This window comes from Burkholderia sp. PAMC 28687 (assembly GCF_001577465.1).
Taxonomy (GTDB): domain Bacteria; phylum Pseudomonadota; class Gammaproteobacteria; order Burkholderiales; family Burkholderiaceae; genus Caballeronia.
Map to the genome: position 1 here is coordinate 569,241 of NZ_CP014505.1, position 115,343 is coordinate 684,583.

Annotated in this window: 98 protein-coding genes, 1 tRNA gene and 2 pseudogenes (1 of these 101 only partly in view); 54 read left to right on the forward strand and 47 right to left on the reverse strand. The window is 60.9% G+C overall.

Annotation, left to right across the window (positions count from 1 at the left end; all coding sequences use genetic code 11):
• Positions 1-313 precede the first annotated feature (313 nt).
• From AX768_RS02675 to AX768_RS02685, 3 genes are read left to right on the forward strand one after another with little or no spacing between them, the layout of a single operon-like run.
• A complete protein-coding gene (locus AX768_RS02675; protein ID WP_061998673.1) occupies positions 314-1,585 on the forward strand; it encodes an efflux RND transporter periplasmic adaptor subunit in 1,272 nt (423 codons plus the stop codon).
• 37 nt (positions 1,586-1,622) lie between these two features.
• Positions 1,623-4,781, forward strand: coding sequence for an efflux RND transporter permease subunit (locus AX768_RS02680; protein ID WP_061998674.1), 3,159 nt, complete (start codon positions 1,623-1,625; stop codon positions 4,779-4,781).
• A gap of 1 nt (position 4,782) precedes the next feature.
• Positions 4,783-6,420: an efflux transporter outer membrane subunit gene (locus AX768_RS02685; protein WP_082778736.1), complete on the forward strand. Its 1,638-nt coding sequence runs from the start codon at positions 4,783-4,785 to the stop codon at positions 6,418-6,420.
• Positions 6,421-6,496: 76 nt separating this feature from the next.
• Here AX768_RS02685 and AX768_RS02690 read toward each other — a convergent pair whose 3' ends face one another.
• On the reverse strand, positions 6,497-7,870 hold the full coding sequence (locus AX768_RS02690) for a nucleobase:cation symporter-2 family protein (protein ID WP_061998675.1): 1,374 nt from the start codon (positions 7,868-7,870) through the stop codon (positions 6,497-6,499).
• A 444-nt stretch (positions 7,871-8,314) separates the two neighbouring features.
• On the opposite strand from AX768_RS02690, the gene AX768_RS02695 reads away from it, so the two are divergent.
• The 3 genes from AX768_RS02695 to fghA are packed head-to-tail and all read left to right on the forward strand — an operon-like array spanning position 8,315 to position 11,557.
• Positions 8,315-9,535 carry an AGE family epimerase/isomerase gene (locus AX768_RS02695; RefSeq protein ID WP_061998676.1) on the forward strand — a complete coding sequence of 407 codons (1,221 nt, stop codon included), beginning with the start codon at positions 8,315-8,317 and terminating at the stop codon, positions 9,533-9,535.
• Between the two features lie 58 nt (positions 9,536-9,593).
• A complete protein-coding gene (locus tag AX768_RS02700; protein WP_061998677.1) occupies positions 9,594-10,700 on the forward strand; it encodes an S-(hydroxymethyl)glutathione dehydrogenase/class III alcohol dehydrogenase in 1,107 nt (368 codons plus the stop codon).
• A gap of 11 nt (positions 10,701-10,711) precedes the next feature.
• On the forward strand, positions 10,712-11,557 hold the full coding sequence (fghA, locus tag AX768_RS02705; RefSeq protein ID WP_062000720.1) for an S-formylglutathione hydrolase: 846 nt from the start codon (positions 10,712-10,714) through the stop codon (positions 11,555-11,557).
• Between the two features lie 54 nt (positions 11,558-11,611).
• Here fghA and AX768_RS02710 read toward each other — a convergent pair whose 3' ends face one another.
• Genes AX768_RS02710 through AX768_RS02720 form a run of 3 tightly spaced genes read right to left on the reverse strand, consistent with a single transcriptional unit; the run spans position 11,612 to position 14,199 of the window.
• Positions 11,612-12,394, reverse strand: coding sequence for a metal ABC transporter permease (locus AX768_RS02710; protein ID WP_062000721.1), 783 nt, complete (start codon positions 12,392-12,394; stop codon positions 11,612-11,614).
• Positions 12,387-13,274, reverse strand: coding sequence for an ABC transporter ATP-binding protein (locus AX768_RS02715; protein WP_061998678.1), 888 nt, complete (start codon positions 13,272-13,274; stop codon positions 12,387-12,389). The genes AX768_RS02710 and AX768_RS02715 overlap by 8 nt, the downstream gene beginning before the upstream one ends.
• A 28-nt stretch (positions 13,275-13,302) precedes the next feature.
• Complete coding sequence (locus tag AX768_RS02720) at positions 13,303-14,199, reverse strand: metal ABC transporter solute-binding protein (RefSeq protein WP_061998679.1); 897 nt, start codon at positions 14,197-14,199, stop codon at positions 13,303-13,305.
• Between the two features lie 352 nt (positions 14,200-14,551).
• Between AX768_RS02720 and AX768_RS02725 the strand changes: the two genes are divergently transcribed.
• The 6 genes and pseudogenes from AX768_RS02725 (at position 14,552) to AX768_RS02750 (ending at position 20,718) form a co-directional block, all read left to right on the forward strand.
• A complete protein-coding gene (locus AX768_RS02725; protein ID WP_062000722.1) occupies positions 14,552-15,325 on the forward strand; it encodes an L-iditol 2-dehydrogenase in 774 nt (257 codons plus the stop codon).
• A gap of 188 nt (positions 15,326-15,513) precedes the next feature.
• The gene (locus tag AX768_RS02730; RefSeq protein ID WP_061998680.1) at positions 15,514-16,857 is read left to right on the forward strand and encodes an ABC transporter substrate-binding protein; all 1,344 of its coding nucleotides are present in this window, start codon (positions 15,514-15,516) and stop codon (positions 16,855-16,857) included.
• 199 nt (positions 16,858-17,056) lie between these two features.
• Positions 17,057-17,920: pseudogene (locus tag AX768_RS02735) on the forward strand (carbohydrate ABC transporter permease); the annotation flags it as partial.
• Positions 17,917-18,765: a carbohydrate ABC transporter permease gene (locus AX768_RS02740; protein ID WP_061998682.1), complete on the forward strand. Its 849-nt coding sequence runs from the start codon at positions 17,917-17,919 to the stop codon at positions 18,763-18,765. The pseudogene AX768_RS02735 and the gene AX768_RS02740, both read left to right, overlap by 4 nt.
• Before the next feature lie 53 nt (positions 18,766-18,818).
• Positions 18,819-19,547 (forward strand): HAD family hydrolase, encoded by a 729-nt coding sequence (locus tag AX768_RS02745; protein ID WP_062000723.1) that lies wholly within the window; start codon positions 18,819-18,821, stop codon positions 19,545-19,547.
• Positions 19,548-19,596: 49 nt separating this feature from the next.
• Complete coding sequence (locus AX768_RS02750; RefSeq protein WP_061998683.1) at positions 19,597-20,718, forward strand: ABC transporter ATP-binding protein; 1,122 nt, start codon at positions 19,597-19,599, stop codon at positions 20,716-20,718.
• Positions 20,719-20,785: 67 nt separating this feature from the next.
• Here the strand turns inward: AX768_RS02750 and AX768_RS02755 are convergent, their stop codons facing one another.
• From AX768_RS02755 to dalD, 3 genes are all read right to left on the reverse strand, one after another.
• Positions 20,786-21,733 carry a sugar-binding transcriptional regulator gene (locus AX768_RS02755; protein ID WP_061998684.1) on the reverse strand — a complete coding sequence of 316 codons (948 nt, stop codon included), beginning with the start codon at positions 21,731-21,733 and terminating at the stop codon, positions 20,786-20,788.
• Between the two features lie 130 nt (positions 21,734-21,863).
• Positions 21,864-23,345: a xylulokinase gene (gene xylB / locus AX768_RS02760; RefSeq protein WP_061998685.1), complete on the reverse strand. Its 1,482-nt coding sequence runs from the start codon at positions 23,343-23,345 to the stop codon at positions 21,864-21,866.
• 116 nt (positions 23,346-23,461) lie between these two features.
• Positions 23,462-24,853, reverse strand: a complete 1,392-nt coding sequence (gene dalD, locus AX768_RS02765) for a D-arabinitol 4-dehydrogenase (RefSeq protein WP_061998686.1) — start codon at positions 24,851-24,853, stop codon at positions 23,462-23,464.
• Positions 24,854-24,987: 134 nt separating this feature from the next.
• Between dalD and AX768_RS02770 the strand changes: the two genes are divergently transcribed.
• Entirely contained in the window at positions 24,988-25,197 is a 210-nt protein-coding gene (locus tag AX768_RS02770; protein ID WP_061998687.1) for a hypothetical protein, read from the forward strand.
• 46 nt (positions 25,198-25,243) lie between these two features.
• Here AX768_RS02770 and AX768_RS02775 read toward each other — a convergent pair whose 3' ends face one another.
• Positions 25,244-26,086 carry an EAL domain-containing protein gene (locus AX768_RS02775; RefSeq protein WP_061998688.1) on the reverse strand — a complete coding sequence of 281 codons (843 nt, stop codon included), beginning with the start codon at positions 26,084-26,086 and terminating at the stop codon, positions 25,244-25,246.
• Between the two features lie 189 nt (positions 26,087-26,275).
• Between AX768_RS02775 and hmgA the strand changes: the two genes are divergently transcribed.
• A complete protein-coding gene (hmgA, locus tag AX768_RS02780; RefSeq protein WP_062000724.1) occupies positions 26,276-27,619 on the forward strand; it encodes a homogentisate 1,2-dioxygenase in 1,344 nt (447 codons plus the stop codon).
• A gap of 10 nt (positions 27,620-27,629) precedes the next feature.
• On the opposite strand, the gene AX768_RS02785 is transcribed toward hmgA, so the two are convergent.
• The gene (locus tag AX768_RS02785) at positions 27,630-28,802 is read right to left on the reverse strand and encodes an MFS transporter (protein WP_061998689.1); all 1,173 of its coding nucleotides are present in this window, start codon (positions 28,800-28,802) and stop codon (positions 27,630-27,632) included.
• Positions 28,803-28,995: 193 nt separating this feature from the next.
• On the opposite strand from AX768_RS02785, the gene AX768_RS02790 reads away from it, so the two are divergent.
• Positions 28,996-29,436, forward strand: a complete 441-nt coding sequence (locus tag AX768_RS02790; protein ID WP_061998690.1) for a hypothetical protein — start codon at positions 28,996-28,998, stop codon at positions 29,434-29,436.
• On the opposite strand, the gene pdeM is transcribed toward AX768_RS02790, so the two are convergent.
• The 6 genes from pdeM to AX768_RS02820 all read right to left on the reverse strand — a co-directional run bounded on the left by pdeM (position 29,430) and on the right by AX768_RS02820 (position 37,646).
• Entirely contained in the window at positions 29,430-30,125 is a 696-nt protein-coding gene (gene pdeM / locus AX768_RS02795) for a ligase-associated DNA damage response endonuclease PdeM (protein ID WP_061998691.1), read from the reverse strand. The two genes, AX768_RS02790 and pdeM, sit on opposite strands and share 7 nt — an antisense overlap.
• On the reverse strand, positions 30,122-32,701 hold the full coding sequence (locus AX768_RS02800) for a ligase-associated DNA damage response DEXH box helicase (protein ID WP_061998692.1): 2,580 nt from the start codon (positions 32,699-32,701) through the stop codon (positions 30,122-30,124). The genes pdeM and AX768_RS02800 overlap by 4 nt, the downstream gene beginning before the upstream one ends.
• Positions 32,698-34,356 (reverse strand): ATP-dependent DNA ligase, encoded by a 1,659-nt coding sequence (locus tag AX768_RS02805; protein ID WP_061998693.1) that lies wholly within the window; start codon positions 34,354-34,356, stop codon positions 32,698-32,700. Before AX768_RS02805 ends, AX768_RS02800 begins: the two co-directional genes overlap by 4 nt.
• Positions 34,353-35,411 (reverse strand): ligase-associated DNA damage response exonuclease, encoded by a 1,059-nt coding sequence (locus AX768_RS02810; protein WP_061998694.1) that lies wholly within the window; start codon positions 35,409-35,411, stop codon positions 34,353-34,355. The genes AX768_RS02805 and AX768_RS02810 overlap by 4 nt, the downstream gene beginning before the upstream one ends.
• Positions 35,412-35,632: 221 nt before the next feature.
• Positions 35,633-36,625 carry a 2-hydroxyacid dehydrogenase gene (locus tag AX768_RS02815; protein ID WP_062000725.1) on the reverse strand — a complete coding sequence of 331 codons (993 nt, stop codon included), beginning with the start codon at positions 36,623-36,625 and terminating at the stop codon, positions 35,633-35,635.
• A gap of 37 nt (positions 36,626-36,662) precedes the next feature.
• A complete protein-coding gene (locus tag AX768_RS02820; protein ID WP_061998695.1) occupies positions 36,663-37,646 on the reverse strand; it encodes a LysR family transcriptional regulator in 984 nt (327 codons plus the stop codon).
• Between the two features lie 606 nt (positions 37,647-38,252).
• On the opposite strand from AX768_RS02820, the gene aspT (AX768_RS02825) reads away from it, so the two are divergent.
• The 3 genes from aspT (AX768_RS02825) (at position 38,253) to AX768_RS02835 (ending at position 42,708) form a co-directional block, all read left to right on the forward strand.
• Positions 38,253-39,935 (forward strand): aspartate-alanine antiporter, encoded by a 1,683-nt coding sequence (gene aspT / locus AX768_RS02825; RefSeq protein ID WP_061998696.1) that lies wholly within the window; start codon positions 38,253-38,255, stop codon positions 39,933-39,935.
• 82 nt (positions 39,936-40,017) lie between these two features.
• A complete protein-coding gene (gene aspT, locus AX768_RS02830) occupies positions 40,018-41,739 on the forward strand; it encodes an aspartate-alanine antiporter (RefSeq protein WP_061998697.1) in 1,722 nt (573 codons plus the stop codon).
• Between the two features lie 123 nt (positions 41,740-41,862).
• Positions 41,863-42,708: an aldo/keto reductase gene (locus tag AX768_RS02835; protein WP_061998698.1), complete on the forward strand. Its 846-nt coding sequence runs from the start codon at positions 41,863-41,865 to the stop codon at positions 42,706-42,708.
• Between the two features lie 5 nt (positions 42,709-42,713).
• Here the strand turns inward: AX768_RS02835 and AX768_RS02840 are convergent, their stop codons facing one another.
• The 10 genes from AX768_RS02840 to AX768_RS02885 all read right to left on the reverse strand — a co-directional run bounded on the left by AX768_RS02840 (position 42,714) and on the right by AX768_RS02885 (position 53,906).
• Complete coding sequence (locus AX768_RS02840) at positions 42,714-43,136, reverse strand: hypothetical protein (RefSeq protein ID WP_061998699.1); 423 nt, start codon at positions 43,134-43,136, stop codon at positions 42,714-42,716.
• Between the two features lie 77 nt (positions 43,137-43,213).
• Positions 43,214-45,286 carry an ABC transporter ATP-binding protein gene (locus AX768_RS02845; RefSeq protein WP_061998700.1) on the reverse strand — a complete coding sequence of 691 codons (2,073 nt, stop codon included), beginning with the start codon at positions 45,284-45,286 and terminating at the stop codon, positions 43,214-43,216.
• Positions 45,283-46,143 carry an ABC transporter permease gene (locus AX768_RS02850; protein ID WP_061998701.1) on the reverse strand — a complete coding sequence of 287 codons (861 nt, stop codon included), beginning with the start codon at positions 46,141-46,143 and terminating at the stop codon, positions 45,283-45,285. Before AX768_RS02850 ends, AX768_RS02845 begins: the two co-directional genes overlap by 4 nt.
• Positions 46,140-47,159, reverse strand: a complete 1,020-nt coding sequence (locus AX768_RS02855; RefSeq protein ID WP_061998702.1) for an ABC transporter permease — start codon at positions 47,157-47,159, stop codon at positions 46,140-46,142. The genes AX768_RS02850 and AX768_RS02855 overlap by 4 nt, the downstream gene beginning before the upstream one ends.
• A gap of 26 nt (positions 47,160-47,185) precedes the next feature.
• Positions 47,186-48,871, reverse strand: a complete 1,686-nt coding sequence (locus AX768_RS02860; protein WP_061998703.1) for an ABC transporter substrate-binding protein — start codon at positions 48,869-48,871, stop codon at positions 47,186-47,188.
• Positions 48,872-49,053: 182 nt separating this feature from the next.
• Positions 49,054-49,548 (reverse strand): cupin domain-containing protein, encoded by a 495-nt coding sequence (locus AX768_RS02865; RefSeq protein ID WP_061998704.1) that lies wholly within the window; start codon positions 49,546-49,548, stop codon positions 49,054-49,056.
• A gap of 132 nt (positions 49,549-49,680) precedes the next feature.
• A complete protein-coding gene (gene fusA / locus AX768_RS02870; protein WP_061998705.1) occupies positions 49,681-51,786 on the reverse strand; it encodes an elongation factor G in 2,106 nt (701 codons plus the stop codon).
• Between the two features lie 293 nt (positions 51,787-52,079).
• Positions 52,080-52,580, reverse strand: a complete 501-nt coding sequence (locus AX768_RS02875) for a DUF192 domain-containing protein (RefSeq protein WP_062000726.1) — start codon at positions 52,578-52,580, stop codon at positions 52,080-52,082.
• A gap of 211 nt (positions 52,581-52,791) precedes the next feature.
• Complete coding sequence (locus tag AX768_RS02880; RefSeq protein WP_061998706.1) at positions 52,792-52,986, reverse strand: hypothetical protein; 195 nt, start codon at positions 52,984-52,986, stop codon at positions 52,792-52,794.
• 350 nt (positions 52,987-53,336) lie between these two features.
• On the reverse strand, positions 53,337-53,906 hold the full coding sequence (locus AX768_RS02885) for a pseudouridine synthase (protein WP_062000727.1): 570 nt from the start codon (positions 53,904-53,906) through the stop codon (positions 53,337-53,339).
• A 249-nt stretch (positions 53,907-54,155) separates the two neighbouring features.
• Between AX768_RS02885 and icd the strand changes: the two genes are divergently transcribed.
• Positions 54,156-55,409, forward strand: coding sequence for an NADP-dependent isocitrate dehydrogenase (gene icd / locus AX768_RS02890; protein WP_061998707.1), 1,254 nt, complete (start codon positions 54,156-54,158; stop codon positions 55,407-55,409).
• A gap of 139 nt (positions 55,410-55,548) precedes the next feature.
• On the opposite strand, the gene AX768_RS02895 is transcribed toward icd, so the two are convergent.
• Positions 55,549-55,755 (reverse strand): cold-shock protein, encoded by a 207-nt coding sequence (locus tag AX768_RS02895; RefSeq protein WP_035497884.1) that lies wholly within the window; start codon positions 55,753-55,755, stop codon positions 55,549-55,551.
• Between the two features lie 592 nt (positions 55,756-56,347).
• On the opposite strand from AX768_RS02895, the gene clpS reads away from it, so the two are divergent.
• The 9 genes from clpS (at position 56,348) to AX768_RS02940 (ending at position 67,076) form a co-directional block, all read left to right on the forward strand.
• Positions 56,348-56,662, forward strand: a complete 315-nt coding sequence (gene clpS, locus AX768_RS02900; protein WP_031359828.1) for an ATP-dependent Clp protease adapter ClpS — start codon at positions 56,348-56,350, stop codon at positions 56,660-56,662.
• Positions 56,659-58,959 carry an ATP-dependent Clp protease ATP-binding subunit ClpA gene (clpA, locus tag AX768_RS02905; protein WP_061998708.1) on the forward strand — a complete coding sequence of 767 codons (2,301 nt, stop codon included), beginning with the start codon at positions 56,659-56,661 and terminating at the stop codon, positions 58,957-58,959. The genes clpS and clpA overlap by 4 nt, the downstream gene beginning before the upstream one ends.
• 142 nt (positions 58,960-59,101) lie before the next feature.
• The gene (locus AX768_RS02910) at positions 59,102-60,475 is read left to right on the forward strand and encodes an amino acid permease (protein ID WP_061998709.1); all 1,374 of its coding nucleotides are present in this window, start codon (positions 59,102-59,104) and stop codon (positions 60,473-60,475) included.
• Positions 60,476-60,578: 103 nt separating this feature from the next.
• The gene (locus tag AX768_RS02915) at positions 60,579-61,391 is read left to right on the forward strand and encodes a DeoR/GlpR family DNA-binding transcription regulator (protein WP_062000728.1); all 813 of its coding nucleotides are present in this window, start codon (positions 60,579-60,581) and stop codon (positions 61,389-61,391) included.
• Between the two features lie 21 nt (positions 61,392-61,412).
• Positions 61,413-62,300, forward strand: a complete 888-nt coding sequence (locus tag AX768_RS02920) for a substrate-binding domain-containing protein (RefSeq protein WP_061998710.1) — start codon at positions 61,413-61,415, stop codon at positions 62,298-62,300.
• On the forward strand, positions 62,297-63,835 hold the full coding sequence (locus AX768_RS02925) for a sugar ABC transporter ATP-binding protein (RefSeq protein WP_061998711.1): 1,539 nt from the start codon (positions 62,297-62,299) through the stop codon (positions 63,833-63,835). Before AX768_RS02920 ends, AX768_RS02925 begins: the two co-directional genes overlap by 4 nt.
• A complete protein-coding gene (locus tag AX768_RS02930; protein WP_061998712.1) occupies positions 63,832-64,824 on the forward strand; it encodes an ABC transporter permease in 993 nt (330 codons plus the stop codon). The genes AX768_RS02925 and AX768_RS02930 overlap by 4 nt, the downstream gene beginning before the upstream one ends.
• Entirely contained in the window at positions 64,817-65,788 is a 972-nt protein-coding gene (locus AX768_RS02935) for a tagatose kinase (RefSeq protein WP_061998713.1), read from the forward strand. The genes AX768_RS02930 and AX768_RS02935 overlap by 8 nt, the downstream gene beginning before the upstream one ends.
• Positions 65,789-65,792: 4 nt before the next feature.
• Positions 65,793-67,076: a D-tagatose-bisphosphate aldolase, class II, non-catalytic subunit gene (locus tag AX768_RS02940; RefSeq protein ID WP_061998714.1), complete on the forward strand. Its 1,284-nt coding sequence runs from the start codon at positions 65,793-65,795 to the stop codon at positions 67,074-67,076.
• A gap of 21 nt (positions 67,077-67,097) precedes the next feature.
• Here the strand turns inward: AX768_RS02940 and dut are convergent, their stop codons facing one another.
• From dut to AX768_RS02970, 6 genes are all read right to left on the reverse strand, one after another.
• Complete coding sequence (dut, locus tag AX768_RS02945; RefSeq protein ID WP_061998715.1) at positions 67,098-67,544, reverse strand: dUTP diphosphatase; 447 nt, start codon at positions 67,542-67,544, stop codon at positions 67,098-67,100.
• Positions 67,541-68,554, reverse strand: coding sequence for an LLM class flavin-dependent oxidoreductase (locus AX768_RS02950; RefSeq protein WP_061998716.1), 1,014 nt, complete (start codon positions 68,552-68,554; stop codon positions 67,541-67,543). The genes dut and AX768_RS02950 overlap by 4 nt, the downstream gene beginning before the upstream one ends.
• Before the next feature lie 14 nt (positions 68,555-68,568).
• Positions 68,569-69,786, reverse strand: a complete 1,218-nt coding sequence (gene coaBC, locus AX768_RS02955; protein ID WP_061998717.1) for a bifunctional phosphopantothenoylcysteine decarboxylase/phosphopantothenate--cysteine ligase CoaBC — start codon at positions 69,784-69,786, stop codon at positions 68,569-68,571.
• A gap of 32 nt (positions 69,787-69,818) precedes the next feature.
• Entirely contained in the window at positions 69,819-70,319 is a 501-nt protein-coding gene (lspA, locus tag AX768_RS02960; protein ID WP_061998718.1) for a signal peptidase II, read from the reverse strand.
• Complete coding sequence (gene ileS, locus AX768_RS02965) at positions 70,319-73,165, reverse strand: isoleucine--tRNA ligase (RefSeq protein WP_061998719.1); 2,847 nt, start codon at positions 73,163-73,165, stop codon at positions 70,319-70,321. The genes lspA and ileS overlap by 1 nt, the downstream gene beginning before the upstream one ends.
• 147 nt (positions 73,166-73,312) lie before the next feature.
• Positions 73,313-74,302 carry a bifunctional riboflavin kinase/FAD synthetase gene (locus AX768_RS02970; protein WP_061998720.1) on the reverse strand — a complete coding sequence of 330 codons (990 nt, stop codon included), beginning with the start codon at positions 74,300-74,302 and terminating at the stop codon, positions 73,313-73,315.
• A gap of 168 nt (positions 74,303-74,470) precedes the next feature.
• Between AX768_RS02970 and purN the strand changes: the two genes are divergently transcribed.
• From purN to hutG, 15 genes and pseudogenes are all read left to right on the forward strand, one after another.
• On the forward strand, positions 74,471-75,121 hold the full coding sequence (purN, locus tag AX768_RS02975; RefSeq protein ID WP_061998721.1) for a phosphoribosylglycinamide formyltransferase: 651 nt from the start codon (positions 74,471-74,473) through the stop codon (positions 75,119-75,121).
• Positions 75,118-76,419, forward strand: coding sequence for an RsmB/NOP family class I SAM-dependent RNA methyltransferase (locus AX768_RS02980; protein WP_061998722.1), 1,302 nt, complete (start codon positions 75,118-75,120; stop codon positions 76,417-76,419). The genes purN and AX768_RS02980 overlap by 4 nt, the downstream gene beginning before the upstream one ends.
• A gap of 279 nt (positions 76,420-76,698) precedes the next feature.
• Complete coding sequence (locus AX768_RS02985; protein ID WP_061998723.1) at positions 76,699-77,895, forward strand: DesA family fatty acid desaturase; 1,197 nt, start codon at positions 76,699-76,701, stop codon at positions 77,893-77,895.
• Between the two features lie 154 nt (positions 77,896-78,049).
• Positions 78,050-79,180: a quinolinate synthase NadA gene (nadA, locus tag AX768_RS02990; RefSeq protein ID WP_061998724.1), complete on the forward strand. Its 1,131-nt coding sequence runs from the start codon at positions 78,050-78,052 to the stop codon at positions 79,178-79,180.
• Positions 79,181-80,068, forward strand: coding sequence for a carboxylating nicotinate-nucleotide diphosphorylase (gene nadC / locus AX768_RS02995; RefSeq protein WP_061998725.1), 888 nt, complete (start codon positions 79,181-79,183; stop codon positions 80,066-80,068).
• Positions 80,069-80,383: 315 nt separating this feature from the next.
• Positions 80,384-81,250 (forward strand): transporter substrate-binding domain-containing protein, encoded by an 867-nt coding sequence (locus AX768_RS03000; RefSeq protein WP_061998726.1) that lies wholly within the window; start codon positions 80,384-80,386, stop codon positions 81,248-81,250.
• A 57-nt stretch (positions 81,251-81,307) separates the two neighbouring features.
• Positions 81,308-82,030, forward strand: coding sequence for an ABC transporter permease (locus tag AX768_RS03005; protein ID WP_061998727.1), 723 nt, complete (start codon positions 81,308-81,310; stop codon positions 82,028-82,030).
• A 26-nt stretch (positions 82,031-82,056) separates the two neighbouring features.
• Positions 82,057-82,824 carry an ABC transporter permease gene (locus tag AX768_RS03010; protein ID WP_061998728.1) on the forward strand — a complete coding sequence of 256 codons (768 nt, stop codon included), beginning with the start codon at positions 82,057-82,059 and terminating at the stop codon, positions 82,822-82,824.
• Between the two features lie 17 nt (positions 82,825-82,841).
• Positions 82,842-83,632: pseudogene (locus tag AX768_RS03015) on the forward strand (ABC transporter ATP-binding protein).
• 78 nt (positions 83,633-83,710) lie between these two features.
• A complete protein-coding gene (locus AX768_RS03020) occupies positions 83,711-85,231 on the forward strand; it encodes an HAL/PAL/TAL family ammonia-lyase (RefSeq protein WP_082778858.1) in 1,521 nt (506 codons plus the stop codon).
• Between the two features lie 258 nt (positions 85,232-85,489).
• Positions 85,490-87,172, forward strand: a complete 1,683-nt coding sequence (gene hutU / locus AX768_RS03025) for a urocanate hydratase (protein ID WP_061998729.1) — start codon at positions 85,490-85,492, stop codon at positions 87,170-87,172.
• Position 87,173: 1 nt separating this feature from the next.
• A complete protein-coding gene (locus AX768_RS03030; protein ID WP_061998730.1) occupies positions 87,174-87,770 on the forward strand; it encodes a HutD/Ves family protein in 597 nt (198 codons plus the stop codon).
• A complete protein-coding gene (gene hutI / locus AX768_RS03035; protein ID WP_061998731.1) occupies positions 87,757-88,992 on the forward strand; it encodes an imidazolonepropionase in 1,236 nt (411 codons plus the stop codon). The genes AX768_RS03030 and hutI overlap by 14 nt, the downstream gene beginning before the upstream one ends.
• On the forward strand, positions 88,989-90,374 hold the full coding sequence (locus AX768_RS03040; RefSeq protein WP_061998732.1) for a formimidoylglutamate deiminase: 1,386 nt from the start codon (positions 88,989-88,991) through the stop codon (positions 90,372-90,374). The genes hutI and AX768_RS03040 overlap by 4 nt, the downstream gene beginning before the upstream one ends.
• Before the next feature lie 12 nt (positions 90,375-90,386).
• Entirely contained in the window at positions 90,387-91,187 is an 801-nt protein-coding gene (gene hutG, locus AX768_RS03045; RefSeq protein WP_061998733.1) for an N-formylglutamate deformylase, read from the forward strand.
• Here hutG and nadB read toward each other — a convergent pair.
• The 4 genes from nadB to radC all read right to left on the reverse strand — a co-directional run bounded on the left by nadB (position 91,184) and on the right by radC (position 94,371).
• Positions 91,184-92,782 carry an L-aspartate oxidase gene (nadB, locus tag AX768_RS03050; RefSeq protein WP_061998734.1) on the reverse strand — a complete coding sequence of 533 codons (1,599 nt, stop codon included), beginning with the start codon at positions 92,780-92,782 and terminating at the stop codon, positions 91,184-91,186. The genes hutG and nadB overlap by 4 nt on opposite strands.
• A gap of 218 nt (positions 92,783-93,000) precedes the next feature.
• Positions 93,001-93,168 (reverse strand): 50S ribosomal protein L33, encoded by a 168-nt coding sequence (gene rpmG / locus AX768_RS03055; RefSeq protein WP_061998735.1) that lies wholly within the window; start codon positions 93,166-93,168, stop codon positions 93,001-93,003.
• Positions 93,169-93,179: 11 nt separating this feature from the next.
• Positions 93,180-93,413, reverse strand: coding sequence for a 50S ribosomal protein L28 (gene rpmB / locus AX768_RS03060; protein WP_031359861.1), 234 nt, complete (start codon positions 93,411-93,413; stop codon positions 93,180-93,182).
• A gap of 283 nt (positions 93,414-93,696) precedes the next feature.
• Complete coding sequence (gene radC, locus AX768_RS03065) at positions 93,697-94,371, reverse strand: RadC family protein (RefSeq protein ID WP_086386624.1); 675 nt, start codon at positions 94,369-94,371, stop codon at positions 93,697-93,699.
• A 416-nt stretch (positions 94,372-94,787) separates the two neighbouring features.
• Here radC and AX768_RS03070 point away from each other — a divergent pair, with 416 nt between their 5' ends.
• The 7 genes from AX768_RS03070 (at position 94,788) to AX768_RS03100 (ending at position 101,808) form a co-directional block, all read left to right on the forward strand.
• Positions 94,788-95,243, forward strand: a complete 456-nt coding sequence (locus AX768_RS03070) for an FKBP-type peptidyl-prolyl cis-trans isomerase (RefSeq protein ID WP_061998736.1) — start codon at positions 94,788-94,790, stop codon at positions 95,241-95,243.
• Between the two features lie 2 nt (positions 95,244-95,245).
• Complete coding sequence (ispH, locus tag AX768_RS03075; RefSeq protein WP_061998737.1) at positions 95,246-96,208, forward strand: 4-hydroxy-3-methylbut-2-enyl diphosphate reductase; 963 nt, start codon at positions 95,246-95,248, stop codon at positions 96,206-96,208.
• Between the two features lie 442 nt (positions 96,209-96,650).
• The gene (locus AX768_RS03080) at positions 96,651-97,931 is read left to right on the forward strand and encodes a branched-chain amino acid ABC transporter substrate-binding protein (RefSeq protein WP_061998738.1); all 1,281 of its coding nucleotides are present in this window, start codon (positions 96,651-96,653) and stop codon (positions 97,929-97,931) included.
• A gap of 186 nt (positions 97,932-98,117) precedes the next feature.
• Positions 98,118-99,068: a branched-chain amino acid ABC transporter permease gene (locus AX768_RS03085; RefSeq protein WP_061998739.1), complete on the forward strand. Its 951-nt coding sequence runs from the start codon at positions 98,118-98,120 to the stop codon at positions 99,066-99,068.
• Positions 99,069-99,083: 15 nt separating this feature from the next.
• Entirely contained in the window at positions 99,084-100,253 is a 1,170-nt protein-coding gene (locus AX768_RS03090; protein ID WP_061998740.1) for an ABC transporter permease subunit, read from the forward strand.
• A 26-nt stretch (positions 100,254-100,279) separates the two neighbouring features.
• Entirely contained in the window at positions 100,280-101,056 is a 777-nt protein-coding gene (locus AX768_RS03095; RefSeq protein ID WP_056351686.1) for an ABC transporter ATP-binding protein, read from the forward strand.
• A gap of 47 nt (positions 101,057-101,103) precedes the next feature.
• Complete coding sequence (locus AX768_RS03100; RefSeq protein WP_213777719.1) at positions 101,104-101,808, forward strand: ABC transporter ATP-binding protein; 705 nt, start codon at positions 101,104-101,106, stop codon at positions 101,806-101,808.
• Positions 101,809-101,855: 47 nt separating this feature from the next.
• On the opposite strand, the gene AX768_RS03105 is transcribed toward AX768_RS03100, so the two are convergent.
• The 3 genes from AX768_RS03105 to AX768_RS03115 all read right to left on the reverse strand — a co-directional run bounded on the left by AX768_RS03105 (position 101,856) and on the right by AX768_RS03115 (position 104,797).
• Entirely contained in the window at positions 101,856-102,284 is a 429-nt protein-coding gene (locus AX768_RS03105) for a GNAT family acetyltransferase (RefSeq protein ID WP_061998741.1), read from the reverse strand.
• The gene (locus tag AX768_RS03110) at positions 102,281-103,465 is read right to left on the reverse strand and encodes an acetylornithine transaminase (RefSeq protein ID WP_061998742.1); all 1,185 of its coding nucleotides are present in this window, start codon (positions 103,463-103,465) and stop codon (positions 102,281-102,283) included. Before AX768_RS03110 ends, AX768_RS03105 begins: the two co-directional genes overlap by 4 nt.
• A gap of 300 nt (positions 103,466-103,765) precedes the next feature.
• Positions 103,766-104,797, reverse strand: coding sequence for a CDP-6-deoxy-delta-3,4-glucoseen reductase (locus AX768_RS03115; RefSeq protein ID WP_061998743.1), 1,032 nt, complete (start codon positions 104,795-104,797; stop codon positions 103,766-103,768).
• A gap of 59 nt (positions 104,798-104,856) precedes the next feature.
• Here AX768_RS03115 and AX768_RS03120 point away from each other — a divergent pair, with 59 nt between their 5' ends.
• Positions 104,857-105,933: an NAD-dependent epimerase/dehydratase family protein gene (locus tag AX768_RS03120; protein WP_062000731.1), complete on the forward strand. Its 1,077-nt coding sequence runs from the start codon at positions 104,857-104,859 to the stop codon at positions 105,931-105,933.
• Here AX768_RS03120 and AX768_RS33200 read toward each other — a convergent pair.
• From AX768_RS33200 to AX768_RS03130, 3 genes are all read right to left on the reverse strand, one after another.
• Entirely contained in the window at positions 105,899-106,075 is a 177-nt protein-coding gene (locus AX768_RS33200) for a hypothetical protein (RefSeq protein ID WP_172811918.1), read from the reverse strand. The genes AX768_RS03120 and AX768_RS33200 overlap by 35 nt on opposite strands.
• A 113-nt stretch (positions 106,076-106,188) precedes the next feature.
• Positions 106,189-107,061, reverse strand: a complete 873-nt coding sequence (locus AX768_RS03125) for an alpha/beta hydrolase (protein ID WP_197672644.1) — start codon at positions 107,059-107,061, stop codon at positions 106,189-106,191.
• A gap of 64 nt (positions 107,062-107,125) precedes the next feature.
• Positions 107,126-107,839 (reverse strand): pseudouridine synthase, encoded by a 714-nt coding sequence (locus tag AX768_RS03130; protein ID WP_061998744.1) that lies wholly within the window; start codon positions 107,837-107,839, stop codon positions 107,126-107,128.
• Positions 107,840-108,074: 235 nt separating this feature from the next.
• Here AX768_RS03130 and poxB point away from each other — a divergent pair, with 235 nt between their 5' ends.
• Together poxB and AX768_RS03140 are read left to right on the forward strand one after the other, a co-directional pair.
• Positions 108,075-109,796, forward strand: a complete 1,722-nt coding sequence (gene poxB / locus AX768_RS03135) for a ubiquinone-dependent pyruvate dehydrogenase (protein ID WP_061998745.1) — start codon at positions 108,075-108,077, stop codon at positions 109,794-109,796.
• Positions 109,797-109,881: 85 nt separating this feature from the next.
• Positions 109,882-110,178, forward strand: coding sequence for a hypothetical protein (locus AX768_RS03140; RefSeq protein WP_061998746.1), 297 nt, complete (start codon positions 109,882-109,884; stop codon positions 110,176-110,178).
• A 68-nt stretch (positions 110,179-110,246) separates the two neighbouring features.
• Here AX768_RS03140 and AX768_RS03145 read toward each other — a convergent pair whose 3' ends face one another.
• Both AX768_RS03145 and AX768_RS03150 read right to left on the reverse strand, forming a co-directional pair.
• A complete protein-coding gene (locus tag AX768_RS03145) occupies positions 110,247-111,908 on the reverse strand; it encodes an NYN domain-containing protein (protein ID WP_442857241.1) in 1,662 nt (553 codons plus the stop codon).
• 93 nt (positions 111,909-112,001) lie between these two features.
• Positions 112,002-112,916, reverse strand: a complete 915-nt coding sequence (locus AX768_RS03150; RefSeq protein ID WP_062000732.1) for a LysR family transcriptional regulator — start codon at positions 112,914-112,916, stop codon at positions 112,002-112,004.
• A gap of 115 nt (positions 112,917-113,031) precedes the next feature.
• Here AX768_RS03150 and AX768_RS03155 point away from each other — a divergent pair, with 115 nt between their 5' ends.
• A complete protein-coding gene (locus AX768_RS03155) occupies positions 113,032-114,069 on the forward strand; it encodes a zinc-dependent alcohol dehydrogenase family protein (RefSeq protein ID WP_061998748.1) in 1,038 nt (345 codons plus the stop codon).
• A gap of 255 nt (positions 114,070-114,324) precedes the next feature.
• Here AX768_RS03155 and AX768_RS03165 read toward each other — a convergent pair whose 3' ends face one another.
• The 3 genes from AX768_RS03165 to AX768_RS03175 form a co-directional block, all read right to left on the reverse strand.
• Positions 114,325-114,618 carry a hypothetical protein gene (locus AX768_RS03165; RefSeq protein WP_143325560.1) on the reverse strand — a complete coding sequence of 98 codons (294 nt, stop codon included), beginning with the start codon at positions 114,616-114,618 and terminating at the stop codon, positions 114,325-114,327.
• Between the two features lie 189 nt (positions 114,619-114,807).
• Positions 114,808-114,892 (reverse strand) — tRNA-Leu (locus AX768_RS03170).
• A 122-nt stretch (positions 114,893-115,014) separates the two neighbouring features.
• A protein-coding gene (locus AX768_RS03175; RefSeq protein WP_061998751.1) for an ABC transporter substrate-binding protein crosses the window boundary here: on the reverse strand, positions 115,015-115,343 show its final stretch. It continues 832 nt past the right edge of the window; 329 of the gene's 1,161 nt are visible here — the last part of the coding sequence; its start codon lies beyond the right edge, outside the window — the gene reads right to left on this strand; its stop codon occupies positions 115,015-115,017.

The window sequence follows — 115,343 nt, forward strand, 5'->3', positions numbered from 1 at the left end:
ATCGTCTCTTTTACGTTCATTCGTGAATGTATATACAATACCATCCGTCCAACGATAGCCCAAGCCGCATTGACCGGTTAATATCCGACACAGCTTTCAGCCGCCGCCCGTCCGCGAGGCCCATCCCAGGCCCACACAAGCGGCAGTCGCACGACAGAGACGACGCCCGGCGCGGAACACGAATGATGGTCGGGGCACTGGTTCATGCGCCCGCAGGCTACTGGTTTGCGTCTAAAGACGCTTGTTGCGGCCCGCCGGCAGGAGAGGCGGCCGCGCACTTATTTCAATCTCAGTCTTTGACAGAGGTCGCTCCATGCGCGTCGAACGGGTTCCATTCCGCTTAATCACTGCCGCGACGGCTGCCCTAATTCTTGCAGCCTGCGGAGAAAAACAATCGGCACCGCCGCCCCAGACGCCTGAAGTCGGCGTCGTCACCGTCCAGCCGACCACCGTTCCTGTCGTCAGCGAATTGCCGGGCCGCACAAGTGCGTTTCTCGTCGCGCAAGTGCGCGCTCGGGTCGACGGCATCGTGCAGCGTCGCGAATTCACCGAAGGTGCAGATGTGAAGGCAGGTCAGCGCCTTTACAAGATCGATCCGGCGCCTTACATCGCGGCATTGAATACGGCCAAGGCCACGCTCGCGAAGGCCCAGGCCAACGTCGCCACGCAAAACGCGCTCGCCGCGCGCTACAAGGTGCTCGTCGCGGCAAACGCGGTCAGCAAGCAGGACTACGACAACGCGGTGGCATCGCAGGGACAGGCTGTCGCGGACGTGGCATCGGGTAAAGCCGCCGTCGATACCGCCCAGATCAACCTGGGCTACACGGACGTCGTGTCGCCTATCACGGGCCGTATCGGCTTGTCGCAGGTCACGCCGGGCGCTTATGTGCAGGCAAGCGCTGCCACGCTGCTCTCGACGGTCCAGCAACTGGATCCCGTGTATGTCGACCTGACGCAATCGAGCGTGGACGGCCTCAAGCTGCGCCGCGACATTCAGGAAGGGCGCCTGCAGACCGGCGGCCCGAACGCCGCCAAGGTCTCGCTGATCCTGGAAGACGGGCGCACCTATTCGGAACAGGGCAAGTTGCAGTTCTCGGACGTGAGCGTGGACCAGGGCACGGGTTCGGTGACCGTGCGCGCGATTTTCCCGAACAAGGACCGCGTGCTGTTGCCGGGCATGTTCGTGCGCGCCCGTATCGACGAAGGCGTGAACAACAAGGCGCTGGTCGTGCCGCAAGTCGGCGTGACGCATGACCAGAAGGGCCAGCCTACGGCGCTCGTGGTCGGACCGGACAACAAGGTGGCGTTGCGTCAGTTGGTGACGTCCGGCACGTTCGGTTCGGGATGGGTGGTCGACAGCGGCCTGAATGCGGGTGACCGCGTGGTCGTGCAGGGCACGGACAAGGCGCGGCCGGGTTCGACGGTCAAGCCGGTCGACGCGCAACTGCCGCCGCCAGGCGCCCAGGGTGCTTCCGGCGCTGACGCAGGCTCGGCTCCGGCGGCTGCCGGCGCCAGCGGCGCGGCGGCTTCGAGCGCTCCGGCGCCGGCTTCCGCCGCGGCAGCTTCCGCAGCATCAGGCGCGTAATCAGGCGCAATTGACGGAATAACAGGGAGCCTGTTTCATGGCAAAGTTCTTTATCGATCGCCCGATTTTTGCGTGGGTGATCGCCATTATTCTGATGCTGGCGGGGATCGCTTCGATCTTCACCTTGCCGATCGCGCAGTACCCGACGATCGCGCCGCCGGCCATTCAGATCAGTGCTACGTACCCGGGTGCATCGGCTACGACGGTCGAAAACACGGTGACGCAGGTGATCGAGCAGCAGATGAGCGGCCTCGATCACTTGCTGTACCTGTCGTCGACCAGCGATGACTCCGGCACGGCCACCATCACGCTGACGTTCGCCGCCGGCACCAACCCTGACATCGCGCAGGTTCAGGTGCAGAACAAGTTGCAGCTCGCAACGCCGCTCTTGCCGCAGGCCGTACAGCAGCTCGGCACGAAAGTGACGAAGTCGAGCAGCAGCTTCCTGGTGGTGATGGCGTTCGTGTCGACCGACGGCAGCATGGGCCGTTACGACCTGGCGAACTATGTGGCGTCGAAGATCCAGGATCCGGTCAGTCGTATCGACGGGGTGGGTACGGTCACGCTGTTCGGCTCGCAGTTCGCCATGCGAATATGGCTGGACGCAACCAAGCTCAATAACTTCCAGCTAACACCAATCGATGTCAAGAACGCAGTAGCAAACCAGAACGTGCAGGTTGCGGGCGGCGGTCTCGGCGGAACGCCGGCGGTGCCGGGCCAGATGCTGCAGGCGACCATCACGGAAGCCACGCTGCTGCAAACGCCCGAGCAGTTCGGCAACATCCTGGTGAAGGTCAATCCCGATGGCTCGCAAGTGCGCATCAAGGACGTCGCGCGCATCGAGCTGGGCGGTGAAAACTACAACTTCGACACGAAGTACAACGGTCAGCCGACCGCCGGCTTCGGTATCCAGCTTGCCACGGGCGCCAACGCGCTGAATACGGCAAAACTGGTACGCGCGAAAATCGACGATCTGTCGAAGTATTTCCCGCCGGGTCTCGTCGTGAAGTATCCGTACGACACCACGCCGTTCGTGAAGCTGTCCATTGAGGAAGTGGTCAAGACACTGATCGAAGGTATCGTGCTCGTGTTCCTGGTCATGTACCTGTTCCTGCAGAACCTTCGCGCCACGCTGATCCCGACGATCGCCGTGCCGGTGGTGCTGCTGGGCACGTTCGCGGTCATGGGACTGGTCGGATTCTCGATCAACACGCTCTCCATGTTCGGGTTGGTGCTCGCCATCGGCTTGCTGGTGGACGATGCCATCGTGGTGGTGGAAAACGTCGAGCGGGTGATGGCCGAGGAGGGACTGTCTCCGAAGGAGGCGACCCGCAAGGCCATGGACCAGATCACTGGCGCACTGGTCGGCGTGGCGCTCGTGCTGTCGGCGGTGTTCGTGCCGGTGGCGTTCTCGGGCGGTTCGGTCGGCGCGATTTATCGTCAGTTTTCGCTGACCATTGTTGCGGCCATGATCTTGTCCGTGCTCACCGCGTTGATTTTGACGCCGGCGTTGTGCGCGACGATCCTGAAGCCTATCGACAAGGACCATCACGTCGAGAAAAAGGGTTTCTTCGGCTGGTTCAACCGGATGTTCACGAAGAGCCAGGACAAGTATCACAGCGGCGTGGAGCACGTGATCAAGCGCTCGGGCCGTTGGCTCATCATCTATCTCGTGGTGATCGTCGCGGTGGGTTTCCTTTTCGTGCGTCTGCCGAAGTCGTTCCTGCCTGACGAAGACCAGGGCACCATGTTCGTGATCGTCCAGGCGCCGGCAGGCTCGACGCAGGAACGCACGGCCAAGGTTCTCGCCGATATCTCCGACTGGCTGCTGAAAGACCAGAAGGACATCGTCGAAGCCGTGTTTACGGTGAACGGTTTCAGCTTCGCCGGCCGTGGCCAGAACTCGGGTCTCGTGTTCGTGCGGATGAAGGACTACGCGCAACGACAGCACGCGGACCAGAAGGTGGGCGCGCTGGTCGGGCGCATGTTCGGGCACTTCTCGTCGTACAAGGACGCGATGGTGATTCCGGTGAACCCGCCTTCGATTCCTGAACTCGGCACGGCGTCGGGCTTCGACTTCGAGCTTGAGGATCGTTCGGGTCTCGGTCACGACGCACTGATCCAGGCGCGAAACATGTTGCTCGGCATGGCCGCGAAGGACCCGACGCTTGCGCAGGTCCGTCCGAACGGCTTGAACGATACGCCGCAGTTCAAGGTGAACATCGATCGTGAGAAGGCGAGTGCGCTGGGCGTGTCGCCGGCGGATATCGACAATGTGTTCTCGATTGCGTGGGGTTCGGCGTATGTGAACAACTTCCTTGACGTCGATAACCGGATCAAGAAGGTTTACATCCAGGGTGACGCGCCGTTCCGCATGAACCCGGAAGACCTGAACGACTGGTATGTGCGCAACAGCTCCGGTGGCATGGTGCCGTTCGGCGCATTCGGCTCGGGCAAGTGGATCTACGGTTCACCGAAGCTCGAACGCTACAACGGTATTTCCGCGGTGGAAATCCAGGGTGCGGCGGGTCCGGGCAAGTCGACGGGTCAGGCCATGGCGGCGATCGAGGCCATCGCGGCGAAGTTGCCGGCCGGTATTGGTTACGAATGGACGGGCTTGTCGCTGCAGGAACGTCAGTCGGGTTCGCAGGCGCCGATTCTTTACGGCATCTCGATTCTCGTCGTGTTCTTGTGTCTCGCGGCGCTGTATGAAAGCTGGTCGATTCCGTTCTCGGTGATCATGGTCGTGCCGCTCGGTATTCTGGGCGCGTTGCTCGCGGCTACCTTGCGCGGACTGGAAAACGATGTGTTCTTCCAAGTCGGCTTGTTGACTACGGTGGGTTTGTCGGCGAAGAACGCAATTTTGATCGTGGAATTTGCACGCGACTTGCGCTCGCAGGGCCGAACGACGGTCGAGGCGGCCATGGAAGCGGCGCGCTTGCGGTTGCGCCCGATCCTGATGACGTCGCTCGCATTTATTCTCGGCGTGCTGCCGCTCGCGATCAGTAACGGCGCGGGTTCGGCAAGCCAGCACGCGATCGGTACGGGCGTGATCGGCGGGATGTTGACGGCGACCTTCCTGGCGATTTTCATGATCCCGATGTTCTTTGTCGTGATCAGCAAGATCAGCCATGACAAGGGCACGCCGCATCACGAACACGGTGGCACGCCTGCTCCGGCCAAGGAAGGAAATTGAGATGCTAAAACACTCCTTGATAGCGGCAGCGGTCGCGCTTTTCGCGGCTGGCTGCACCATGGCGCCGAAGTATGTGCGCCCGGCGGCGCCAGTCGACCAGACGTTCCCGCAAGGCGGCGTCTACGACAAGCAGCCGACCGCCACCTCGAGCGATGCAAGCAACCGCACGGCCAATGCAAAACCGGCGGTGGATATTGGCTGGCGTGATTTTTTCGCCGATGCCCGCTTGCAGCGGATCGTCGAAATTGCGTTGAAGAACAACCGCGATCTGCGCGTGTCCATGCTCAACGTCGCTTCGGCGCGCGCGCAGTACCAGATCACGCGCGCCGGTTTGTTCCCGACACTCGATGCAGTCGGCTCGCAAACCAAGCAGCGCACGCCGAAGGATCTGTCGTTCTTCAACCAGACCATTTCGAACCAGTATTCGGTGGGTGTGAATGCATCGTGGGAAATCGACTTCTTCGGGCGGATTCAAAGCCTGAAGGATCAGGCCCTGGCGCAATACTTCGCGCTGGCTGAGACTCGCAAGGCGGCGGAAATTTCGCTCGTCTCGCAAGTCGCCGATCAGTACCTGACCATGCTTTCGGCCGACGACCAGCTCACCGTCACGCGCAACACGCTGAAGACGGCGGACGAGTCGTATCGGATCACGAAGCTGCAGTTCGATAACGGCGTGGGTACCGAGCTCGATGTGCGTCAGGCGCAAGGCGTTCAGCAACAGGCTGCCGCCAACCTGCAGTCACAAATGCGTTTGCGGGCGCAGGCCGAGAATGCGCTGGTGCTGCTGGTAGGCGAGCCGTTGCCCGCCGATCTGCCGCCTGGCTTGCCGCTCGACAGCCAGAACCTGCTCGCCGATATCCCGGCCGACTTGCCGTCCGACCTGCTCACGCGGCGTCCGGACATTGCGTCGGCGGAGCAGTCGTTGCTCGCGGCTAACGCGAACATCGGCGCGGCGCGCGCAGCGTTCTTCCCGAAAATCTCCCTGACGGGAAGTTTCGGGACCTTGTCGCCGTCGCTGGGCGGATTGTTCAAGCCGGGTTCGGCGGCGTGGTCGTTCGCGCCGCAGATCTCGATTCCGATCTTCGAGGGCGGCACGAACATCGCCAATCTCGACGTGGCGCAGATTCAGAAGCGCATCGAAATTGCGAACTACGAGAAGGCAATTCAAACCGCATTCCGCGAAGTGGCGGATGGTCTGGCGGCGCGCGGCACTTATGATCAGCAGATCACAGCGCTCGAGTCGTTCACGAAGTCACAGTCGCGCCGTCTGGAACTGTCGGATCTGCGATATCGCAACGGCGTGGACAGCTATCTCTCGGTGCTGACGGCGCAGGATGATTTGTACACCGCGCAGCAGTTGCTGATTTCGGCGCGCCTTGATCGGGCGACCAACCTCGTGGATTTGTATCGTGAGCTGGGTGGTGGCTGGATCGAGCGTGCAGGCGATCAGCCTCGTCCAGCGGATCTGATTCCGGATTACCGCGATATCGGTACGCCGGCGGCTCCGGCTGCTGCTTCGGGTGCGACCGTGGGTTCGGTTTCCACAGGACCGGCGAAGCTGGTGCCGGTGCAGCATCTGGTCCCGGTTGCAAAGCCGCAAGTTGATGCCGAAGGGAAGGCGGTTGGGTCGGCGGGATAAGCGGGTTAGTTGGATCGTGTGAAAAAAAACCGCAGCCTTGGCTGCGGTTTTTTAATGCTCGTTTAGAACTGGCTTCTCACCGTTCCGCCTTCGCCGTCCCATCGAAATCATGCCCTGCTCGCCGGATCGCGCACGTCGCATCGCGTTCCTTCTTCACTCCGTTGAACACGATATTGAGCAGCACCGCCGACACCGACGCTAGCAAGATCCCGCTGTGCAGAATCGGCTCAAGTGCGTGCGGCAATTGCGAAAAGAATTTCGGCGCAACAACCGGCACAAGCCCCATCCCGATACTCACCGCCACGATAAACAAATTGTGATGGTTTTTCACGAAGTCGACCTTCGACAACACCTTGATGCCGTTTGCCGCGACCATCCCGAACATGACGATGCCCGCACCGCCCAGCACGAACGGCGGCACCGACGCCACCACTTGCGCCATCTTCGGAAAGAGCCCGAGCGCCACCAGAATTACGCCCCCGGTCGCGCACACAAAGCGGCTTTTCACGCCGGTCACGCCGATCAGCCCGACGTTCTGCGAAAACGATGTATGCGGAAACGAATTAAAAAGTCCGCCGATCAACGTACCAAGGCCATCGACTCTCAGGCCGCGAACCAGCGCATCCTGATCGACAGGGCGCTCGACCATGTCGCCGACGGCGAGGAACATGCCCGTCGATTCAATGAACGTGACGAACATGACGATGACCATCGTCGCGATGGACAGCGGGTCGAAGTGCGGCAAGCCGAAGTGAAACGGCAGCACGATGCCGACCCACGGCGCGCTCGTCACGCCGTTCAGGTCGACGCGTCCGAGCGACATCGCGATTGCAAACCCCGCCACGATTCCCAGGAGCACCGAAATGTTCGCGATAAACCCGCGCCCGAACTTGTTGATCAACAAAATCAGCACGAGCACGACCAACGCGAGCAGCAGATACACCGGATTGCCATACTCGGGATTTCCCACACCGCCGGCTGCCCAGTTGATCCCGACGCCCATCAGCGATAAACCGATCACCGCGATCACCGTTCCGACCACGACGGGCGGGAAAAATCGCAGCAACTTCCCGATCATCGGCGCAAGAAAAATCCCGATGACCCCCGCCGCAATGGTCGCGCCGAATATATCGAGAATGCCGAGCCCGGGATTCGTGCCGATGGCGACCATCGGACCGACGGCCGCGAACGTGCATCCCATGATGACCGGCAAGCGGATGCCGAAGATCCACAGGCCGAGCGTCTGGATCAGCGTCGCAACGCCGCATGAGAACAGATCGGCGCTGATCAGGAACGCGATCTGGTCCTTCGGCAACTTGAGTGCCGCGCCGAGAATCAGCGGTACGGCGACGGCGCCCGCGTACATCACGAGTACATGCTGGATGCCCAATGTAAGCAACTGGGCGGCGGGTAAGCGTTCGTCGCACGGATGAACCGGGTTTGATGCCATGTCTTTGTCTCTCTCCATACAGTTTGATCGCCGTGCCATCCGGACGTCTTGTTTGAGCGATCCAAGGTAAGTGGCTTAAAAAACAAGGACAAGTCGACGTTGGCGTATGGCCCCCTTAGCCGGGCTGATATGGCCCGAGTGGCTTAACATTGCGTGTGGCGCGGCGAAGCGTTGGCTGGCGGGCGTTGAACGATTTGCGTCGCGCGAACGTGGGCACTTATATGCGATGCGTGGTTATGATGGTTATCGGCCAGGACGCATAGTCCGTTTTTGGGTGGTGCGGCGAGGGCACGGGGTAAACCCGTCGCAACCGGGGTTTTCAAGCATTTCCGGCGGTTTCAAAACCGCGTTTTACGCCTGCGCTTAAACTAACGCCGCACACACAAAGTCACGAACACGAGCTTTCAAAGACGAGCTTTTCAAGAATCAGCAGACCTCATACAAATGTCCGATACCGCCAAGCCCCAGACTCCCTTCCCCGACTTCCGCTCGCGCGAGTTCCTGCTCGACCATGCGTTACGGACCATGACGTTTTATCACCCGCATTGCATGGATCCGGCGGGCGGTTTCTATCATTTCTACAAGGACAACGGCGCCGTCTATGACCGCAAGACGCGGCACCTTGTATCGAGTACGCGTTTCGTTTTCACCTACGCAATGGCCTACAAGCATTTCGGCCTCGATGAATATCGTGGCGGCGTGCGGCATGGCATCGAATATTTGCGGGAGTTTCATCGGAATCCGGCAACGGGCGGTTATGCATGGACGCTCGATGGCCGACAGGTCACCGATGGCACCAATCATTGCTACGGCCTCGCGTTCGTGGTGCTCGCGTATGCGAAGGCGCTCGAAGCCGGATTCGAAGAAGCGCGGGCCTATCTGGAAGAAACTTGGGACCTGATGGAAGCGCGTTTTTGGGACGCTGAACACGGCCTGTACAAGGACGAAGCGAGCGCTGATTGGGTGGTGTCGGACTATCGCGGGCAGAACGCCAACATGCACGCTTGCGAAGCGATGCTCGCCGCATTCGAAGCTTCGAACGATGTGCGTTATCTCGACCGCGCCACGCTGCTCGCGGACAACATGGTGAACCGTCAGGCCGCGCTGGCCGGCGGGCTCGTTTGGGAACACTACAAGCCGGACTGGTCGGTGGACTGGGATTACAACAAGGGCGACAAGTCGAATATCTTCCGTCCGTGGGGATTCCAGCCGGGACATCAGACGGAATGGGCGAAGCTTTTGCTGATCCTCGACCGGCATCGTCCGGAAGCGTGGCATGTGAAGCGCGCGCGTGAACTCTTCGACAAAGCCATCGAACTCTCGTGGGATCACGAGCATGGCGGCATGGTTTATGGCTTTGACGTTGAAGGCAAGTTCTACGACGAAGACAAGTATTTCTGGGTCCAGGCCGAATCACTGGCAACAGCCGCGTTGCTTGCCGAGCGCGCGGCGCGTGACGGCGACGCCGTTGCCGCGGCCCGTTACTGGAATGATTACGACCGCTTGTGGACTTATAGCTGGGAACACTTTGTCGACCATAAGTGGGGCGCGTGGTACCGGATCCTCGCGCGCGACAACACCAAGTACAGCGACGAGAAAAGCCCTGCGGGCAAGGTCGACTATCACACGATGGGCGCATGCTATGAAGTCCTGAACGTAGTTTGAACGCAGCCCTGAGAATCCCTGAATCAACGATTATCGATTATCGAAAGGAGTCGGACACATGAAGACGAAAGCCGCCATTGCATGGGAAGCCGGAAAACCGCTGACCATCGAAGAAGTGGATCTTGAAGGGCCGCGCGCCGGCGAAGTGCTGATTGAAGTGAAAGCAACAGGCATTTGCCACACCGATTACTACACGTTATCCGGCGCAGACCCGGAAGGCATTTTTCCGGCGATCCTCGGGCATGAAGGCGCGGGCGTGATCGTGGATGTAGGTCCGGGTGTCGGCACCTTGAAGAAGGGTGATCACGTCATTCCGCTCTACACGCCGGAATGCCGCCAGTGCAAATTCTGCCTCTCGCGCAAGACCAACTTGTGCCAGGCCATTCGGTCCACGCAAGGCCGCGGCTTGATGCCGGACGCGACGTCGCGGTTTTCCATCGGCGGGAAACCGCTGTTCCATTACATGGGGACATCGACGTTCTCGAACTACATCGTCGTGCCGGAAATCGCGGTCGCGAAGGTACGTGAAGATGCGCCGTTCGACAAGATCTGCTACATCGGCTGTGGCGTGACAACGGGCGTCGGCGCGGTCGTGTATTCGGCGAAGGTCGAAGCGGGTGCGAATGTGGTCGTGTTCGGTCTGGGCGGTATCGGCTTGAATGTGATCCAGGGCGCGAAGATGGTGGGCGCCGACAAGATCATTGGCGTCGATATCAATGCGGGTCGCGTGGAACTCGCGAAAAAGTTCGGCATGACGCACTTCATCAACCCGAACGAAGTGCCGAACGTGGTCGATCACATCGTGCAACTCACCGACGGCGGCGCGGATTATTCGTTCGAATGTATCGGCAACACGAAGGTGATGCGTCAGGCCCTCGAATGCACGCACAAGGGCTGGGGACAGTCGTTCATCATCGGCGTGGCAGCGGCGGGCGAGGAAATCTCGACGCGTCCGTTCCAGCTCGTGACCGGCCGCGAATGGAAAGGCTCGGCGTTCGGCGGCGCGCGCGGACGCACGGATGTGCCGAAGATCGTCGACTGGTATATGGAAGGCAAGATCAATATCGATGACCTGATCACGCACACACTGCCGCTCGAGCGCATCAACGAAGGTTTCGACCTGATGAAGAAGGGCGAGTCGATCCGCTCGGTGGTTCTGTACTGAGGATGACGACGATGCTGGAACTCGTGGAAGAACATCGCTGCTTTAGCGGCGTGCAGCGGACATATAAGCACGACTCGCAAACCATCGGCTTGCCGATGCGGTTCTCTGTCTTCCTGCCGCCGCAAGCCGCACACGGCAAGGTGCCCGCGTTGTTTTACCTCGCGGGTCTCACGTGTACCGAGGAGACGTTTGCGATCAAGGCGGGCGCGCAGCGTTTTGCGAGCGAGCATGGCATCGCGCTGATCGGGCCCGATACCAGCCCGCGCGGCGCGGGTGTGCCGAACGAAGGCGCGGCGTGGGATTTCGGCGTGGGTGCGGGGTTTTACGTCGATGCCACGCAGGAACCCTGGGCGCGCAATTATCGGATGTACTCGTATGTGACGCAGGAGTTGCGCACCACGGTGCTGGCCGAGTTGCCCGTTCGCGAGGATCGTCTGGGTATTTTCGGCCACTCGATGGGCGGTCACGGCGCGCTGGTTCTGGCGCTGAGGAATCCGGACATCTACAAGTCGGTATCGGCGTTCGCGCCGATTGCCGCGCCTTCGCATTGCCCGTGGGGCGAGAAGGCGTTTTCAGGTTATCTGGGTGATGATCGGGAAACGTGGAAGCAGTACGACGCGAGCGAGCTGGTGAAGAGCGCGAAGACGAAGTTCGATGCGGGGATCCTGATAGATCAGGGTCTCGCCGATAACTTCCTCGCCACGCAACTGCATCCGGAGATTTTCGAGGCGGCCGCGAAGGCGGCGGGGCAGGCGGTAACGCTGCGCCGGCATGAAGGGTACGACCACGGGTATTACTTCATCTCGACGTTTATCGGCGAGCATGTGGCGTTTCATGCGCGGACGTTGTGCGCGTGAGGCAAAGTTGGACGGGAGCGCCGTGGGCGCTTTCGTTCTCGCAGTGATTGCGATCTACTTTCGACCCAACAAACTCACCCCGTAAACCCCTGCGGACAGCATCGTGATCCAGAAGCTCGTTGGCCAGTCGGTGTAATACGCCAGCGTCAGCCCGACCCACGCCTGTCCCAGCGCGAAAACGGCCGCGAGCATCACGCCGGTCGACAACCGCGTCGCCACGTTTTGCGCTGCCGCTGCCGGTCCGACCATCAGTGCGAACACGAGCAACACGCCGACGATCTGCGTCGATGCCGCCACTGCCAGCGCCGTGATCGCGAGGAACAGCACGGACACGAGCCGCAGCGATACCCCTTTGGCCTCAGCCAGCTCCGGCTGCAGCGACGCGAACAACAACGGCCGCATGATCACGGCCAACGCGCCGAGACTGACCACGGCAAGTCCAACCAGCACCAGAAGCGTTTCGTGACTCACGCCAAGCACGTTGCCAAAAAGCAGCGCGGTTGCCTGGCTTGCATACGCGGTGAAGAAGTGCAGGAACAGCAACCCGAATCCCAGCGATAAAGACAGGATCACGCCGATGGCGACATCACGTCCCGTGAGCTTTTCGCCCAGCGCGCCCATGCCGACGCCCGCAACGAGCGTGAAGCCGATCATGCCCCAGAGCGGCGACACGCCCACGAGCACCGCGCCGGTCGCGCCCGTGAAACCCACGTGCGACAAGGCGTGGCCCGCGAACGTCTGACCGCGCAGCACCAGAAAGTACCCGACAATGCCCGCCAGTATCGCGACGATTCCCGACGCCGCAAAGGCGTTGCGCATGAACTCGTATTCAAACATCGTGGGAATGCGTTCCGGAGTGGTGATGACCATGGTCATGGTCGTGAGAATGCGAATGACCGTCGGGGCCGTCTTCGTGGGCGTGATCGAGCTTGTCGACTTCCACGTCGCCGGCCATGACGAAGATGCGGCCGTTCACGCGCATCACGTCGATCGGCGATCCATAAAGCTGCGAGAGAACCGGCTTGGTAATGACTTCATCGATCGTGCCGAGCGCCGCGCGGCCATTGCCGAGATACAGCACGCGGTCAATGGAGTTCAGCAGCGGATTGAGTTCGTGCGCCGAGAACAGCACGGTAATCCCCAGCTCGCGCTGCACGCGCCGCACGAGATCGACAACGCCGGTCTGGTGACGCGGATCAAGACTGATCAGCGGTTCATCGAGGAGAAGGAGTTTCGGGTCGCCGAGCAGGCATTGCGCGAGCAGCAAGCGCTGACGTTCGCCGCCAGACAACTCGGACAAAGGACGCGCGGCGAGCGCGCGGCCATCGACGAGATCGAGCACGCGATCCACGTCGGCTTGTGCCGCGGCACTTGCACGTGGCAAACCCCAGCGGTGACCGTCGGCGGCCATCGCGACAAAATCGCGGCCACGCACGCGCCGTCCGGCAAGACCGCTGCGTATCTGCGGCATATAACCAATCGATGCATTGCCGCGCACCACCGCCGCGCCGTTCACGCGGATCGCGCCTTGGGACAAGGGCAGGAGCCCGAGCATCGCGCGCATGAGCGTGGTCTTCCCGGCGCCATTCGGCCCCAGCACGCCGATAAACTCACCCGCCGCGACGCTGAAGCTCGCGTCGTTCAGGATCGGCCGGCCGCCGAGTTCAAGCGTGACGTGCTCGACGGTTAGCGCCCCCGCTTTTGTCGATGCCGTCATCAAGACGCATCCTCGAACGTCCAAACACTCATCTCGTCTTTCCCTGCAACGCAGCCGACAACGCGTCGAGCTGCGAGGTCATCCATGTCTGGAAGGTCTTGCCGGCGGGCAGCGTCTCGGTGACGCTGATGCTCGGCACGTGTGAATCGTGAGCTACTTTCAGCATGCGCTTGGTCAACGCTTCCGTTGCCTGACTGTTATAGATCAGCACGTGCACCTGACGATCACGCAAATCCTTTTCGAACGCGGCGATATCCGAGGCGCTCGGTTCCGTATCGTTCATGGCGGCAAGCTGGAAGCGGGCATTGCGCATATCGAGGCAGATCGCATCGGACATATAGCCGAACACAGGTTCCGTCGCCGTCACGGGCACGCCCTTGAACTGGCTTTTGAGCGCGGCGACACGCGTGTCGATGGGTTTCAACGACGTCAGGAACGTATCCAGTCGCGCATCGTAATCAGCCTTGTGCGCCGGGTCTGCCTGGACCAGATACGCGCTTACCGCTTTTGCGACGGTCGGCATGGTGGCCGGGTCATACCAAAGGTGGGGATTATCGCCGGATTTCTTGCCCGTCAGTTGAGCCGCGACGATTGTCGTGCGTCCTTTTCCCTTCGATGCCCCAAGCAGCTTGTCCATCCACGGATCGTAGTCGGCGCCGTTATACACGACAAGCGCCGCATTCTGCAACGCGCGGGCGGTCTTCGGGCTGGCTTCGAAGAGATGCGGATCTTCGTCGGGGTTGCTCAGGATGCTGGTCACCTGGACGTGATTGCCGCCGAGTTGCTGCACCACGTCGCCGTAGAAATTCTCGGCCGCGACCACCGCGACTGTCCCGTTGGCCGTGGTTTGCGCCACGGCTATCCCGCCGAAGCTTGCAGAGAAAAGGGCAGTGCAGGTCAATAAAGCAGCGACAAGTTTGCTCATGGCGTTTCCTGGGATGGGTTTGTAAGGACGAGGAGCCCAGATCAAAGGCGACGTCCGAATTGACCGCGACGATATAACGTATCACTCGATCATGCACCTTCGGACGTATGACCAAAGCATGTCGAGCACGCTTTCGGGTGTATCGACGCGTCCCGCAAAGCCACGCCGGTTGGGGTTTTCCCGCAGTTTTAGGTGCCTTTCCGCGTCGCAGCATCGAAACATCACAACGTGCCTTGACACCGCCTCACGCGTCACCGATCATTCGACCACGCAGAGAGCAATTGATCACGCGACGAGCGTTCGCTCACTGTTCGAGCGAACAAAGCGGTCAAAAGACGAACCGGAGACAACCGTGAAATTGCAGGACAAGGTAGCTATCGTGACGGGTGCGGCCAGCGGTATCGGCGAAGCGGTCACCAAACGATTCCTGGACGAAGGCGCAAAGGTCGTCGTCGTAGATCTGAAAGATGAAGCCGAACTGGCGCAGCGTTTTGCGGATTACGCGGGCAACGTACTGGCAGTCAAAGCCGACGTCACCAGGCGCGAGGATCTGGAGCGCATTGTCTCTTCTACCGTCGACAAGTTCGGCGGCATCGACATCCTGTACAACAACGCGGCGCTCTTCGACATGCGCCCGATCCTCGACGAATCCTGGGATATCTTCGATCGTCTTTTCGCGGTGAACGTGAAAGGCATGTTCTTCCTGATGCAGCTCGTCGCGCAGCAAATGGTCAAGCAAGGCCGTGGCGGCAAGATCGTCAACATGTCGTCGCAAGCGGGTCGCCGCGGCGAGGCGCTAGTTTCCCACTATTGCGCAACCAAGGCCGCCGTGATCAGCTACACGCAATCGGCAGCACTCGGTCTCGCGCAGCATGGCATCAACGTGAACAGCATTGCGCCGGGCGTGGTCGATACGCCGATGTGGGAAACCGTCGATGCGCTTTTCGCAAAATATGAAAACCGTCCGCTCGGCGAGAAGAAGCGCCTGGTCGGCGAAGCGGTACCGCTGGGGCGCATGGGCCTGCCGAACGATCTGACGGGCGCGGCCTTGTTCCTGGTATCGGCGGACTCGGATTACATCACCGCGCAGACGCTGAATGTGGATGGCGGCAACTGGATGAGCTGAACCTGTGGGCGGCGATGGCATTGAAAGCCGCATTGAAAGCCGCATTGAAAGCCGCCCGCAACGAATTCACGTTTCACGAGTACCAGAAAGTACGTAGTAGCCCGTATCAATCCGATCAGCCGATGATCGACGCGTCATGCAAGCCCGCAGCACGAGCGCCGTGCTAACGATAAAGGAGACGAAACAACATGAAACGCGCCACATTCACTCTTAAAAACCTGCCGATGCGCTCATTCGCGTGCGCCGCATTCGCTGCAGCCGCGCTTGTGCCGGTTGCCTCGAAGGCCGCGACCGTGACCATCGCGACACTCAACAACCCGGACATGATCGAGTTGAAGAAGCTGTCGCCGGCGTTCGAAAAAGCCAATCCGGATATCCAGTTGAAGTGGGTCATCCTGGAAGAAAACGTACTGCGTCAGCGTGCCACCACCGACATCACCACGAACAGCGGCCAGTTCGACGTGATGGCGATCGGTACGTACGAAGCGCCGCAATGGGGCAAGCGCGGCTGGCTCGTGCCAATGACGAATCTCCCGGCTGACTACGATCTCGACGACGTGGTGAAGACCGCACGCGATGGCCTCTCGTATAACGGCCAGTTGTACGCACTGCCGTTCTATGTCGAAAGCTCGATGACGTATTACCGCAAGGACCTGTTCGAAGCGGCCGGCCTGAAGATGCCGGATCAGCCGACCTACGACCAGATCAAGCAATTCGCCGACAAGCTCACCGACAAAGCCAAGGGCCAGTACGGCATCTGCTTGCGCGGCAAGGCGGGCTGGGGCGAGAACATGGCGTTCGTATCGACGCTCGTGAATACGTACGGCGGCCGCTGGTTCGACGAGAACTGGAAGGCGCAGCTCGACACGCCGGAATGGCACAAGGCGATCACGTTCTACGCCGACTTGCTGAAGAACGACGGTCCTCCGGGAGCCAGCTCGAACGGTTTCAACGAGAACCTGACGCTGATGTCATCGGGCAAGTGCGCAATGTGGATCGATGCCACGGTTGCAGCCGGCATGCTCTACAACAAGTCGCAATCGCAAGTCGCGGACAAGATCGGCTTTGCTGCAGCGCCGGTTGCCGTGACGCCGAAGGGCTCGCACTGGTTGTGGTCGTGGTCGCTGGCCATTCCGAAGACGTCGAAGTCGCAAGACGCCGCGAAGAAGTTCGCGACGTGGGCGACATCGAAGGAATACATCCAGTTGGCCGCGAAAGATGAAGGCTGGGCATCGGTTCCTCCGGGCACGCGCAAGTCGACCTACGCCAATCCTGAGTACAAGAAGGCTGCGCCGTTTGGCGACTTCGTGCTGAGCGCAATTGAATCGGCTAACCCGAACGATTCTTCGATGAAGAAGATTCCGTACACCGGCGTTCAGTTCGTCGGCATTCCGGAGTTCCAGTCGTTCGGAACGGTGGTCGGCCAGTCGATTGCAGGCGTGGTCGCAGGACAAACCACTGTCGATGCAGCATTGAAAGCAGGCAACGCGACCGCGGACCGTGCGGTGAAGCAAGCCGGTTATCAAAAGTAATCCGAAGTAAGTTCTCTGGCAGTCGAGGCCCACACTCCTGGCGCCTAATGTAGTACAGCAGGCCGCGCCGCTCTTTCATCAAGAGCCCACGCGCGCGGCCTGCGCTTCATCGAGAGGTGACACGACCATGAGTCAACTTAATCCCCCCATATCGAATACGTACGCGGAGTCCGCGGCGGAGCGCGACAAGAAACGCGCGAAGTCGGTGCGCTGGCTGATCACGCCGTCGACTGCCGTATTGTTCTTGTGGATGGCCATCCCGCTTGCGATGACCATCTGGTATTCGTTTTCGAAATACAACTTGCTGAACCCGGACGTAAAGGGCTTCGCTGGCCTCGATAATTACGAGTTCCTCGCGACCGACCCGGCCTTCGGTCCGTCGATTGTCCATACGCTGGTGCTGATCGGTTCCGTGCTTGCGATTACCGTGATCGGCGGCGTGCTGCTCGCGGTGTTGTTCGATCGGAAGTTCATCGGGCAGGGCATTGCGCGATTGCTGGTGATTGCCCCGTTCTTCGTCATGCCGACGGTCAGCGCGCTGATCTGGAAGAACATGATCCTGCACCCGGTCTACGGACTGGTCGCTTCAGCAATGCGATCGATGGGGATGCAGCCGATCGACTGGTTCGGCGAGTATCCACTTTTTGCGGTGATCATGATTGTCGCGTGGCAATGGCTGCCGTTCGCGTTCCTGATTCTCTTCACGGCGATCCAGTCGCTCGACCAGGAGCAAAAGGAAGCGGCGCGGATCGACGGTGCGGGCGCTTTCTCGATGTTCTTCTACATCACGCTGCCGCACCTGAAGCGCGCGATTGCCGTGGTCGTGATGATGGAAACCATTTTCCTGCTGTCGATCTTCGCCGAAATCTATACGACAACCGGCGGCGGTCCCGGCACAGCGACGACCAACCTGTCATACCTGATCTACTCGCTTGGCTTGCAGCAATTCGACGTGGGCCTGGCATCGGCGGGCGGCATTCTGGCGGTCGTGCTGGCGAATATCGTGGCGTTCTTCCTCGTGCGGATGCTCTCGAAGAACCTGAAAGGGGAGTACGAATCATGAGCCATCCCGTAACCGCAACAACGTCCGCGCCGTTTCTCGATACGCTCAAGCGCAGCGTGCTTGGCGTGATTGCCTGGCTGTTCGCGCTGCTGCTGTTCTTCCCGATCTTCTGGATGACCATCACGGCATTCAAGACCGAGCAGCAGGCGTATTCGTCGTCGCTCTTTTTCACGCCGACACTCGACAGTTTTCGCGAGGTCTTCGCACGCAGCAACTACTTTGCGTTCGCGTGGAATTCCATCCTGATCTCGGTCGGCGTCACGGTGATCTGCTTGTTGTTCGCCGTGCCGTGCGCCTATGCAATGGCGTTCTTCCCGACGAAGAAAACGCAGAAGGTTCTGCTGTGGATGCTGTCGACGAAGATGATGCCGTCGGTCGGCGTGCTGGTGCCGATCTACTTGCTGTGGAAGAACACCGGCATGCTCGACACCGTGTGGGGCTTGATCATCGTTTATACGCTGATCAATTTGCCGATCGCCGTATGGATGTCGTACACGTACTTCAACGAGATCCCGCGCGACATTCTGGAAGCAGGCCGTATAGATGGCGCGGCGACGTGGCAGGAAATCGTCTATCTGCTCATGCCCATGTCTTTGCCGGGACTCGCGTCCACGGGTCTGCTGCTCGTGATCCTGTCGTGGAACGAGGCATTCTGGAGCATCAACTTGTCGAGCTCGAACGCGGCGCCGCTGACAGTGTTCATCGCTTCGTATTCAAGTCCTGAAGGGTTGTTCTGGGCCAAGCTTTCGGCGGCGTCGTTGCTGGCGGTTGCGCCAATTCTGATCGTTGGCTGGCTGTCGCAGAAACAGCTCGTGCGCGGACTGACCTTCGGCGCAGTGAAGTAGCGCAGTGACGTCGTACATGTAGCACTTTAGAGGCCGATCCAGTGAACTTGAACTTGTCCCAAGCCGGCGCAGCGGGTGCATCCAGTGCAGCCGCTGCGCACGACGATCACCTGCTGATCTGCGATTGCGACGGCGTGCTGATCGACAGCGAAGCCATCGCGGGCCGCATGCTCGTGCAGGAGATCGAGACGCTCTGGCCCGGCGTGGACGCTGAACCGATCGTCACGCCGCTGCTCGGGCTGCGCATTGAAACGGTCCTCAGGCGGGCGGCTGAAACGCTTGGGCAGACGCTCGATGCCGCGCAGATCGATGCAATCCGTGCGGTGGTGGAAGCGTCGGCGGTAGAAGCACCGGCGGTCGATGGCATTGATTCAGCGCTCGGCCGCATCTCGCTGCGAAAGGCCTGCGCGAGCAACAGTTTTACTTCGTATGTGGAAGCCGTGTTGAGCCGCACGGGCCTCGTACGCTATTTCGGCGAGCGTCTTTTTTGCGCCGACACGGTCGCGAATCCGAAGCCCGCGCCCGACGTGTATCTGGCGGCTGCACGCACCTTGCGTGTCGCGCCCGGGCGTTGCGTGGTGGTGGAAGACAGCGTGACCGGCGTGACGGCGGCGTCAGCGGCGGGTATGACGGTTCTGGGTTTCGTGGGCGGCGGTCATGCAAGTGAAGGACAAATCGATGCGCTGAAACGTGCTGGCGCAAGTGTCGTGTTCGACGAGATGGGGCAGCTCCCCGCGCTTGTCGAACAGTGGCTGCAAAACGCAAGCTTTGAACTGCCTTGAGCCTTGTGCTCGCAGAAAACAAAGCGAAGTTAAAGACGGAGACTCCATCATGGCAAGCCTTAATCTGCGCAACATCAACAAGCGCTACGAAGAAACCGAAGTCATTCGCAGCGTGAACCTCGATATCGCCGACGGTGAGTTCGTCGTGTTCGTGGGCCCGAGTGGTTGCGGCAAGTCCACGTTGATGCGGATGATCGCCGGACTCGAAGACATCAGCGGCGGCGACCTGACCATCGACGGCGTGCGTGTGAACGACGTGCCGCCCGCCAAGCGCGGCATTGCGATGGTGTTCCAGTCGTACGCGCTGTATCCGCACATGACGCTCTACGACAACATGGCGTTTGGTCTCAAGCTTGCGGGCACCAAGAAGCCGGAAATCGATGCCGCGGTCAAGCAAGCGGCGAAGATCCTGCACATCGATCATTTGCTCGATAGGAAACCGAAGCAGCTGTCGGGTGGTCAGCGTCAGCGCGTGGCGATCGGCCGGGCTATCACGCGCAAGCCGAAGGTGTTCCTCTTCGATGAACCGCTTTCCAACCTCGACGCCGCATTGCGCGTGAAGATGCGCCTGGAATTCGCGCGCCTGCACGACGAGTTGAAGACCACGATGATCTACGTGACGCACGATCAGGTCGAAGCCATGACGCTCGCGGACAAGATCGTGGTGCTGTCGGCGGGGAATGTGGAGCAGGTCGGTACGCCCAATCAGCTTTATCACGCGCCGCAGAACAAGTTCGTGGCGGGTTTTATCGGTTCGCCGAAGATGAATTTCTTCAATGGCGAAGTCACGCAAGTGCTTAGCGATGCCGTGCTCGTCAAGTATGAAACAGGCGAGACGCAACGCGCCGCAGTTGAGCCGGGCAGCGTCAAGGTCGGCGATTTGGTAACGGTCGGGATTCGTGCCGAGCATCTCCATGCGGGCACAGCGGCGACTGTGGAGCACGGGGTATCGGCGAAGACGATGGCCGTCGAGTCGCTCGGCGATGCCGCTTATCTCTACGCGGAGTCATCGGTGGCGCCGGAGGGGATCATCGCCCGGATTCCGCCGCTCGAGCGTCATTCGCGAGGCGAAGTGCTGAAGCTTGGCGCAATGCCAGAGCATTGCCATTTGTTCAATGCCGAGGGCATTGCGTATCAACGGAAGATCGTCGAGGTGTTGTCGGCGGCTTGATGGTTGGACGAGCTCACGCGAAAACGCCCGGACATGTCCGGGCGTTTGTTCGTTCACGGCGCGTAAATCAGGCTTCTAGAGCAGCCTGCGCGCACAACTCATCCGTCACCAACCCCGACAGCCATTTTCCCTTCAACGCAGCGATAACCGCTGCCCGCTTTCTGATCCCGCCCGCAAAGCCGATGGTCGGGCGCTTCGGCGGCGTATCGAGCGGCAAGCTCGTCACGCGCTCGCCGGTTGTCGATTTGACCATGACGCCTTCCGCATCGATGGGCAAGCCAAGCAGCTCGGCCACGGCGCCGCCTTCCATCATCTCTTCGACTTCAGCGGTGGTAATAAACCCGTCCTCATGCAGCGGGCAATTGATCCCCATGTTGCCGATGCCGACGAACGCCACATCGGCATTCTCGGACAACGCATCCACGATCCTGTACAAGCGGTGATTGACCCATTGCGCGCGCTCGGCGCGGCTGTCGGCCATCAACGGAGCGGGCAGCATGAAGTGCTTGCCGCCGGTCTTCTCGGACAAGTGCTGTGCAACGTCGTACCGGTTCGATGAACCGTCCTGGGCGATCGCCCCGACCATGGAGACCAACCTGTGCTGCGGCCGCTCCAGTTGCCCGATTTGCGCGACGACGGCCTTGAGTGTCCGGCCGCTGCTGATCGAGATGACGAGCGGTTTTTCGTCGGTGAGATAACGCTCCATGACTTGCGCGCCCGCCACCGCCAGCTTGCGGTCCACTTGCTCGGGTGAATCGCCGTCAATAGGCACGACTTCGCACATCGACAAGCCGTATCGCTTCGATAACTGCGCCGCCAGCGACAAACAATCCGCCACGCGATGATCCACGCGCACGCGAATCAGGTTCTTTTCGACGGCGAATGCAACGAGGCGCTGCGCGACTGGACGCGAGATCTGCAGCTTCTCCGCGATTTCGTTCTGCGTGTTTCCCGCGACGTAATAGAGCCACGCGGCGCGAGTGGCGAGATCGAGTTTTTCGTTGGACTTGGGCACGGGAGCTCGATGTCAGGTCGTTTATATCGAATGCAAATGTAGATCGCGCGCCCGAGGAGGCGCGCGGATTTATCGATATTGTGCACGCTCGGCGCGAAAGGTTTTGTTGGAAACCTTCCGCACCGGATCTTCAGGCGAGTCGTGGGCGCGCCGGATCGAACAACGGCTTCACGTGCTGATACAACTCGCGAAATCCTTTCAGCCGCTGGCGCAGGATTGCATGACGTTCCGGGTTTGGAATGAATTCGTCCTTCACCGGCGGTTTCGCCAGAACGACGGCCGGGTCGCCGCCTGCCGCGAGCCAGCCGAGACGCGCTGCGCCCAACGCCGCGCCCGTCTCGCCGCCGCCGTGCGTGCGAGTGCGGGTGTTGAGGGCATCGGCCAATAACTGGCCCCAGTACTTGCTGCGCGCACCGCCGCCCAAGAGCGACAACGCGTGTACTTCCGTGCCGGCGGCCTGCAAGGCGTCGAGGCCATCGGTCAGCGCCAGCGTCACGCCTTCGAGCACCGCGTAGCCGAGCAGCGCGCGATCGGTTGCGTGCGTCATGCCGAAGAACACGCCCTGTGCATAAGGGTCATTGTGCGGCGTGCGTTCGCCGCTGAGATACGGCAGGAACAGCGGCGCGATCTCGAGCGCAGCCGGATCGAGCGCTTCGATTTCGGCGAGCAGCGTGGGTTCGTCGGTGGAGGTCAGTTTGCAGACCCAGCGCAAGCAACTCGCCGCCGACAACACCACGCTCATCTGATGCCATCTGTCCGGAATGGCGTGGCAAAACGCGTGTACGGCGGACGCAGGATTCGGCCTGAAGCGGTCGCCCACCACGCACAGCACGCCCGATGTTCCGAGCGACAGGAAACCATCGCCCGGTTCTGTCGCGCCGATACCCACTGCGCTCGCCGCGTTATCGCCACCGCCTGCTGCGACGATCACGCCATCGCGCAGGCCGAGCTCGCGTGCAAGCTCCGGCAACAACGTACCTGACGGTTCGCTGCCTTCGGCAAGCGCCGGCATCTGCGCGCGCGTCATGCTGCATGCGGCGAGCAGTTCGTCGGACCAGTCGCGGCGGGCGACATCGAGCCACAACGTGCCCGCTGCATCCGATGGATCGGACACTTTCGTGCCCGTCAAATGCAGGCGCAGATAATCTTTTGGCAACAACACGCAAGCCGTCCGATTGAAGATATCCGGCTCGTTATGTTTCACCCAAAGCAGTTTGGGCGCGGTGAAGCCGGGCATCGCGAGATTGCCGGCAATGCGATGCAACTCCGTCGCGGTTTGCGTGAGTTCGTCGCATTCCTTGTCACTGCGCATGTCGTTCCAGAGAATCGCCGGACGCAGCACGCGATCTTCGGAATCGAGCAGCACCGCGCCGTGCATCTGTCCCGACAAACCGATACCGCGAATCTGCGCGAACTCTTGCGGGAATTTGTCGCGCAAGGCGAAGAGTGCAGCGCGCGTGCCCTCCCACCAGTCGAGCGGATTCTGCTCCGACCAGCGGGGTTTCGGACGCGATACGGTGAACGGCGTACCCGCCGTGCCGATGACGCTGCCATCGCTTGCAAGCAGCAGGACTTTTACTTCGGAGGTGCCGAGATCGATGCCTAAATACATGGACGAACCCTTGATGAAGGCTTGAAGCGGAGAAAACCGGAGGCGCTAATGTAGCGCCGCTGCCGGCGTTACGCCATTGGCATAACACCGGACGGCGGTCACGAGATGTGGGAGGCTCAGCCGCGCTTGGCGAGCCAGGCATCGACGCGGCCAAGCGCTGCGCGCAGCACGCGTTCGAGATCGGCGCTTTGCGCGAGGCTGCCCCAAAGCAGCTTGTCCGCGACGAAAGCCTTCACCGGATCGGCGGCTTCGAAGAAAGCATGCGCGGTCGCCGCGTCCATCACGCCGTCCTGATACGCGTACGGCAGCTTGCCTTCGTGCCAGCGTTCGAGGAAACGGAAGAACAGCGCGGGAAGCATGGCGGTCGCGTCCGGATCGGTCTTGCGCGCGAAACATTCACGCAACGTCGGCGCGATAAAACCCGGGATCTTCGAAAAGCCGTCGGCGGCTACGCGCTGGTTCGTGTCCTGGATATACGGATTGACGAAGCGGTCCAGCACGACATCGCGATATTTCGCCAGGTCGATGGGGCTCGGCGACAGGCTCGGAATCACGTCCTGGGTGACGTAGTCATCGGCGATTGCGCGGATTTCCGGGTCCTGCGTGCCTTCGTGAATGTATTGATAACCAACGAGCGTCCCCGCCCACGCAATGCAGCTGTGCGTGGCGTTGAGGATGCGGATCTTGGCTTCCTCGTAGGGATGCACCGAGTCGACCATTTCCGCGCCGACCTTTTCCCATGCAGGACGACCGGCAATGAACGCGTCCTCGATCACCCACTGGATGAACGCTTCGCCCATGACCGGGGCTTTGTCGTCAAAACCTGTTGCGGCCAGCACGCGCTCGCGGACATCGGGCGTGGGACGCGGCGTGATGCGATCGACCATCGCGTTCGGGCATGAGGTGTTTGCGATCATCCAGTCGCGCAGCGCAGTTTCGCCGCGCAATTGCAGGAATTCGAGCATGCCGGCCTTGAACCGGTCACCGTTGCTGCGCAGGTTGTCGCAGTTCTGCAGCGTCACCTTGCCGGCGTTCTGCTTCATGCGGGCATCGAGAATTGCGGCGAGCGCGCCGTAGATGGTCGTGCGCGCGCCTTTCAGGTCGGCCGCGAGATCGGGATTTGCGCGGTCGAGCTTGTGGTGTTCATCGAGGTAATAACCGCCTTCGGTTACCGTGAACGATACGATCTTGCACTCCGGCGCCGCGCCCGCCGCGATCAGCGCGTCGAGGTCCGCGGCCCACGGCACGACCTTTTTGATCGAGCGGATGGTTTCGTACTTGCGTTCGCCCTGCGGCGTGACGGTTTCCAGGGTGTAGGTGCCGTCTTGTGCGGCAAGCGCCTCGAGTACGGCGTTCATGTCGCCGCGAATGTTGCCGACGGTCAGCGACCATTGTGTATCGCCCGATTCAATCAGCTTGTGCAGATACCACGCCTGATGCGCACGATGAAAAGAGCCTGCGCCGATGTGCAGGATCACATCGGCGGTTGTTGGGTTTGCGGACGTCATGGTGTCTTCCTCTGATCTGGATGCGCCGCGGGGCATGCCCGGCGCGGTGCTATGTCTCTTGCCGCGGCGTGTTCCGGCGGGTTTGGCTTCCACCGGTTTGCGTTGCCACGATCATTTGCTCGTTCTGTGAGCGAATGATCGTATTCGATTGGATGAAAGTCAAGGCGCTCTGCAGCATTCAAGAGCGCGGATTCGTTGCTGCTCTGCACAATTTATTTGGGTTTCCGCCGGTCGTGCATTGCCTTGGCGCAGGTTGGGCGATGCAAACCGAGTTTGGCATCAGCCATCGATGGGATGCAGAACAGGTTGTACGGTGGTTAAAGCGTTGCGTGCCGGGCGCGTGAAAAAGATCTGATCGGCAGCGGAATCACCGAGCGGCGAATCCTCGAATTACTTGCTTGAGCGCGAACGGCCCAATACGTCGATGTCATGCGCTTCAAACGCAGGTCCCTGCACAAAATTCACATCGAACTGTTGTAGCGCATCGAACTGCGCCTCATCCAACACGTTGCTGAAGATCAGCGGGATCTTCAACCGGTGCGCATACCCGACCAACGGCTTGACCACCGAATCCCGCAACGCGGCGCCGGCATCCATCTTGATGAAATCAAGCCGCGCCATATCCGACACCGCCATGATCTGCCCCGCGTTCGCCAGGTTCCCCGCAACCTTGAAACCGTACTTCTGATAGCTCTTGACCAGATACCCAAGGAACGTCCGGTGCGCGACCGCCGCCGACGGCAATTCAATCACGATCCTCGCCGGATTCAACCCGAACTCGATCAGCACAGAAGAAAAGTGCTTCCCATGGTCGTACTTCACGCTCTTCAGCAAGCGCTCGTGAACCCGCAAGAACAACAACCCGGGCCGCTGCGCGCCAAAAAAATTGAACGCATGCAACGCACGCGAAAGACGGTCGAGCGCAACGAGCCGAGGGTCGTCGTCGAGTTGCGCAAAAGGATCGAACGGCGCGCCGTCTGCGGTGAGTGTCAATGCCTGGAAACCGAGTTCATCGCCGAAACGCTCCGCGCTCTCAACCGATGCCGTCAGCGATTGCGGCAAGCCCCGCGTGCTGACATCGAAGATGGGCTCGTAGGCGCTTGCGAGTGCAAAGCTCTCGTAAAAGGCAATGGCCGATTCCGCACGCGCCCCTTCGCCCATGACAATGCGCGCGCCCGGAAACGGATAGTCCGAGGCGCGCGAGACGAGTTGCTGGACGGTCGGTGCAATCATTCAGGCGAAGTTCTCGAGCAATGTAGCGTCGATGGTAGCAGTGCCACGCATGCGGCTTTGCACAAAATCCACATATCGATATGCATCGGCATCAATCTGCTGCTTCATGCTTAGGGTTAACAATAGTTTTACGTATCGTAATTGGTTTTACCATGCGTAATCGAACGTATGTCGCTTGAGGATCAGTCCATGAACCCAGAATCGCCCGGTGCTTTCACGAGCCATACCGATGCCAGCCGGCTATACCAGTCAGGCTTCGCCGCCGACTTCGCGACCGAGGCGCTGCCCGGCGCGTTGCCGCTCGGACGTAATTCGCCGCAGCGCGTGAGCTACGGCTTGTACGCTGAGCAGCTTTCCGGCACGGCATTTACCGCGCCGCGCGGACATAACCGGCGGTCGTGGTTGTATCGGATCAGGCCGGCGGCGGTGCATCAGCCGTTCACGCAAGTCGAAGCCTGCAACAAACTCGTGGCGAACTTCGCCGACGTGCCGCCGACGCCGCCCAATCAGCTTCGATGGGACCCGTTGCCCATGCCTGATGTGCCGGCGGATTTCATCGATGGCTGGGTGACGATGGCCGGCAACGGCGCCGCCGAATCCATGCAAGGCTGCGCGATCCATCTGTACGCAGCGAATCAATCGATGCAGGACCGGTTCTTTTATAACGCCGACGGCGAACTGCTGATCGTGCCGCAGGAAGGGCGCTTGTCGATCGCGACAGAACTCGGCCGTCTAGATATTGAACCGTTCGAAATCGCCGTCATTCCTCGCGGCGTGCGCTTTTCCGTCTCACTGCCCGATAACGCCGCACGCGGGTATATCTGCGAAAACTTCGGCGCGTTGTTGCGCTTGCCGGACCTGGGTCCCATCGGCTCGAATGGTCTTGCGAACCCGCGCGACTTTCTCACGCCGCGTGCAGCGTATGAAGATCGCGAGGGCGCGTTCGAACTCGTGGCGAAGATGAACGGCGTGTTGTGGCGAGCGGACATTGGCCATTCGCCGCTCGATGTAGTCGCGTGGCACGGCAACTACGCGCCGTACAAATACGATTTGCGTCAGTTCAATACCATCGGCTCGATCAGCTTCGACCATCCCGATCCATCGATCTTTCTGGTGCTGCAATCGCAGACCGATACGCCGGGCGTCGATGCCATCGACTTCGTGATTTTTCCGCCGCGCTGGCTGGCAAGCGAGAACACATTCAGGCCGCCGTGGTTCCACCGGAACGTGGCGAGCGAATTCATGGGTTTAGTCCACGGCGTGTACGACGCAAAGTCCGAAGGGTTCATGCCGGGTGGATCGAGCCTGCATAACTGCATGTCGGGACATGGTCCGGATGCGGGTACTTTCGAGAAGGCGTCGAACGCCGATACATCGAAGCCTGTGAAAGTTGGCGACACAATGGCGTTCATGTTCGAAACGCGCACGCTGATCAAGCCGACGCGCTTCGCGCTCGAAACCGCGCAATTGCAGGCGCATTACTACGAATGCTGGCAGGGGCTCACCAAGCATTTCAACCCTGAGAAGCGGTAAGCCTCTCTGCTCAAACCGCCTGTCCGATACCCATGCGTCGCGCGCGTTTATCGAGCGTCGCCGAGAGCAACGTGAGGCCGAACGCGCAGCAAGCCATCAGTACGCCGACCCACGGAAGCGTGCTGAGCGACGCGCCGGCGCCAATCGCCATGCCGCCGAGCCACGCGCCTGTTGCGTTGCCGAGATTGAACGCGCCCTGATTCAGGGTGGATGCAAGATTGGGTGCATCGCTTGCACGATTCACGATCAGCATCTGCAACGGCGGCACGATTCCAAACGCGAGCACGCCCCAGGTGAAGATGGTGATCATCGCGGGGATAGCGGCGTGCATGGTCGCGGCGAAGATCGCTTGCACGACGATGATCAGAATCAGGAACGTCAGCAGCGAGCGCAACAGCTTCCAGTCGGCAAGCCTGCCCCCAAGCGTGCTGCCGACCGTCAGCCCAAGCCCGAACAACAAGAGCACGAACGTGACCGCGTGCGGTGAAAAACCGGTGACGTCTTCGAGGATCGGCGTGATGTAGGTGAAGACGGAAAAGAGGCTCGCCGATGCCAGCACGCTGATGCCCAGCACCATCAGCACTTGCGGGTTTTTAAGCACCTTGAATTCGCGCAGGATGCTGGATTCACGCATCTCGATGTGCTTTGGCAAGCAGACCCACAACGCACCGGCCGCAGCCAGGCCGATCAACGTGACGACCCAGAACGTGGCCCGCCATCCGGCCGCCTGACCGAGCGCGGTCCCATGCGGTACGCCGAGCACGTTTGCAAGCGTGAGGCCGGTGAACATCAACGCAATGGCTTGCGCGCGGCGGTTCGGCGCGACGAGATCCGCCGCCACGACCGAGCCGATGCCGAAGAACGCGCCGTGGCAGAACGCCGTCGCCACGCGCGCGGCCATCAGCACCCAGTATCCCGGCGCAACGGCGCACAGCATGTTGCCGATGATGAACACGCCCATCAGGACCATCAGCGCTTTTTTGCGCGGCATCTTCGCGGTGACGATGGCGAGGATCGGTGCGCCGATGGTCACGCCCAGCGCATAGCCGGACACGAGCATGCCCGCTGCGGGTATCGATACACCGAGATCGCGCGCGACGTTGGGCAACAAGCCCATGATGACAAATTCAGTCGTGCCGATGCCAAACGCGGCGATAGCAAGGGCGAGAAGGGGCAGAGGCATGGAGTGCGCGGAGGTCGGGCGGCGGAAGGGTACAAATTGTACCGAACGTTTCCCGGTTGATCGGTGAAAACCCTGAGATTTCGCGCGTTGATTCGACGAGCTGGACTATTCAGCTTTTCCCGGGCGTGCGGGAGTTGCTTTTCGCTATCGACGGGTCTAGGTTGCGGGGTGTCGTTTTCAACAAGGACGTGCGATGCCCGTACTGCGGATCTTTTTTTCGTTGCTGCTTGCCATGCTCTCGACGCCCGGCGCGTTCGCGCAAGACGCGGATTCAGGCGCCGGACCCATCCGCACCGTAGCCGGAAGCGTGACCTTCGTTCAACAGGGAAATGGCATCGACGCGCAGCTCGACGGCACGACGTTCGACCGTTTGAGCGCGCGCCGTATCGTGCGTCATGTCGAGCCGTCGGGTGCGCGAATGATCGTCGAGGCTTCCGATGGCGGTGCGCCCGAACTCCTTCTCTACGACTTCACGAAACGCCCGCCGGCAGTCGAGCGCATCGGACGGCGCATGAAGCTGACGGGCGTGTTCTGGCAGCACGACGAAGTCGTGCTCAAGAGCGCCGAAGGCTGGTACAGGTTCCAGCGCGGGACGCTGACGAAGCTGACGTCATCGAAGACGGTTTATCACTGAGCTTGAGGAGCTTGAGGAGCTTGAGACTGGGGACGTACTGCCATCACGCGTTCGCCTGCGACCACGAAGATGCGTTCGTTGCGGGCGTTTTCATTGACCTCGTAACCGCCCGTGAACGCGCCGAACGCGGGCAGGACGCCGGCATCGGCGGCAAAGCGAAAGCACGGCAAACGCACGCTGTCGCGCCGGGTCGCCACGCGATAAACCGGGTGCTCATGCCCGGCGAGCGCAAATGCGCCCGCCACGCGCTGCGGGTAATGACACAAAGCCCACGGCCCCAGCCGATACGGCTCGTCGACCACCTCCATGCCCAGCGCCTCAGGCGGTCCGCCGGCATGACGATCGTGATTGCCTTCCACCAAGATGAGTCGCAAACCGGCATGCCGCGAACGCCACTCGGTGAGCGCGCGTAGCGTCGCTGCCGCATGCGATTCCCTCGCGTGCAGCAGATCGCCCAGGAAGACGACGCAAACCGGTCGATGCATTGAAATCAACACGTCGAGACGGCCAAGCGTTTCCGCGGTCGATCCTTCCGGCACCGGAATTCCGCGCGCGCGAAACACGGCGTCCTTGCCGAAATGCGCATCGGCGACAAACAACGTCTTGCACACCGGATCGAATGCCGCGCGTGCCGCCGACAACACCAGCGCATGCCCGCCAACGTCCACCGTCAATGCTTCGATCATCATGCACGCGCCGCCTTTTCCAGGTCGGCGAGCATGCGCGCGACGCGATCCGAGAGCTTTTCGGTACTCACTTTCTCGCGAAGCCGCGCGATGATCAGCGGGAATGCAAACGGCGTCGGCTTCTTCGGATGCGTGAGCGCGAGGCGGCTCGTGCTCATGCTCTGAAGCGCGGCGCGCATACGTTCAAGTTCGAGCTCCTGCAACATCACTTCTTCCTCGGCCTGCGCGAGCAGCAGGTTGTCGCTGTCGTGCTGGCGAAAAACTTCATAGAACAATCCACTCGATGCCTGCAATTGTCGCGCGCTTTTCTGCTGCCCGGGATGACCCTGGAAGATCAGTCCGGATACGCGCGCAATCTCGCGAAAACGGCGCGCCGCGAGCTCGGACGAATTGAGGCTTGCAAGAATGTCGTGTTCGAGATTATCGGGCGAAAAGAGGCCTTCCTGAATCAGCGTTTCCCAGTCGAATGGTCGCGCCGAGAGCAACTCGAAGCCGTAGTCGTTCATCGATATGGAGAAAGTGCTCGGCTGATCGCGAGCGACGCGCCAGCCGATCAGCGACCCAAGGCCGATGTGCGCCATGCGTCCCGCGAACGGATAACAAAACAGATGGTGCCCTTCGCGCGAACGGATCATTTCGACCAGCAGCACGCCCGGCTCCGGCAACGCGGACCACTTCGCCTGCAATTCGAGCAGCGGGCGCACGGCCAGCATTTCGGGTTCATCGTAGACGCCGTTGACGGCCCGCGCGAGCATCATCAGTGTAGCTTCGGCAAGTTCGGACGAAAGCGGCATGCGGCTGCCGGCCCATTGCGGCATCGCGCCGCGCGATGACGTCGCGCGCTTCACATACGCGGTCATGTCGCGCACGCGGATCAGTTCCAGCGCGCGTCCGCCGAAGGTGAAGACATCGCCGGGTTTCAGGCGCGAGATGAACGACTCTTCCATCGACCCGATCCGGCCGCCCGTCATGTACGCCACGTTGATGGTCGCGTTCGCGACGATCGTGCCGACATTGTTCCGGTGGCGCCGGACCAGGTCCTCACGCGGCACGCGATACACGCCGTCGGCATCGGGCGTCACGCGATGAAAGTCCGGGTACGCCGCGAGCGATGCGCCACCGCGCTCCACGAAGGCCAGCGCCCAATTGAATTCCTGCTGCGTGAGGTCGCGATACGCGTAGGTCGTGCGGACTTCGTCGAAGAGATCCGGCGCGTTGAAGCCCCCGCCAATCGCAATCGTCACCAGATGCTGCACGAGGACATCGAGCGGCTTGTAGGGCATCTCACGGCCTTCTATGTGCCGTTCTTCAACCGCCCATCGCGCGGCGGCGGCTTCCACGAGTTCGAGCGCGTGTGTCGGAACGATGGTCACACGCGATGCGCGCCCCGGCGAATGTCCCGAGCGTCCCGCGCGCTGCATCAAACGTGCGACGCCCTTCGGCGAGCCGATCTGGAACACCCGGTCGACCGGCAGGAAGTCGACGCCGAGATCCAGGCTCGATGTACACACCACCGCTTTGAGCTGGCCGTTCTTCAGGCCCAGCTCGACCCATTCGCGGACTTCCTTGTCGAGCGAACCGTGATGCAGCGCGATCAGACCGGCCCAATCGGGCCGCAGGTCCAGCAGCGCCCTATACCAGATCTCCGACTGCGAGCGCGTGTTGGTGAAGACGAGCGAACTGCGCGCTTGATCGATTTCAGCGGCAACGGGTTCGACCTGCCTCACACCCAGATGACCGCCCCAGGGAAAGCGTTCGATGGTGTCAGGTATGAGCGTATCGACGATCAGCGTTTTCGGCTGCGCGCCGCGCACCGCAACGCGCGGCGTTTTCACGGGCGCGAGCAACGCGTCCTTCGCCAGTTCGAGATTGCCGAGCGTCGCCGATAACCCCCAGACCTGCAGCCCGGGCCGCCAGCGCGTGAGGCGTGCGATCGCAAGTTGCGTCTGCGTGCCGCGCTTGTTGCCGAGCAGCTCGTGCCATTCATCGACGACGACCAGCCGCACATGCTTCATTTCGTCGATGGCGTTTGCGCGCGTGAGCATCAGCGTGAGGCTCTCGGGCGTGGTCACAAGCGTTGATGGCATGCGTTTGTTCTGGCGTGCGCGTTCGGCGGATTGCGTATCGCCGGTGCGCAAGCCGATGCTCCAGGGCACCGCGAGTTCGGTCACCGCGGTTTGCAGTGCGCGGGCGGTATCGGCGGCGAGGGCGCGCATCGGCGTGATCCATAACACGGTCAATGGCGCCGGAGCCCTTTGCTCACGTGCATACGCGGCCAATGCGCCGAGCCACACGGCCCAGGTTTTCCCCGCGCCCGTCGTTGCATGAAGAAGGCCGCTCGAACCGCTCTCGATTGCCTTCCACACTTCACGTTGGAACGGAAACGGCTGCCATGCATTGCGTTCGAACCACGCGGCGAGGCGTGTATCGAAAGGCGTGGTTTCAGCGTCCTGGTCGATCGCCACAGGCATGGGCTGGAACAACTCGGCCAGGGCGTCCGCCTTCGCCTGCGTCGCGCGCGTTTTCGGCACCCGGCGTGGACGCGGCGAACGGCGTCTGGAATCAGTGGGCGTGCTCATTGGCCGGCTCCATCAAGAAAACCTTTGAGCATGGTGAGTGTATCGGCGTCGTCGATCTGCTTGTCCGTGCGCCACCGCAACATGCGCGGGAACCTCACCGCAATGCCCGATTTATGGCGCGGACTCGCTTGAATGCCTTCGAAGCCGATCTCGAATACGAGCGTCGGCGTGACGCTCCTCACAGGTCCGAATTTTTCGATGGTCGTCTTGCGCACGATCGCATCGACCTTGCGCATTTCTTCATCGGTGAGACCCGAATAGGCTTTTGAAAAGGGGACGAGCGTGCGCACGCCGTCGGCTTCGTCCCACACGGCGAACGTAAAGTCCGTGTACAGGCTCGCGCGCCTGCCATGACCGCGTTGCGCGTAGAGAAGAACGGCATCGATCGCATACGGCTCGACCTTCCATTTCCACCACGTCCCCGACGCCTTCGTGCGGCCGACGCCGTACATCGAATCGCGGCCTTTCAGCATCAGGCCTTCCACGCCGCGCCCGCGGCTTTCCTCGCGCAACGTGGCGAGCGCGGTCCAGTCGCCGGCGTTCACCAGGGGTGATACGCGCAGCAGATCCACCGCAAGTTCATTGGCCAGCGCATCGAGTTGCGTCCGCCGTTCAGTGAGCGGCGTCAGACGCAGGTCGCGACCATCGGCTTCGAGCAGGTCGTACGCAAGAAAGGTGGCGGGCGAGTTGGCCAGCACTTTCTTCGATAATGTCTTGCGCGTGATCCGCGGTTGCAGCCGCGCAAACGGCAACGGCGCATCGGCGCCCGGTTCCCACGCGAGAATTTCGCCATCGATCACGGTGCCATCGGCGAGCGCTTCGCCCAATGCAGCGATCTCGGGGAAGCGGTCGGTGATGAGATCTTCGCCGCGCGACCAGAGCCACACGCGGCCGCCGCGCTTCACGAGTTGTGCGCGAATCCCGTCCCACTTCCATTCGATAACCCAGTCCGCCGGCGTGCCAAGCGTTGCAGGATCGGCTTGCAACGGATGCGCGAGAAAGAAAGGATAGGGCAGGCCGATATCGCTTTCGTGAGGCGCTGCGGTTTCATCGTCGGACGATGTTTCGGGCGCGATCAGCCGGAGATAGCGCGCCGCATCCGGCGCCTGGCGGGAGTCGGTCCAGCCGACCATGCGTTGCGCAATGCGTTTGTGATCGACGCCCGCGACTTCCGCGAGGGCCCGCACGACGAGCTGACGCGCGACGCCGACACGAAACCCGCCGCCAATCAGCTTGGTCAGCAGGAAACGCTCGCTCCCGTCGAGTTCGTCCCAATAACTGAGCAGGCGCGTGCGAAGTTCGTCGGGTTCCAGGCCGCGCAAGGTCAGCACGCGGCCTTCGATCCATTGCGCCAAGCCGAGCTCGGACGTGCGTTGCGCCGGCGGCAAGATATGCGCGATGGTTTCGGCGAGATCGCCAACGGCCTGATACGACTCTTCGAACAGCCATTCGGGCAGGCGGGCACGCTCGCGGGCGAACTCGGTGAGAAGGCGTGTAGGAACAGATTGGCGCGGCTTGCCGCCGCTCAGGAAATACGACGCCCAGGCGGCGTCCTCGGGTTCTGCCGCAGAGAAGTACGCGATCAGTGCTTCGAGTTTTTCTTTCGTCGATGTCGTGCCGTCGAGCGCGGTGTATAACGCGGCGAAGCGCTTCATTGGGACGCTGCCTCGGGTTCGGCGCTACCAGCGGCTTCGGCTGCGTCCGCTTCGATTGCGTCGTCGCCGTATTCGGTCGTGAACGCACCGGCTTCGAGTCCTTGTTCACGCAGCCACCGCACCATCGGTTCGATCTGGCCGTGCGTGACGATCACACGTTCCGCGCCCGTCGCACCGATAGCCTCCTGCAACCCCGGCCAGTCCGCATGATCGGACAGCACGAAACCGCGATCCAGGCCGCGCCTGCGCCGCGTGCCCCGCAGGCGCATCCAGCCGGAAGCGAACGCGTCGCTGTAGTCGCCAAAGCGCCGCATCCACGTGCTGCCTTGTGCCGACGGCGGCGCGACGACCAGCGCGCCCTTGAACACACCCTTGTCCTTGGCGGCAACATCACTGACAAGACGTGTTTCCGGCAAGGCCACGCCCGCTGCCCGGTAAGCCCGGTTCAGCGGTTCCACGGCGCCATGACAAAAGATGGGACCGATACCTGCATCGATTCCGGCAAGAACCCGCTGCGCCTTGCCAAACGAATAGCAGAACAGTACGGACGCGCGTCCCTCTGCCGCGTTATGCCGCCACCACGAATCGATACCGCCAAAAGTAACGTGCGACGGGTCCCATCGATAAATCGGCAAACCAAAAGTGGATTCAGTGATGAACGTGTCGCAGCGCACGGGTTCGAACGGTGTGCAAGTCGGGTCCGGGTCGACCTTGTAGTCGCCGGAAGCCACCCACACACGGCCGCCATGTTCGACACGGACTTGCGCCGAGCCCAGCACGTGGCCGGCGGGATGCAGTGAGACGGAGACGCCGTTAATGACAAGACGCTCCCCGTACGGAACACCTTGTAATTCGATACCCGGCAGGCGCGATAGCAATACACCAACGCCCGCTTCTGCCGCAAGATAGCGCGCATGTCCGAAACGGGCGTGATCCGCATGGGCATGCGTGATGATTGCCCGATCGACCGGGCGCCACGGATCGATAAAGAAGTCGCCCGGCGGGCAATAAAGACCTTCCGGCCTCGCGACAATCAGATCTTTGAATGCGTCCAACCCGCCACCCGCTTGGAAAAGGGAGAAGTTGACCGGAAGTGGTCAACGTGGGCTTAATGGAAGCAAATCGTGTGCCTATTAAAACTCAGGCATTTACTATCGATTCATTAATTCATATGAAGAATAAGAAAGATTGATAAAATATCGGCGTCAATCAAACGGTTGACATTTCAAGTCATGTTAATTGCGTGATATAAATATCAGTTGTAAGGATTGAAAGATTAGAGGATCGTTTGAATGGGCGAAGAACCATCGAACCACGCCTTTATGTTCTCGAGCGTCGTGTTTGCAATCTCGCTCAGGGCTTCATGCGTAAAGAACGCCTGATGAGAAGTAACGATCACATTTGGAAACGAGAGTAAGCGCGCAAGCACATCATCCTGGAGAAGATGATTCGAATGGTCCTCGAAGAAGAGTCCGCTTTCTTCTTCATAGACATCCAGGCCGAGATGGCCTAGCTGGCCGCTTTTCAGCGCATCGACAAGTGCGCTGCTGTCAATCAGTCCGCCGCGGCCTGTATTGATGAGCATTGCGCCATGTTTCATTTGCCCAAGCGCGGCTGCGTCGATCGAGTGATATGTCGAAGGCAGGAGAGGGCAATGCAGGCTGATAATATCGGATTGAGCCAGCAGCGCTTCAAGCGCCAGATACTGCGCTCCGGCTGCAACCAGGTCCTGTGCGGGCGGTCCTGGATCGTGTGCCAGCAAAGTCATGCCGAAACCCGCCATGATTTTGCCGAACACACGTCCAATGACTCCTGTGCCGATAATCCCGAGCGTTTTGCCGTGCAGGTCGAAACCCAGCAAACCGTTGAGCGAGAAATCACCGTCGCGGGTACGTGCATAAGCGCGATGCAGCTTGCGATTAAGCGTGAGGATCAAACCAACTGCGTGCTCGGCAACCGCGTGCGGTGAATAGGCAGGAACGCGGACCACGCCGATTCCGAGCCGCTTTGCGGCGGCCAGATCGACGTGGTTGAAGCCGGCCGAGCGCAGCGCCACAAGTTGAGTGCCGCCGTCGCGAAGCGTCTCCAGGACAGCTTCGTCGACGACGTCATTCACAAATGGGCATACCACCTTGCAACCATGCGCGAGAACCGCCGTCTGCGCGTTGAGTTGCGATTCCTGAAACTGCAGGGCGTAGCCGAAAGCCGCGTTTGCCTCAGTGAAGACATCGCGATCGTATTGACGGCTGCTGAAGACGATCATTGAGATCGGCATCGAGTTGGCACCCCGTTGTCACGCAAACGTTTTAGTTAGCGATGGCACTCGCTGGATGGGCCATTGAAAGCCGGGCCAGGACACTGTCCGGAGCCTGCGGCACGCCGACTTCTCCGCCAGGACCCATATGCTCGAGCGTGTAGTCGATAAAAGCACGCGTCTTCGCTGGCAGATACTGACGTCCAGGATAAACGATCGACACCTTGACATCGGGGTCGTCGATTGCGTAATCGCCGAGCACGCGCACCAGCGATCCGTCCTCCAGATCCTTGGCTACGACGCCTTCCGGAAGGATCGAGATACCCATGTGCGCAAGCGTTCCGAGCCGCACCATCAGCGCGCTGTTGACCGTATAAACGGGCGCGAGCGTGACCTGGTCGGCACTGCCGTTGCTGCGATGCCGGAAGTGCCAGGTGGCGCTGCGCATCTCGCTCGGCAACGCCACGAACGAATGATGCAGCAGGTCGGCAGGTTGGCTGGGCGAGCCGTGCTCCTCGAGGTAAGCGGGCGTGGCGACCGGGATCAGCGTGTTGGTCGCGACCGGGCGTTCGACAAGCGCCGTGCTCGACACCATGAATGCGGTCACGATACCCACGTCGAAGCCGTCTTCGACCAGATCGACGTGACGCTCCGAAAGCGTAAGACGGACATTCACTTTCGGATAGACCTGCCGGAATCCGTCGATCAGCGGCGTAAGGGCCATTAACGAGAGCGATCCCGAAGCCACCACGCGCAGCGTGCCGCTGGGATCGCCCTCCGTATGGGCGACCATCGATTCCAGATGGTCGAGTTCCTCCAGTAGTGCACGGCACCCCTCGAGATAACGGGTACCGGCCTCTGTCAGTGAGAGGTTGCGAGTCGTTCGATTGATTAGCCGCGTACGCAAATGCGCTTCGAGCATCGCAATCGCCCGAGTGACAAGAGCGTTCGATACATCCAGTTGCTGCGCGGCCCGTCTGAAGCTTTCTGTTTCCGAGACTCGCACGAAAACCCGCATTGCATGAATCTGATTCATAACCCTTACCTCTCAGTGTCCTAAATAACGATGAACTGCTTCGCATATCACCCATGCGAGCAGCGTTTTTTGATTTTCGGTATCGATCAACCGCATTGACACCTGTGCGGAATTGCAATATCTACTTTATTTCTTGTTTGCATTCCGCATTAACGTAAGACTTTCATATTTGCGGAGTCATTGCAATGAAAAATTACACTTAAGTGCTTTTTGGAATGGATCGTCAGATTTATGCATATTTTTGTTTCGCGGGCTGGACAGCGCCGATCAGTTTCTTGCAGTGCATTAAACGAAGAGTGGTTATTTTTGATCGAAACAATTGCTTAAGGCAGACAGTTGCTGGTTTCAGAACACGCGGAATGAGGTAAAACCGGCTCATGTTCCGTACTAAGTTCAGCTTCTCGCACAGTCACAAGAAGAGGCCCGTGTGACAATTAAATTCTTTTGAATCGGGCATGCCCAACTTGACAGGCTGCACGGACGCAGACGGCTCACTTAAAATTGTTTTAACCTGAAGGCGATAAAAATATTTAATCAAATCCTTAATTCGAATGGTAAGCCTTCTTTAATCGTTGCAAATCGATATTCAATCGAGGCGATAATTTCATGATATGGAACTTATTGGCGCGGCAACCCGAAGTTGCTTTATTTGCCAGCTTGGCAATCGGGTTTTTCATCGGTTCTTTCAAGTTGGGCCCCATTCAGTTGGGAGGCGTGTGTGGAACGCTGATCGTTGCATTGATCCTGGGCCAGAGCGGCGCGCGGCTTTCGCCGGAACTGAAAAACATCGCTTTCGCACTGTTCATCTTTGCGCTGGGTTTCACCGGCGGCCCGCAGTTCTTCGCCAACGTAGGGCGGGGCTGGCGTTACGGGCTTCTGTCGATTGTAGAAATTGTCGTGGTGCTTGGACTGGTGCTCGGCGCCGTTGTGCTGTTCAAACTGGATCGAGGGACAGCGGCCGGCCTCCTCGCGGGCGCGGCGACAGAATCCGCCGTGGTCGGCACGGCGTCCGAAGCCATTGGCAAACTCGCTTTGCCGTCTGCAGAGATCGCGCGGTTGCAGGCCAACATCGTCACTGCGTATAGCGTGAGTTACCTGTTCGGGCTTGTCACCATCGTCCTGTTCACAAGCCAGGTTGCGCCGCTGATCCTGCGCGTGAATTTGCGCGATGAAGCCGAGCGCCTCTGGCGTACGCTCGGCGGCGACAGCGCGCTCGGGGAAGGGCAGCGGCTCGTGGCGCCGTCGCTCGTGGCGCGTGAAGTGCGTGTGACGGGCGCAGCGCAGATGCGCGTGGATGCGCTGGAACAGCGCTTCAGCAACGAGATCACGGTAGGGCGTGTCGTGCGCGGCCGCTCCACAGTCAAGGCACAGCCGGGTCTTGTCCTGAAGCGCGACGACCGCATTGTGATCGGCGGACGTCGCGCAGTGCTGCTCGAAGCAATGCCGTCGATAGGCGAGGAAGTGTCGGGTAGCGATGTCGCCGATGTCTACGCCGAGACGCTCGACGTGATGCTCACCCGGCGCGAAGTGCATGGGTTGACCGTGGCGCAAGTGCGCGCCCGCGCAACTCCCGCCGACGGCCACGGCGTCTACATCTCCGCCGTCACGCGTCTCGACAGCACGATCCCGGCGCTCCCCGGAACGGAGTTGCATCGTGGGGACGTGCTGACGTTGATCGGCGCATCCGAAGACGTCCGGCGCGGTGCGGCGAAGCTGGGTTACATCGTGCGCGCGACGCTGAAGACGGACTTCGTGTTCCTCGGCATTGGCGTGATCCTCGGGATTCTTGTCGGCCATCTCAGCGCGCGAATGGGCGATATACAGATCACCCTCGGCACAGGCGGCGGGTGTCTTCTGTCAGGTCTGCTGTTCGGCTGGATTCGTTCGCGCTTCCCGGTGATCGGCTCCCTGCCTTCGGCCGCCGCGCAAGTGCTGAAGGATTTCGGGTTGTGCACGTTTATCGCCGCTGTAGGACTCGGCGCGGGCGCCGATGCAATCCGCCTCATCCGTGAATACGGTATCGCCTTGCCGCTCGCGGGCGTTGCCATCACGCTCGGGCCGGCGCTGGTATCGCTCGCGATCGGGCGATGGCTGCTCAAACTCGAGGTTCCCATGCTGCTTGGCGCAATAGCGGGCCAGCAATGCAGCACTCCTGCAATCAGCGCACTGGTTGGGGTGACGGGCAACGCAACACCTGTTATTGGTTACACCATCACGTATGCGTTGTCGAACGTGCTGCTGCCGCTGATGGGTCCGTTGGTTGTCGGGCTCGCAGGCAAGCTGGGATAGCGTTTTAAAAAGCACAACAAACGCGTAACGAAACGCGCTGAGCAGTCAAGGTCGGACGGGAACACAATCTATCGAGGGCACCATGGAATGGATACACCAGATTTTCACGAAGTCTCCGGAAATAGCGTTGTTCCTGTCGCTCGCGGTGGGGTACTTCATTGGCCAGATAAACTTTGGGAAGTTCCAGCTTGGCGGAGTAGGCGGGTCCTTGCTGGCCGCGGTGGTCATCAGCCAGTTCGGCGTGCAGATCGATAACGGCGTCAAGTCCGTCATGTTCGCCATCTTCATCTACGCAGTCGGTTACGACTCCGGTCCGCAGTTTTTCAACTCCTTGTCGCGCAAGACGCTGCGTGAAATCGCGATGGCGGTTTTCCTCGCGGTTTCAGCTCTTGTCACCGTGCTGATCTGCGCCAAGCTCTTCGGGTTGAACAAGGGCATTGCCGCCGGGCTGGCCGGCGGCGCGCTCACGCAATCCGCGATCATCGGTACAGCGGGCGACGCCATCGCGCGTCTCGGCTTGCCCGTGGCCGAGACCAAGTCCTTGCAATCCGATGTCGCCATTGCCTACGCTGTGACCTACGTGTTCGGGTCGCTCGGCGCGATCATCGTATGCGTGAACATCTTGCCGAAGTTCATGGGACAAGGCCTGAGGGAGGCGGCCGTTGAAGCCGAGAAGAGCCTGCTCGGCAGCACCGTCGCGCATGGTCCGGGGCAGACAGCGGCCTTGCCGGAGCTGGTCGGCCGCGCTTACCGGATTACCGGCGGCAACGCGGCGGGCGCCGCGCTCGGGTCAAATGGCGCTGCAGGACGGACGGTCGCCGAGATCGAGCTGGCTGGCGCGGACATGATCACCATCGAGCGCATCAGGCGCGCAGGCAAGGCGCTGGAACCGCGTCCGGACGTGATGCTGCAAGCCGACGACGTCGTGCTCGTGGTCGGACGCCGCGAGGTGATGGTCGCAACCGCGCCGGACATTGGCGAGGAGGTGGCGGATACGGATGGCATCAGCGTCGTGATGCAGAACCGGCAAGGCGTCTTCACGCGCAAGGGCATGAATCACATGACGATTGCCGCGATGCGCACGACCGTGGATCGCGATCTGCGTCACGGCGTTTTTGTGCAGGAGATCAGGCGTGCCGACCAGCCGTTGCCGATCCTGCCCGAAACCAAGCTCGAACATGGCGACGTGATCACCTTCTACGGGTCGCCGCAGGACACAAAACGCGCCGTCGATGCCGCCGGTTACGAACTCCCGGTCACGAACAAGACCGACTTCATCTACATGGGCGTGGGCATTGTCCTGGGGTTGCTGATCGGCCTGATCGTGGTGACCGTTGGCGGCGTGCCGCTGACGCTCGGTTCGGGCGGCGGTTGCCTGCTCGCCGGCCTCCTGTTCGGCTGGATGCGCGGCAAGCATCCCATGTACGGCGTGATGCCATCGGCGGCGTCGCAATTGATGAAGGATTTCGGGCTCGCCGCGTTCGTGGCTGCGGTCGGTTTGAACTCCGGATTGCAGGCCGTGGTGACGGTGAAGCAAAGCGGCATGACGATCTTCCTGCTCGGCGTGGTCGTCACGGTGTTGCCGCTTGTTCTAACCATGATTTTCGGCCGCTACGTCCTCAAGTACAACAACGCCGCGCTGCTGGCGGGCGCGCTGACCGGGTCGCGCAGCGCGAACCCGGCGTTTGGCGCGCTGCTCGACAAGACGGAAAGTGCGGTTCCTACCGTGCCGTTCGCAATCACGTACGCGCTGGCCAATGTCTTGCTGACACTGCTGGGACCGCTGCTGGTGGGCCTGGTCTGATCATTGAGAAGGACGCGTGTCGCCCGATGAAAAACGCGAGGGGCACGCATCCGTTTAGTGAAATGTTGAACTGCTACGCTCATCCGCAGCCCAATGAGACTTCAAGACTGAGCGAGGCTTCCGATGACTTCACCGCACAAAACCGTACATCTGCCGTCCGGCGAACAGATCTCCGCACTGGGTCAGGGAACGTGGGAGATGGGCGAAAACGCGCGTAAGCGCAGCGAGGAGATCAAGGCGCTGCAGGCGGGCGTGGATCTGGGACTGACGCTTATCGATACCGCCGAGATGTATGGCGATGGCGACAGTGAAAAGCTCATCGCCGAAGCGCTGGGCGCTCGACGCAACGAGCTGTTCATTGTCAGCAAGGTCTATCCGCATAACGGCAGCGAAGCGGGCGTGAAGGCCGCTTGTGAGCGCAGTCTGAAGCGCTTGCAAACCGATCGTATCGATCTGTATTTGCTGCACTGGCGCGGCGGCGAGGATATCGAAGGTGTGATCGCCGGGTTCGAAAGTCTCAAGGCTGCCGGCAAGATCCGTCATTGGGGCGTCAGCAATTTCGACACCGACGACATGATCGAATTGTTCGCGCTTGAAAACGGCAACCAGTGCGCCACCAATCAGATCCTGTACAACGTGGCGCGCCGCGGTCCGGAGTTCGATCTGCTGCCCTGGATGCGCGAACGGAACATGCCTGCGATGGCCTACAGCCCGGTCGATCATTCGCGCTTGCCCAAGCAAAGCGTGCTGAACGATATCGCCGGCGCACGCGGCGTTTCACCGACGCAAATCGCGCTCGCGTGGGTTCTGCAGCAACCGCAAGTCATTGCGATACCAAAGGCGTCCACCGTTGCGCATGTCACGGAAAATGCGGCGGCGCGCGATATCGGCTTGTCGGCGCAAGAGCTGGCGCAAATCGATGCACAGTTCAAACCGCCAAAGTCAAAGCGCTCGCTTGAAATGCTTTAAACCACCTACATGCAGGCGTGATGGGAGTGCACCGAGCCGAGGACGGCAACCTCGGCGGGCGTGCGTTTGAGTGCGGCTTCATCGACTTGCTTGGCGTCGGCAAGGAACTCATCCACTAGCGTGGACACCGGCGTATTGCTCAGGCACAGCGACACGTTCTCCGTCTCGTTGGGATTCAATTGCGAACGCTGCCCGAGGAACAACACGCCGTATTGATACCCGCGAACAATGCCGCGCACCGCGCCAATACATTGGCCTTGCGCGGCGTTATCGCCTTTTTGCGCGCATTCCTGCGCGAGGGTGTACGCGGAAAAGCTGGGGTCGACTGCCGGGGCCTGCGGCGCAGCTTGCTGGGCCTGGGCAAGGGAGATGGCGCCGAACGTCGTGGCTATAGCAAGCGCAAAGGCCGCTGAGATGTTTCGCTTCATGTTGTATCCCTCATGTCGGACATTGAACTCGATATGAGGCGACGCGCGACGATTGGTTCCATCAACGTGATTCCGGCTCACTCGGCCCTCTGCAATTGCCTCAGCTCTTCCAGCGGAATATGACATCGAATCCGATGTCCATTCGAAGCATCCGCATACGGCGGTTCCCGCTGCTCGCAAATTGCGCCGATCTTCCTTGGACAACGCGTATGGAATACGCAGCCCGATGGCGGATTCGCCGCGCTCGGCAATTCGCCCGATAACCGGATGCGCTCCCGCGCCACGCCCGCTCCATCGAGCGCCGGCACCGATGACAACAGCGCCTCCGTATAAGGATGATGTGGGCCATCGAAGACATCGGCGGCGCGGCCGATTTCCATCAGCCGTCCGAGATACAGCACGGCGATACGGTCCGACAGATACCGCACGACGTGCAGATCGTGCGAGATGAAAACGTAGCTCACGCCGCGTTCGCGCTGCAGGTCTGCGAGCAGGTTCAGGATGGCGGCCTGCACGGAGACATCGAGTGCGGAGGTGGGTTCATCGCACACGACCACGCGCGGATCGCCCGCAAACGCACGCGCAATCGCAACGCGCTGCTTCAACCCGCCCGACAACTGCTGGGTGCGCGAACTCAGATAACGTTCGGGCAAACGGACGGCCGCAGTGAGCGACTGCAAACGCGCCTCTTTCGCGGCGCCGCGCAACGCGCCCAGTTTGGATAACGACCGCGCGATCAGCCGCCGCACCGAATGCGCGCGATTCAACGCCGAGTCCGGATTCTGGAACACGATCTGCAGCGACTTCACTTGTTCGTCGTTGCGGCTCGTGACGCGCGGCGGGAGCGTTGCGCCATCGAGTTCAATGGATCCGCCCGCGTCCGGAGACAACAGTCCGAGCAAGAGCTTCGCGAGCGTCGTTTTACCGCTGCCTGATTCCCCTACGAGGCCGAGTGTTTCGCCAAGTGCAAGTTCCATCGACACATCGTGGACCGCGCGTATGGATTCCCCGCCGGCATGAAACGTCTTCGACAAACCCACCGCCCGCAGCGCAATCGCCGTTTCATCACGTTGCGGACGCTCGCCCAAGACCTCGGGCGTGGCGCGCGGCAACTCGGTCGCGCGTTCGTGGTAGTGGCATCGCGACATCTGATCGCCGAACGCCGCCTGAACGCGATAAGGCGGCGGCGCTTCACGATGACACCGGTCATCGGCGAGCTTGCAGCGTTGCGCATAGATGCAACCCTGCGTCACCGTTCCCGGCAGCGGCAGCGAGCCGGGAATGGTATCGAGGCGGCCCGTGTCCTTGCTTCGCCCGGTGGTCGGCAGGCAGCGCAAAAGCCCGACCGTGTACGGATGCCGGGGCTTCGCAAACACATCGCGCGTGGCGCCTTCTTCAACCAGTTTCCCCGCGTACAACACGCCGACGCGGTCGCACATGCGCCCGATCACCGCAAGGTTGTGGCTGATGAACAGCACCGCCGTGCCGAGTTCCTCGCGTAGTTGCGCAATCAGGTCGAGCACTTCGGCTTCGACGGTTGCGTCGAGGCCGGTCGTGGGTTCATCGAGGATCAGCAGTTCCGGGTTGCACGCCAGCGCCATTGCGATCACCACGCGCTGCTGCATGCCGCCCGACAACTGATGCGGGTAGCTCTCCATCACGCGCTCGGGCGACGAGATGCGCACGCGCCGCAAGATATCGATGGTGCGCTCCAGCGCCTCGCTCACCGACGAACCCGCCAGCTCGAACGCCTCCGACACCTGCCGCGCAATCGTCAGCGACGGATTCAGCGCGCGCCCCGGGTCCTGGTACACCATGGAAACCGCATTCGCGCGCATGTGCCGCAAAGCGTCGGCGTTCATCGACGAAATGTCGTGCCCTGCGATAGAAATCTTGCCCGCTTTCACGCGGCCGTTGCGCGGCAGGTAACGCAGCACGGCGAGCGCGGCGGTGGACTTCCCGCAGCCCGATTCGCCGACGAGCCCATACGCTTCGCCACGTTTCACTCGCAGCGAGATGTCCTGCAGGATCTCGCGATCACGTCCGCGCGTACGATACGCGACCGTCAGGCCGACGATGGTCAGCGCATCGGTTTCGGCGCTCTTCGATCCATCGAAGATGGGGAAAGCGGATGGAGGCGGGCCGTTCATCGGTCGAGCACTCCCTGTATGCCGTCTGCAACCAGATTGACGCCCACGACCAGCGAGGCAATTGCGGCGGCATCGAATACGACCGTCCACCACGCGCCGCCAGCCATCAGCGTGTAGCACTCGGAGAGCGCAAGACCCCAGTCCGCCGATGGCGGTTGAATACCGAAGCCGAGAAACGACAGCGTCGCGACCGAGAAGATTGCGTAGCCGAGCCGCACAGTCGTCTCCACGATGATCGGCTGCAGCACGTTCGGCAGGATTTCCGCGAACATGATGTAGAACGCATTTTCGCCGCGAAGCTGGGCCGCGAGCACGTAGTCGAGATTGCGCTCGGCGAACACGGCGGCGCGCACGGTGCGCGCGGTGATCGGCGTGAACGTGATGCCGATCACGAGGATCACGGTCAGGTTGCTCGCGCCCACGGCAGCGAGCGCGAGCAGCGCGACGATCACGAGCGGCAGCGCGAGGACCGCGTCGATCAGACGGCCTGCGACGTTGTCCACCCAGCCATCGAAATAACCGACGATCAAGCCGACGGCCGTTCCCGCGACCGTGCCGAGCAGCGTCGCCAAGGGCGCAATGGTGAGAATGTCCCGCGCGCCGACGATCACGCGAGCGAAGACATCGCGGCCGAGCTGATCGGTGCCGAACCAGTGCGTGCCGTCGGGCGGCGTGAGGGAATTCAGCGGATCGGACGCGTAGGGATCTTGCGGCACGACCCAATGCCCGCCGATTGCGCACGCGACCCAGAACAGCAGGATCAGCGCGCCGACCAGGAATGTGGGCGAACGCAAGAGTGCTTTGGTGCGCTCGTACTTGGGTGCTTTATATGACGGTGCGGCGGTGGCAGTGCTCATTGCGCATTCCTCACCCGCAAGCGCGGATTCAGCACCACGTACAACCCGTCGGCGATCAGATTGGCCGTCGTATAGATCACGCCGATGGTCAGCACACCCGCTTCGAGCATCGGAAAGTCCTTGCCCTTCGCGGCGTTGTAGATCAGCGAGCCGATGCCCTGGTAATGGAACAGCGTCTCCACGACGACCAGGCCGCCGATCATGTAGCCGAGTTGCGTCGCGGCGACCGTGACGGTCGGCAGCAGCGCATTGCGCAACACGTGCCGCATGATCACCACGCGGCGCGGCAAGCCCTTGAGGATCGCGGTGCGGGTGTAGTCGGCATCGAGTGCTTCCACGGTTCCCGCACGCGCCATCCGGGCGATATACCCGAAGAACACGAGCACGAGCGGCAACACGGGCAGGATCAGATGCTGCAACTGAACCAGCACGTTCGACCCGGGCGGATACGTCGCTTCGATTGGCAGCCATTGCAGCCAGATGCCGAACACCAGAATCAGCACAATCGACGATACGAACTCGGGCACGACCGTCGCCGACAACCCCGTGATGCTGATCGTCCGGTCGATCCAGCGGCCCTCGTGCAGCGCGGCGTACACGCCGCCGGCAATCCCCAAAGGCACCACGACGATAAACGCCAGCGCCCCGAGTTTCGCCGAGTTGAGCAGCGCAGCGCCGATGAACGGCGCAACCGGCGCGCGATACGAATACGACTCGCCCATGTCGCCGCGAAGGAAATGGCCTATCCACGCGGCGTACTGCGTGAGCAACGGCCGGTCGACACCGAGTTGATGGTTGAGCGCGGCGACGGCGCGTGCGTCGGCGAGAGGGCCGAGGATCGCACGGCCGACATCGCCGGGAAGCAACTGGCCGCCCGCGAATACGATCACGGAAAGCAGCCACAGCGTGATTGCCGCCAGAAACAGCCGCACGCCGATAAACCGCGCAATGCGTAGTGCGCTGCCGTATTCACCGCGTGGCTTTGCAGCAGGTGCCGAAGTAGAGGCGGTGTTCATGACTCAGGGCGTCCTCGGATCAACGGCTAGGCGCCGATGGTCGCGCGTTCGAAATACAACTGCGAAATGGCGTTGAAGCGCACGCCTTTCACGTTCGCCCGCGTGACGATCAACTGGTCGTAGAAGTACGGAATGACGACCGGGGTTTCGTCGAGCAGGAGCGTCTGAATCTGCCCCGACAGCTTTTTCTGCGATGCGACGTCGAGCGCCGCCACGAAGTCCGCGACCAGCTTGTCGTATTGCGGGTTCTTGAAGTGCGCCGCGTTCCACGTGCCTTCGCTGGTAAGCGGCGCATTCAGGAACACATTGGGCACCCCGCGATGTCCGTAATCCGTGATGCCGAGCGGCGAATCGAGCCAGTCCGATTTGCCATACGTTCCCGCGCCGTAATACAACTCCTGGCTCTCGACCTTCAATGTGATCTTGATGCCGATCGCCTTCGCCGCGTTCTGGATCACCACCGCGAGGTCGGGAATCTCCATGTACTTTTCGGTGGTGAGGGTGACATCGAAACCATTCGGCACGCCGGCGGCCGCGAGCAACTGCTTGGCTTTCGCCAAGTCCATCTTGCGTTGCGGCACGCTCAGATCGCTCGATGGAAACACCGGCGAGAACGGACTGTCGTTCCCAAGCGCGGCGTGCCCCTTGAACAGACCCTTCACGATCACTTCGCGATTCACCGCGAGGGCCAGTGCCTGACGCACGCGTTTGTCCTTGAAAGGACCGGTGTCGGTGCGCATGTGCATCTGTCGATGCGCGCTCGACTTCACGCCCAGCACCTTGAATTCGGGGTTCGTCATCATGCTCAGGCCGCCCTGGACGGTGAAGTCGCCCATCACGTCGGCCTGGCGTCCCTGCAGCGCGAGGAGTTCCGACTGTTCATCGGCGTAGAAGGAGAACTTGATGCGCTCCGGCAACGCCTTTTCGCCCCAATAATCGGGATTCCGCACGAACGATGCGCCCACCTTCGGCGTGTAGGACTCGAATTTGAACGGGCCCGTGCCGGGAAACGACTTCTCGTAGGTGCCGCTGAAATTCGCCGGCAGGATCACGGCGTTGTAGGTATCGGACGAAACGTAATACGGGAAATTGCCGTTCGGCGCATCGAGATGAAACTCGACCGTCATGTCGTCAGTGGCCTTTACCGACCCCTTCGACAACACGCCCTTCAGCACCGACAAAGCCGCCGAACCGCTGCCCGGATCGGCCAGACGGTTGAAGGTCGCGGCGACGTCCTTGGCGGTCATCGGCTGGCCGTCGTGGAATTTGACGTTCGGGCGCAGCTTGAACGTCCACACATCGCCCTTCGCGTTGGGTTTCCACGAAAGCGCGAGAGAAGGGCGCAGGACGAGCGCCTGGCCGTCGTCGTCGATCAGGAATTCGCCCGTCTGGTTGATCAGTGCGAGGCCGGCCGGATCGGTCACGGTCAGCGGATCGACCTGGCCCGACGGTGTCAGATGCGCCACGCGGATCGTCGCGCCGGGTTTCCCGGCAGGCGCCTGGGCGCGTGCCGAAGGCATGCCGAGCAAGCCTCCCGCTGCCAACGCCGCCGTCGACAAACCCAGCAGGCTTGCGTGCCTGAGCAACTCGCGCCGCGAGAGCCGGCCGGCCTTGAATTCATCGATGGCATGGTTGCCCAGTTCTCCCGTTGAGTTGCGCGCTGCGTCGAGCGTGGAATCGGAGAAAAAGGGCGTGGTGACGGTTTTCTTCATCGGGCTGTCCGGTTCTGGGTTCGGTTGTTGTTCTTGACTCGACGACACTGCGCACGCCGGCGCGGCTCAAGCGGCTTTCCGGCGCACATCCAGTTTAGCGGAGCAAATTACGTTCCGTTTCCGGCCCGCGTTTCGCTCGGCATTATTTTCGCCCTGGAAGAGGGGTATCCAAGCGCTATCTATCAATGCTGATGCGGATGTTTGTGAATCGGATCGACCCAAAACACTTCCTCGGGCTGCTCCACGGCATCGATGTTCAGATTCACCACGACCGCCTCGTTGTCGCTGCGCACGAGGACGCATTCGAGTGGTTCGTCGGTCAGCGCGTTGATCTCCTGATGCGGCACGTAAGGCGGCACGAAGATGAAATCGCCCGGGCCGGCCTCGGCTGTGAATTCCAGGTGATTGCCCCATTTCATGCGCGCCTGTCCGCGCACCACGTAGATCACGCTTTCGAGGGCTCCGTGATGATGTGCCCCGGTCTTGGCATTCGGATGGATCGTGACCGTGCCGGCCCAGATCTTCTGCGCGCCGACGCGCGCTGCATTGATCGCGGCCGCGCGGTTCATGCCGGGCGTCTGGGCCGTGTTGGTATCGAGCTGATCGCCCTTGATGACCTTGACGCCGTTCTCGCGCCAGTCGGTGTGATCGTGGTCATGTTGCTGTTCGTCGCTCATTCTGTCTCCCGCTGGCCGATGGAAACGCATGAAAAAGTCCGCTGCCACCGGCAAAACACAGCCGACTTCAGCGGACTTCAGCAAACTTCGCTTTGAATCTAGCTCTGCATCAAGCTCCAAACTCGACGATGTTTACTTCGACTTCGAATTAACGATGGCTTCCGCGACGTTGTTCGGCGTCTCGGAGTAATGCTTGAACTCCATCGTGTAAGTCGCGCGGCCTTGAGTCAGCGAGCGCAGCGTCGTTGAATAGCCGAACATTTCCGCGAGCGGCACTTCGGCGCGAACCAGCTTGCCGCCGCCGCCGGCAATGTCCTCCATCCCCTGAACGATGCCGCGCCGTGACGACAAATCGCCCATCACGTTGCCCATGAAGTCCTCGGGCGTTTCCACTTCCACGGCCATCATCGGTTCGAGCAGCACCGGCTTGGCTTTGCGCATGCCGTCCTTGAACGCCATCGATCCAGCCATGCGGAACGCGTTTTCGTTCGAGTCGACGTCGTGGTACGAGCCGAAAGTCAGCGTCACCTTGACGTCGACGACCGGATAACCCGCCAGCACACCAGCCTTCAGCGTTTCCTGGACGCCCTTGTCCACAGCCGGAATGTATTCGCGCGGAACCACGCCGCCCTTGATGGCATCGACAAATTCATAGCCCGTACCCGGTTTTTGCGGTTCCAGCTTTAGCACCACGTGACCGTACTGACCACGTCCGCCCGACTGCTTGACGAACTTGCCTTCTATATCTTCAACCGGAATGCGAATGGTCTCGCGATACGCCACCTGCGGCTTGCCGACGGTCGCTTCAACGCCAAACTCCCGACGCATCCGGTCGACGAGAATTTCCAGGTGCAATTCGCCCATGCCCGAAATGATCGTCTGGCCGGATTCCTCGTCGGTCTGAACGCGGAACGACGGATCTTCCTGCGCGAGCCGGTTCAACGCGATACCCATCTTTTCCTGGTCGGGCTTCGTCTTCGGCTCGACGGCCTGGGAGATCACCGGTTCCGGGAAGATCATGCGTTCCAGAATGATCGGATGAGCGGGGTCGCACAGCGTGTCGCCGGTCGTCGCTTCCTTCAAACCCACGGCCGCGGCGATATCGCCTGCGCGCACTTCCTTGATTTCCTGACGCTCGTTCGCATGCATCTGGAGAATCCGGCCGAGCCGCTCCTTTTTCTCCTTGATGGCGTTGTAGACGGTATCGCCGGAATTCACGACGCCCGAATACACGCGGAAAAAGATCAACTGGCCCACGAACGGGTCCGTCATGATCTTGAACGCGAGCGCGGAGAACGGGTCTTCGTCGGTCGGATGACGTTCCGCTTCCTTGTCGTACTCGTCCACGCCCATGATGGCGGGCACGTCCGCCGGCGACGGCAGATAGTCGATCACCGCGTCGAGCATCGCCTGCACGCCCTTGTTCTTGAACGCACTGCCGCAAAACATCGGCACGATCTCGCTGCGCAGCGTCCGTGACCGGATGGCCGCCTTGATCTCGTCTTCGCTGATTTCCTCACCGCCAATGTACTTGTCCATCAGCGCTTCGTTGGCGTCCGCAGCCGCTTCGATCATCTTCTCGCGCCATTCCTCGGCGGTTGCGAGCAGGTTCTCAGGGATTTCCTGATACTCGAACAGCACGCCCTGACTGGCTTCGTCCCAAATGATCGCCTTCATCTTGACCAGGTCGATCACGCCCTGGAAATGATCTTCGGCGCCCACGGGGATTTGCATCGGCACGGCGACGCCTTTCAGGCGCTCGCCAATCTGACGTTGCACGCGGAAGAAATCGGCGCCCACGCGGTCCATCTTGTTCACGAACGCAATGCGCGGAACCTTGTATTTATTGGCCTGGCGCCATACGGTTTCGGATTGCGGCTGCACGCCACCGACAGAGTCGTAGACCATGCAGGCGCCGTCGAGCACGCGCATAGACCGTTCCACTTCGATGGTGAAGTCGACGTGTCCGGGTGTATCGATGATGTTGATACGATGTTCAGGGTAATTCCCGGCCATGCCTTTCCAGAAGGCCGTGGTGGCGGCAGAGGTGATGGTGATGCCGCGCTCCTGTTCCTGCTCCATCCAGTCCATCGTCGCCGCGCCGTTGTGAACCTCACCAATTTTGTGATTCACGCCAGTGTAGAAAAGAATGCGCTCGGTGGTCGTGGTCTTGCCGGCATCGATATGAGCGCTGATACCAATATTCCGATAGCGGTCGATGGGAGTCTTGCGGGGCACTTGAACCTCCTGTTGATTGGATGGAGCCTTTTGTTGCCGAACCGGCCGAATGCTGAAAATGGCGGTTGGGCGGCTCCGGAGCGAAGCGCTATGCGTGTTTTCGCTGGTTTATCAGGATAGCGCGTCGAGGCTCTCTTTGCAGGAATCTTGCCAGCCCGCCAAAAACGGCGAATCCGTTCGCTAGAGGCGCCTCGCGCGTCCCACAACGCAAAAAGCCGGCGCGCGCCCGAAAGCGGCGGCCGGCTCCAAAGTCATTTGCGGGCGCGGCCGGGGATTCCGGGCGCCGGAGTGCGTTACTGCACGGGCGGCAATCCCTCGATCTTCATTCCAGGCTTGATTCCCTTTGCGGTGAACCAGCCCTTGCTCATCTCGAGCGCGTACACGCCGTTGTTGCGTGGGCAATGGTTGTTCTCCGTCTCGGCCTGCATTTCATCGATATCCGTCACCGTGCCGTCCTCGCGAATAAAAGCAATCGACAGCGGGATCAACGTGTTTTTCATCCAGAAGCAATGCACGGCACGTTCGTTGAACACGAACAGCATGCCTTCGTTGGGCGCGAGCTTCGTGCGATACATCAGGCCTTGCTCGCGATCGGCGTCGGATGAAGCAATGGCGGCGTCGATCACATACATGCCGGCGGTGAGCTTGGTGTGCGGAAAGTCTCCGGGTTGCTTGGCGCCCGGCGGCATTTGCTGCGCGTGTGCGCCAAGCGAAATGAGCGGCATGGCAACCATGACTAGCGCACGGCGAACCAGACGGCCAAGGTTGAACGACGGGATTGAGCGGGGGGACATTGATGAAGGCCACGAAAGACGCACGGCGAAACTCCTCACGGGATAAAGCCGGTTGACTGAATGATCCGGCATGACTGGCGCATGTTACTTGAGCACGTGCAAAAAGAAAAAGGCAGAACCTCTGAAGGTGTCTGCCTTTAATGTCGCGTGAGCGACAGCACTACTTGGTACTAGCGTCGCGTTGCCGCGATCTATGACCAATTGATGCGACTTACTCCGACGCGGCCGAAGCTGCAGCAGCCGAAGCTGCCTTCTTGTGCGTAGCCTTCTTGTGGGTCGACTTCTTGTGTGCCGACTTGTGAGCGGTCGAAGCAGCTGCAGGAGCCGATGCTTCCGGTGCCGAAGCTTGTGCGAATGCAGCCGTTGCGAACAGGCCAGCGACGAGAGCAGCGATCAGTTTGTTCATGTTGTGAATCCTCAGCTTTAGTTTGATTTAACCTTATGACCCGGTCGATGGAGTCATGTCGGTAAACGAGCCATCCACCTTTTGGTTGACAGGGGTCTCGAACAAAAATGTCGATCCCGCTGCGAGCACTTGAACCTTACGTAAAGCCTTCATAAAAGGGTTGTTCGTTGCAGTTCTTCGCTAATGCCGGATGGCGTTTTAAGGCATCTGCTGCGAATAACGCCGCATGCGGTAAGTCGGTTGACGTGAGTTTTTATGGGATAACGCAAGGCAGTCAGCAGAAGATCGTTTGGAAACCGAAATGAATTCGTAATGTGGTGCGCGCGATGCAACACTCAAACGGGCATCAGTTAAACGATGCCGTTCCAGGGCGCACGAGCGGGCAGGTTCATTGACTCGCCGGGTGCGAGGCCGAGGCCGAAGACATCGAGCGCGCCTATGCCGGTGCGCACCAGCCGCAAAGTCGGATACCCGACGGCCGCCGTCATGCGGCGTACTTGCCGGTTACGCCCTTCAGTAATCGATAACTCGATCCACGTCGTAGGGATGGCGGCGCGGTATCGAATGGGCGGGGTGCGCGGCCAAAGCGCTTCCACCGACTCGACCAACTTCACCTTGCATGGGCGCGTGACGAAATCTCCCAGATCGACGCCTGCGGCCAGCCGTTCGAGCGCGGCGGCATCGGGCGCGCCTTCGACTTGCGCCCAATATCGTTTCACGAGTTTGTGACGCGGTTCTGAAATGCGCGCCTGAAGCGCGCCGTCGTCGGTGAGCAGGAGCAGGCCTTCGCTGTCGGTATCGAGCCGGCCCGCAGGGTACACGCCGGGCGTATCGATCCATTCAGCAAGCGACGGATGTTTCTCGTGCACTGAAAACTGGCAGATCGTGCCGAACGGTTTATTGAGCGCAATCAGCGGCATGGCGTCTGGTGCAGTGTCGGTGCGGTAAATGGCGAATGCCGGCATCTTAATGCACCAACATCACGGAACCGGCATACGCGCCATCCGGGCGGACGCTTCATACCGTGGGCTAGAATAGCCTTCGAAGCCGTATCGAACGTGCGCCGGCCTTGGCTGCAAGGCTGGCGACATTGTCTGGCCACCCCTTTTTTTGCCACCGATTTCCGTGCATTTCCTTATCTAATAGTCCAGTTTGAATTGGAGTCGCTCATGCCGTATCAGCACATCGTGGTTCCGACGGAGGGTGAGAAGATCACCGTCAACGCCGATTACACCCTCAATGTCTCCGACCAGCCGATCATTCCGTTTATTGAAGGCGACGGGACGGGCGTGGACATCACACCGGTGATGATCAAGGTCGTCGACGCAGCCGTGGAAAAAGCGTACGGCGGCAAGAAGAAGATTCACTGGATGGAAATCTTCGCCGGGGAGAAGGCGACCAGGGTTTACGGCCCTGACGTCTGGCTGCCCGACGAAACGCTGGACGTGCTGAAGGAATATGTCGTTTCGATCAAGGGACCGCTCACCACGCCGGTGGGCGGCGGTATCCGGTCGCTCAACGTCGCGCTGCGCCAGCAACTCGACTTGTACGTCTGCCTGCGCCCGGTCCAGTACTTCAAAGGCGTACCGTCGCCGGTGCGCGAGCCGGAGAAGACCAACATGGTCATTTTCCGCGAGAACTCCGAGGACATCTACGCCGGTATTGAATGGCCGGCGGAGTCCGAAGGCGCGAAGAAGATCATCAAGTTCCTGCAGGAAGAGATGGGCGTGAAAAAGATCAGGTTTCCGGAGACATCGGGTATCGGGATCAAGCCGGTGTCGCGTGAAGGCACGGAGCGCCTGGTTCGCAAGGCAATCCAGTACGCACTCGACAACAACCGCAGTTCGGTCACGCTCGTGCACAAGGGCAACATCATGAAGTTCACGGAAGGCGCATTCCGTGACTTTGGCTACGCGCTCGCGCAAAAGGAGTTCGCGGCCGAGCTGATCGATGGCGGCCCGTGGATGAAGATCAAGAACCCGAAGGGTAATGACGTTGTGTTGAAAGACGTGATCGCGGACGCCTTCTTGCAGCAGATCCTGTTGCGTCCTGCCGAATATGATGTGATCGCCACGCTCAACCTGAACGGTGACTACGTTTCCGACGCTCTGGCGGCGCAAGTTGGCGGAATCGGCATTGCGCCGGGCGCGAACATGTCGGATTCGGTCGCCATGTTCGAAGCTACACATGGCACGGCGCCGAAGTACGCGGGCAAGGATTACGTGAATCCTGGCTCGGAGATCCTCTCGGCGGAAATGATGCTGCGCCATATGGGCTGGATCGAAGCCGCCGACATCATCATCAAGTCGATGGAAGCATCGATCCTGCAAAAACGCGTCACCTATGACTTCGCACGCCAGATGGAAGGCGCGACTCAAGTGTCGTGTTCAGGGTTCGGGCAGGTGCTGGTCGAGAATATGTAGGCGTGCAACTGGACATGTAGTAAATGGCTGAGGCCCCGATGCAATCGAAAGGCATCGGGGCTTTTCGTCCGTTTCCCGTCCCAAAACAAAAAAACCCGGCTCGCAGCCGGGTTTCGAGGACTGTGCGCTTTTCGAACGGTCAGGCAGATTCCTGGATGTTCGATGCCTGTTTGCCCTTCGGTCCCTGGACAATCTCGAAGCTGACCTTCTGGCCTTCCTTGAGTGTCTTGAAACCATTCATCTGTATCGCCGAGAAATGTGCAAACAGATCCTCGCCGCCTTCATCGGGCGTGATGAATCCGTAGCCTTTCGCGTCGTTGAACCATTTGACCGTACCTGTTGACATCACTTCCCCTCTTACTCTCGTCGCTACCACGAGCACGCTCGAAAAGCTTGACGACCCACTATGTGAGCCGCCCCCTCCTCACAAGCTCACCTCGGCCTTTCTTCACCTGAAACGCTTCGGAAAAAAGTGCCAATTTGATTGTTTAATCTCTTAAATCAGGTGTCAAGAAAATTTTGAGATGGCCGTAAAGCCGTTGTAAATGCCTCATTTCAAGGGTTTTTCCCGCTTTGCGCGTATCCCGCCGCACAAGCACGCCATCTTGAAAAGTCGCATAATCGACGCACATGCAGTACAGGCAGGAAGCGGCACGAGACGTGCGCAATATTGGCGGGCCGTGTCGCTTGTACGAGCCGCAGCAAAGTCGTCCAGGAAGTGACCAGGGCAGGCCGCACAAGGTGAACAATTCGTTTTTTTGAGAGCTGTGCGATACTGGATTCAACGGTGTTTCAAGAGGGTCGGTTCGGTAAAAAGAGCCGGCGGAATTCAGCAAGCGACAGGTCGCGCGAAGTGTGCGGCGACATCGATTCGGCTTCCATGGCGAACGGAGTTTTGGCGAGATGGCGAGCCTGTCCAAGTTGTTTAGAATGGGCGTATGGCGATCAATCCCAACAAGCAGGATGGCACCGTACTGGAGCGGCAGGAACAGAAGCTCAAACAGCCGTCCATGTACAAAGTGGTGCTGTTGAATGACGACTTCACGCCGATGGAATTCGTCGTGTTCGTCGTGCAGGAACATTTCAATAAGGATCGTGAGACTGCGACGCAGATCATGCTGAAGGTTCATCGCGAAGGCAGGGGAGTTTGTGGGGTCTATACGCGGGACATTGCGTCGACCAAAGTTGAGCAAGTCGTTAGCCACGCGAGGCAAGCGGGTCATCCGCTGCAGTGTGTGATGGAGGAAGCATGATTGCCCAGGAACTGGAAGTCAGTCTGCACATGGCGTTTATGGAAGCACGTCAGGCGCGGCACGAGTTCATTACGGTCGAGCATCTTTTACTGGCCTTGTTGGACAACCCGACCGCGGCTGAAGTGTTGCGTGCATGCGCAGCAAATATTGAAGATTTGCGGCAAAACCTGCGCAATTTCATTCATGACAACACGCCCACCGTGCCCGGCACGGACGACGTCGATACTCAGCCCACGCTTGGTTTTCAGCGCGTGATTCAGCGCGCGATCATGCATGTGCAATCAACGTCGAATGGAAAAAAGGAAGTCACCGGCGCGAACGTGCTGGTCGCTATCTTCGGCGAAAAAGATTCGCATGCCGTCTACTACCTGCAACAGCAGGGCGTAACGCGCCTCGACGTCGTCAATTTCATCTCGCATGGTATTGCGAAGACGAACACGGGCGATGCGGCGAAGGCGAGCAGCGAAGCGAATCCGGAAGCGGAAGACGCGGCAGCGCAAAAGGAAACCCCTCTTGCGCAGTTCACGCAGAACCTGAACCAGCTTGCGAAGGACGGCAAGATCGATCCGCTGATCGGCCGCGAACTGGAAGTCGAACGTGTGGTGCAAGTACTTTGCCGCCGCAGGAAGAATAATCCGCTGCTCGTAGGTGAGGCTGGCGTGGGTAAGACCGCCATTGCCGAAGGGCTTGCCTGGCGCATTACGCGCGGCGAAGTGCCGGATATTCTCGCCGACGCACAGGTGTATTCGCTCGATATGGGTGCATTGCTCGCCGGTACTAAGTACCGGGGCGATTTCGAGCAGCGTCTCAAGACAGTGCTGAAAGAGTTGAAGGAACGCCCGCATGCGGTGTTGTTCATCGACGAGATTCATACGCTGATCGGCGCGGGTGCTGCATCGGGCGGAACGCTGGATGCATCCAATCTGCTGAAGCCGGCGTTGTCGTCGGGTCAACTGAAGTGCATCGGCGCCACTACGTTCACCGAATATCGTGGGATCTTCGAAAAAGACGCAGCGTTGTCGCGTCGTTTCCAGAAGGTCGATGTCGCTGAGCCGACTGTCGAGCAGACCATCGCGATCCTGCGTGGACTCAAGTCGCGGTTCGAGGAACATCACGGCGTGAAGTATTCGTCGGGTGCGCTTTCAGCAGCGGCTGAACTGTCGGCGCGTTTCATCACCGACCGTCATTTGCCGGACAAGGCAATCGACGTGATCGATGAAGCGGGTGCCGCGCAACGCATTCTGCCGAAGTCGAAGCAAAAGAAAACGATCGGCAAGAATGAGATCGAGGAAATCATCTCGAAGATCGCCCGCGTCCCGCCGCAAAGCGTGTCGCAAGACGATCGCAGCAAGCTGCAGACGCTGGATCGGGATCTGAAGAGCGTGGTGTTCGGGCAAGACCAGTCCATCGATGCCCTCGCGGCCGCCATCAAGATGGCGCGGGCGGGTCTCGGCAAGACGGACAAGCCAATCGGCGCATTCCTGTTCTCGGGTCCGACGGGTGTCGGCAAGACGGAAGTTGCGAAGCAACTGGCGTTCACGCTGGGTATCGAACTGCTGCGCTTCGACATGTCCGAGTACATGGAACGTCACGCGGTGAGCCGACTGATCGGCGCGCCGCCGGGATATGTCGGATTCGATCAGGGCGGTTTGCTGACCGAAGCCGTCACGAAGAAGCCGCATTGCGTGCTGTTGCTGGACGAAATCGAGAAGGCGCATCCGGATATCTACAACGTGCTGCTGCAGGTCATGGACCACGGCACGCTGACCGACAACAACGGTCGCAAGGCAGATTTCCGCAACGTCATCATCATCATGACGACGAACGCGGGCGCTGAAGCGATGCAGAAATCGGTTATCGGCTTCACGAACCGCCGGGAAACCGGCGACGAAATGGCCGATATCAAGCGGATGTTCACGCCTGAGTTCCGCAATCGTCTGGACCAGATCATCAGCTTCCGTTCGCTAGATGAAGAAATCATCATGCGCGTGGTCGACAAGTTCCTGATGCAACTGGAAGATCAGTTGCACGAGAAGAAGGTCGATGCGGTCTTTACGGACGCGTTGCGCAAGCACCTCGCGAAGCATGGTTTCGATCCGCTGATGGGCGCACGGCCAATGCAGCGCCTGATCCAGGACACGATTCGTCGTGCGCTGGCTGACGAGTTGCTGTTCGGCAAGCTGATGACGGGTGGCCGCGTGACGGTCGACGTGGATGCGGACGACAAGGTGTCGCTGACATTCGACGAAAGCCCCGTCCCGCGCAATCCGAACCCGGAAGCGGTCGAGGTCGAGTAAGCAACAAGCAGGTGATGACTGAAGTCAGGTGACACGCGTGTAAGGTGTGTCATCATCGGCGAGGCGGCGCGGAGAAACTTTCCGCGCCGCCTCGCTTTTTTACGTCCGCGATCGTTGCGGATATTGACTTCAAGAGGTTGATTTGAGCTTTGAACGTGGGTCGTTCGAGACCATTGTCGAACGGGAGAAGGGGCTGCACCGGAGTCTGACGGCCGGACAGATGTCGATGATCGCCATTGGCGGGGCGATCGGAACGGGATTGTTTCTGGGCAGCGGTTTTGCGATCGGCTTTGCCGGGCCGAGCGTGTTGCTGAGTTACGCGATAGGCGCGGTCATCGCCTTGTTGCTGATGGGCGCGCTTGCCGAGATGACGGTGGCGCATCCGACATCGGGTTCGTTCGGCGCTTACGCAGAGTTTTATATCGGGCCGCTCGCGGGGTTTCTCGTGCGGTACGCGTACTGGTCGGCGGTTGTGTTCGCCGTCGGCACGGAGGTCAGCGCGGTTGCCGTGTTCATGAAGTACTGGTTCGCGAACGTGCCCGGCTGGTACTGGATCGTCGGGTTTTCGGGCGCGTTGATCGGGGTGAACGCAGCCAGCGTGAAGGTCTACGGCGTGATCGAGTATGCGTTTTCGATGCTGAAGATCGTGGCCATCGTCGCATTCATTTTGCTCGGCGCCGTGTTCGTCTATGGCGCGCCAACGTCTTCCGGCGTGGGGTTCAGCAACTTCACCGCGCACGGCGGGTTCTTTCCGCACGGCTTGAAAGGCATGTGGTTCGCGGTGATCGTGTCGATCTTCAGCTACCTGAACATCGAGACCATTGCGGTCGCAGCGGGCGAAGCGCGCGATCCTCAACGCGCAGTGGCGAAGGCGTTCAGGTCGACCGTCTTCCGTCTTGTGCTGTTTTACTTACTCACGCTGGCGCTGATGCTGGCCATCGTTCCATGGACGCAGGCGAGCACTGACGAAAGTCCGTTCGTCAAGGTCATGGCCGCCACGCACGTTCCGTACGCTGCAGGTGTGATCAACTTCGTGGTGCTGGTCGCGGCGCTGTCCGCCATGAACAGCCAGCTCTATATCACCACGCGCATGATGTTCAGCCTGTCGCGCGCGGGCTACGCGCCGGCTCGATTCGGGCGCCTGAGCGCGAACGGCGTGCCGACCGCGGCGCTTTCCGTCTCGACCATCGGCATTGCATTGGCGACCGTCCTGACCGCGTTCTGGCCGGCGATGGCCTTCGGCTTGATGATGTCGCTCGCCATTTTCGGCGCGATGTTCGCGTGGCTGATGATCTTCGTCACGCATCTTTTCTTCCGCGCGCGCTACAACGGGCCTCCGTTGTCCTTCCGCATGATCCTGCATCCGGTCGGAAGCGTGCTCGGCGCGGTCCTGATGGCCGCGATCATGATCACCACCGCGTTCACCGACGAATTTCGCATGACGCTCGTCTACGGATTCGCGTTCATGGCCGTCCTGATTGGTGTCTATGCGATCTGGTATCGGAAGCGCACCTAAAAAACAGCACGAGCGCGGGTAAACACCGACGATAAACCGCTTTGCGTCTCTTTCGTTTCGAAACTAGAATCTTTCGAAACGAAAGTGCAAAGGTGGTTTGTCCGTGCTGGCCAATAAAAACTCGCTTCATCGACGTCTGCGCATTGTCGAACTTGTCCGCAAGCGCGGCGAGGTATCGGTCGATGAACTCGCGACCGCGTTCGACGTATCGAGCGTCACCATCCGCTCTGACCTGAATTACCTCGAGCAGCAGCGCTACCTCATCCGTGCGTTCGGCAAGGCGCGTTATGTCGCGCAACGGCCGGGCGAAAACGTGTTGTCGGCGGTGCCGGCGAGCGCGACCCGGCAGGCCGCCGATATGGCGATCGCAAGGCTGGCGGCGGATTTCATCGATGACCACGCGTCTGTGTTTATCGGCGCCGGAGTCATCACGCACAAGCTCTTGCCCTTGCTCGCCGACCGCTCGAACCTGGCGCTGACGCTCAACGACATTTCAATGGTGCCGACCGTCCAGCGTTTCGTGCGTTGCGAGCTGCGGCTTTCCGGCGGCTCGCTCGATGACGATTCCACCGTGCTGCTCGGGCCTGACGCGGAGCGGTCGTTGTCGGCTTTGTCGCTCGATCTGGTAGTGCTCGAAGCGATGGGTTTTGATCGCGAAGGCAATCTGCTGTGCGCCGATCCGCGTCTTGCCGACGTATACAAGGCGGCGTTGAAGAACGCGAAACGGATTGTCGTTGTTGCGTATCAGCCCGCGCTGCAAGGCGAGGGCAAGATGTTTTGTCACATAAGCCGCCTGGGCGGACTGGTCCTCGATGACGCCATCGACCCACCCACGCTCGACCTGATTCTCAAGGCCGGACTCGATGTGAACCGGCGGGAAGAAGGGATTCTCGAATTTCGTAATCAGCAACCCTAAACAATATCTGGAGACACGTTCATGTTTCGTCGTTCCGTCCTGGCCGTTCTTGTCACCGCTGTCGCTGCAACCGCCGCCCACGCCGCCGATGTGAAGATTGGCGCATCGCTGCTTACGCAACAGCATCCGTTCTACGTCGAACTCGCCAACGCAATGAAAGCGGAAGCCGCGAAGGATCACGCGCAAATCGATATTGCAATTGCAAACCAGGATCTGAGCAAGCAGATCGCCGACGTGCAGGATTTCGTCACGAAGAAAGTCGATGTGATCGTGATCTCGCCGGTCGATTCGAAGGGCGTGAAAGCCGCCGTGCTGACGGCGGAGAAGGCCGGCATTCCGGTCATCACTGTCGATATCAGCGCGGCAGGGGTTGAAGTTGCATCGCATATCGCGACCGATAACTACGCTGGCGGCCTGCAAGCCGGCGCGCTGATGTGCAAGGTGCTGGGCGGCAAGGGCAAGGTCGGCGTGATCGATTACCCGACGATCCAGTCCGTGATCGACCGCGTGACGGGCTTCAAGAAAGCGCTCGCCGCATGCCCGGACGTGAAGATCGTCGCAATCCAGCCGGGCATCACGCGTGCCGATGCATTGAGCGCGGCGCAGAACATGTTGCAGGCGAACCCTGATCTCGCGGGCATCTTCGGTTTTGGCGATGACGCCGCAATGGCTGCAGCGGTCGCAGGCAAATCGGCGGGAAACAAGGTGAAGGTGATCGGCTTCGACGGCATGCCGGAAGCGCGCGCAGCGGTCGATAAGAACCCGAACTTCGTTGGCGTGATCCGTCAGTATCCGGACAAGATGGGTGCGCTCGCAGTGGACACGGCCGTCAAGGTCGCGGCCAAGCAAGCGGTGCCGAAGCTGCAGCCGGTCACGCCCGGGCAGTATCTGAACGCGTCGGTGAAATGAATACCGTCTTGAAACCTCGCGATGCCGTGCGGTTTCCCACGCCGTTGCTCGAGCTGCGCGGCATCGCGAAATCGTTCGGTCCGGTCGAGGCGATCAAGGACGTGTCCCTCGCCATCTTGCCGGGCCGCGTGCATACGCTGCTCGGTGAAAACGGCGCGGGCAAGTCGACGCTGATGAAGATTCTCGCGGGCGTTCACGCGCCCACGCGTGGCGAGATCCTGATGAATGGCGCACCTGTTACGTTCGCCACGCCCGGCGAATCGCAGAAGGCGGGCATTGCGATCATCTATCAGGAACTGAGTCTCGCGAAGAATCTGAGCGTTGCCGAAAACATCTTCGCGGGGCACGAGCCGCGGCGTTTTGGCGTGGTCGATTTCAAGCGTTTGTACGCTCAAGCCCAGGTCCTGCTCGATGACCTCGGTATCGATATCGAGGCAACCGTACCCGTGTCACGCCTGTCGATGGCGCAGCGTCAGCTCGTGGAAATCGCAAAGGCGCTGAGCCGCGATGCATCGCTCGTGATCATGGACGAACCCACGTCGTCGCTGAGCGATCGTGAAGCGGAGATCCTGTTTCATATCGTCACGAAGCTGACGGCGAAGGGCGCGGCGGTCGTCTATATCTCGCATCGCATGGACGAGATCATGCGCATCTCCGATGACATCTCGGTGATGCGCGACGGCCGTTACATCGCGACGTTGCAGAAGGATCAGACGACCATTGGCGCATTGATCGCGATGATGGTCGGCCGCGAAATGAACGATGTTTATCCGCGACGGGAAACGCCTTATGTGCGGCCATCTTTGCCGTTGCTGAAGGTCGGCAGCCTGACGCTGCCCGGCCAGTTCGAGAACATCAGCTTCGAGATCCACGCGGGCGAGATCCTCGGTTTCTTCGGCCTGATCGGCGCGGGAAGATCGGATGTGATGAAGGCGCTGTTCGGCATCGGCCGGCCGAGTGGCGAGATCACGATGAGCGGCAAGCGCTTGAAGTTGCGTAATTCGGCCCACGCCATTCGCGAAGGCATTGCGTTCGTCACCGAAGACCGCAAGCACGAGGGTCTCGTGCTGATGCACTCCATAGCCAACAACGTGACGATGGCGAGTTTCGAGGAACACGGTTCGCGCTTCGGCATCCTGAACCGCCGCTTCGAACGCGAAGAAACCGCGAACGCCATGGCGCGCATGAACATCCGCGCATCGGGACCGTTCCAGGCCGTTGGAAACTTGAGTGGCGGCAACCAGCAGAAAGTCGTGTTCTCGAAATGGCTGGCGCGCAAACCGAAAGTCCTGATCCTCGATGAACCCACGCGCGGCGTCGATGTCGGCGCGAAGTTCGAAATCTATCGCGTGATTCGGGAGCTCGCCGCAAGCGGGACCGCGATCATCCTCGTTTCATCGGAATTGCCGGAAGCGCTTGCCATGAGCGACCGACTCGTCGTGATGCGCGAAAAACGCATAGTCCATGAGTTCAACGCTCAAGGTCCGACGCAGGAAGAAGTCATGTCGTACGCAACAGGAGCCACAACAGCATGAACCCGAGCCAACTCAGCGGCGGCGCAGCACCGCGCCGTTCCCACGCAAGCGGCGCGTTCAATCGCGCGCTCAGGCATTACGGCGGCATTGTCGTCGGGCTGATCGTCTTGTGCGGATTTTTCTGGGCGCTGTCGCCCAACTTCATGTCCGTGAATAATCTGCTGAATGTCGTGATGCAGGTTTCCATCATCGCGATACTCGGCTTCGGCATGACCTACGTGCTGCTGCTCGGCGATATCGACTTGTCGGTCGGTGCGACGATGGCGCTGGTCGGCACCGTCTGCGCATTCGCGCTGGAGCATGGTGCATCGCCGTTCCTTGCCGTGCTCGCCGCCATGGGCACCGGGCTCGTTCTCGGGGCCATCAACGGCTCGCTTTCGGCGTTGCTTACGATCCCGTCGTTCATTGTCACCGTCGCCACCATGGGTGTGTTTCGCGGTTTCGCGTATCTGACGTCGAACGGTGTGCCGATTTCCATCGACAACGACGCCTTCGCTTTCCTCGGCAACGGCGCGGTGCTCGGCATTCCGCTGCCCATCTGGATTCTCGCGGTATTGCTGCTGTTGAATCACTTCGTGCTCTCGCGTACCGTGTTCGGACGCAAGGCGTACCTGGCAGGCGGCAATCGCGAGGCGGCGCTGTATTCGGGTATCGATGTGAACCGTCTGCGGATCATGATCTTCATGATCTCGGGTCTGCTTGCGAGCATTGGCGGCGTGCTGATGACATCGCGGCTTTACTCGGCGCAACCGAACGCGGGCATTGGTTATGAACTCGATGCCATTGCCGCAGCCGTGCTCGGCGGCACGAGTCTGTCGGGCGGTTATGGAACGATCACCGGAACGCTGATCGGCGCGCTGATCATCGGCGTCATCAACAACGGCATGAACCTGCTGAGCGTTCCCTATTTCTATCAACTCATCGTGAAAGGCATCGTGATTCTGGTCGCGGTGTGTATCGATGTTCAAACGAAGAAACGTCATGCCTAATTCAAACGGTGTTCCCTCGAAGGCCGGCACCATCGTCGCGATGGGCGAGATCCTGGTCGAGATCATGGCCACGAAGATCGGCCAGCGTTTCAGCGAACCGGGCACGCTGATCGGCCCGTTTGCCAGCGGCGCGCCGGCGATCTTTATCGATCAGGTGGCGAAGCTCGGCAGCCCTTGCGCCATGATTGGTTGCGTGGGCGACGACGACTTCGGCGTGCTCAACGTCGAACGCCTACGGACCGACGGGGTGGACGTTTCCGGCATCGCCGTGCTTAAAGACGCGACCACGGGCAGCGCGTTCGTGACGTACCGCGAAGACGGCGATCGCGATTTCATCTACAACATCACGAACAGTGCGTCGGCGCAGTTGTCGGTGGCGAACTTGCGCGAAGACCTGCTCGCCAACTGCGGCAACTTCCATGTGATGGGTTCGTCGCTGTTCTCGTTCAGGATCATCGAGGCCATGAAGCAGGCTATCGAAACGGTGAAGAAGAACGGCGGCACGGTGAGTTTCGATCCGAACATCCGCAAGGAAATGCTGCGGATTCCGGAAATGCGCGATGCGCTCGACTTCATCCTCGATTACACCGACGTCTTCCTGCCAAGCGGTCATGAAGTGACGTTGCTCGCGAGCGCAACGTCGGAACGTGGGGCGATCGATGAACTGCTCAAGCGCGGCGTGAAGGAAGTGGTGGTGAAGCGCGGTGCGGAAGGCTGCAGTTTCTTCGATGCCAACGGCGAGACGCATCGCCCGGCGTTCAAGGTCGAGGAACTCGATCCGACCGGCGCGGGCGATTGCTTCGGCGCGACGTACATCAGTTGCCGCGCCCAAGGCATGGACGTGGAGGCGGCGCTCAAATATGCGAGCGCAAGCGGGGCGCGGGCGGTCGGCGTGAAAGGCCCGATGGAAGGCACGGCGACCTTCGCCGAGCTCGACGCGTTTTTGAAAACAGCCACGGAGTAATGTCATGAATTCGATCGTCTCGCGCTTGAGCAATGCGCATCCCGCTTCGGCATGGCTTGCCGGCATCTATTCGATTTGTTCCGCGCATCCGTGGGTGCTGGAAGCGGCCATGCGGCAGGCGCTGGAAGACGGCACGCCGTTGCTGATTGAATCGACATCGAATCAGGTCGACCAGTACGGCGGCTACACGGGCATGAAGCCCGCCGATTTCGTGGAGTTCGTGCGCTCGATTGCAGAGCGTGTCGGCTTCCCGCATGAGCATCTGATTCTCGGCGGCGATCATCTCGGACCAAACGCATGGCGTCATTTGCCGGCTGAAGAAGCCATGAAACGCGCCGATGCGTTGATCGATGCGTATGCATCGGCGGGATTCACGAAGATTCACCTCGATACCAGCATGGCTTGCGCCGATGATCCCGAGCGTTTGTCGGACGCAGTTGTCGCATCGCGCGCCGCGCGTTTGTGCGCGGTGGCCGAAGCGGCCGTAAAGCGCGCGAGTCTCAGCGTAAGCCCGGTGTATGTGATCGGCACGGAAGTGCCGGTGCCCGGCGGCGCGGCGGAAGAACTTGAAATCGTTGAACCGACATCGCGCGAAGCCGCAATTGAAACGGCTGCGGTCCACAAGAAGGCGTGGGAAGAGCAGGGCGTAGAGGACACGTGGCCGCGCGTGATCGCGCTGGTCGTGCAGCCGGGCGTGGAGTTCGATCACACGAAGGTGATCGACTATGTGCCGTCGCGTGCAGAGTCGTTGAAGAGCGCGCTGGACGATCTTCCCGGCATGGTTTTCGAGGCGCATTCCACCGATTACCAGACCTCCGAAGCGTTGACGGCATTGGTCCGTGATGGCTTCCGCATTCTCAAGGTTGGTCCGGGCGTGACCTTCGCGTTGCGCGAGGCGCTTTACGCGCTGGCGGACATCGAAACGCAGTTGGTCCCTGCGGACAAGCGCTCGAATCTGCGCTCAGTCGTCGAGCGCGTGATGCTCGACAAGCCAGGCAATTGGGAAAAGTATTATCACGGCGATGCCGAACAGCAGCGCGTGTTACGCACGTACAGCTATAGCGATCGTGTGCGTTATTACTGGGCTGATTCGGAGATCACCAAAGCCGCGCAAAAGCTGCTGGATAACCTGAGCGCCTTGAAGATTCCGGAGAACCTGCTCAGCCAGTTTTTGCCGGATCAATATTGGGCAGTGCGGCGCGGTCAGTTGAAGAACGAGCCGCTCGCGCTGGTCCAGGATCGCGTGCGGCAGGTGATCAGGACTTACGCGGCGGCGTGCCGCGCGTAGCGCTTTTTAGTTACCCGAAGCTCAGTGCTTGCCCGTGCTGCCGAAACCACCGGCGCCGCGCTCGCTCTGGGCGAAGTCATCGACAATATTGAACGTTGCCTGGACCACCGGCACGATCACCAGTTGCGCAAGGCGTTCAAGCGGGTTAAGCGTAAACGCCGTATCGCCGCGATTCCATGTCGAGATCATCAGTTGCCCCTGATAGTCCGAGTCGATCAAGCCGACCAGATTCCCGAGCACCACGCCGTGTTTGTGACCCAGGCCGGAGCGCGGCAAAATCAACGCTGCATAACCCGGATCTTCGATATGAATCGCCAGGCCCGTGGGCACGAGCGTGGTCTGACCCGGCTCGAGCGTGATGGGTGCGTCCAGGCACGCGCGCAGATCGAGTCCGGCGCTTCCCGACGTGGCGTAGGCGGGCAAGTAATCGCGCATGCGCGCATCGAGGATCTTGATGTCGAGTTTCATGAGTTCTGTTTGTTGAGTTCGAACGCTTCAGCCAGCAGTTCATACGAGCGCAGACGCGCCTGATAACTTCCCGCCACCGTCAGCACGATCAGTTCGTCGGCATCGAAACGTTGCTGGAGTTCGTGCAATTGTTCGGTCACGCGTTCCGGCGTACCGACGATGCTGCGATTCTTTTCGCGCGCAATGACGTTCAGTTCGCGCTCGCCGAACGCCTGGTTCGCCCCTTGCGCAATGGATGGAATCGGCATGTTCAGCCCATAAGCCATTTGCACGCGGCGCAGATCCACGGCGCGTTCGAGCGCGGCCGCTTCGGTTTCGGTATCGGCGCAAATCACGAATACGGCGGCGGCAAGATAGGGCTTCGACCCATTACGCGATACAAACCGTTCGCGATACGCCTCCGCCACCCGATGCCCGTATAGCGCGTTGATGAAATGCGCGAACGCGAAGCGAATTCCCAGTTGCGCTGCGAGCAAACCGCCAAAGTCGCTGGAACCGAGCATCCACAATTCAGGACGCGTTTCGATTTCAGGCTGCAGCAAAACGCCGTGCGCGAGATGATCGTCGGGGAGGGTGCCGTCGAACAAACCAACGAGTTCGCCGACCTGCTGCGGAAAAATATCGCCGCGATTGTAGTCGCCCGCGGCCACCGCCTGCGCCGTGCGCATATCGCCGCCGGGCGCGCGTCCAACGCCCAGGTCCACGCGGTTCGGGAACAGCGCTTCGAGCATCAGGAATTGCTCGGCCACCTTGAACGCGCTGTAGTAGGGCAGCATGACGCCGCCCGAACCAATGCGGATCTGCTGCGTGATGCTGCCGATGCGCGCCAGCATAACCTCCGGACACGGATTCGATACCCCCCGCAACCCGTGATGCTCCGCGCACCAGTAACGCGTGTAGCCGAGGTCATCGGCGAGGCGCGCCAGATCGAGCGTGGCCGCGATGGCGTCGGCGGTGGTGTGGCCGTGAATGACCGGTGTTTGATCGAGTACGGAGAGTCTGGTTGGCATGGCGGTCCATCCGGTCAAGACAGCAGCGATCCGCCGCGCGGCACACGCTTCGCAATTTCGGCGATGAGCAAACGGGCCAGCAGTTTTTTATCGGCGCGCGGCAGGCGTGTAATACCCGATGCTTCGAACAGCACGACCTCGTTGTCGTCCAGACCGAACGTCAGCGGCCCGAGATTGCCGATCAGAAGCGGCACATTCTTGCGGGCGCGTTTTTCTTCGCCATGCACTTCGAGATCGCCGCTTTCCGCCGCAAAACCGACGCAATACGGCGGATTCGGCAAACGCGCGACGGTCGCGAGAATGTCCGGATTTTCGATGAACGTGAAGGTGGGCATGGCGTGGTCAGCGGCCTTCTTGATCTTGTGTTCGCTCACATGATCGACACGCCAGTCGGCGACCGCCGCCACCGCAACGAAGATGTCCGCATCGGCTGAAGCGTGCAGCACGGCGTCGTGCATCTGCTGCGCGGTCTGCACATCTTCCCGATCCACGCCCCATGGCGTTTCCAGCGAAACCGGACCGGCGACCAGATGCACATCGGCGCCGGCCTGAGCCGCCGCACGTGCCAATGCAAAACCCATCTTGCCGGATGATCGATTGGTAATGCCGCGCACGGGATCGAGCGGTTCGAAGGTCGGGCCGGCCGTGATCAACACGCGATGCCCTTGCAGGATCTTCGGCTGGAAGAACGCGCAGATCGCTTCGAACGTAGCCAAGGGTTCCAGCATCCGGCCATCGCCCACTTCGCCGCACGCTTGTGCGCCGGAGTCCGGACCGAGCACCTGCACGCCATCGGCACGCAGTTGCGCGACGTTGCGTTGCGTCGCCGGGTTCTGCCACATCTGGCGGTTCATTGCGGGGACGACGAGCAGCGGACAATCGCGCGCCACGCACAACGTGGAGAGCAGGTCGTCGCAGTTGCCATGCGCGAGCTTTGCGATAAAGTCGGTTGACGCGGGCGCGATCACGATTGCATCGGCTTCACGCGACAAATCGATATGCGCCATGTTGTTCGCAATCCGCGCGTCCCATTGCGACGTGTAGACGGGACGCCCGGACAACGCCTGCATGGTGACAGGCGTGATGAACTGCGTGGCGGCTTCGGTCATGACGATCTGAACCGTCGCGCCGGCTTTAACCAGCAGCCGCGTGAGCTCAGCAATCTTGTAGCAAGCGATACCGCCCGACAGGCCGAGTACCAGATGCTTTCCTGCGAGTTCTGCCGTGTCCAACGCTGCCTCCAAAAAGCTCGCCGTAAGGCGGGTTACTTCGCTCCGCGCACGCGCCGCAGTTCGTCGAATACGAGCAGCACCGCGCCAATGGTGATCGCGCTGTCGGCGAGATTGAACGCCGGCCAGTGCCATCCGTTGACGTGGAAGTCCAGGAAGTCGATCACGTGCCCATAAGCCACGCGATCGATCACATTGCCAAGCGCGCCGCCCATGATCAGCGCGAGCGCCGTGCAGAACAAACGCTGCGTGCCGTGGCGCTTGAGTAAATAGACGATCACGATCGCCGCGACCACGCCGAGCGCCGTGAAACCCCAGCGCTGCCATCCGCCGGCGGCAGCCAGGAAGCTGAACGCCGCGCCCTTGTTATAGACAAGAAACAGGTTGAAGAACGGCGTAAGCGCGTGGGGTTCCGCGTAGCTGAACACCCGCGCCACAGCGATCTTCGAGAGTTGATCGAAGAGAATCACGATCAGCGACACACCCAGCCACGGCGCGAGGGAACCACTGCTTTGTTTCGACATCGTTCTTGCCATTATGCTGCGCTCCGCTTTTCGCCTTCACCGAAGAGGTTGCTGATACACCGGAAGCACAAGCCGGGATGTTCCGCCGATGCCCCCACGTCCGCCGTGTAATGCCAGCAGCGCTCGCATTTCAGGTACTTCGATGCAATTACATCGACGCCTTCGTCCGCTTCGTTCGCCACTTCCACGACCTGCGCCGCCGACGTGATCAGCACAAAGCTGAGGTCGTCGCCGAGACTCGTCAGCGCCTGATAACGCGCGCCGCTTGCCCGCACTTCCACTTCAGCCTGCAACGACGAACCGATCAGGTTGGCCGTGCGCGCTTCTTCCAGCGCCTTGGTGACGTCGCCGCGCGCCGAGCGGATCAGCGTCCACTTGTCGAGCAGCTCACCGGCATCCGGTACTTGCGGGTAGTCGTGATAAACCTCGGTGAAGATCGTATCGCGGCCCGGTTGCAGGACCTTGTACGCCTCTTCCGCCGTGAACGACAGATACGGCGCGACCAGGCGCAGCAAACCATGGGCGATGTGATGCAGCACCGTCTGCGCCGCGCGGCGTTCGTGCGAATCGGGCTTCATGGTGTAGAGCCGGTCCTTCAGCACATCCAGATAGAACCCGCCGAGATCTTCCGAGCAGAACGTCGCGAGCTTCGACACCACCGGATGGAACTCGAACTTCTCGTAATGCGCGAGGACATCGTCTTGCAGGTTCTGTGCGAGCGCGACGGCGTATTTATCGATCTCGAGCCATTCTCCGACCGGACGCGCGTCCTTCTCGAAGTCGAAATCGGAGAGATTGGACAAGAGAAAACGCAGCGTGTTGCGAATCCGCCGATAGGTCTCCGTCACGCGCTTCAGGATCTCTTCCGAGATCGCGAGCTCGCCGGAATAATCCGTCGATGCAATCCACAAGCGGATGATTTCCGCGCCCAGCCGGTTCGACACTTCATGCGGATCGACGCCGTTGCCGAGCGACTTCGACATCTTGCGGCCTTCGCCATCGACGGTGAAGCCGTGGGTCAACAGCGCGTTGTACGGCGGACGGCCATCGAGCATGGAAGCCGTCAGCAACGACGAATGGAACCATCCGCGATGCTGGTCCGAACCTTCCAGATACAAGTCGGCCGGGAACTGCAGCGAATCCTTGTGCGAGCCGCGCAGCACGTGCCAATGCGTCGTGCCGGAATCGAACCAGACGTCGAGCGTGTCGCGATTCTTTTCGTACATGTTGGCTTCGTCGCCGAGGAGTTCCTGGGGATCGAGCGTTTGCCATGCTTCGATGCCGCTTACCTCCACGCGCTTTGCCACTTCCTCGAGCAGTTCCAGCGTGCGCGGATGCAGATCGCCCGTTTCCTTGTGCACGAAGAACGCCATCGGCACGCCCCATTGGCGCTGACGCGACAGCGTCCAGTCCGGGCGGTTCGCAATCATGCTGTACAGGCGCTGCTTGCCCCAGGCCGGGAAGAACGCGGTGTTCTCGATGCCTTCCAGCGCGGTCTCGCGCAGCGTGCGTGAGGTGTCGTTCGGCTTCACGTCCATGCCCGCGAACCACTGCGACGTCGCCCGATAGATGATCGGTGTCTTGTGGCGCCAGCAGTGCATGTAGCTGTGCGTGTACTTCTGGGTCTTGAGCAGCGAGTGCGCGCCGCGCAGCGCTTCGATGATCTGGTCGTTCGCTTCCCAGATCGACAGGCCGCCGAAGAGCGGCAACGACTCGATGTACCGCCCATCGCCCATCACGGGGTTGATGAAGTCGGCGTCCGTCATGCCATGCGCCTTGCACGAGATAAAGTCTTCCACGCCATATGCCGGCGAAGAATGCACGATCCCCGTGCCGCTTTCCGTCGTCACATAGTCGCCGAGAAACACCGGCGCCGTACGTTTGTAGCCCGGATGCGCCGCGCTCAGCGGATGGTGAAAACGCAGGCCGCTCAGCTTCTCGCCCGTCGTGGTCGCGACGGTCGTGCCGGTCACGCCGTATTGCTTCAGGCATTCTTCGACGCGTTCTTCCGCCAGGATCAGCAGACCCTTTTCGGTATCGACGAGGCTGTAGACGATCTCCGGATGCACGTTCAGCGCCTGGTTGGCGGGAATCGTCCACGGCGTCGTGGTCCAGATCACGATGCCGCCTTCCGCCTCATTGCCACCCTTCGGCAGTTCGGTGAGTCCGAAAGCCTGCGCGGTTTTTTCCGGCTCGGCGAAGGCGAACATCACGTCGATGGTCGGATCCGTCTTGTCCTTGTATTCCACTTCCGCTTCGGCCAGCGCCGAGCCGCAATCGAAACACCAGTTCACCGGCTTCAGCCCGCGATACACATAACCCTTCTCGACGATCTTCCCCAGCGCACGGATTTCGCCCGCTTCGTTGACGAAGTTCATGGTCTTGTACGGGTTGTCCCAGTCGCCGAGAATGCCCAGCCGGCGAAAACCCAGCTTCTGCTTTTCGATCTGCTCGCTCGCATATTTGCGGGCCTTTTCCATCACTTCGCGCGCCGGCAAGGACTTGCCGAACTGCTTCTCGATCTGGATTTCGATAGGCATGCCATGGCAATCCCAGCCTGGCACATAAACCGCGTCGAAGCCCGCCAGGTTGCGCGCCTTCACGATCATGTCCTTCAGGATCTTGTTCACCGCGTGGCCAAGATGGATGTCGCCATTCGCATACGGCGGGCCGTCATGCAGGATGAACTTCTTGCGGCCCTTGCTGGCGGCGCGGATCTTCTCGTAGATCTTGTTGTCCTGCCATTCCTTCACCCATTGCGGCTCGCGCTTGGGCAAGTCGCCACGCATGGGAAACGGTGTATCGAGCAGGTTGACCGGATATTTCGACTGGGGCTTGGCTTCTTTCTTGTTGCTCATGAATGACTCGATATGGATTCGATGAAGCGGCGGTTCCGGACTTGGATGGCATCCGGGAACGGGCTCGAAATGCTTGAAAAGGTATCCGCGATGTGATGAGCGAGGCAGCGGGCAGCGCGTCGGGATTTGCGTCCCGGCACTACGCGCTCACCTAATTCGGTCCGTTGCCGACGTTGCGAAACCGCTGTCGCGGCCGCTTGAATTGACGTCGGCGGCGAAATACGCGCGCGCGTTTGTCACGTCGCGGGCGATGGCCGCCGTCAGGGTTTCGAGGTCCACGTACTTTTCCTCGTCACGCAGCTTTTGCAGGAATTCGATCCGCACGAGCTTGCCGTAGGCGTCGCCATGCCAGTCGAGCACGAAGGTTTCGAGCAGGACGCGGCCGGAATCATCGACGGTTGGTCGTATTCCGAGACTCGCCACGCCCGGCAACGGCTCGGCCGCAAGTCCATGCACGCGCACGGCAAAAATCCCCGCGAGCGCCGGCCGCTTATGCGCGATCGGAACGTTGAGTGTGGGAAAACCGAGGTCGCGCCCGAGCTTTTGCCCGTGGATCACGTGTCCGCTGATGACATAAGGGCGTCCGAGCGCGAGCCGGGCGGCGTCCAGGTCGCCTGCAACCAGCGATGCACGCACGCCCGAACTTGAAATGCGCGCGCCGTTCAGGTCCGCGACGGTCGCCATCTGCTCGACTTCGAAGCCGTATTTGTGTCCCGCCGCTTCGAGCGACTCGAAATCGCCGGCGCGTCTGGCGCCGTAGCGGAAATCGTCGCCGATCATCACCCAGCGCGCATGCAGCCCGTTCACGATCACATCTTCGACGAACCTGTCCGGCGACTGCGCGGCAAACGTCTTGTTGAAATGCTCGACCACGACGCGGTCCACCCCGTTCGTGCGCAGCGCTTCAAGCTTGTCGCGCAACATGGCGATGCGCGGCGGCGCGCCGGCGGGATTGAAGAATTCGCGGGGATGCGGCTCGAAGGTCATCACGCAGACCGGCAGCCCGCGGGCGTTCGCGGCGGCGCGGACGTGCGCGAGCAGCGCCTGGTGACCGCGGTGGACACCGTCGAAATTGCCGATGGTCAGCGCGCAGGGCGCGCGGCTCTCGGCATTGGGTAGGCCGCGAAAGACTCTCACGATAGCGGTTGGGTCGGCGGTTGACAGTTAGGTGGGCTGCAGCGCCACGAGCACGATTGCTGCAAAGCGTCCGATTATAAACGCTCGCACGGATCGGCGGACGCCGCGCCCGCGCTGGGCGACGCCGAATCGGACGGTTTTACGGGCATCGAATGATAAAATCGCCCGATGAAAAAAATTGTCATCCTGATTTCCGGGCGGGGTACCAACATGGAAGCCGTCGTGCGGGCCTGCGCGCGCGAAGGCTGGCCGGCCCGGGTGGCCGCTGTCATCTCGAATCGCCCCGATGCCGCCGGACTTGCGTTCGCGGCGGCAAATGGCATTGAAACACATGCGGTCGATCATCGCGAATTCGAGTCCCGCGAAACTTTCGATCAGGCGCTTGCACGCAGTATCGATCGTTTTGAACCGGATCTCGTCGTGCTCGCGGGCTTCATGCGCGTGCTGACAGATCCGTTTGTCCAACGTTACGCGGGACGCATGATCAACATTCATCCGTCGCTGCTGCCGTGCTTTCCGGGGCTGAAAACGCATCAGCAAGCCCTCGATGCCGGCGTGCGCCTGCACGGCGCAAGCGTCCATTTCGTCACGCCGACGCTGGATCATGGCCCGATCATCGCGCAGGCGGCGGTGCCGGTCATGGCCGGCGACGATCCGGCCGCGCTCGCCATTCGGGTGCTGGCCGCAGAACACATTATTTACCCACGCGCGGTGCGCTGGTTCGTCGAAGGGCGTTTGGCCATCGACGGCGAGCGTGTCGTGCTCACGCCACCAGAGCCGCAATGGCTCTTTGCCGACATTGCCGGGGAGGGCGTATGAGGCTTCATGGATTTTTGATAGGACAAACAGAGACGTTGCTGGCGGACGTATTGCGTTTCAGCGGTCCCGCCGACGCCGCCACCAGCCGTTTTTTCCGCGCGCACCCGAAGCTCGGACACAACGAACGCGGGGTTATCGCTGAAGCGGTATTCGCGGTCCTGCGCCGGAAGATGGAGTTTTCGCACCTCGCGGAAAGCGGCTCGGGCAATCTGGCGCGGCGTCTCGCGTTGCTGGGACTGATGCAGACGGCGGGTTTGTCGGCGGTAAAACCGTTTATCTCCGCCGATGAATACCAGTGGCTCAACCAGGTTTCGAAGATCGATCCGGGCAGCCTGCCGGTGCGCGTGCGCACGAACTTGCCGCAGTGGATCTACGACGCGATGACCAAGCGGTTCGATACCGACGAACTCGCCCAGCTCGCCGCCGCGCTGAATTACCCGGCGCCGCTCGATTTGCGCGCGAATCCGATCAAGGCCACGCGCGATCAGGTGATCAAGACGTTGACGGAAGCGGGCATCGACGCCAGTGAAATGCCGTTCGCGCCTTATGGCGTGCGGGTGGACGGCAAGCCGGCGCTCACGCGCCTGCAACCATTCCAGGACGGCTGGATCGAAGTGCAGGACGAGGGCAGCCAGCTTTTGTGCTCGCTGGTTGCGCCCCGGCGCGGCGAAATGATCGTGGATTTCTGCGCGGGCGCGGGCGGCAAGACGCTGGCGCTGGGCGCGATGATGCGCTCGTCCGGCCGTCTCTATGCCTTCGACGTGTCGGACCGCCGTCTTGCGAAACTCAAGCCACGCCTCGCTCGCAGCGGTTTGTCGAACGTCAATCCAGTGTTGATCGACAGCGAGCACGACGCCAAGATCAAGCGGCTGGCAGGCAAGATCGACCGCGTTCTCGTCGATGCCCCCTGTTCGGGCCTTGGCACGCTGCGGCGCAATCCGGACCTGAAATGGCGTCAATCGCCGGAATCGGTCGCTGAACTGACGCCGAAGCAGCTATCCATCCTGACCAGTGCGGCCCGGCTCGTGAAAGTGGGCGGCCGTCTCGTCTACGCGACATGCAGCATGCTCGAGGCGGAAAACGAGGGCGTAGTGACGCAGTTCCTCGCCTCGCACCCGCTGTTCAAGCTGGTCCCGGCGAAAGATGTGCTCGCCGAACAGCGCATCGACCTCGATACCGGCGACTATCTGCAGCTGTGGCCGCACAAGCACGGAACGGACGGTTTCTTTGCGGCGGTGCTTGAACGCCTGCCCAATCCGGCAAAAGAGGCACCGGTGGAAGAGGTTGCCGCCGAATAAGCGGTATCTGCCTTTCTTGACACGGATTGGCGACCAATCCGTGGTCAAGTTCTCAAAAAGGAGGAAATCGGGGTTAAGCGCACTTGATTTAGCGGCAATCAAGCGGTCAAAATTCCCGTTGCTTTTGCGCGAAATCAAAAATTTCCTCCATGCACACAAAGACTTGGAACGCTTGACGTAAAATGCCGTCGAACCACGTGCATAATCCTTTCATGCACCCAACAGCCGTCGATACTGTTTTCGTTCGGCTAAATTTCACCGCCTTTTAGGTAAATTGCCTTGCTGAATTCATCGCTTGAATTTCTCGCCAACGGTTTGCTGGACCTTACGTGGTGGCAAATCCTGTTGTTCACTCTCGTGATGACGCACATCACGATCATCGGCGTGACCGTCTACCTGCATCGCTGCCAGGCGCACCGCGCGCTGGAGCTGCATCCGGCCGTCAGTCACTTCTTCCGTTTCTGGCTGTGGATGACCACCGGCATGCTGACCGGCCAATGGGCCGCGATTCATCGCAAGCACCACGCCAAGTGCGAGACCGAAGAAGATCCGCACAGCCCGCAAACGCGCGGCATCTGGAAAGTCCTGCTCGAAGGCGCCGAGCTTTATCGTTCGGAAGCCAAGAACGAGGAAACCATGCGCAAGTTCAGTCACGGCACGCCGAACGACTGGATGGAACGCAATGTCTACACGCGTTACCCGATTCTCGGCATCAGCATCATGATGGTGGTCGACGTGGCGCTGTTCGGCATCGTGGGTCTTTCGGTCTGGGCCGTGCAGATGATCTGGATTCCGTTCTGGGCCGCCGGCGTGGTCAACGGTCTTGCTCACTGGTGGGGTTATCGCAACTTCAACTCGTCGGACGCCAGCACGAACATCTTTCCGCTCGGCATCCTGATCGGCGGCGAAGAACTGCACAACAATCACCACACGTACGCCACGTCGGCGAAGCTGTCGAACAAGTGGTACGAATTCGACATTGGCTGGATGTATATCCGCATCATGTCGGCGTTCAAGCTTGCCAAGGTCAAGAAGATCGCGCCCACGCCGCGTTTGTCGGCATCGAAGCCCGTGCTCGATCACGACACGCTGCAAGCCGTCTTGTCGAACCGCTACGAAGTGATGGCGCGTTACGGCAAGGCCATGAAGCGTGCGTATCGTCAGGAATTGTCGAAACTGAAGGACGGCGGTTCCACCGATAAATACCAGTTGATGCGCGGTGCGCGCAAATGGGCGCACAAGGAAGAAGCCGGTCTCGACGAGCCGCAACGCCAGCAATTGCCGGCGCTGTTCTCGGACAACCACAAACTGCGCACCTACATTGAGTTGCGCCAGGATCTGGCTGCCATGTGGGACCGTTCCAATGCGTCGCGCGAACAACTGCTCGCGCAATTGCAGGACTGGTGTCATCGGGCGGAGCAGAGCGGCATCAAGGCGCTGCAGGATTTCGCATCGCGCCTGCGCCGGTACGCCTGACGAGTGGTCTGAACCACGACCCAAAACGCAGAAACCTTCGTCACTGTTATCCGCTAAAATTTCGTGACGTTACGAGACCCCGCTCTGGCGGGGTTTTGTCGTTTTGGAACGGCAACATGCGCGCCGTTTTTACGAGATTGGAGACAGGCAAGCGATGGAACAGGCGATAAAAAGCGTCGAGTACGACCTGCCGCAAGGGTTGACGTGCGGCATCGGCCAAGCATGGGCGAAAGTGCCCGATGCGCCGTCGCGGGAAGAGAGGCGCGAGTTGAAGGAGCGCATTCGCGCGTTGCTCGTGCGCGAGAAAGCGGTGTTGGTCGCACATTATTACGTCGATGCCGAGCTGCAAGAGCTCGCCGATGAAACCGGCGGTTGTGTAGCGGATTCGCTGGAGATGGCGCGCTTCGGGCGCGACCACGCAGCGCACACGCTGGTTGTGGCCGGCGTGCGTTTCATGGGCGAGACGGCGAAGATTCTCAGCCCTGAAAAGCGCGTGCTGATGCCCGATCTGGACGCCACGTGTTCGCTGGACCTCGGTTGTCCCGCCGACGAATTCTCGACTTTCTGCGATGCACATCCCGACCGCACGGTCGTCGTGTATGCGAATACCAGCGCGGCTGTGAAGGCGCGGGCGGACTGGATGGTGACATCGTCGATCGGGTTGGAAATCGTCGCCGACCTGCACGCGCGTGGCGAAAAAATCCTCTGGGCGCCGGACCGGCATCTGGGCTCGTACATCCAGAAGAAAACCGGCGCCGACATGCTGCTGTGGCAAGGCTCGTGTCTCGTGCACGATGAGTTCAAGGGCGTCGAACTCGATCTGCTGCGGGCCGAATATCCCGATGCAAAAATCCTCGTTCATCCGGAATCGCCGGAAGGCGTGGTTGCGTTGGCGGACGTGGTGGGGTCGACCACGCAATTGATCGATGCCGCCGTCAAGCTCGACGCGAAGCGTTTCATTGTTGCGACCGATCTCGGGATTCTGCACAAGATGCGGCTTGCGGCGCCGGGCAAGGAGTTTATCGAAGCGCCGACCGCCGGCAATAGCGCGAGCTGCAAGAGTTGCGCGCATTGCCCCTGGATGGCCATGAACGGGCTGACCAATCTCGCCGCGGTGCTGGAGCGCGGCAACAACGAGATTTTCGTGGATCGCGCGATCGGTGAACGGGCGCGTGTTCCTATCGACCGGATGCTCGACTTCGCAGCGCGTCACAAGAAGCGCGTGCAGGCGAGCGGCGATCTGGCGAAGGATGGTTCGTTGTTTTCAAACGTTGGAGCGGCGTGAATGACTTCTGCCAGTCAGTTGGTTTCCCCTTTATTCAATGAAATCCGTGCGCAATACGGCGCGGCCTTCGACCAGGCGCTTGCACGCAACGTGACCGATGCGCTTGCCGAAGATATCGGCGATGGCGACCGCACCGGGCTTCTGGTCCCGGCGAAGATAGAAAGGACAGCGCGGATCATCGTTCGCGAGGAAGCGGTGCTTTGCGGCGTGCCCTGGTTCGAGGGCGCGATGCGGCGCGTGGATGAATCGATTCGCGTTGAATGGCTTTATCAGGAAGGCGCGCGGATGCGTGCTGATTCGCCCGTTGTGTTGCTGCGCGGCCCGGCGCGTGCGCTGCTCACCGCGGAGCGCAATGCGTTGAACTTCCTGCAGTTGCTCTCGGGCGTGGCGAGCGCGACGCGGCGCTTTGTTGACGCAATAGACGGCACGCGCGCGCAGATCCTCGATACCCGCAAAACGCTGCCCGGCCTGCGTCTCGCGCAGAAGTACGCGGTCCGTGTCGGCGGCGGCGCGAACCAGCGGCTCGCACTTTATGACGGCATCCTGATCAAGGAAAACCACATTGCCGCCGCCGGCGGCGTAGGCGCGGCAATGGATTCGGCGCTCGCGCTGAATGCCGGCGTGCCCATCCAGATCGAAGTCGAAACGCTGGAGCAGCTCGAGACCGCGCTCGCGCATCGGGCGGAATCCGTTTTGCTCGACAACTTCAGCTTCGACGCCATGCGCGACGCTGTCGGCCTGACGGCCGGACGCGCAGTGCTGGAGGTATCGGGCGGCGTGAACTTCGATAGCGTGCGCACGATTGCGGAGACGGGCGTGGACCGGATTTCGATTGGCGCATTGACGAAGGATGTGCGCGCCACGGATTATTCGATGCGTCTGGAATGACGCGTTGAGTGCACGACGATCATGGCGTGCAACGCGCCATGATCGAGGTTTTCCCCTGCATCTCGCACAATGTCGTGTCTAGACAACTTTGCGACGTTCTCCCCGAAGTGCGCTGTTTTTCCGCCGAATTCGTTCCGTTAATCCCCGTAACTTCCCCGTAAGCCTTGTCCGTCAAGCCGCTCGGTATTTTCCCTAGGTTTTCGCGCCCGCGAACAAAAACCGTTGCCAGTCCTTTTTGTTCGATGCATGCTTGTCTATACAAGTTGGCGATTCGCCAATCGGTCAATCACTCATTTTCGGAAAAGTGGCTCAACTATGACAGGCAAAACGAACTTGCTGGCTCGACTGGCGGCATCGGTGGCCGTTGGTGTTATCGCGCTCGGCGCCGCCAATGCGCAGGCGAAGGACTGGAAAACCGTCACGATCGCCACGGAAGGCGCGTACGAACCGTGGAACCTCACGCTGCCCGGCGGCAAACTCGGCGGGTTCGAGCCGGAGCTCATCCAGAACGTGTGCGATCGCATCAAGATCCAGTGCAAGCTCGTGACGCAGGACTGGGACGGCATGATCGCCGGGCTGCAAGCGGGCAAGTTCGACGTGCTCATGGACGCGATCTCGGTCACCCCTGAACGCGAAAAGATCATCGCTTTCTCCCGGCCTTACGCATCCACGCCGGCCGCGTTCGTCGCTTCCGGTGACGCGCCTGCTGCGCTCGCGAAGCAGCCCGGTGCCGGGCAGATCGTGAAACTCACGGGCGACGCAGCCCACGACAAAACCACCGTCGATGCATTGCGCGTGGCGCTGAAGGGCAAGACCATCGGCATTCAGTCGGGCACGGTGTACACGAAGTTCATCGATACGAACTTCAAGGACGTCGCCACCATCCGCGAGTACAAAACCGCGCCGGAGCATGACCTGGATCTGGTGGCTGGCCGCATCGATGTCGCCTTCGACGACAGCACGTACTGGGCATCGGCGTTCGCCAAGCCGGAAAACAAGGGCCTGGCCTTCACAGGACCGAAGATCTCGGGACCGGTCTGGGGTCCGGGCGAAGCGCTCGCATTCCGCCAGTCTGACAAGGACTTGAAGGCCAAGTTCGACGAAGGCATCGCCGCGGCGCTCGCCGACGGCACCGTCAAGCGTCTTTCCATGAAGTGGATGAAGGTCGACGCCACGCCTTGATTTGATCGCTGCCTGATCAACGCCCCCAGGACGATGCAACACCGCAGGAGATAAAAGATGAATCTGGTTCAACTACTCGGCTTCGGCGAGCAAGGGTGGGGCGGCGCGTTGCTGGTCGCGCTGCTCATGACCGTGCTTCTGACCATCGCCGCGCTTGCCGTGGGCGCTGTGTTCGGCGCGATGGTCGCGTCCGCGAAACTGTCGCGCAGCCGCACGCTGAGGGTTATCGGCGATGCGTACACCACGCTCTTTCGCGGCATTCCCGAACTGCTGATCATCTATCTCTTCTACTTCGGCGGTTCTTCGGTGGTCACCGCCGTCGGGCAGTTTTTTGGCGCCGATGGATTTATCGGCGTGCCGCCGTTTGTGGTCGGCGCGCTCGCCATCGGGCTGATTTCGGGCTCGTATCAGGCGGAGGTTTACCGCTCGGCGGTGCTGGCCGTGTCCCGTGGCGAGATCGAGGCGGCGCGCGCCATTGGCATGTCCACGCCGACGCTGTGGCGCCGCGTGCTGATCCCGCAGGTCGTGCGTTTTGCGCTGCCGGGGATCGGCAATGTGTGGCAGTTGAGCCTGAAGGATTCAGCGTTGATCGCGGTGACGGGGCTCGCCGAACTGATGCGCACGAGCCAGGTCGCGGCCGGATCGACGCATCAGTACTTCACGTTCTATGTGGTCGGCGGGGCGCTTTACCTGATCCTCACGAGCCTGTCGAACCGTGTCTTCGATCGCGCTGAAGCGCGCATCGGCCGGTCGTTTCGCAGCACGCTTGCGCGCCATTAAGACGAACGTCCCAAGAGAATCCGACCATGAACATCGATTTCGAATTTCTCGGCGATACGTTGTCGAAACTCCTGGCCGCCGTGCCGACCACGCTCGGGCTTTTCTTCGCCTCGCTGATTGTGGGTGGCCTGCTTTCGCTCGTGATCGTCGCAATGCGCGTCAGCCCCAACTGGGCGATAAACCGGTTTGCGCGCGCGTACATCCTGGTGTTTCGCGGCTCGCCGCTCCTGATCCAGATGTTCCTTGTTTATTACGGGCTGGGGCAATTTCCCGCGGTCCGCGCGAGCATCGTCTGGCCCGTGCTTCGCGAGCCTTATGCGTGCGCGATTCTTTCGCTGGCGTTGTGCACCGCAGGTTATACCGCCGAGATCATCCGTGGCGGTCTGCAGTCAGTGCCGCATGGCCAGATTGAAGCGGCGCTCGCATGCGGCATGTCGCGCTGGACGGTGCTGCGCCGGATCATCGCGCCGATCACGCTGCGCTATGCGCTGCCTGCGTATTCCACCGAAGCCGTGCTGCTCGTCAAATCGACGGCGCTTGCAAGTCTCGTCACCGTCTGGGACGTGACCGGCGTCGCGCAGCAGATCATCCAGCGAACCTACCGGACCATGGAAGTGTTCGTCTGCGCCGCGGCCATTTATCTCGTGCTGAATTTCATCATCGTGCGTGCGCTCGGGATGCTCGAAAAGAAGCTCTCGCCGCATCTGCGTGATCGTAACGAAACGGTATCGAAGAAACCTGTGCCTGCATCGCTCAAGGCAACGACGGTGCCAAACACGCATATCGATTCCTGAATCGGAGGGAGAAACTCATGAACACCAGCAGCTCCATTGCGCTCTCCGCGAGCAACATCCACAAGTCTTTCGGCGATGCGCACGTGCTCAAGGGCATTTCCCTCGATGCGCACGAAGGCGACGTGATCTCGATCCTGGGTGCGAGCGGCTCGGGCAAAAGCACGTTCCTGCGCTGTATCAACATGCTTGAAACGCCGGATGACGGCGAAGTGAAACTGGCGGGCGAAGCCATCGAAATGAAGCGGGGCCGCGATGGACGTCTGCAGCCCGGCAACCGCAAGCAGGTCGACCGGATTCGTTCGCAGCTCGGCATGGTGTTCCAGGGTTTCAATCTCTGGTCGCACATGACGGTGATGCAGAACGTGATCGAAGGGCCGCTGCGTGTGCAAAAGCGCACGCGTGCCGAGTGCGTTGAAGAAGCCGAGCAGTTGCTGACGAAGGTCGGCCTGTATGAAAAACGCGATGCGTACCCTGCGCATTTGTCGGGCGGCCAGCAACAGCGCGTCGCGATCGCGCGTGCACTGGCAATGCACCCGAAGGTCATGCTCTTCGATGAACCCACGTCCGCGCTCGATCCCGAACTGGTCGGCGAAGTGCTGCGCGTGATGCGCGCGCTGGCCGAAGAAGGGCGGACCATGCTGGTCGTCACGCACGAGATGGGCTTTGCGCGGCATGTGTCGAACCGGGTGATGTTCCTGCATCAGGGACAAGTCGATGCCGAAGGTCCCCCGACGACCTTTTCAATGGACGATGCTCGGAACGCTTCCAGCAGTTTGTATCGAGTCATCATTCACGTACCGCCAACTAATCTGCAAGCGAGGTTATCGTGCTGGCCAGTTCCCTTTTGCAGGCGCCATCGATTGATTCCGTGGTCATCGGCGCCGGACTGAATAACGGTTTCAATCATGGATATACATCGGCCGTGGTGAATCTCGATGCGCCGCTTGGATGGCGCGATATCGCGCGGATTGCGAATGGCGCGAAGCTGGTTTTATCGCTCGATGCACGCGCCCGGATCGATCATGCGCGCGCATTGGTCGAGCAGATCGTCGAGCGCCGGATTCGCGCTTATGGCGTGAATACGGGCGTGGGCGCGCTGTGCGATGTGATCGTGTCGCCGTCCGAACAGCGCACTTTGTCGCGCAACATCTTGATGAGCCACTCGGTGGGCGTCGGCGAACCACTGCGGCGCGAGGAGACGCGGGCGATCATCGCGGCGGCGGTCAACAACTTCGCGCACGGGAAGTCAGGCGTGCGGCTCGAACTGGTCGATTTGCTCGTCACGCTGCTCGACAGCGGGGCGATTCCCGAAGTGCCGGCGTTCGGGTCTGTCGGTTATCTGAGTCATATGGCGCATATCGCGCTGGTGCTGATCGGCGAAGGATTTGTCCGCGATGACACTGGCCGGCTCAGCGCGGCTTGTGCGTTGCAGCGGCTCGAACGCGAACCGCTGGTGCTGGAGGCGAAGGAAGGCCTTAGCGTGGTCAACGGCACGCCGTGCGTGACGGGGCTCGCCTCTCTTGCGCTGGCGCGCACCGAGCGCCTGCTGCAATGGGCCGACACCATTTCCGCAATGACCTTCGAAAACCTGCGCGGGCAGGCCGCCGCCTTCGATGCCGACTCCCTTGCGCTGCGGATATCGCCGGGATTGTCGGTGGTGGGCGCGCATTTGCGCGAGCTTCTGGCCGACAGCGGGATCATCGCGGCGTCGTTTGGGCGCAGCACGCAGGACCCGCTGAGCTTGCGCACGATCCCCCACGTCCACGGCGCTGCCCGCGATGTGTTCGCGACCACCGCCGAAGTCGTGAACCGCGAGCTGGCGTCCGTCACCGACAACCCCGTCGTCACCGGCACGCTTGCCGCGCCGCGCGTCTTTTCCCAGGCGCATGCGGTGGGCGCGTCGATCGGTCTCGCGATGGACAGCCTGAGCACGGCCGTGGCCGAAGTCGCTGCGATGGCGGAGCGGCGTATCGACCGGCTGGTGAACCCGCTGGTGAGCGGCTTGCCCGCATTCCTCGCCGATAGCGGCGGCACGTGTTCCGGCTTCATGATCGCGCAGTACACGGCGGCGTCGCTGGTCGCGCACAACCGGCGGCTCGCAATGCCTGCCAGCCTCGATGGCGGCATCACGTCCGGTCTGCAGGAGGACCATCTGTGCCACGCGACGCCGGCAGCGCTGAAGGCGCTGGAGATCATCGCGAACGCGGAGCGGATTTTTGCGATCGAATTGCTTGCCGCGGCGCAGGCCTACGACCTGCAGCCCCCCGACCTGACGCGCGCGCCCAGGACGGACGCCGTGTACCGGAGCGTGCGTGCGGTGATCTCGCCATATCGTGATGACCGGCCGCTCGCGGGCGATATCGCCGCCGCTGTTGCCTTCGTCTGCGAGGCTGCGCCAGTTTTCTAAACCGCTGTATAGACAGATTCATGCCGCCACTTGCTGGCGGCATTTGCATTGTTCCCCGCTGCCAAGCCGCGCCACGCCCGGTTCCTGCGTCATCAAAGTAAACCCCTACGGGAATCGATTAACCTTCACTTGCGCTCCTTTTTATTTTAATTCAGACTTGTATATACAACTTGTCGACCGACCCGCGCAGCGCTTCGAAAGCCGCGGCATCGGCCTCAAAAGACCGAATACTTTCAATCCTGTCCAAGGAGTGCTTCGATGAAAAACCACAACCCACGTCCCCTGCGCGCACCGCGCGGCACCGAACTTACGTGCAAGAGCTGGCTTACCGAAGCGCCGTACCGGATGCTGCTGAACAACCTCGATCCCGAAGTCGCCGAGAACCCGGACAAGCTGGTTGTGTACGGCGGTATAGGCCGCGCCGCGCGCAACTGGGAGTGCCTCGACAAGATCCTGGAAACGCTGCAACGCCTGGAAAGCGATGAGTCGCTGCTCGTACAATCGGGCAAGCCGGTTGGCGTATTCAAGACGCACGCCGACGCGCCGCGCGTGCTGATCGCGAATTCGAATCTCGTGCCGAAATGGGCGACGTGGGAGCACTTCAACGAGCTCGACCGCAAGGGCCTCTTCATGTACGGCCAGATGACGGCCGGGAGCTGGATCTACATTGGCAGCCAGGGGATCGTGCAGGGCACGTACGAAACCTTCGTGGAAGCGGCGCGCCAGCATTTCAACGGTAGCTGGAAGGGCCGCTGGATCCTGACGGCGGGCCTGGGCGGCATGGGTGGCGCGCAGCCGCTCGCGGCGACGCTGGCGGGGGCGGTATCGCTGAATATCGAGTGCGACCAGACGCGCATCGACTTCCGTCTGCGCACGCGCTACGTCGATAAACAAGCAAAGGATATCGATCACGCGCTCGAACTCATCAAGCAACATACCGCCGCAGGCGACGCCATCTCGATCGCGCTGCTGGGCAATGCCGCCGAAGTGCTGCCGGAACTCGTGCGCCGCGCCAAGGCCGGCGCCATCAAGCCGGATCTGGTCACTGACCAAACCTCGTCGCACGACCTGATCAACGGTTACCTGCCGGCCGGCTGGAGCCTGGAAAAGTGGCGCGCGGCATCGCTGGACGCCTCGCAACACGCCGAGCTCAAGGCCGCCGCGCAACGCTCGTGCGCGCAGCACGTCCAGGCCATGCTCGATTTCCACGCAATGGGAATCCCGGCCGTCGATTACGGCAACAACCTGCGTCAGGTTGCCTTCGATGACGGCGTGAAAAATGCCTTCGATTTCCCCGGCTTCGTGCCCGCGTATATCCGCCCGTTGTTCTGCGAAGGCAAGGGCCCGTTCCGCTGGGTCGCGCTGTCGGGCGATCCGGAAGACATTTACAAGACCGATGCCAAGCTGAAGGAACTGTTCCCGCATAACGCCGGCATGAACCGCTGGCTCGATATGGCGCGCGACCGCATTGCCTTCCAGGGTTTGCCGGCGCGGATTTGCTGGCTCGGGCTGGGTGAGCGTCACGTTGCCGGTCTCGCGTTCAACGAGATGGTGAAGAGCGGTGAGCTGAAGGCGCCGATTGTCATCGGCCGGGATCATCTGGATACCGGTTCCGTCGCGAGCCCGAATCGCGAGACGGAAAGCATGAAGGACGGCACGGACGCCGTGTCGGACTGGCCGCTGCTCAATGCGCTCCTGAACACCGCCGGCGGCGCGACGTGGGTGAGCCTGCATCACGGCGGTGGCGTGGGCATGGGGTACTCGCAACACGCGGGCATGGTGATCGTCGCCGATGGCACCGAAGCCGCCCACAAGCGTCTCGCACGCGTGCTGGTGAACGACTGCGCGTCGGGCGTGATGCGTCATGGCGATGCCGGTTACGAGCAGGCCATCGAATGCGCGAAGAACTTCGGCCTCGACCTTCCATTCATCACGACCTGATATGTCTCTTGCCTTCAGCATCATTCGCGCGGCCGATCTGAAGGCCGTGCCGTGGAAAAACGGTGGCGGCGCGACACGTGAGATCGCGGCGTCGCCGAAGGGCGCCGCATTCGATGCGTTCGACTGGCGTGTGAGCGTTGCCGATGTATCGGAGGCGGGCGCGTTTTCGGTGTTCGACGGAATCGATCGTGTGCTGACGCTGATCGAGGGCGAGCAGATGGTGCTCATCGATTCCGAAGGGCCGGAGTATGTTCTCTCGCGCTGGGATTCGGTCGCGTTTGCGGGCGAAGCGTCGATCAGCGCGGAATTGCCGCACGGTCCCACGCGCGATTTCAACCTCATGTCAAGGCGCGATCGTGCGTCGGGGAACGTGACGGTTCGTCGTCTGGCTGAACAATTGGACGTGGCGCGCGGCAGCGTCGTGCTGTTCGCGGCGCTCGGCGCATTTGCGGTGAACGGCGAGCGTTTGTCCCAGGGCGATGCAATGGTTTTCGATGCAAGCGAGAATGGCGTGTTGAGCATCGAACCGCTTTCGCAAGACGCGGTTCTGATCGACGCCCGTATCGTTTCAAAGGATCCCGGACATGGCCTCCAGTAACACTTTGCAAGTCTGGCGCAACGCAAGGCTTTCGCCGCGCGCCGATCCGGCAGAAGTCATAGAGAACGCGGCGATTGTCGTGCGCGATGGCCGCATCGAATGGTTCGGCGCGGAGGCTGAAATGCCGCCGGCCTACACCGATGCCGTACGCCACGACCTGCAGCAAAGAATCGTCACGCCGGGTCTGGTCGATTGCCACACACACCTCGTCTACGCTGGAAACCGCGCGGAAGAATTCGCGATGCGGCTCGAAGGCGCGAGTTACGAAGACATCGCCAAACGCGGCGGCGGGATTGTCTCGACGGTGCGCAACACGCGCGCGGCAAGCGAAGACGAACTCTTCGCGCAATCGCTGCGACGCCTCGATGCGCTGCTCGCCGAAGGCGTGACGGCGCTGGAAATCAAGTCGGGCTACGGGCTGGATCTGGCGACCGAGCGCAAGATGCTGCGCGTCGCGCGGCGTCTGGCTGAGACCCGGCCGGTGACGATCTCGACCACGTTTCTCGGCGCGCATGCGTTGCCGCCGGAATACGCCGGTCGCGCCGATGACTACATCGACCACGTTTGCAACGAGATCTTGCCGACGCTCGCGGCCGAAGGTCTCGTAGATGCCGTCGATGTTTTCTGCGAGCGCATTGCGTTCACGCTGGAACAGGCCGAGCGCGTGTTCGGCGCGGCATCGAAGCTGAACCTGCCGGTGAAAATGCACGCCGAGCAGTTGTCGCTGATGGGCGGCGCGGCGCTCGCGGCGAAGCACCATGCATTGTCCGCCGATCACCTCGAATTCCTCGATGAAGCCGGCGCCATCGCCATGCGCGAAGCCGGCACGGTGGCCGTGTTGCTGCCCGGCGCGTTTTATTTCATCCGCGAAAAGCAACTTCCTCCCACCGATCTGCTGCGCCGTCATGATGTTCCGATCGCGCTCGCCACCGACAGCAATCCGGGTACATCGCCGAGCACATCGCTGCTCTTGATGCTCAACATGGGCTGCACGTTGTTTCGTCTATCGGTGGCCGAGGTGCTCGCGGGCGTTACGCGCCACGGCGCAAAAGCGCTCGGTCACGCCGATGTCACCGGCGAGATCAAGCTCGGCGCGAAGGCGGATTTCGTCGCATGGGATATCGTGACGCTCGCGGAACTGGCTTACTGGACCGGGCTGGAACGCTGCGCGCTGGTGGTGAGGCACGGCGCGGTCACTGTAGACAAACGGAAAATCGCATGACAAAAAACAGCCTGTTTGCCGAACACGCGCGTTTGCAGGATGGCTGGCGCCGCGATGTGCTGCTCGAATGGGACGATCACGGCACGCTGATCGCCGTGACGCCGGACACGAAGCAAGCGGCCGGCGTGCAAAAAGCCAACGGCCCCGTGCTCGCCGGCATGCCGAATCTCCACTCGCACGCGTTCCAGCGCGCAATGGCCGGCCTCACCGAATATCGTGCGAACCCGACGGACAGTTTCTGGAGCTGGCGCGACCTGATGTACCGGTTTGCATCGCGGATCTCGCCGGAAAGTCTGGGCGATATCGCGCGCTGGCTTTACATCGAAATGCTGAAGGCGGGTTACACGTCGGTTTGCGAGTTCCACTACGTGCACAACACGCCCGACGGCGCGCCCTACGCGAATCCCGCTGAAATGGCGGCGCGCGTGGTCAATGCGGCCGGACAAACCGGCATAGGCATGACGATGCTGCCCGTGCTTTATCAATACAGCGGTTTCGGCGCACGCGAGCCCACACCGGGCCAGGCGCGCTTCATCCACACGCCGGAATCCCTCCTTGATGCGCTCGTTTCGTTGCGTTCATCGCAAGCGGAAAACGGCAATCTCCGATACGGCGTCGCGCCGCACTCGCTGCGGGCGGTATCGAAGGAGACGTTGGGCCGCATGCTCGACGGCCTCGACCGCGAATTCCCCGGCGCGCCGGTGCATATCCATATTGCCGAGCAGACGGCCGAAGTCGATGCGTGCCTCGACGTCCTGAAAGCGCGTCCGGTGCAATGGCTGCTCGACAACTTCGACGTGAACGAACGATGGTGCCTCGTGCACGCGACCCACGTCGACCAGGACGAAGTCCGCGCGATGGCCGCAAGCCGCGCCGTCGCCGGCTTGTGCCTGACCACAGAAGCCAATCTCGGCGACGGCATTTTCCCGACGCACGCCTATCTCGCCGATAACGGCCGGTTCGGGCTTGGCTCGGACAGCCACATCGCGCTCGACTGGCGCTCGGAACTGCGCCTGCTCGAATACGGACAACGGCTTACGCGACGCGAGCGCAACGTGCTGGCATCGGAGAAACAAACGTACGTGGCCGATCGTCTTTTCGATGCCGCCACTGAAGGCGGCGCGTACGCGACCGGGCGCGCGGTCGGCGCGCTGGAAGCGGGGCGCCGGGCCGATTTCATCGTGCTCGATCCTGACCATTCGGCTATTGCGGGCCAGGCGCCGGACGCGTGGTTATCGGGCGTGGTGTTCTGCGAACATGGCGAGACGCCGGTGCTGGATGTTTGTGTCGGCGGTAGAGTCGTGGTTGAAGCGCGCCGGCATCGCGATGAGCGCGAAGCGTTCGGGCAGTATCGAAAAACGCTGGCGGGCCTGCTCAAATAAAGGAATCCACCCATGACCGATCAAGTTTTCACCTTGAAGCGCGGCACTGCGCCGCTGCTGATTTCGATTCCCCACGCCGGCACGCAGATTCCGGCGGACGTTGCCGCGACCATGAATCCGATTGCCCGCGAAGTCGACGACACCGACTGGCATCTCGAACGTCTCTACGGGTTCGCGGCGGACATGGGCGCGTCGATTCTCGCGCCGTTCAATTCGCGCTACGTGATCGACCTTAACCGTCCGCCCGATGGCGCGAACCTCTACCCGGGACGCGATACAACCGGCCTTTGTCCCGTCGATACCTTCAACAGCGAGCCGCTTTACCCGGAAGGTGGCGCGCCGACCGAAGCACAGATTGCGGATCGTCGCGAAAAATACTGGCGGCCGTACCACGATGCGTTGAGCGAAGAACTGGCGCGTCTGAAAGCCGCGCACGGCAAGGTGCTGTTGTGGGAAGCGCATTCCATCCGCTCGCACGTGCCGCGTTTCTTCGATGGCAAGCTCTTCGACTTCAACCTGGGCACCGCAGGCGGCGAGAGCGCGGTCGCGGGACTCGGTGAAAAGCTCGAGGCGATGGTCGCCAGGACCGGCGTGTACACGGCTGTTGCGAACGGGCGCTTCAAGGGCGGCTACATCACGCGTCATTTCGGCAAGCCGCAGGACGGCATCCACGCGGTGCAGCTCGAACTCTCGCAGATCACGTATATGGAAGAAACGCGCCCATATGCATACGACGAAACGCGCGCCGGCCAAGTCGCGCCGTTGATTCAGGATCTGGTGCAGTGCGCGCTGGATGCCGTGCGAGAGGGCTAACTTTCACGCCGCCTGACCGCGGGCGGCGTGAGCACGGTGGGCAGCGCCTTCGGCAATGTCTCCGGCCAATCGCGGCTGAAATGCAGGCCGCGGCTTTCACGCCGCGAACACGCGCTTTCAACGATCATTGAAGCGACATCGACCAGATTGCGCAGTTCGAGCAGGTCCCGGCTCACCTTGAAGTTCGCGTAGTACTCGTGGATCTCGTCGCGCAGCAACGCAATCCGATGCTGCGCGCGGGCGAGGCGTTTGTCCGTGCGTACGATGCCCACGTAATTCCACATCAGCCTGCGCAATTCGTCCCAATTGTGCGCGACGACAACTTCCTCGTCGGGATCGGAAACGCGGCTTTCGTCCCATGCGGGCAGCGGTGCATGCGCGCTCGTGGCATACCCTTCGGCTTCCATGGCTTGCGCCGCAGCGCGTCCGATCACGAGACATTCGAGCAGCGAATTGCTCGCCAGCCGGTTGGCGCCGTGCAAGCCCGTGCACGACGTTTCTCCCACCGCATAGAGTCCAGCGCGATCCGTGCGCCCGGCCAGGTCCGTGACCACGCCGCCGCATGTGTAATGCGCGGCCGGCACGACGGGAATCGGCTCCTTCGTTATATCGATACCGAACTCCCGGCAGCGCGCGAGGATGGTAGGGAAGTGCTCCTGCAGGAACGCCTCGGGCTGGTGGCTGATATCGAGATACACGCAGTCGATACCGCGCTTCTTGATCTCGAAGTCGATCGCCCGGGCCACGATATCGCGTGGCGCCAGCTCGGCGCGTTCGTCGTGCGCGGGCATGAAGCGGGTTCCATCGGGCAAGCGGAGGATGCCGCCTTCACCGCGGACCGCTTCGGAGATCAGGAACGACTTGGCGTACGGATGAAACAGGCAGGTCGGGTGGAACTGGATGAACTCCATGTTCGACACGCGGCAGCCCGCGCGCCAGGCCATGGCAATGCCGTCGCCCGTCGCGGTGTCGGGGTTCGTAGTGTAGAGATAGACCTTCCCGGCGCCGCCGGTCGCGAGCACCGTATGCGGCGCTTCGATGGTGACGGTGCGCCCGCTGGCAATATCGAGCGCATACAGCCCGTGACATCGATGCCCGGGGAGCCCGAGATGCTCGGATGTGATCAGGTCTATCGCGTGATGATCTTCGAGGACGGTGATATTCGGATGATTGCGCACGCGCTCGTTGAGCGTTGTGACGACCGCGTGGCCCGTGGCGTCGGCGGCGTGAATGACCCGCCTGTGGCTGTGGCCGCCTTCGCGCGTCAGATGAAAGCCGAGTTCGGCCGAGCCATCCCTGGTGAACGGCACCCCTTGTTCGATCAGCCATTCGATAGCCGCGCGCCCGTTGTCCACAATGAAGCGCGTGGCGGCGGCGTCGCACAGTCCGGCGCCGGCGATGAGCGTGTCATCGACATGGTTGTCCGTGCTGTCGCCGGAGTCGAGCACCGCTGCAATTCCGCCTTGCGCCCAATCGCTTGCGCCTTCGCTCACGCTGCGCTTGGCGAGGATCACGACGCGCCGCGTGTGCGCAAGATTCAGGGCGACGCTCAGGCCCGCCAGTCCGCTGCCGATGATTGCCACATCGAAATTCATCCTGCCATGTCTCCGTCAGTTGTTGTCCGCCATGACTTTCGATTCACGCCGATAGCACGTAAAAAGTCCGGACGGCGAGCATAACGCGTGGGAAACGCGACCGACACTTTGCCGTTCGGCCAGTAAGGCGAAGGAATGAGCGAAGACCGGCTGAACCAAAGCAAAAAGCCTCGCAGAAGCGAGGCTTTTTGTGCAGCGATACAAACGAAACAGAGACCTTATTTGATCTTCGTTTCCTTGTAGTCAACGTGCTTGCGGATAACGGGATCAAACTTCTTGATCGCCATCTTTTCCGGCATGTTGCGCTTGTTCTTCGTGGTCGTGTAGAAGTGACCCGTGCCAGCGGTCGATTCCAGCTTGATCTTATCGCGTGCGCCCTTGGCCATTTTCGTGCTCCTTAGACTTCACCACGTGCGCGCAAATCTGCGAGCACGGAGTCGATGCCGTTCTTGTCGATCAGGCGAAGGCCGGCGTTCGAGAGACGCAGACGAACCCAACGGTTTTCGCTTTCAACGAAGAAGCGACGGTTTTGCAGATTGGGCAGGAAACGACGCTTGGTGCGGTTGTTCGCATGGGAAACGTTGTTGCCGCTCATCGGCCCCTTCCCGGTTACTTGGCATACACGTGCCATGAGAGCACTCCTAATACGCTTTAATTCTGAGTTCGAACGCCAAGTACACTTTGGACCGCTACGGGCTACCGGAGAGGCTTGCCCGAAATGACTGCGTACGCTCGGAACAGGTTGGTTGAAAGAAGCAAACCGAGATTCTAACCGCAAAAAACCAGCAAAATCAACTCTTTTTGGTATCGAAGGAGGTACCCGAGCGCGCCGCGCACAGTTGATTTCGTGACTTTTTCGCCTTGTATGGGCCGTCTGGACAATGTTTCGCCGTTGTTCGCCGATCAAAGGCCGGTCAACTCGGCATCCAGCCCTGTCGCGAAAAAGAAAATACTTCGTTCGACGCCACGACCAGATGATCCAGCAACCGGATATCGATAAGGGCCAGCGCCTCGTGCAGCAAGCGGGTCAGCCGGCGATCGCTCGCGCTCGGCGTGACGCCGCCCGAGGGGTGATTATGCGCCACGATCAGGCTCCCCGCGTTCAGCGTCAGCGCCCGGCGCACGATTTCCCGAGGATAGACGGCTACGCGCGAGAGCGACCCCTTGGCCGATTCGTCTACGGTTATCAGGCAATGCCGTACGTCCAGGAACAGGGTGACGAACACCTCGTTCGGCCGGTTGCCGATCAGCCACTTCAGATAGTCTTCGACCGCCTGGGGCGCATCAAGCAGCGGCCGGTCCCGCGTTTTCTCGGCCAAGGCCCGCTGGCATAGCTCGGACACCGCCAGCAGCAGCGCCGCCTTGGCCGGCCCGATACCGCCGAACCTGCGTAATTCGGTCGCACTCGCTCCGAGCACGCCGCGAATCGATTCGAACCGTGTGAGGAGGCCGCGCGCAACATCCACCGATGTCATGCCCGGCCGCCCCGTGTTCAGGAACAAAGCCAGCAGCTCGGCATCCGACAACGCGTGCGCACCTTGCTGCAAGAGGCGCTCACGCGGACGATCATGCTCAGGCCAGTCGAGCATGCGCGGTGCAGCGAGACTGTCATCGCCAGGAAGAGGAAGAGGAAGAGGCGCTGTCCGAAAGGCATCGGCAATGCAGGGAGAATCGGTTTGCACTAATTCAAGACGGGCGTTCATGGCGTGCTCCGGTTAAGGGCGAGCCGCTGGCGCGCGGCTGCCCGATGTCGTTCAGGGCGGCTGGAGAGACTAAGGCGAGGCCGAGGCACTGTGGCTTACAATGGGGGTTTCGCGCCTGCCTGGGCGCCTTGCTGACGGTCTGGCGGCCATTTACGCCCGATATCAGGCCGCAAGTGGCGCGGCTCCCGGGCGTCAGCCAGGCTTTCGCCAAGACAGCGTCCCGTCCGGACGCACGGTCCTTTATTGGGCGGCAGCGCCGACTGACAAGGTGATTGCGGCTTTTACGGCTAATACGATCAAACATGAGCATCATCGATATCTCCGAAGTGAAACCCGGTTCGCACGTCACGCTTCACTACCGGCTGGCGCTTGAGGATGGTGCGGACATTGTCAGCACGTTCGCCGACAAACCCGCCACGCTTTTGCTGGGCGAGGGCCACCTTGCTCCGCCGCTTGAAGACATTCTGATGGGTCTGAAAGTGGGGCACCACTCGACCTTTCGGCTGACGCCCGAGCAGGCGTTCGGTCCGCGCAACCCGGACATGCTCCAGTGGGTGTCGCTTGCCACGCTGCGCGAGAACGCCATGATCGGCGAGAATTTTTCGCCCGGCGATCTCGTGGAGTTCAACGCGCCTGGAGGCGGCCGCTATGCGGGCGTCCTGAAGGAAGTCGGCGAAACCTCGGCGCTGTTCGATTTCAACCATCCGCTTGCCGGCCAGCCGCTGGCGTTCGAAGTGAAAATCATCGGAATTCTGTAGCCATGAGCTCCACTGACACCCTTCTCGATGTCGAAATTCTCCTCGCGCAGCCGCGCGGCTTCTGTGCGGGCGTCGATCGTGCGATCGAAATCGTGGAGCGGGCCATTGCGCTGTTCGGCGCGCCCATCTACGTGCGTCACGAGATCGTGCACAACGCCTATGTCGTCGAGGACCTGCGCAAGAAAGGCGCGGTGTTCATCGAAGACCTGGCGGATGCGCCCGAAGGCAGCACGCTGATCTTCAGTGCGCACGGGGTGTCGAAGGCGGTTCGCGCCGAGGCCGAGACGCGCGGTTTGCGTGTATTCGACGCTACGTGTCCGCTCGTGACCAAAGTGCATATGGAAGTCGCGAAGATGCGCCAGGACGGCTTCGATATCGTGATGATCGGGCACAAGGGCCATCCCGAAGTGGAAGGCACCATGGGTCAGAGCGGGCAGGGCATGCATCTGGTCGAGGATATCGAGGACGTGCAGGCGCTGGCGCTTGCGGACCCGAACCGCATCGCCTATGTGACGCAGACCACGCTCTCGGTGGATGACGCGTCGGCAATCATCCAGGCGCTGAAGTCGAAATATCCGTCGGTGAAAGAGCCGAAGAAACAGGACATCTGTTACGCCACGCAGAATCGTCAGGATGCGGTGAAGTTTCTCGCGCCACAGTGCGATGTGGTGATCGTGGTCGGCAGCCCGAACAGCTCAAACTCCAGCCGCTTGCGCGAAGTGGCAGAAAAGCGCGGCATTCCGGCCTATATGGTGGATTCGCCCACGCAGATCGATCCCAAATGGGTCGAAGGGAAAAAGCGCATCGGCGTGACGGCGGGCGCCTCGGCACCGGAAGTGCTGGCGCAAGCCGTGATTGCGCGACTGCGTGAGTTGGGCGTACGCAATGTGCGACCGCTTGAAGGTATTGAGGAAAAGGTGTCGTTCCCATTGCCGCGCGGGCTGACCCTGCCGTCGGAGAAGTAAGCCGCCTTTATATATAGGGCTGGACTGCCGTCGCAGCTGAAAAACCGCGCCGACTCGAGTTGGCGCGGTTTTTTTATCAAGAAAACGCGCTCGCTGAAGTCAATTAGTGTCAGCGAGGCGCGCGACAACGGCAATCCAACTCTCCGCGCAGTAGAATCGTTGCACTTTTCAGGTGCATTCGACGAAATATTCCCTTCCGCAATCCACAGGCACAGCTCGGTGTTTACCCACAGCGCCAGCGAATGGTGCAACTAGCGCACCGTCGTGGAGCGCAACCCGGTTGCGCTCTTGCGCTCATTCGCGTTGAAAAATGGGGTTGCAATGGAGGAAAACCCCTGTCAATCAACAATATTGCACGTCTCAAAAACCGAGTTACAATGCGCGCGTTCCAAGCCGGATGGGCTGGAAACACCAGCTTTTGAAGGCGCCGGAGACCTACTGAATGCGAATTAAGTTTGGCTTTGTTGTGACCATCGCGGCTGCGGTTGCGATGGCAACGGCATGCAGCAAAAAGAGTGAAAACGAACCAGCCGTTGGGGCGTCGGCGACGCCGGAAGCATCGGCAAGCGTCGCGGCAAGTGCGCCGGCGGGGTCGGCAGCTTCGGCAGCGGACGCAGCGGCAAGTGCGGCGTCAGCGCCCACGCCTGCCAGCAATGCAACGGTCGTGAAAATTGGCCATGTCGCGCCGCTCAGCGGACCGCTGGCTCACCTCGGGCAAGACAATGAAAACGGCGCGCGGCTGGCTATCGAAGAAATCAGCGCGCAAGGACTGACCATCGACGGTCACGCGATCCATCTCGAACTCGACGCGCAAGATGACGCCGCCGATCCGAAGAAGGGCACCGCAGCAGCGCAGCAACTGGTGGCGGATCACGTCGTGGCGGTGGTCGGCCATCTGAACTCGGCGGTATCGATTCCGGCATCGAAGATCTACAGCGACGCTAATGTGGCGCAGATTTCCGGGGCCACGACGAATCCCGCGTACACGCAGCAAGGTTTCAAGACGACCTTTCGCGTAATCCCGACGGACACCCGCCAGGGCGCGGTCCTCGCGAACTACGCGGTGAAGACGCTGCGCGGCAAGCGCATCGTGGTCGTGGACGATGCCAGCATCTACGGTCGCGGTCTCGCGAACGAATTTGCGAAAGCGGTGGTGGCGAACGGCGGCCGGATTGCAGGCCACGAGGCCACGACCGACAAGTCCAGGGACTTCAAGGCGATCCTGAACAAAATCAAGCGCGTCCAGCCCGACGTGGTGATGTTCGGCGGCATGGACGTAACGGGCGGCCCGTTCGCGAAACAGGCGGCGGCGCTCGGGCTGAAGGCGAAAATCCTCGGCGGCGACGGACTTTGTTCCGTGGACATGGCCACGCTCGCGGGCAACGCGTCGCCGAACGTGGTGTGCACGGAACTCGGCGTGAGCCTGCCGAAACTCGATAAAGGCGCGGACTTCGAGAAACGTTATGAAGCGCGTTTCCACTCCCCGGTCCAGGACTACGCGCCGTTCACCTACGACGCGGTCTACGTGATTGTCGACGCAATGAAACGCGCTAACTCGGTTGAAGCACCCAAGGTGCTGACGGCAATCGGCTCGACGGATTTCAATGGCCTGACGGGTCATATCGCGTTCGATGACAAAGGCGATTTGAAAGGCGGCGGTGCGATCACGCTAATCGATTTCAAGGATAACAAGAAGAACGTCATCGACGTCATAACGCCCTGACCCTGTGCTGCAGCGCCGCGCGGCGCATGCGCGGGACTCAAGGCAATCCCTTAGATACGTAGTCAGTTTCAGACGTTTTAGAGTTATTTTTCAAGTACGCGCGGTGCCGTTGCGTTTTTTTCTTCCCTTCGGTTTATCGGCCAGCGATAAAGCGTAAATCTAGTCGCACGGGCTAAGGAGCCTTCAATGGATATTTTCATCCAGCAGATTATCAACGGGCTGGTGCTAGGCAGCGTCTACGCCATCATCGCGTTGGGTTACACGATGGTGTACGGGATTCTCGGCATCATCAACTTTGCGCACGGCGACGTGCTGATGGTCGGCGCCATGGTCGCGCTTTCTGCGATTGGCGTGATGCAGAATCATTTTCCGGGCTTGCCGTTATCGCTGGTGCTGGTCATTGCGCTGGTGGTCGCCGCGGTCGTCTGCGCGCTGGTCGGCTACACCATTGAACGCGTGGCTTACCGGCCGTTGCGCCGGGCGCCCCGCCTGGCTCCGCTGATTACAGCCATTGGCGTGTCGATTCTTCTCCAGACGCTCGCCATGATGATCTGGGGCCGCAATCCGCTGGCCTTCCCCCAGCTCCTGCCGACTGATCCAATCAACGTGATCACCGCCACGGCCGATCGTCCGGGCGCCGTCATCTCGATGACGGAAATCGTGATCATCGTGGTGGCGTTCCTCGTGATGGGCGGCTTGTTGCTGCTGGTGCACAAGACGAAGCTCGGCCGCGCAATGCGCGCCATCGCCGAGAACCCGGGCGTCGCGTCGCTGATGGGCGTGAACCCGAACTTCGTGATCTCCGCGACCTTCATGATCGGCTCGGCGTTGGCTGCGCTGGCCGGCGTGATGATCGCGTCCGAGTATGGCAACGCCCACTTCTACATGGGCTTCATCCCGGGGCTGAAGGCATTTACCGCGGCGGTGCTGGGCGGTATCGGCAACCTGGGCGGGGCGATGGTCGGCGGCGTGCTGCTGGGACTGATCGAGCAACTGGGGGCGGGGTATATCGGCAATCTGACGGGCGGTGTGTTCGGCAGTAACTACCAGGACGTGTTCGCGTTCGTGGTGCTGATCATCGTGCTGGTGTTCCGTCCGTCGGGCTTGCTCGGCGAACGTGTCGCAGATCGCGCTTAAACAGGGAGACCAAGCATGACTTCAATTCAACCAATCGAGCCGTCGACCACGCTCATCCCTGAAAGAAAAACGGCGAAGAATTACGCGGTTACCGTGCTGGTCGCAGCGCTCGTGATCCTCGCGCCGATGATCATCGGCGCCGCGGGCGGCAATTACTGGGTCCGCGTGCTCGACTTCGCGATGCTGTACGTCATGCTCGCGCTGGGCCTGAACGTGGTGGTGGGTTTCGCCGGGCTGCTGGACCTGGGCTACATCGCGTTCTACGCCGTGGGCGCTTATGTGGCCGCGTTGCTTTCGTCGCCGCAACTGACCTCGCAGTTCGAGTGGATCGCGCACCTGTTCCCCGGCGGCCTGCACGCGCCGATCTGGGTCATCGTGCCCTGCGCGATGGCGCTGGCCGCCACGTTCGGCGTGCTGCTGGGTGCGCCTACGCTTCGTCTGCGCGGCGATTACCTCGCCATCGTGACCCTGGGCTTCGGGGAAATCGTCCGGATCTTCATGAACAACCTGGATCGTCCGGTCAACATCACGAACGGGCCGAAGGGGATCACGGGCGTCGATCCGGTGTCGTTGTTCGGGTTTGATTTGTCGAAGACGCATTCGTTGTTCGGGTTCAACTTCCCGTCCGTCTACAACTACTACTACCTGTTCGTGCTGTGTTCGCTCTTCGTGATCTTCGTGTGCGTGCGCTTGCAGCACTCGCGGATCGGCCGTGCATGGGCCGCAATCCGCGAGGACGAAATCGCCGCAAAAGCAATGGGCATCAACACGCGTAACGTGAAGCTGCTGGCGTTTGCGATGGGTGCGTCGTTCGGCGGTTTGTCGGGCGCGATGTTCGGCACGTTCCAGGGATTCGTATCGCCGGAATCGTTCACCTTCTGGGAATCGATCGTGGTGCTCGCCTGCGTGGTGCTCGGCGGCATGGGCCACATTCCGGGCGTGATCCTGGGTGCGGTGCTGCTCGCCGTGTTCCCGGAATTCCTGCGCTCGACCATGGGTCCGCTGCAGAACGCCATCTTCGGTCATCAGATCGTCGATACCGAAGTCATCCGCCAGTTGCTGTACGGCCTCGCGATGGTGCTGATCATGCTGTATCGCTCGGAAGGCCTGTGGCCGTCGCCGAAACATGAAGACAAGATCGCGAAGATCGCAAAGCGCGCCGGCAAGAAGCCGGTCCGCGCCTGACGCCACAAGAGAGCGGAGAAAACACAATGAGCGATAAACCCATTCGACTGTCGGTCAAGGGCGTGAACAAACGCTTCGGTGGCCTGCAGGCGCTGTCCGAAGTCGGCCTCGAAATCAGGGAAGGCCAGATCTACGGTTTGATCGGCCCGAACGGCGCCGGCAAGACGACGTTCTTCAACGTGATCACGGGCTTGTACACGCCGGATTCGGGCTCGTTCGTGCTTGATGGCACGCCGTACACGCCGACCGCCGTGCATCAGGTCGCGAAGGCCGGCATTGCGCGCACGTTCCAGAACATCCGTTTGTTCGGCGGCATGACCGCGCTTGAGAACGTGATGGTCGGACGGCATGTCCGCACGAAGCACGGCTTGATCGGCGCGGTGTTGCAGACGCCTTCGGAGCGTCGCGAAGAGAAGGAAATCAAGGAACGCGCACTGGAACTGCTGGAGTACGTGGGCGTCTTGCAATACGCGGACTACACGTCGCGCAACTTGTCGTACGGTCACCAGCGGCGTCTGGAAATCGCACGCGCCCTGGCGACCGATCCGAAGCTTCTCGCACTCGATGAACCCGCCGCCGGCATGAACGCAACGGAGAAAGTCGAACTCACGCGCCTGCTCGACAAGATCCGCAGCGACGGCCGCACGATCTTGCTGATCGAACACGATGTGAAACTGGTGATGGGATTGTGCAACCGGATGACGGTGCTCGATTACGGCAAGGTGATCGCCGAGGGTCTGCCGCAGGACGTGCAGAAGGACCCGAAGGTGATCGAGGCTTATCTCGGGGCAGGGGTTCACTGATGGCGACGACGAACGGTATGAATAACGGAATGGCCGCCGGCACGGCGATGCTCAAGATCAAGGGCCTGCAGGTGAGCTACGGCGGCATCCATGCGGTGAAGGGCGTGGATCTGGAAGTCGGGCAGGGCGAGCTCGTGACGCTGATCGGCGCGAACGGCGCGGGCAAGACGACCACGATGAAAGCCATCACGGGTCTGAAGCCGTATTCGGCGGGCGACATTGAATACATGGGCAAGTCCATCAAGGGCGTGCCCTCGCATGAGTTGCTCAAGCGCGGTCTCGCGATGGTGCCGGAAGGCCGCGGCATCTTCGCGCGCATGTCGATTCTGGAAAACATGCAGATGGGCGCGTACTTGCGCAACGACAGTGACGAGATTCAGAAGGACACTGATCGCATGTTCGGTTTCTTCCCGCGCCTGAAGGAACGTGCGGCGCAATATGCGGGCACGTTGTCGGGCGGCGAGCAGCAGATGCTGGCGATGGCGCGCGCGTTGTTGTCGCGCCCGAAACTGCTCTTGCTCGATGAGCCGTCAATGGGTCTCTCCCCAATCATGGTCGAGAAGATTTTCGAAGTGGTGCGCGAGATTTCTTCTGAAGGCCTGACCGTGTTGCTGGTCGAGCAGAACGCACGGCTTGCGTTGCAGGCGGCGAATCGTGGCTACGTGATGGATTCGGGTCTCGTCACCATGTCCGGCGACGCCAAGACCATGCTCGACGATCCGAAGGTTCGCGCGGCTTACCTGGGCGAATGACGCGTTGTTGATAAAAACCGCATGCCTTCATCAGGCATGCGGTTTTTTTACGCCTGAAGCCGTTTGCCGAGGCTCACGACTTCGTCCATGTGATACCCGAGCTTTGCATAGAAAGCCCGCGTCTCCGGCTTGTTCGCCATGATCTGCAGATTGAGCTTCGGACATCCAAGCGATGCAAGCGCCCGTTCCGCATGTTCGACCAGCGCCCGCCCGTAGCCGTTCCCGCGCTGATCCTCGGCGACGGCGAGCGAATAAAGCCATCCGCGGTGTCCGTCGTAACCCGTCATCACCGTCCCGATCACGCGCTCGCCCAGCACGCCGACAAAAAACAATTCGGGCTGCATGGCCAGCTTGTTCCGTATCGATAAACGCGGGTCCCGCTGCGGTTTTCCCGGTACCGCATACTCCGGAAAAACCTCCGACCAGAGCGCGAGCACGGCGTTCGTGTCGCGCTCATCGAAAATGCGGATGATCACAGCTTGTCGAGGATGGAACGCAGCATCGACAACATCTGGTCGATCTCGTCCTTCGTCACGTTCAGTGCCGGCATGAAGCGCAACAGGTTCGGGCGGGCGGCGTTCAGCAGCAAACCGTCCGGACCCATGTCGCGTGCCATTTCGACTATCTTCGGGCCGTTGTCGTTGTTCAGCAGCAGCGCGCGCAGCAATCCTTCGCCGCGTTCACCGTTAAAGCCGCGTTCCTCCGAAAGCTGCAGCAACTGCGCCTTCAGATACTCGCCGCGTTCACGTACGCCTTCGAGGAAACCCGGCGCCGTCAGTTGCGAGATCACCGAAAAACCGACGGCTGTGGTCAACGGATTGCCGTTGTACGTGCCGCCCTGATCGCCCGGTTCGAAGCATGCGACTTCCTTAGTCGACAGCAACGCCGCCAACGGCACGCCGCCGCCAATACCTTTGCCCAGCGTCATGATGTCCGGCTCCACGCCCGACAATTCATACGCGAACAACGTGCCGGCGCGGCCGCAACCGCTTTGCACTTCATCGACGATCATCAGCAGGTTGTGCTTCTTCGTCAGCTCGCGCAACGCCTGCATGAACTCGCGCGTGGCCGGGATCACGCCGCCTTCGCCCTGGATGGGTTCGAGCATGACGCCGACGGTTTTGTCGGTGATGAGTTTTTCAACCGATGCAATGTCGTTCAAATCGGCCTTCGGAAAGCCCGGCACTTGCGGTGCGTAAATGGTGTCCCAACCCGGTTTGCCCGATGCCGACATGGTCGCGAGCGTGCGCCCGTGGAAGCTGTGGTCGAAGGTGATGATCTCGTACGCGCCGCCCTTGAACTTCTTGCCCCACTTGCGCGCGAGCTTGATCGCGCCTTCGTTGGCTTCGGCGCCGCTGTTGGCAAAGAACACTTTGTCGAAGCAGCTATTGGCGCTCAGCAATCCGGCGAGCTGGGCCATGGGCGCGTTGTAGAACGCCGGCGACGGGTTGATCAGCGTGCGCGCCTGCTTGTTCAGGGCTTCGATCATGCCGTCGTTGCAATGGCCGAGACTGTTCACGGCCCAGCCCTGGATGAAATCCAGGTATCGCTTCTCGTTGTTGTCGTAGAGCCATGAACCCTTGCCGTGCGTGAACACGATCTCGGGACGGTTCGTGATGAACATCAACGATTCGACGGGATACTCTTGGAAATTCATGACGGCGGGCTCCACAAAAACAGCAAAGGAAAAAAGCGGCGAAGTTCAAGACGGCACCAGAAATGCAAAAAGCCACGGATGTCCGTGGCTTCATGGTGGCGAAATGTGCGCAGGCTTGAAATCAAGCGCCAATCCGTGACGAGCCAGCGGCATCCCTAAGGGAGCGGCGAGCGGCGACGTCGAAGATTGGTCTGGAGGCTGAGCATCTGCGAAGAATACGATAGGAAGTTCCTGCATGTAAACCGTGACGGCCGATTTTTATCGAACCGTCACGTCCTGGACCTTGACGAACAGACCCGATCAGACCGGATTCGCGAGATCGGCCGCGCTGGTGAAGGAGTCGGCGAAGAATTCGTCCTCCGGCAAGCGGTGATGATTCGTGAAGTCGCGTTGCGCCGATTCCACCATCACCGGCGCGCCACATGCGTAAACCTGGTACGCGCTCAAGTCTGGCAGATCTTCAATGACAGCACGATGGACAAAGCCGGTCCGGCCGGTCCATGCATCGGTTTCATCGGGTTCTGACAAAACCGGCACGAACGAGAAGTTCGGCACTTCTTTCGCCCATTGTTCGGCGAGCTCCATCATGTACAGGTCCTGCTTGCGGCGCCCGCCCCAATAAAGCGTCATGGGCCGGTTCAGGTTCTTGAACACCGCATGCTCGATGATCGCCTTGATCGGCGCAAAGCCCGTACCGGATGCGAGCAGGACGATCGGCTTCTCGGAATCTTCGCGCAGGAAGAACGTGCCGAGCGGGCCTTCGAAGCGCAGGATGTCACGCTCTTTCATGTTGCCGAACACGTGGTCCGTGAAGGTGCCGCCGGGCATGTGACGGATATGCAGCTCGATCGGGCCTTCATGGTGCGGCGGGCTTGCCATCGAATAACTGCGGCGCTTGCCGTCCTTCAGAATGAATTCGATGTACTGCCCGGCCAGATACTGCAGCCGTTCGTTCGCGGGCAACTGCAGCTTCAGCTCCACGACATCGGTGCCCTTGCGCTCGAGCGCGTTCACGCGGCAGGGCAGCTTCTTGACCTGGATGTCTCCTACGCCGGCGACTTCGCGCACGTCGACCACGAGATCGCCCTTGGGCGTCGCACAGCAGAGCAGCGCCATGCCGCGGGTTTTTTCATCGTTGGACAAGGCCGACGACGAATGCGGCGCCTGCTCCACCTCGCCGGACACGACCGTGCCCTTGCACGAACCGCAGGCTCCGTTCTTGCAACCGTAAGGAAGTCCGATGCCCTGGCGCAGCGCTGCGAGCAGCACCGCTTCGTCAGGTTCTACCTGAAACTGCCGGCCGCTTTGCCGGAGCGTAACGTTGAAAGCCATAGATCCTGGATGAGTTGGATGAAACAAAAGCCAAAGCGCTCGCGGCTACAATCGACAGCATGATCGCCACTCGAAAACTTCGCCGCGCGCGCGTGCTGATTGCCGGTTGCGGCGATGTCGGCATGCGCTGCGTGCCGCTACTCGCCCAACGCGCCGCCGCGCCCCGCGTGATCGCGTTGTCGAGCCAGCCCGCACGCGCCGCCGAACTGCGTGCAGCCGGAACGACGCCGCTCATTGGCAATCTCGACGATCGCCGCAGCCTGCGCCGCCTCGCCGGGCTTGCCTCGACGGTCCTGCATCTCGCACCGCCCCAAAAATCCGGCGATGACGACTTGCGCACCCGCGCACTGATCGCAGCATTAAGTGCGCCGCGACGTTCCGTGGCACGGGTTGCGACCACAGCGGTGGCCCGCCAACGAGCATGGCGCGGCTGGTTTCGTGCGACCTTTGCGCGCGGTGCCAGCACCACAAAAAGAGCGTCCATTGTACCCGAGCGGGTTTCGGATTCCCCTGCGCGCGGCCGGCCGATACGCGTGGTTTACGCGAGCACGTCCGGTGTTTATGGCGATTGCGGCGGGGCCTGGATCGATGAAACCCGTCCTGTGCGGCCGGACAACGGGCGGGCGAAACGGCGGGTATCGGCGGAAACGCAATTGCGCCGGGCGGCACGGCGCGGTCCGATGAGTGCATCGATTGTGCGGATTCCCGGCATTTACGCGGGCAACCGCTTGCCGCTTGCGAGGTTGCAGAAGGGGACGCCCGCTCTCGCGCCCGCGGACGATGTTTTCACCAATCACATTCATGCCGACGATCTCGCGGCCATCATGGTCCTGGCGATCCGGCGTGGACGGCCGCAGCGTGTGGTGCACGCATCGGACGACAGTGAATTGCTCATGGGCGATTATTTCGACCGCATCGCCGACGCTTATGGGCTGCCGCGCGCCCCGCGCGTTTCGCGCGAAGAAGCCGAAGCGCAACTCGAACCGATGATGCTCTCGTTCATGCGCGAGTCGCGACGCTTGAAAAACGCCCGATTGCGTCAGGAGATGCGTTACGCGTTGCAATATCCGAGCATCGACGACTTCTTGAAGCGCGTTGAGGTCACATCAGGACCGGCAGCGTCTCCAGCAGGATGAAGCACAGCAATGCGCCAATCAGCGCCCCGATCAGGTTCGGTTGGTACCGGTGGCGAAGGTGCATCGTCACCATCAAACCGGCGATAAACACCACGCTGATTGCCACGAACGCGATCATTGCAAGGCTCATGTGGGCGGCCATGACGGCCCTCCTGCTTTTTTTAATAGTCGTGAAAGCAGTATAGATTTAGGTCCGACGAAAGGCATGCTGCAGTGCGGCTACGGTGTTTGCGTTTTTGCAACGCTAACAAAAAGCTAGCGTGAATCGATGAACGCCGAGACATCCGCAAGTACGGTCGAGCGTCCCCGCAAGGGCAGCGCCAGCGCCGCGACGATCCGAACGTGGCTGAACCCGTCGTAGTGTTTCACTTCCACCGAATCACCATGTTTGCGCAGCACCGCTGCGAGACGGTCGGTGTTGCCAGGATCGACGGTGGTGTCGTCGGTGCCGGCGGCAAGGAACATCGGCGGTTCGTGGCCGGTGACGTAGTTGACCGGCTGGCTTTCCGGACGCGTGCTGGCCGGGAAGACATCGAGCAGCGTGCGATCTTGTATTGGCAGGAAATCGTAAGGTCCGGCGAGGCCGATCACGCCGCGCAGATCGGCCTTCGACATCGATTGCGACGCCAGATAACGCGGGTCCGTCGCAATCAGCGCCGCGAGATGCGCGCCGGCCGAATGGCCCATCACGAACAAGCGGTCCGGATCGCCGCCAAATTCCTGCGCATGATCGCGGGCCCAGCGCACGGCGGCAGCGGCGTCATCGACAAAACCGGGAAAAGCCGTCTCCGGATACTTCCGGTAATCGGGCAACACGGCTACGTAGCCACGCGAGGTCAGCGCCTGAGCTACGAAAAGGTAGTTGCTGCGGCTGCCGTTCTGCCAGCTTCCGCCGTAAAAGAACACGACGACAGGGCGCTTTTCACCCGGCGCGGCCGGTTGCGAGGGAACGTAGACATCGAGTTCCTGTTCCTCGTCCGAGCCGTAGGCGATATCGGCCGTTTTCCGATAACCGCTCGACGGAATCGCTGCGTTCAAAAGTCTGACAGGGCTGCATGCGGCGAGCGCCGTGGCGCACAAGCTGGCGAGACCGAGCATCAGGGTACGGCGTTTTTGTTGTACTGGCATGAAGTTCTTGATGCGAAGGGATGCCAGGATTTACGTTTGGCCGGCCCGGATGGATGCAGGGCGATCAGCTTTGCCTGAGCATTGCGAGATCGGCGTCGTTCAGCCAGCGCCATTGGCCTTCAGCGAGGTCGGGCGGCAAAGCATAGCCGCCAATGCGTTCCCGATGCAGTCCATCCACGCGATTCCCCGACGCCGCGACCATGCGCTTGACCTGGTGATACTTACCCTCCAGCACGGACAGTTCCAGCAGCCGTTCGCCGCGTTGATTTGCCGAGACGGCGGTGATCGGCTGCGACTCGCCGTGCAAAAGAACGCCTTCGCGAAGCGCGCCGAGCTGGGTCTCATCGAGTGGATGTTTGGTGGTTGCGAGGTAGACCTTCGGCACTTTCTTTTTCGGTGATGTGAACGCATGGACGAACGCGCCATCGTCGGACAAAAGCAGCAGGCCGGTCGTGTCCTGATCGAGCCGTCCGACGCACTGCACGCCACGCTCCGCGAGTTGCAGCGGCAGCAGGTGGAACACGCTCAAATGATGCTGCGGGTCCCGCGAGCATTCATAGCCTGGCGGTTTGTTCAGCACCAGATACGCTTTTTCGCGATACTGCCAGCGGACGTCATCGACATGGAACTCGAAGGACATCAAGGCATCCGGGGTAATCGTGGTGTCCGGATTGGTGCATGTCGCTCCGCCGATGGACACGCGCCCATCCGCGATCAGCGCGCGGCATTGCCGGCGTGAGCCAAAGCCCTGTGTGAAGAGAATGCGTTCGAGATCCATCGGGGCGTTGCCTGGCTCAAGTGAAGTGAAGCGAATCGAAGGGCGGGCGCACATTCTAGCAACGCGCATGAAAGGCCATTTTTCATGGATATGCCTTCCACTGCCGTCTATGCTTTTCCAACCAGTGAGAACGAATCACACGAGCTACGCAAATTACGCGAACCACGAAAGGAAGCTGAAACCGCATTGACGCATTATCGGTTCGACACCCCTCTTTTTCCTCAAGGAGCACGACATGGCAAAAAACACGGTCGCGGAATTTCTGGCGAAGACATTGGCCGCAGCGGGCGTCGAACGAATCTGGGGCGTGACGGGCGACAGCCTGAACGGACTTGCCTATAGCCTCGATCAGGTCGGCTCGATCAAATGGATGCACACGCGGCACGAGGAAGTCGCGGCGTTCGCGGCCGGCGCCGACGCTGCGTCGACGGGAAAACTCGCCGTCTGCGCCGGCAGTTGCGGCCCGGGCAACCTGCATCTGATCAACGGCTTGTACGACTGCCACAGGAACCAGCAGCCCGTCCTGGCGATCGCTGCGCATATTCCGTCGTCGGAGATCGGGCTCGGGTACTTCCAGGAAACGCATCCTACCGAACTGTTCAAGGAGTGCAGCCATTACGTCGAGCTGGTCTCGAACGCCGCGCAGTTTCCCCGCGTGCTCGCCCGCGCAATGCGCACGGCGATCGAAGAGCGCGGCGTGGCGGTGATCGTGCTGCCAGGGGATGTGGCGTTGAGCGAAGCGCCTGCCGAGACGCCATCGTGGTCGTCGACGGGTCCTTCGACCATCCTGCCTTCGGATATCGATATTGAAAGGCTCGCGGCCATGCTGAACGAGTCGGACGCCGTCACGCTCATGTGCGGCAGCGGCACTGCCGGCGCGCACGACGAAGTCGTCGCACTCGCGGACGCGCTCGGCGCACCGGTCGTGCATGCAATGCGCGGCAAGCAGTTCATCGAATGGGACAATCCGTATGACGTCGGCATGACGGGGCTGATCGGCTTCAGCTCGGGTTATCACGCCATGATGTCCTGCGACACGCTGCTACTGCTCGGCTGCGATTTCCCGTACCGCCCGTTTTATCCCACCGACGCCAAGATCATCCAGGTCGACTGGCGCGGCTCGAAGCTCGGCGCGCGCGCGCCCTTGTCGCTCGGATTGGTGGGAACGGTGAAGGAAACGGTCGCGGCCGTGTTGCCGAAGATCACGCGCAAGCCGGACCGCGGTTTCATCGATACCGCGCGCAAGCACTACGCGTCGGCGCGAAAGGGACTCGATGAACTCGCGACACCCTCGGGTCCCGGCCGCCCGATCCATCCGCAATACCTGACGAAGCTGATCAACGAAGCAGCCGACGAAAACGCCATCTTCACCGCCGATGTCGGCACGCCGACCGTCTGGGCGGCGCGCTACCTGACGATGAACGGCAAGCGGCAGCTTCACGGCTCGTTCAACCACGGCTCCATGGCGAACGCGATGCCACAGGCGCTCGGCGCGCAAGGCGCGCATCCCGGGCGGCAGGTGATCTCGTTGTCGGGTGACGGCGGTTTGTCGATGCTGCTCGGCGACTTGTTGAGCGCCCGCCAACTCCAGTTGCCGATCAAAGTGGTGGTTTATAACAACAGTCTGCTCGGCTTCGTTTCCATGGAGCTGAAGGCCGCTGGTTACCTCGATACCAACGTCGATCTGGCCAAGACCAACTTCGCGGCGATCGCGCAGGGCGCGGGCATTTTCAGCATCCGCGTGGAAGAGTCGGAGGACATCGCAGAGGCGCTGCAGAAGGCTTTCGCGCACCCGGGGCCGGCGTTGGTGGACGTGGTGACAGCGAAACACGAACTCGCCATGCCGCCCAAAGTGGAACTGGCGCAGGCAAAAGGCTTCAGCCTCTACATGCTGCGCGCGATCCTGAACGGTCGCGGCGACGAAATCGTAGAGCTCGCGAGGACTAATTTTCGATAGGAATATTCTGATTTCGTTGAAATTCTGGTTATTTCGAACAACAATGCGATGCTGCAATCGATTTACAACTCCAGGGAGATTGGCAATGAAGAAGTTCTCGCAGATCGCATTGGTTGGTGCACTCGCATTTGCGTTTGCAGGCGCGGCAATGGCTCAGGGAGCAGGCGGTGGCGGTGGTTCGAAGACCGACGAAAGCAAGCCGCCGGTCAGCCCAGTTGAACCGAAGCCGCATCTGCCGCATTTGAAGCATCATAAGAAAGCGGCATCGGAAGCTGGCGGTACTACGCTGCACAAGCAGGACAAGGCATCGCACATGAAGGGCGCATCGGCGGCTATGGCTGCATCGGCGATGGGCACGAACGACAAGGGCGCACCGCAATAAGCGGCCCTGAAGTAGATACGAAGAGCGGCACGCGTGAGCGTGCCGCTTTTTTTATCGCCGTCGCGAGCTTACTCTTCGCTGGTCGCCGCCACTTTGGAGCGACTGCGTGGCGTAGTCTTGCGAGACGCTTTTTTCGCCGCTGTCTTCTTGACCGCGGGTGCTTTTTGGGACTGGACGGTATCAGGGGCATCGACGTTTGCATCCGGCTCCGCATGGGTCGGCGGTGCCGCAGCTTTCTTCGATGCCACCTGACGCCCGCGCCTTGCCGCGCCGCGCTTCGGTTGCGGCGCCTCGGTGATCTCGCTCAGCAACGCAAGCGCTTCTTGCTCGCGCTCCTCGATGGCGGGTATCGGAGCAATGGCCGGTTCTTCGACAGTCACCGGCGCATGATCGAAGAAGGGCGGTTCAGCCTGGACGTTCGGCGCATCGGCGAACAGCGGTTCGCGGACCTGCTGCGGTCGCGCGTTGCGTCCATTCCTGCGATTACGCTCCCGGCCTGATCCTTGACGCGACTCGGCCTGAACTTCGGGTTGCGTCGCGGGGTGCGCTTCGGGCTCTTCTTCATAAAACGGCGATACCGGGCGCTTTGACTGCTCGCTCGGCTCGCTTCTGCGATGCCATTCGTCACCAAAGTCGGTTTGTGCTTCGATCGGGGCATCGGCTTGCGCTTCGGAAGGTGCCTCGGCTTGCGCTTCAGCAGGCATATCGGCCTGCGCCTCGGCGAAGAGCGGTTCGGAAGCCTGAGGCCGCGTGTTGCGTCCCCGCCGGCGATTGCGCTCGCCACCTGGTCTCGCCGCCTGACGGTTTTCCGCCGCGACAACCGGCGCTTCGACTTCGCGCACCGTTTCGACTGCAGCGACCGTCTGCGTCCTGTACACGAACGCGCCCGATTTCTCGTCGCGCCCGACTTCCAGCAACCCACGCGACTGCGCTTCCTCCAGCAAATTGCCGAACGCGCGGAAGCCGTAGTACGACTCGTTGAAATCAGGCTTGCGCCGCTTGATCGCGCTCTTCAAGACCGATGCCCAGATCTTCCCGCTTTCGCCGCGCTCGGAAGCGAGGTCATCGAAGGTTTCAACCGCAATCGCGATGGCTTTCGCCTTGCGCGCTTCGATTTCCTGCTTGGGCTGGCGGTCTTCGTCGGAGCCGCGCTTGTTCGATGAAGACGCCGTTGCCGCCGCCGCATTTGCATCGCGCGCGTCGCGTGCTTCACGGGCCTCGCGCGCTTCACGTTTGGCGATGGCGCGTTGCTGCTCGCGCACGAGGTCATCGTAGAAAATGAATTCGTCGCAGTTCGCGACGAGAAGATCGGAGGTCGAGTTTTTGACGCCCACGCCGATCACTTTCTTCGCGTTCTCGCGCAGCTTCGAGACCAGCGGTGAGAAGTCCGAATCCCCGCTGATGATCACGAACGTATCGACGTGGGACTTCGTATAACAGAGGTCGAGTGCATCGACCACGAGGCGGATATCCGCCGAATTCTTGCCCGACTGACGCACGTGCGGAATTTCGATCAGCTCGAAACTCGCTTCGTGCATGGCGGCTTTGAAACCCTTGTAGCGATCCCAGTCGCAGTAAGCCTTTTTCACCACGATGCTGCCCTTGAGCAGCAGACGTTCGAGCACCGGCATGATGTCGAACTTGTCGTACTTCGCGTCGCGCACGCCGAGGGCGACGTTTTCGAAGTCGCAAAACAACGCCATGCTGACGCTTTCGGGGAATGAGGCCATAGAAACTCCAGCAGAATGCCGGGCGTACACGGCAGTATTAATGTGCGCACATGATATCTGTTTGTGCGGCGCGGTTTGCGGCGTGAAAAACAATCAGCACGCGGAATGGAGTGTTGGCGCGGCCGGCGGAAAACATCGCTCACATATGAAGTCGATGAACACCCGCAATTTCGGAGCCACATGTTTGCCCGATGGCCACATGATGCGAAACGTCCCGCCGCTCTGCGCGCAGTCGTCGAGCACGTCGACCAGCCGGCCCGACGCCAGATGCTCGTGGATCGCGAAATCCGGCAGATAAGCGATTCCCACGCCCTGCAACGCGAAGCAGATCCGCGCTTCAAGGTTGTTGCAGACTATCGATGGCGGCAGTTGAAAGTCGGTTTGCACTTCGTCCCGGTGAAGAGGCCAGACCTCCAGCTTTCCTGTATTGGGATATCGGAACTGAATGCATGTGTGCTGCATCAGATCGTTTGCGCTCAGAGGTTTCCCATGTGCCTCAAAATACGCGGGCGAGCCGACCAGCAGCATGTGGTACGCGCCCATGCGCCGGCTCGTGAGACGTGAGTCGAGCACATCGCCGGTGCGAATGACGGCATCGAATCCTTCTTCGATGATATCCACCTGCCGGTCCGTGAAATCCAGATCCAGGTCTACGGCCGGATAAGCCAGTTTGAAGCCGGCGATCACATGCAGGAACGGCTCGGTGACAAGCGGCAGGCTGACCCGCAAGCGGCCCCGCGGCGCGACATTCACCTGCGACAACTCGGCTTGCGCCGCCTCGATTTCAGCGAGGATGCGGCGGCTGCGCTCAAGGAACAGCGCGCCTTCGGAGGTCAGGGTGACGCTGCGCGTGCTGCGGTGAAACAGCCGCACACCGAGCCTTTCCTCCAGCGCGCTCACACGCTTGCCGACCGCCGAGGCCGATACCCCGAGCAACCTGCCCGCCGCCACGAAACTTCGTGTCTCCGCGACTTGCACGAATACGTTGAAGGCGCTGACGCTGTCCATCTTCATCTCCCGATTACGGAGACAAATCTCCGCATAGAGCGGAACTCTACCCTACTTACTCCGGAACCCGGCGCTGCCTAGCATTAGACATCGCCAATTACGGAGTCCAACGCTCATGAACACCACCATCAATCGCTGGGAAGTCCCGTCGCTGGGCCTCGATAAACTCGCTTTGCGCATCGCGCCTCGTCCCGTGCCAAAGCCGGGCGATATGCTCGTGCAGGTCGAAGCGGTCTCGTTGAATTACCGCGATGCCGAAGTCGTCGACAACGGCATGGGCAACACTCTGGAATTTCCGTTCACGCCGGGTTCCGACATGGCCGGACGCGTCGTGGAACTGGGCGAGGGCGTGACGCGCTTTGCGGTCGGTGATCGCGTGATTTCGGCCTACATTCCGGGCTGGATCGATGGCGCTCCACGCTCATGGGCCGAGGCGCCCACGCAAGGCGGACCGCTGCCCGGCATGCTGGCCGAGTTCATCGCGACGCCGGCGGAGTGGTGCGTGGCGGCGCCGGCATCGCTGACGGCGGCCGAGGCCAGCACGCTGCCCGTCGCGGCCGTGACGGCGTGGATGGCGCTCATCGAGCTAGGTCATCTGAACGCCGGTCACACGGTTGTCGTGCAGGGAACCGGCGGCGTGTCGCTATACGCGGTCCAGCTTGCGGCGGCGAACGGCGCGACGGTGATCATCACCAGCAGCAGCGACGAAAAGATCGCCCGCGCGCTCGAACTCGGCGCAACGCACGGCATCAACCGCCACAAGACGCCCGATTGGCAGCACGAAGTCCGCAAGCTGACTCATGGCCGTGGCGCGGAACACATCCTCGAGATGGCCGGCGGCGATAACCTCGCGCGTTCGCTTCAGGCCGTGGCGACGGGCGGCCGGATCTCGGTTATCGGATTGCTGGAATCGGATCGGCTCACGCTGCCTATCCTGCAGTTGCTTGGCAGCAGGGCATCGGTGGTGGGAATCGCGGTCGGGCCGCGCCGCGTACTGGAAGACGTGGTGCGCATGATCGACCGGCACGAGATCAAGCCGGTTATCGATGCGGTGTATCCGTTTTCAGAAGTGCCGCAAGCGTTCGAACATCTGAAGCGTGGTCCGTTCGGCAAGGTCGTGGTGCAGGTCGCCAAACCAGGACCCACGCGATAAAACCCGCCATCGCGATGCCGTATATTGCGCTGGGTTTGTTCTCTGCACACGCGGTGTCGCTGGCGTTCGTGGAACATCGTTTGGTCTTGTGCTCGGCATACCCGCGACAACCCGGGTCGCCGACAAGTTTTCCTATGAGGCGTCGTCCCTGTTCTGCGCGGCTGTGGATTTTTGCGGCGCTGCCGATGGTGGTGATCGTGGCGAAGGCCGCGATGTTCGGCGCGCATGCTCAAAGGCGGGGTGTGTCGGCCCAGCTTAGTTGATCCGTCCGTAGCCCATGTCTTGCAGGAGCATGGCGTAGGCGCGTTGTTCGTCGCCGCCGCACTCGGCGATCAGGCTTTGCCAGTTGCGTCGCGCGAAGTAGCGGCGAATCACGGAAAAGACCGCAAAGCGCATTGCCCATGCAACGATAGTCAGGCCAATGTACTGGACACCGGGCAAGAAGTACCACGCGCTCAGGGTGAAGCCGGTGAGGACGAGCGTGGCCAGCACCATTAGCGCGTTGACCGTCGCCATCTGTACATAGAGTCTTCGCGCTGGGTCTGCCATGTCGCTCTCATCGCTTGCGTTGCCTTGTACGCCCGGAAAGCAATGCATTTCCCGAGACCATGGAAGACTTTACGGCAAATTTTGAGGAAACTTGAGAACGCCGGTTCGTATTCGTGTGGGAACGAACATGGGCCGCAGCCAAGAGAGGCTTTTGCGTGTGGACTCAGATAAGGACTTCAGATATTTGCGTGGTGCCCGGGGCCGGAATCGAACCGGCACGCCTTGCGGCGGGGGATTTTGAGTCCCCTGCGTCTACCAATTTCACCACCCGGGCAAACAGCATTTGAACTTGCCAGCAGACCCGGAGTAAATCCGACGCCAACCGGCAAGTCAGCGATTATGCCTAAATTCGTTTGCGGCGGCAAGCCTCTGAACGTCTGCCCCGGATAACACAGTTCACTGGCTCAAATACGTGAACTGGCCGTTTTTGATGATGCCCATCACGCTCGCCCGCTGGTCCAGCCCGACGTGATCCGTGACGCTGGTGCTGACCACGCCGTTCGGCACGACCAACTCATGCGCGTGTTCCAGTTCCGCGCGCAACGCAACGCGAAACGCCGGCGTTCCAGATTGCCCGGCCTTCAACGCGCGCCCGACTGCATCCTGCAAGCGCGGATAAACACCGGCTGCATCGCCGGCAAACTGGGTCACCGTGCCTTTGCCGTACCTGGCCTCGTAAGCATCGACGAAAACAAGCGCCGCTTTCTTCGATGGATGATCCGCCG

Bases quoted from the DNA above. Each gene is read 5' to 3' on its own strand.
- AX768_RS03085 (WP_061998739.1), top strand. From the start codon at position 98,118: ATGGATATTTTCATCCAGCAGATTATCAACGGGCTGGTGCTAGGCAGC.
- AX768_RS03145 (WP_442857241.1), bottom strand. From the start codon at position 111,908: ATGGCCTCATTCCCCGAAAGCGTCAGCATGGCGTTGTTTTGCGACTTC.
- AX768_RS02930 (WP_061998712.1), top strand. From the start codon at position 63,832: ATGAACCCGAGCCAACTCAGCGGCGGCGCAGCACCGCGCCGTTCCCAC.
- rpmG (WP_061998735.1), bottom strand. From the start codon at position 93,168: ATGGCCAAGGGCGCACGCGATAAGATCAAGCTGGAATCGACCGCTGGC.
- AX768_RS02835 (WP_061998698.1), top strand. From the start codon at position 41,863: ATGACTTCACCGCACAAAACCGTACATCTGCCGTCCGGCGAACAGATC.
- AX768_RS02700 (WP_061998677.1), top strand. From the start codon at position 9,594: ATGAAGACGAAAGCCGCCATTGCATGGGAAGCCGGAAAACCGCTGACC.
- AX768_RS02740 (WP_061998682.1), top strand. From the start codon at position 17,917: ATGAGCCATCCCGTAACCGCAACAACGTCCGCGCCGTTTCTCGATACG.
- ispH (WP_061998737.1), top strand. From the start codon at position 95,246: ATGAGCTCCACTGACACCCTTCTCGATGTCGAAATTCTCCTCGCGCAG.
- AX768_RS02940 (WP_061998714.1), top strand. From the start codon at position 65,793: ATGAATTCGATCGTCTCGCGCTTGAGCAATGCGCATCCCGCTTCGGCA.
- poxB (WP_061998745.1), top strand. From the start codon at position 108,075: ATGGCAAAAAACACGGTCGCGGAATTTCTGGCGAAGACATTGGCCGCA.
- AX768_RS03095 (WP_056351686.1), top strand. From the start codon at position 100,280: ATGAGCGATAAACCCATTCGACTGTCGGTCAAGGGCGTGAACAAACGC.
- hutI (WP_061998731.1), top strand. From the start codon at position 87,757: ATGGCCTCCAGTAACACTTTGCAAGTCTGGCGCAACGCAAGGCTTTCG.
- AX768_RS03010 (WP_061998728.1), top strand. From the start codon at position 82,057: ATGAACATCGATTTCGAATTTCTCGGCGATACGTTGTCGAAACTCCTG.
- AX768_RS02770 (WP_061998687.1), top strand. From the start codon at position 24,988: ATGATCGTATTCGATTGGATGAAAGTCAAGGCGCTCTGCAGCATTCAA.
- pdeM (WP_061998691.1), bottom strand. From the start codon at position 30,125: ATGATGATCGAAGCATTGACGGTGGACGTTGGCGGGCATGCGCTGGTG.
- radC (WP_086386624.1), bottom strand. From the start codon at position 94,371: ATGCTCGACTGGCCTGAGCATGATCGTCCGCGTGAGCGCCTCTTGCAG.
- xylB (WP_061998685.1), bottom strand. From the start codon at position 23,345: ATGTATTTAGGCATCGATCTCGGCACCTCCGAAGTAAAAGTCCTGCTG.
- AX768_RS02880 (WP_061998706.1), bottom strand. From the start codon at position 52,986: ATGAACAAACTGATCGCTGCTCTCGTCGCTGGCCTGTTCGCAACGGCT.
- AX768_RS02850 (WP_061998701.1), bottom strand. From the start codon at position 46,143: ATGAGCACTGCCACCGCCGCACCGTCATATAAAGCACCCAAGTACGAG.
- AX768_RS03120 (WP_062000731.1), top strand. From the start codon at position 104,857: ATGATCGCCACTCGAAAACTTCGCCGCGCGCGCGTGCTGATTGCCGGT.
- AX768_RS03130 (WP_061998744.1), bottom strand. From the start codon at position 107,839: ATGGATCTCGAACGCATTCTCTTCACACAGGGCTTTGGCTCACGCCGG.
- AX768_RS02790 (WP_061998690.1), top strand. From the start codon at position 28,996: ATGCCCGTACTGCGGATCTTTTTTTCGTTGCTGCTTGCCATGCTCTCG.
- AX768_RS03030 (WP_061998730.1), top strand. From the start codon at position 87,174: ATGTCTCTTGCCTTCAGCATCATTCGCGCGGCCGATCTGAAGGCCGTG.
- AX768_RS02695 (WP_061998676.1), top strand. From the start codon at position 8,315: ATGTCCGATACCGCCAAGCCCCAGACTCCCTTCCCCGACTTCCGCTCG.
- AX768_RS03100 (WP_213777719.1), top strand. From the start codon at position 101,104: ATGCTCAAGATCAAGGGCCTGCAGGTGAGCTACGGCGGCATCCATGCG.
- AX768_RS03150 (WP_062000732.1), bottom strand. From the start codon at position 112,916: ATGGACAGCGTCAGCGCCTTCAACGTATTCGTGCAAGTCGCGGAGACA.
- dalD (WP_061998686.1), bottom strand. From the start codon at position 24,853: ATGACGTCCGCAAACCCAACAACCGCCGATGTGATCCTGCACATCGGC.
- AX768_RS02720 (WP_061998679.1), bottom strand. From the start codon at position 14,199: ATGAGCAAACTTGTCGCTGCTTTATTGACCTGCACTGCCCTTTTCTCT.
- rpmB (WP_031359861.1), bottom strand. From the start codon at position 93,413: ATGGCACGTGTATGCCAAGTAACCGGGAAGGGGCCGATGAGCGGCAAC.
- aspT (WP_061998697.1), top strand. From the start codon at position 40,018: ATGGAATGGATACACCAGATTTTCACGAAGTCTCCGGAAATAGCGTTG.
- AX768_RS02980 (WP_061998722.1), top strand. From the start codon at position 75,118: ATGAGGCTTCATGGATTTTTGATAGGACAAACAGAGACGTTGCTGGCG.
- purN (WP_061998721.1), top strand. From the start codon at position 74,471: ATGAAAAAAATTGTCATCCTGATTTCCGGGCGGGGTACCAACATGGAA.
- AX768_RS03070 (WP_061998736.1), top strand. From the start codon at position 94,788: ATGAGCATCATCGATATCTCCGAAGTGAAACCCGGTTCGCACGTCACG.
- AX768_RS02690 (WP_061998675.1), bottom strand. From the start codon at position 7,870: ATGGCATCAAACCCGGTTCATCCGTGCGACGAACGCTTACCCGCCGCC.
- AX768_RS03165 (WP_143325560.1), bottom strand. From the start codon at position 114,618: ATGGCAGACCCAGCGCGAAGACTCTATGTACAGATGGCGACGGTCAAC.
- AX768_RS02785 (WP_061998689.1), bottom strand. From the start codon at position 28,802: ATGCCTCTGCCCCTTCTCGCCCTTGCTATCGCCGCGTTTGGCATCGGC.
- lspA (WP_061998718.1), bottom strand. From the start codon at position 70,319: ATGGCAAGAACGATGTCGAAACAAAGCAGTGGTTCCCTCGCGCCGTGG.
- AX768_RS03040 (WP_061998732.1), top strand. From the start codon at position 88,989: ATGACAAAAAACAGCCTGTTTGCCGAACACGCGCGTTTGCAGGATGGC.
- hmgA (WP_062000724.1), top strand. From the start codon at position 26,276: ATGAACCCAGAATCGCCCGGTGCTTTCACGAGCCATACCGATGCCAGC.
- AX768_RS02710 (WP_062000721.1), bottom strand. From the start codon at position 12,394: ATGTTTGAATACGAGTTCATGCGCAACGCCTTTGCGGCGTCGGGAATC.
- hutG (WP_061998733.1), top strand. From the start codon at position 90,387: ATGACCGATCAAGTTTTCACCTTGAAGCGCGGCACTGCGCCGCTGCTG.
- AX768_RS03125 (WP_197672644.1), bottom strand. From the start codon at position 107,061: ATGCCAGTACAACAAAAACGCCGTACCCTGATGCTCGGTCTCGCCAGC.
- AX768_RS03080 (WP_061998738.1), top strand. From the start codon at position 96,651: ATGCGAATTAAGTTTGGCTTTGTTGTGACCATCGCGGCTGCGGTTGCG.
- AX768_RS03110 (WP_061998742.1), bottom strand. From the start codon at position 103,465: ATGAATTTCCAAGAGTATCCCGTCGAATCGTTGATGTTCATCACGAAC.
- ileS (WP_061998719.1), bottom strand. From the start codon at position 73,165: ATGAGCAACAAGAAAGAAGCCAAGCCCCAGTCGAAATATCCGGTCAAC.
- AX768_RS02845 (WP_061998700.1), bottom strand. From the start codon at position 45,286: ATGAACGGCCCGCCTCCATCCGCTTTCCCCATCTTCGATGGATCGAAG.
- AX768_RS02885 (WP_062000727.1), bottom strand. From the start codon at position 53,906: ATGCCGCTGATTGCGCTCAATAAACCGTTCGGCACGATCTGCCAGTTT.
- AX768_RS02775 (WP_061998688.1), bottom strand. From the start codon at position 26,086: ATGATTGCACCGACCGTCCAGCAACTCGTCTCGCGCGCCTCGGACTAT.
- AX768_RS02860 (WP_061998703.1), bottom strand. From the start codon at position 48,871: ATGAAGAAAACCGTCACCACGCCCTTTTTCTCCGATTCCACGCTCGAC.
- aspT (WP_061998696.1), top strand. From the start codon at position 38,253: ATGATATGGAACTTATTGGCGCGGCAACCCGAAGTTGCTTTATTTGCC.
- hutU (WP_061998729.1), top strand. From the start codon at position 85,490: ATGAAAAACCACAACCCACGTCCCCTGCGCGCACCGCGCGGCACCGAA.
- AX768_RS02875 (WP_062000726.1), bottom strand. From the start codon at position 52,580: ATGTCCCCCCGCTCAATCCCGTCGTTCAACCTTGGCCGTCTGGTTCGC.
- dut (WP_061998715.1), bottom strand. From the start codon at position 67,544: ATGAAACTCGACATCAAGATCCTCGATGCGCGCATGCGCGATTACTTG.
- AX768_RS02935 (WP_061998713.1), top strand. From the start codon at position 64,817: ATGCCTAATTCAAACGGTGTTCCCTCGAAGGCCGGCACCATCGTCGCG.
- AX768_RS03140 (WP_061998746.1), top strand. From the start codon at position 109,882: ATGAAGAAGTTCTCGCAGATCGCATTGGTTGGTGCACTCGCATTTGCG.
- AX768_RS02680 (WP_061998674.1), top strand. From the start codon at position 1,623: ATGGCAAAGTTCTTTATCGATCGCCCGATTTTTGCGTGGGTGATCGCC.
- AX768_RS02920 (WP_061998710.1), top strand. From the start codon at position 61,413: ATGTTTCGTCGTTCCGTCCTGGCCGTTCTTGTCACCGCTGTCGCTGCA.
- AX768_RS02750 (WP_061998683.1), top strand. From the start codon at position 19,597: ATGGCAAGCCTTAATCTGCGCAACATCAACAAGCGCTACGAAGAAACC.
- AX768_RS02840 (WP_061998699.1), bottom strand. From the start codon at position 43,136: ATGAAGCGAAACATCTCAGCGGCCTTTGCGCTTGCTATAGCCACGACG.
- AX768_RS02805 (WP_061998693.1), bottom strand. From the start codon at position 34,356: ATGAAGCGCTTCGCCGCGTTATACACCGCGCTCGACGGCACGACATCG.
- AX768_RS02685 (WP_082778736.1), top strand. From the start codon at position 4,783: ATGCTAAAACACTCCTTGATAGCGGCAGCGGTCGCGCTTTTCGCGGCT.
- AX768_RS03155 (WP_061998748.1), top strand. From the start codon at position 113,032: ATGAACACCACCATCAATCGCTGGGAAGTCCCGTCGCTGGGCCTCGAT.
- icd (WP_061998707.1), top strand. From the start codon at position 54,156: ATGCCGTATCAGCACATCGTGGTTCCGACGGAGGGTGAGAAGATCACC.
- clpS (WP_031359828.1), top strand. From the start codon at position 56,348: ATGGCGATCAATCCCAACAAGCAGGATGGCACCGTACTGGAGCGGCAG.
- AX768_RS02855 (WP_061998702.1), bottom strand. From the start codon at position 47,159: ATGAACACCGCCTCTACTTCGGCACCTGCTGCAAAGCCACGCGGTGAA.
- AX768_RS02800 (WP_061998692.1), bottom strand. From the start codon at position 32,701: ATGAGCACGCCCACTGATTCCAGACGCCGTTCGCCGCGTCCACGCCGG.
- AX768_RS02950 (WP_061998716.1), bottom strand. From the start codon at position 68,554: ATGCCAACCAGACTCTCCGTACTCGATCAAACACCGGTCATTCACGGC.
- AX768_RS02675 (WP_061998673.1), top strand. From the start codon at position 314: ATGCGCGTCGAACGGGTTCCATTCCGCTTAATCACTGCCGCGACGGCT.
- AX768_RS02715 (WP_061998678.1), bottom strand. From the start codon at position 13,274: ATGACGGCATCGACAAAAGCGGGGGCGCTAACCGTCGAGCACGTCACG.
- AX768_RS02820 (WP_061998695.1), bottom strand. From the start codon at position 37,646: ATGAATCAGATTCATGCAATGCGGGTTTTCGTGCGAGTCTCGGAAACA.
- clpA (WP_061998708.1), top strand. From the start codon at position 56,659: ATGATTGCCCAGGAACTGGAAGTCAGTCTGCACATGGCGTTTATGGAA.
- AX768_RS03090 (WP_061998740.1), top strand. From the start codon at position 99,084: ATGACTTCAATTCAACCAATCGAGCCGTCGACCACGCTCATCCCTGAA.
- fghA (WP_062000720.1), top strand. From the start codon at position 10,712: ATGCTGGAACTCGTGGAAGAACATCGCTGCTTTAGCGGCGTGCAGCGG.
- nadB (WP_061998734.1), bottom strand. From the start codon at position 92,782: ATGAATTTCGATGTGGCAATCATCGGCAGCGGACTGGCGGGCCTGAGC.
- nadA (WP_061998724.1), top strand. From the start codon at position 78,050: ATGGAACAGGCGATAAAAAGCGTCGAGTACGACCTGCCGCAAGGGTTG.
- AX768_RS03000 (WP_061998726.1), top strand. From the start codon at position 80,384: ATGACAGGCAAAACGAACTTGCTGGCTCGACTGGCGGCATCGGTGGCC.
- AX768_RS03115 (WP_061998743.1), bottom strand. From the start codon at position 104,797: ATGGCTTTCAACGTTACGCTCCGGCAAAGCGGCCGGCAGTTTCAGGTA.
- AX768_RS02925 (WP_061998711.1), top strand. From the start codon at position 62,297: ATGAATACCGTCTTGAAACCTCGCGATGCCGTGCGGTTTCCCACGCCG.
- AX768_RS02895 (WP_035497884.1), bottom strand. From the start codon at position 55,755: ATGTCAACAGGTACGGTCAAATGGTTCAACGACGCGAAAGGCTACGGA.
- AX768_RS02730 (WP_061998680.1), top strand. From the start codon at position 15,514: ATGAAACGCGCCACATTCACTCTTAAAAACCTGCCGATGCGCTCATTC.
- nadC (WP_061998725.1), top strand. From the start codon at position 79,181: ATGACTTCTGCCAGTCAGTTGGTTTCCCCTTTATTCAATGAAATCCGT.
- AX768_RS02865 (WP_061998704.1), bottom strand. From the start codon at position 49,548: ATGAGCGACGAACAGCAACATGACCACGATCACACCGACTGGCGCGAG.
- AX768_RS33200 (WP_172811918.1), bottom strand. From the start codon at position 106,075: ATGGCCGCCCACATGAGCCTTGCAATGATCGCGTTCGTGGCAATCAGC.
- AX768_RS03005 (WP_061998727.1), top strand. From the start codon at position 81,308: ATGAATCTGGTTCAACTACTCGGCTTCGGCGAGCAAGGGTGGGGCGGC.